This window comes from Dokdonia sp. Asnod2-E02 (assembly GCF_045063915.1).
Taxonomy (GTDB): domain Bacteria; phylum Bacteroidota; class Bacteroidia; order Flavobacteriales; family Flavobacteriaceae; genus Dokdonia.
This window is the reverse complement of the sequence record NZ_JBEFNX010000005.1, coordinates 2,001,443-2,116,785: the sequence shown is the minus strand read 5'-3', so window position 1 is coordinate 2,116,785 and position 115,343 is coordinate 2,001,443. Positions and strand designations below refer to the sequence as shown.

The following is a 115,343-nucleotide window of genomic DNA, read 5'->3' as shown; positions in this document are numbered from 1 at the left end:
GTCACCGTAAAGTGTAGTTTACCTACAGGGGCTGCATATTGAAAATAAAGACTGCTACTATATCCTCCTTCATAAATAGGATTCTCTCCAGCTATAGAGTATGCATAGTCTATCACATCGCCCTCTCGCACATCTGTAAGATTTACAAGACTTGTAAGTCTCCCGTCATATAGATTCTTTTCTAGATTAGACTCTCTTTGTATAGTCTCAATCTTATTGAGATTAAGTTGAGAGATACGCTCCCCATCACGTACGATATCGATTTTATGAAAAATGAGCTTCTCATAAGATGGGTCAAATTCAAACGTTAGATTAGACATATGAGTTATGCCCTCTCCATTTATAATTTTAACTACAGAGTTACTATATCTAGTTTTATTTAGAGCATTAAGCTGCTTATCATATAGAAGATAGTAGTAGCCACTTTCTGCTTCTTCATTTTCAATATTCTCCTTGTAGTCAACTTTATTTACCCACGATGGGATTTGTTTTATACTAGGATTTTGAGAATAGAGTGTTGTAAAAAAAAGAACGAATAGTAAACGTAAAATATGCTTCAAAGTTTGATTGATTTGTGGGTAAAAGACTACAATATAAGCTGTTCCAACTTAATTAGCAACGTATAAACTCTCAAAAATATTTCCGCTTTCGCGAAAGCGGGATACTAGCCCTCATCATCTACCTTAATCTCGTTGAGCTCTTCGTTTTTGTACTTGGCATAATCAAAACCACTCTTCCACCAGATTTTCATTTTTTCTTTATTAAAAATAAGTGAGTTTGTGGTGAGCACTGTAGGTGTATAATAGAAGTTAATTATCGCCTCTTTTTGGTTAGCTGCATATTTACCTATGGTGATATTTTGCTTTTCTATACGGTCCATCATAAAGCCGTGTAGATTGCTCAACAGGGAGAACACGTTAGTAGAAGGGAGATTATTATAATAAGTCACTTCTGTTTCTAATATGATTACATCTATCTCTGTTGCGCCGCGTTCTACAGCCTCCTTGATGGGTACTAGTGCGCCAAAACCCCCATCTGCATACTCGCATCCATTTTTTGACGCTAGGCTCATAAAAGGGATATAATTACACGACATCCATACCCAGTCACAAAAATCTTCGTAGGTCTCTTCCTTACTGGATTTATATTCCGTTTTATGAAGTGAGAGATTAGAAACTGTGACTAGTACTTCTTTACCACTAGCTTGTAGCTGTTCATAATTTTCACGTGTAAAGGTTTTTTCTATAAGCTTGCGTAGCTTCTTACTTTCTCCAAAGGTTTTAGAGCCTTTTAAAAAATTGCGCAGTACGCTCCAGTGATCTATAGCAATAGATTGCTCGCCAAATTTATCTTTCTTTATTACAAAAGGACATACATTAAAAATAGCATTTTGATTTACAGAGGTGTATACCTCTTTTATCTTTTCGATATTTTGAAGTGCAAGATGAGGCACTAAAAGACTTCCTGTAGAGGTGCCTACAAGCATATCATACTCTTTGCCCATTTCTTGCATAAGGTACTGAGCAACACCGCCGCCAAAAGCGCCTTTACTTCCTCCTCCTGAAATGACTAATGCTCGCATACCTCGTTTTAACTAATAGCTAGTCGAAAATAAGGTTTTTAAATTACAAATAGTTTTACGCTTTCGCGAAAGCGTCTAAAAGAACATTATCCCACCATTATCTGTCTCGCCTTTTTTACCTAGCGTATTAAACTTCCAGCTCAAACTAAGCATAAAATATTGTTGCAATACGGTACTCTGTACGTCTTGTATAAAGTTTGCATTTGCCGTACGACGGGCGTTTGTATTTTGATCAAGCACGTCATACACCTTAAGTGTAGCTGTTGCTCTTTCTTTGGCAAAAGAGTATGCTAGTGTCGAGTTCCAGAACAAAGCACTTTGCTGAAAGTCACTTGCAATATTAGGGTTATAGTTATAGTTTATCTCATTACGCCATTCCCAGTTTTTTGGCACAAAAAGAGCCGTACTCAAACGCACTGTGTGCGAGATAAACTCTTGATCATCAAATGCATCTAGACCAAACTCAGTTTTTGAAAATGAGATGTTATAACTAGGGCGCACCTCAAAGAGGTCTTTCCAAGTAAAAGTCACATTTACTCTTGGGGTAAGTGATCTTGTTTTACTTGCATACTTCACATCATTATTGAAGTTTACATTACGGCCAAAGTTCCCGTAAATACCTCCACCATATTTTATGGTTCTTAGTGAATCTATCTTGAGCGTTTTATTATAACCACCACCGGCGCCTACGTTATAATTACCATCTACATTCTCATATGTAGTGGTACGCACAAGGTTTTCATCTATCGTAGTTTTATTTACCACGGCATCATTTGTAACACTACCATTACCATTTAAGTACCAACCACCACCTTTCTGGAAGTCAAAATTATTAAACCCTCCATAAAAGTTATAGACATTAGAAGGTGATAAATCTGGATTACCCACAGTGATATTAAGTGGGTCTGACACATCTACAAAAGGATTGAGCTGTTGCACATCTGGCGGACTATTACTCTTACTCACACTGGCATATAAAGATGCCTTTGGACTAAAACGATAGTTGATGTAAGAGTCTAGTTCTAGCGCTTCAAAATTTTCCTTTACGTTAAGTTCTGGACGCAGGTTATCTGTATTTTCTAGTGTTCTAAAGACATAACCTGCTCCAAAGTTTATATTAAACTTTTCTGTGTTATAATTAAGCCCCAGCTTAGGTGTTGTGCGCATATTGCGCCCCTCAAAGTCCGTGCTTAACGCCTCATTAAGTGTGCTGTACTGCTGGGTATTTTCATCAAAATCAAAAGTGGTTCTTGATCGCTTTCGGCTATCATCACGATGCCCAAAATCTGCATCTAGAAATAACTTTTTTGCAATAAGTGGTATGCGGTATGTAAAGTTAAGATTGTATCCATCCAGCTTAGTCTCACCATCTGTAAACTGGTTGCGCTCTATAAGCTCTGGAGCATCCCCTAGTATGGCAGTATTAGAGACTATAAAATCTTCACTCTCTTGTCTGTTTATTTCGTTCTGAAGACGAGCACGCACGTAGGCTCCTTTGTCACCCCACTTTTTTGTAATACTCAATGTGTTTTCAAAGTTCTTCCCTTGATCTTTTATAAAGTTTGCATTATCAGACTGGTTTATAAGATCCCCATTTTCATCAAGAGACTCTTCATCACGAGTATAGCGCGTCTCACTCTTTGCATAAGAAAACTTAGGGCGTATGTTTATGAGAATAGTAGAATCCTTCTTAATATTTATAGTTGCATTTGCACTATGATTATCAGAGTTTGAGTCACTTCTTGAGTTACTATTTGTAAAAAAACGACGATCTGGCAAGATGTTCTCACGCTCGATACGTGTCTCGTCAAAAGAGTTTGCTGCGGAGTAGAAGTAATCCATACTCGCATCAAAACCTTTTGCATACTCATCTGTATAATTTGTCCCGATGCTGCGACTGTTTGTAATACCCTGGCCACCACCAAAACTGCGCCCGTCTATACCAAAACTTCCATTACCGTTAAAGTAAACACTTCTCCCACCGCCAAACATCTTGCGTATCTCCCCAAAGCTAAAACCAGCCTCGTTTATATTATTACCTCCAGCAAGTACACTTATGCGCCTGTCATTATCAAAAGCATTTACAATACCGGCATACTCAAAGCGCTCATCTGTACCTGCACCAGCAGCTACACGGCCAAAAACGCCCTTGTTCTTCTCTTCAGAAATGGTCAGATTTATGGTTTTATTCTCTTGGTCGCCATCTTCACCAGCAAAGGCTTCATCATCTGTTTTCGTATCTACCACTTGTATCTTTTCTACCATCTCCTTAGTAAGGTTACGTGTAGCTACTGTAGGGTCATCGCCAAAAAAGGGTTTCCCATTTACAAGTATCTGGTTAACTTCCTTACCATTTACTAAGATTTTACCATCTTCATCTACCTCAACACCTGGCAGCTCCTTGAGAAGGTCCTCAATATTTGCATCCTTTTTAGTTTTAAAAGAAGATACGTTAAACTCTAAAGTATCTTTTTTTACGGTAATAGGGGCCCTACTTTTTACCACAACCTCTCCCAGTGTGTTAGTCGCAAGTCCCACTTCTATAACACCTAAAGAAATATCACCCGCACTAAGGTCTATTTGCTTGCTATAATTTTCATACCCTAAAAAAGATATATTAACCCGAGCATCCTTTTCTTGAGCTCTTCCTTCTAAGGTAAAAGCTCCATTTTGATTTGTGATGGTGTACGTGATGAGCGTACTATCTTTTACGGTTTCAAGAAAAACGGTAGCAGCCTCAAGTGGCTCTTTTGATTCCTTGTCTGTAAGTGTACCTGTAACTGAGAAGTTTTGCGCTTTCGCGAAAGCTGAAACTAAAAGAAGTCCAATTAAGATTACTAAATGACGTAATTTCATTATACTGATTGATTGATGAGTACGTAAATAACTAACCTTTTAGTGAGAAGTTTTAGGAGGACATTGATTTTAATATAATTTTAACAATTTGAGATGCTCTTTAAAAAAGATCTTCTGAGTGATTCTTTCTATACACGCTTTCGCTAAAGCGTAAAAAACCTACAACTGGACCTAAATTAGGTATCTAAAAACAAAAAAAGCGACCTATAGAGGTCGCTTTTTTTATATATAAAAGTGGTTTTACTTCTTTCTAAAGTAAATAGAAATAGGGACTCCAGAAAAGTCGTAAGCTGCTCGCAGTTTATTTTCTAAAAATCTTCTGTAGCCTTCTTTAAGGTATTGCGGCAGGTTACAGAACAACGCAAACTGTGGTTGTGGTGTAGGTAACTGCATACAGTACTTGATTTTTACATACTTACCCTTAATAGCCGGTGGAGGGAATGCCTCTACTAGCGGTAAGAAAAACTCATTAAGCTCACTGGTCTTGATACGTTTTGTTTTACTCTCGTAAACTTTTACGGCAGTCTCAATAGCTTTAAAAATACGCTGTTTCTCAAGCACAGAGATAAATACAATAGGCACATCTGTAAATGGCTCTATTTGCTGTCTTATGTGCTTTTCAAATTCTTTCATTGTGTTAGTCTTCTTTTCTACAAGGTCCCACTTGTTTACTAAGATTACTATTCCTTTTCTGTTGCGTTCTGCAAGCCAGAATATATTTTGCACCTGGCCGTCAAAGCCTCTTGTTGCATCTACTACAAGTAGTACAACATCTGCGTGCTCAATAGCACGTACAGATCTCATCACAGAGTAAAACTCAAGATCTTCTTTTACCTTAGCCTTACGACGTATACCTGCCGTGTCTACAAGGTTAAATTCAAAACCGTAGCGATTATACTTTGTATCCATCGCATCACGAGTGGTTCCTGCAATATCTGTTACGATATAACGCTCCTCACCTATTAATGCATTTATAAAAGAAGATTTACCTGCATTAGGACGACCTACTACGGCAAAGCGTGGTAGCTCATCTTCTTCGTTTTCTTCTTCTTTTTCTGGTAATGCCTCAACTACAGCATCCAGAAGATCTCCTGTACCACTACCATTTGTAGCAGCAATGGTATAAAAATCACCAAGACCAAGATTATAAAACTCTACAGCATCTGCTGCGCGCTTATTATTATCTACTTTATTTACAGCAAGAAAAATAGGCTTCTTAGATCTACGTAGTAAGTTTGCAACCTCTTCATCCATCCCAGTGATACCGTGCTCTACATCTACCATAAAGATGATAGCATCTGCCTCATCTATGGCAAGCTCTACTTGCTTGTCTATCTCTGCTTCAAAAATGTCGTCACTTCCCACAACATATCCACCAGTATCTATGACTGTAAACTCACGTCCATTCCAATCTGTTTTTCCGTAGTGGCGATCTCTAGTCACACCACTCACGGCATCAACAATTGCCTCACGACGTTGCACTAACCGATTAAAAAAAGTGGATTTCCCTACATTAGGGCGCCCCACGATAGCTACTATGGTACTCATTGTAAAATTTTTAGGTCTGCAAAGATAGGCTTTTAAAAAGGACAAAGACATTGTATACAACGCAAATACACTGCAACGCAATAGGCTAGATATTACTTAAAATGCTAATGATATGATAAACTTAATGAGTACTAGGTATGTATAATTTAATTTTACATCCTTATAAAGCACTTTAATTGATTTTACTTTTATTACTTCTTGGTTTTGGGATTGCCTTAATAGCTACTATTATACCTAGTGCGACTAATTTACTAGTGCTTAAAAAAGCCACAGGCGGTAGTATTTTTAAAGCAATGTTTGTTGCTTATGGAGCAGCCCTAGGAGAAACTATTGTAGCAGGGTTTGCCATAAGTTTTGGTTTTTTGGTAAAAAAGCTCTATCAAGATTATTTATGGATACAGATTGCTTTTGTAGTTTTAATGCTCTTAGCTGGTATCTTACTTATTCTAAAAAAATCCAGCTCACAAACTTCAGAAGATGAAGCGCATCAAAACTTTGGCACTGGTTTCTTACTTGGCTTTTTAAACATCCCTATGTTTATTTTTTGGGTAGCCGTCCTGTCTTCTATTTCGAGCTATGTGTTTATAGGCAAAAACTCTCCTTGGAGTGTTATACTCTCTTTTCTTTCGGGAGTTCTAATAGGAAAAGTTGTGATGCTTTATGCATATGCAAGACTGAGTGATTTTTTTTCAAAGAAGTTTTCTAATCTTGAAAATAAGATGAATATAGTGATAGGTATTGTACTTATAAGTGCTGCGGTGTTTCAGTCCATAAAGCTTATTACTGCATAAATAAGCGCAGATAGCGTAAGTTTTACTGTAAGACAACTACTAATGCTTTATGATTATTCTTGCTTTCATCATAGGCTTTACAGCCACAGTTATAGGTGCACTGCCACCAGGAGCATCAAACCTTGCAGTGATTAAGGCACGAGTAAAAGGGTCTTATCAAGATGCTGCAAAATTGAGTTATGGCGCTGGCCTAGGTGAGGCATTACTTGCGCTTACTGCTTTAAGCTTTGGGATGGTTGTGCAAGAGTTTATCTCTATGAATTACTGGGTGCAATATCTCGTTGCATTTTTACTTACTCTTGTGGGCGTCTATTTTATAGTAAAGAAGCATTCTCAAAAAAATCCAAAAGCAAGAAAACAATCTCAATACTTTGTAGGGTTTATTTTGAGCTTTATAAATCCTCCCGTTTTAATCTATTGGGTAGTTGTGTTTTCACTACTAAGTAAATGGATGCTCACCGCCGGATCCCATTCTTATGTATGGACCATTTTATTACTTGCAGGCGTGTTCTTAGGTAAAATAGCCACACTCTTGATGTACAGCAAGTTTGGCTCTCATATCAAACAAAGGTCTACCTCTAGCCCTAATTCTCTTAATCGTTATATAGGGATTACACTTATTGTACTCTCGGTGATACAGCTCGTAAAACTAGTAGTTAGTTAAGGATCTCTAGTCGCACCACATAACCTTCCCAGCTACGTACATTAAAAACAGTGTCGTCTTCAAAAATGAGGTATTGCCCCTTTATTCCCTTAAGAGTTCCCTCGTATGCAGGTGTTTTATCTAAGTTAAGTGTCTTAAGTTTTTCTGGATAACGCTCTACAGGAAAGTGAACGTGCGTTTCCTCATTAGTAGGGATAAAATATTGCTTTGCTTCTTCTGGTATATATTGTTTTAATATTTCTCGATGCTCCTTAAGATCTACATCTTCTATGTCATTTTTGAGCATTTTACGCCAGTTTGTTTTGTCAGAAACGTGTTCCTTTAACGCAAGCTCTGTAATACCTGCAAGGTAGCGATTAGGTACTTCTACAATTTCTATAGCCTCGTGAGCACCTTGATCTATCCATCTTGTAGGCACTTGAGTTTTACGAGTTACTCCTACTTTTACATTACTAGAATTTGCTAGATAAACAATGTGCGGTTGTAGTTGGACACTTTGCTCATAAGCGAGATCTCTATCCTCTTCACCTAAGTGGGCTTTAGACAGTTCTGGTTTCATAATCCACTCTGCAGCTTGGGGTACTTTATAAAAATCATCATAGCAATATCCTTGTCTAAAAATCTTCTTATTCTCCCCACAGGCAAGGCACTCATATTTTACAAACTCGATATGCAGTCTCTTATTAAGCAACTGATTCACCTGTATAAAATCACCTTCCATCACGAGGTAATAATTTATAGGATCTGTATGCTCCGTTTGCATTTTCTTGAGGACACCTTGGTATTGCATTTATAAGTATTTTGATTACTGCATTGTATAAAAAAGGGTAAATTAGCTTTCGCGAAAGCAAAAAAACAACCCATCACACACGTGTAAATATACCAACTTTATGCCGATCCCTTTAGTGCATTCTATTGCTTCTTGGTTCTTAAAAAAGCGCATTCACCAGATGGAGCTTTTTATGAAATACCCAGCCGAGGTACAAGAGGAATTGCGTGCAAAACTTATCGATAAAGCAAAGGATACCGAGATAGGTAAAAAGTATGATTTTAGATCCATACGTAGTTACAATGACTTTGCCCAGACTATCCCCATCACCTCTTATGAGGAGAATCAAGCTTACATAGAAAGAAGTCGTAAAGGAGAGTCTAACATCTTATGGCCTACCCCTATAAAATGGTTTGCACAGAGTAGCGGCACTACAAATGCACGAAGTAAGTATATACCCGTAAGTCCAGAGTCGCTAGAAGATTGTCATTATGCAGCAAGTAAAGATTTACTGTGTATGTATCTCAATAATAATGAAGGTTCGCATTTATTTTCTGGTAAAGGTTTACGTCTAGGAGGCAGCAAGCAACTATATCAAGACAATGGCACTGTATATGGTGACCTTTCTGCAATACTTATAGACAATATGCCTTTCTGGGCAGAATTCAGCAGTACTCCTAATCACGACATTTCCCTGTTAAGTGACTGGGAGGTAAAAATGCAAGCTATAGTAGATGAGACCATACAGCAAGATGTAACCAGCCTTGCAGGTGTCCCATCGTGGATGCTTGTGCTACTCAATAATGTTCTAGAAACTACGGGAAAAGACAGTATACTAGACATCTGGCCTAACTTAGAAGTTTACTTTCACGGAGGGGTAAATTTTGACCCTTATCTTAATCAATACCAGAAAATTATACCATCAGACTCCTTTAAGTATTATGAGATTTATAATGCCTCTGAAGGATTTTTTGCCATACAAGGGCAGAATGACTCAAAAGAGTTGCTTCTTATGCTAGATTACGGGATATTTTATGAGTTTATCCCTATGAACACCTACGGAACTTTAGATCAAAAAATCATCCCTCTAAGTGAGGTAGAAGCTGGTGTAAACTATGCAATTGTTATCACTACAAATGCTGGATTGTGGAGATATAAAATAGGTGATACGGTGCGCTTTACTTCTACCAGTCCATATAAAATTAAAGTAACTGGTAGAACAAAACATCACATTAACGTTTTTGGTGAAGAGCTTATAATTGAAAATGCAGAGCAAGCCCTCAAAAAAGCTACCCTAGAAACTGGCTGTGAAATAAAAGATTATACAGCTGCCCCTATATTTATGGACGGCAAAGAAAAAGGTGCACACGAGTGGGTTATAGAATTTAAAAAGCCTCCAAGAGATATGAGCGCCTTCAACGCACGCCTTGACCTTGCACTACAAGAGGTAAATAGCGACTACCAGGCAAAGCGTTTTAATAACACCACGCTTAATGCTCCAAAAATACACGCAGCACGAGAAAACCTCTTTTATGACTGGTTGCGAGAAAACAACAAACTAGGAGGACAACATAAAGTCCCTAGACTGTCAAATAAACGTGACTTTATAGAAGCCCTACTTAATAACAATTAAGCATAAAACATCTAGCTAGATGTGTCTTAATTGATAATTTACAGTCGCTCATCGGCAAAACATATCTTCTTATCTAAAAGTCAGGCTTTTACTTTATTGTTAACTAGATCACTCTTAATTTAGGGCAATGCGATTCCCCAGAATCATAATTAAGAAGATGAAAATAACCCTATCTTATTTTACAATTACAGCTTTATTGCTTTGCACATTTACAGCACTAGGTCAAGACCAATTAACCTATACTGCTCTTGCAAATAATACGGAAAATTACACTCCCAAAGAGAAGCCATTTTATGGAGATAATGGCTTCAAGTTTAAAACCTTTAATACAGGTATAAACTCAAAATATTCTGACTACGGCATAGGCTTCTTTAGAGAGAAATTTATTTCTTTTTCTGCTCGTAAAATAGGTGGCCTTGCAAAAAAAGATCCCATATCAAAAGAACCGTATACTAAGTTATATTGCTCAGACATCACCTATGATTATGACTTAAAAAGACCCTTATTATTCTCGTCTATTTTAAATCGGAATGACAACTTAGGCACCCTTGCCTTTTCTCAAGACGGCAATACCTTATATTTTACACAAAGCAAAGAAGATCACACACAGAGCTTTGAACTCTATCGTGCAGAGATGAATCCAGAGCGTGAAGGCGAGTGGATAAACATCACAGCACTATCTATAAATGGAGACTACTCTGTTGAAAATCCTCATTTGAGCAGAAGTGGTGAGTGGCTTTACTTCTCATCAAATAAACCAGAAGCTATAGGAGGTTTTGACATTTTTAGAATTGCAGTAAAAGACAATGAACTTATAGGAAAAGCAGAGAGGATAGAGGGTAGTGTAAACACGGTTCTTGATGAGAAGTTTCCGCAAACGTCTCTTGATGGCAAGTACCTTTACTTCTCTTCAAAAGGACACGATAGCCAAGGTGGTTATGATATATTTAGGTCAAGAAAATCTAAGCTTGGTTTTGTTTCTACAAGAAACTTAGGAAGCACCATTAACTCTCCAAAGGATGAAGTTGCATTTATACAGGCAAATGAGAACATAGGTTATATGACCTCAAATAGAGATGGGGGTAATGGAGGTTATGATATTTATAAAATAGAAGAATCTATACTAGCACTTAGCGTTGCAGGAAAAGTGGTAGACGCAGAGACAGAGATTGCACTGGCAAACGCTACTGTTGCCCTACTTGATGATTATGGTGAAGAAGTAGCAAGTGTACGTTCTAATATAGATGGTAGTTACAACTTTCCTGTAGAGGGGTTTGTAAACTATACGGTTATTGCTTACAAAGATGGATTTGAAACTACTCGAGAGACATTTAATACAGCGGCTCAAGAGGATAAAATATTTGTCAAAAATCTCATACTTGGAGCCACACCAGCCCCTATTGTAAAAACAGCAGAAAAAACGATACTAAAAATAGATAATATTCTGTTTGACCTTGATAGTGATAGAATTAAAGAAGTTTCAACAATCACTCTTAATACTGTGGTTGCTACCCTTAAGGCAAATCCATCTATTAAAATTGCTATTAATGCCCATACAGACGCACAAGGTAGCGCAGGCTACAACAAGAGACTGTCTATGCGAAGAGCTGCCTCGGCGATGAATTATCTACTAAGCAAAGGAATTTCAAAAGATAGGTTACAGTCTCAAGGTTTTGGAGAAGAACAATTACTCATAAACTGTACATCTTGTACTCCTCAAGAAAATGAACTTAACAGACGCATCGAGTTTGTAGTTATTTCAAATGAGTAACTCTCTAGTACATAATTAAAATAGCAATCACTACGTGATGTAATGATTGTAAAACAGCTATCAGTTGGGGGACCGATAGCTGTTTTTTTATGCTTATTTGGTACGCTTAAAACAAAAAAGAAGCATCCTTGTCCGGATGCTTCTTTTAATACAATCTATTATGTCTTTTACAACTATGAAGCGGCTTTAAGCTTCTTAAGCGTAGACTTATTAAGTTTACCCTCTGCATATGTTTTAGTCACATTAAGTGACTTCTCATCTGAGCTAGGCAAATCAAACATTGCATCTGTTAAGATAGCTTCACATAAGCTACGTAGCCCTCTAGCTCCTAGTTTATATTCTATAGCCTTATCAACAAGATAATCTAGCGCATCATCTGTAATGCTAAACTCTATATCATCCATCGCAAAAAGCTTCTTATATTGCTTTATAATCGCATTTTTAGGCTCTGTAAGGATTGCTCTAAGCGTTCCCGCATCAAGAGGGTTCATATGAGTTAATACAGGGAGTCTACCTATAATTTCTGGTATAAGACCAAAGTCTTTTAGATCTTTAGGTATAATATACTTGAGCATATTATCCTTTTCTAGAGCCTCATCACTTTTACTTGCTACAAATCCCATAGCCTGCATATTAAGACGCTTTGAGATGTGACGCTCTATACCGTCAAAAGCTCCACCAGCTATAAATAAGATATGCTCAGTATTTACCTCTATAAACTTCTGGTCTGGGTGCTTACGTCCTCCCTTAGGCGGTACGTTTACAACCGTCCCTTCTAGTAACTTCAATAACGCTTGCTGCACACCTTCACCACTTACATCACGAGTAATAGATGGGTTATCACTCTTACGAGCAATTTTATCTATCTCATCTATAAATACAATACCGCGTTGAGCTTTCTCTAGGTTATAGTCTGCTGCTTGTAATAAGCGAGTTAAGATACTCTCAACATCTTCACCTACATAACCAGCCTCTGTAAGAACCGTTGCATCTACAATAGCAAGTGGTACGTTAAGCATACGTGCAACTGTTTTTGCTATAAGCGTCTTACCAGTACCAGTTTGTCCCACCATCACGATGTTACTTTTCTGGATTTCTATATCATCATCTGTAGCTGGTTGTAACAATCTCTTGTAGTGATTATAAACCGCTACAGACATTACTCTCTTTGTAAACTCTTGACCTATTACATACTCATCTAGAAACGACTTTATCTCTTGTGGTTTCTTTAACTTGAGTTCTCCTTCAAGATCATTTGTAGCTACATCCTTAGACTCTTCTATAACAATACCGTGAGCCTGCTCGATACATCTATCACATATGTGTGCATCTAGCCCCGCAATAAGCAGGTTAGTCTCTGGTTTTTTTCTGCCACAAAATGAACATTCTAAATCTTCCTTTGCCATTCTATTTACTATTTTGACTTGAATTACGCTTTCGCGAAAGCGTAAACCTTTTTAGTCTCTCTTCAAAATTTCGTCTATCATACCGTACTCAAGGGCTTTATCTGCCTTCATCCAGTAATCACGATCACTATCGTTATATACTTTATCGTAGTCTTGACCTGAGTGCTTTGCAATGATATCGTACAGCTCCTTCTTGAGCGTAAGGATTTCCTTTGCAGTAATCTCTATATCACTTGCTTGACCTTGAGCTCCACCCATAGGCTGGTGTATCATCACACGGCTATGTGGTAGACCACTACGTTTTCCTTTTTCTCCAGCACATAACAACACGGCTCCCATAGAGGCTGCCATACCTGTACAGATAGTAGCTACATCTGGCTTTATAAACTGCATTGTATCATAAATACCTAAGCCAGCATACACGCTTCCTCCTGGTGAGTTTATGTAAATCTGAATGTCCTTGTTTGCATCTGTACTTTCTAAAAACAGTAGTTGTGCCTGTACAATGTTTGCTACCTGGTCATTTATTCCAGTACCCAAGAAAATGATGCGATCCATCATTAAACGTGAGAACACGTCAAAGATCGCGATATTCATCTGGCGCTCTTCTATAATGTTAGGAGTAAGTCCCTGAGGAAGCATACTCGTTATGATTTTATCGTAATAGTTAGAGCTTACACCCTGATCTTTAATTGCAAATTGTTTAAATTCTTTTCCGTAATCCATATCTATTCTAGCAATATTTTCTTTAATAAAAAAGCGTTTTACCTAGTCTAGTAAAACGCTTTAAAGATACTTATTATCTAGGAGGTATTCTAATTGTATACTTCCTTAACAAATTCGTCAAAGGTTACTTCCTTCTCCTTAAGTTTTACATTTTCTTTAAAGAATGTAAGCATTTTTACATTCATAAGCTGCTCAGAAAGACGCTTTACTTCTTCTTGATTACCAAGTATGCGTGCTGCGATATCATCAAGCTCTTTTTCTTCTGGGTTCATTTGCCCGTACTGCATCATTTGCGCTTTGATCATATCTTTAGAATAATCTTTAAGCTCGTCAAATGTTACTTGAAGTTCGTTTTCAGTAACGACTTTACCTTCTATAAGCTGCCATCTTAAACCTTTTTCAGAGCGTGTAAACTCTTCTTTTGCTTCTTCTTCTGTCATAGGATTTTCTCCCGTAGACTGAATCCATCTAGCTAAGAAGTCTGAAGGTAGGTCAAACTTAGTTTCATCAATAAGACGCTCTGTAACGTCATTCATAAGTTGCTGGTCGCTCTGTTGTGTAAACTGGCGCTCACCATCTTCTTTTATTTTATCTTTAAGCTCTGTCGCAGATTTTACAACGTCCTTTCCAAATAACTTATCAAAAAGCTCTTGATCAAGATCTGCTTGCTCACGCTTGTTTGTTTCTGTTACTGTAAAAGCAACTTCTGCATTCAGGTCTTTTGCTTCGTCTTCAGAGATTTTTAATGCTGCTTGGTATGTTCCAGGCTCTGAGAAAAGACTTTTAGTCTTAACCGTAATTACATCTCCAGGTTTTGCTCCTACAAATGCCTCTACATTTTTCTTCCCTTTAAGTTGCTCTATCTCAAAAGTAGCTTGGTTATCTATACCAGCTTTTTCACTTGCAAATGTTCCAGTTACTTCACTGTCTTTTGCAACCTCAGTTTGAGAGATTAACTTCCCGTATTGTTTTCTAATAGTAGTTACTTGACTATCTACCATTTTATCATCTACCTTAATCTTATAGCTAGTGATTGCTTTTTTAGGCTTAAGGTTTACATCAAACTTAGGTGCCATTCCTAGCTCAAACTCAAAGTTATAATCTTCTGCATCCCAGTTAAAATCTTCTTGATTTTTTGGAAGCGGATTACCTAATACGTCAAGCTTCTCCTCTTGTAAGAACTTACCTAGAGCTTCTTGAAGTATTTTATTTACCTCATCTACACGCACAGCCATCCCGTATTGCTTCTTCACCATTCCCATAGGTACGTGACCTTTTCTAAAACCAGGAATATTTGCTGTTTTACGATAGTTCTTAAGTATAGACTCTACCTTCTCGTTATAGTCATCCTTAACGATTTCTACCTTCACTACTGCGTTTAGGTCGTCTATTTGCTCTTTTGTAATATTCATTATAATGTAATTTTGAGGGCGCAAAAATACGATATTTTTACAACTCCAACAATCTTTTAATAAGTGCTTAACGTCCTCTTACTTATCATCTTTAAGTAGCGAGAATAATATACTCTGAAAAATACTGAGCAAAATACTAAAGAGGAGTGCTATCCAAACGCCACTTACAGAAAAACCTCCCACAAAATAATCTGCTATTAATATGATAATGGCATTTATGATAAATAAAAACAGTCCAAATGTCACAATAGTAACTGGCAAGGTAAGTATCACAAGTATAGGCCTCACTATAAATTTAAGTAACGCAAGTACTACGGCAACAATGATAGCCGTCACAAAACCATCTACGGCTACTCCTGGCAAAAACTTTGAGAGCACTACTACAGCAACCGCCGTAAGTAATATTTTAATAATAGTATTCATAATGGTTGTTTTAAGGGTTAAATACGCTTTCGCGAAAGCATAAATTTACACATAAAAAAAGCGCCTTTTATAAAAAGGCGCTTTTACTATATAGTACGTGTTGTAAAACTTAGTTTACATCATTACTAAGTGTTACTGTACCGTAAGATCCTATATCTACTCCTGGTATGGTAGAACCATACTGCTCATTAATAGCATCTATAATAGCGTTTGCAGTAAATGCATAACCTCTAGGTGTAGGGTGTACACCATCTAGAGAGAAAGCCCCTCCAGTTACAAAATCTGATGTAAGAACTCCACCGTTAAATGAAACTCCACCATTTGCAACTACTTGAAGTGCTGTACGAGCATCTACAAAAGCAAGGTCATTAGATTGTGCTAGTGCCTGTATAGTAGCATTGTACTGTGTTTGTGCTGTCGTGATAAGCTCTTGCTCTTGTGACGTAAGTACAAACTGGTCTTGTAAAGGACGTGACACACCATTTATAGCCTGTAGTGCAGCCTGCTCTGCAGGGATTCCTAAAGAAACTAATAGATTTAAGAAATCTTGATCTGTAGTTCCAAGTACTCCCGCTGTAGTAAGTGGCACTAAGTCATCATTTGTAGTCTGGCGTAATTGAGATAATAATCCCGCAGTAATAGGGTCCAAGTTAAAAGGAGGTCCTTGTACTATTGCAGAGATATCTGTAAGGTCTTCATCTTGTATTGTGATAAAGTTTGCTCCTTCGGCAAATGTAATTTGACGAGCAGCAGCCTCATCTGCAGTGATGATTCCAAAAGATGCTAGACCTGGTAACACTTGAGTGTTATATGCTGCAAATGCAGCATTAAGTGTAGCAGCCGTAGTTGCATCTAGTGGTATTGCTTGTGAAGGCACCGTTGTAAAGAAAGGTATAGATGTTACATCTGGAATATTTACAAGTGCTCCCTGCGCACCAGAAGCTACAAGAAGACTTACCTCTTGAGAATAAACGTTTGCAAAAACGTTAGGGTCTGTAATATCATTAGATCCGTACGTAGTAGGATCAAAATTACCTGTTTGGTCTACACCAGCACCACCAGAAGTAGCAAAAGATAAAATATCGTTATTACCTATCCATAGTGAGAAAAATGATGGGTTTGCTGCAAGTGCGTCTCCCATTACTGTCGCGTTAGCCTCAGATGCAAATCTTGCAAAATATGGGTTTGCTTGTCCCGTAGGTACTCCAGCTACATTACCATAACCTGGCGCTACAAGGTGAAAACTCTTTGCTCCTGGCACACCTACATTGTTAAAAGGTCCTGTTACAACATTTGTAATATCTGTTGTAGGCGTTCCTGTTAGTAAAGCTGGACCTGGATTACCATTTTCATCTGTAGCTAGTACAAAACGGTTATTGGTAATTTGAGTTCCACCTAGAGTAAGTCCTCCTAAGTTATCATTTACAAGTGGCTGTGTAAATTCTCCTCCACCTGCAAGCGCAAACTGTTGCGCCATAATGTTAGGGTATGAATTTTCTTGACCAGTTATATAAAGTGCTCCATCTGCAAAACCTGCAGTAAGCGAGTTACCTACAGCTACGTATGAAGAAAAGTTTGCTTCTCCACTTGTGTACACTGTTCCGTCCTCAATTTCATTTTCAAATTCTGGCTCACAAGCAACAAGGCCAAGTGCAAGCGCAGGAAGTGCGATATAATTAAAATATTTTTTCATTGCTGTAATTTTATAATTTGTAGGTTAATCCTAATCCTGGTGCAAATGCACTTGATCTATACGTTCCTGCAAATGGAGCCTCAACACCACTTTCTGTATATGCATCATAAGAAGCATCAACCTCTCTAAATGTTAGATATAGGAAAGAAGCATCTATAGCTAGTTTTTGTGTTACGTTATAAGAGAATCCTCCTGTAAAACCAAAAGAATCATTACGTGGAGTTTCTGGTGAGAAGAATCCTTCTTGTACAGGAGACTCATCAAAATAAGCACCACCTCTTAAAGCAAACTTATCACTTACTGCATACTCTGCTCCTAGACGTAATGTCCAAGCGTTTTGGTAATTTCTTGGGTTAATAGACTCTAGAGCTACAGATCCATCTGCATTTAGGAAATTAAGGTCAAGAGAGTTATATATATCCCACTCTGCATAGTTTACATCTGCATTAAGAACCCACTTATCTGTAGGCTTGTAAGTTACACCTACAGTCCACTCTGCTGGTAATGGTAGTGTTGCTGTAAAGTCAAAATCTCCATTTGTAGTAGGCGCAAGTGGTGAGTTAGGAACATTTGAGAATGTTGCTGTACCCTCTCCTTGCTCTACCTCGATATCAATTCTAGATCTATAGTTTACACCAAAAGACCACTTATCGCTAAACTTAGCATAACCTCCTACAGAAAAACCATATCCTTTTACTCCAGAAGCATCTACCTCTACGTTAGAGCGGTTACCGTCTGTATCTGCTAAGCTTCTTGTAAGATTACGATTAAAGTTAACACCACCTATAGCTAGTATAGGTCCTCCTCCAAAACTCACGTTTTCAGTAAGCTTTGTTGAAAATATAGGCTGTATAAAAATAGCAGACAACTCAATACTGTTTACTAAGTGAGATCCAGACCAATCTGTTGGATACTCTACTGTACTACCATAAGGAGTATATACTGCTAGCGCTACAGAAGACTTTTCACTAAGCTTGTAAGCTGCATATAGATAAAGTGGCGTTCCTGTAGGACTATCTGTTTGTGAAGATGTTCCAAACTCAGTATTCTGATACTTTACATCAGAAAAAACACCAAATCCACCTACAGATACACTTAGTTTACTTTCTAGGTGCACAAGGCCACCTGGGTTAAAAAATGCTATCTCAGCACTATTTACATAAGCCACACCTGTGTGACCCATTGCTAAACCTCGTTGTCCTTGTAGACTCACTCGGTAACCTCCGGCATACGTCACTGCACAAACTAGTAGCAGAACAATGACACTCAATACTTTTTTCATAATTTAATTTAGGTTATGGGAATTGTGTTATTCGTAAAAATGTACCTTCAAAAATAAGCTATTTATAAAGGAAACATTCTTTTTTTACACATTTACTATGCATACATAGCTTTTTGTGATTGACAATACTATAAAAAATTTATCACATCTTTATAAAAATCTTTAGGATTTTCTGCGTGAAGCCAGTGACCAGCGTTAGAAATTGTCTTGATTTGCGCTTTCGCGAAAGCGTTATAAATCCCATTTTTATCTTCCTCGAGGATGTAATTAGATTTATCTCCTCTTAGGAATAAAGTAGCATCGCTATAAGTTGCGCCCAGCGGTAACGGCTTCCCTATTTCTTCTATATTTTGAATAAGAGCCGCTAGATTCATACGTAGACCTAAAACTCCTTTTTCTACCCAATAAAGATTTTTAAGCAAAAACATTCTCGTCCCTAAGTCTGATATATAATTTGCTAGAAATTGATCTGCTCCAGACCTACTAGACATTGCTTCGCTATTATTTGAAAGCGCCGTGAGGCCTTCTAAAATAGTCTGGTGATGCTGGGGATATTCTTTAACTCCTATATCTGCAATGATGAGTTTATCTACCATAGCTGGATATGTAACCGCAAAGAGCATTGCTGTTTTACCTCCCATAGAGTGACCTAATAAGTGTATCTTATCAAGTCCATTTTCTACACAATAGTCTTTAAGATCTTCTACGAGCAACTCATAACTAAAAGCGTCACTATGAAAACTACGGCCGTGATTGCGCTGGTCTATAAGATGTACTTGGTAACCATCTGCCGCAAATTGTTTTGCAAGCGTTTTCCAGTTATCACCCATTCCTAAAAACCCGTGTAAAATTACCAGTGGCTTGCCTTCTCCTATAATATTAGAGTGCACAATCATCTATTGTAATTTTTTAAGATAAGAAGACACCACAGTCTCAAAACCTAGATATAACGACTCCGCCATAAGAGCGTGACCTATAGAAACTTCTAGCAAGTCTGGAATACTGTTATGAAAATACTCTACATTATCTAGGGAAAGATCGTGCCCAGCATTAATACCTATACCAAGATCGCTGGCTAGAAAAGCTGCTGCGATATATGGTTTTATAGCCTCCTCCTTGTTTTCGGCATAACCGTCTGCATAGGCTTCTGTATACAATTCTATTCTATCTGCACCAGTTTCTTTTGCTCCTTCTATCATTTCTAATACAGGATCAACAAAGATTGAAGTACGTATTCCCGCATTTTGAAACTCAGCTATAACCTCTTTTAAAAAGTCCTTATGTTTTATTGTATCCCAGCCTGCATTACTCGTAATTGCATCTACAGCATCTGGCACGAGGGTTACTTGTGTAGGTTTTGTCTCTAGTACGAGGTCTATAAATTTTTGAATAGGATTACCTTCTATATTAAACTCTGTAGTTACTACATCTACGAGATCACGGGCATCTTGATATCTTATATGGCGCTCATCAGGTCTAGGGTGTATGGTTATTCCTTGAGCACCCATATTCTCTAGGTCGCTAGCCACCTTTAATAAATCTGGCACATTACCTCCTCTAGCGTTACGCAAAGTAGCTACCTTATTAATATTTACACTTAATTTTGTCATAGCAATCATATATTATTTGATATCACAAAAATACAAAGACACCAGTGCTAGGCGGGTATTTTTTCATTATTTTGCATTATGACGTTAACAGATTCTATTATAAATGATATTAAGCCTGTCTCAGAAAAAGAGAATATAGGCGAGGTACAATCTATTTTTACTCAGACCACATACTCTCACGTACCTATAGAACGAGACGGCGTTTATGTAGGCTCTTTACCAGAAAATGATACACATTGCCTAGATGCAGATACGCCCATAAGTGAGTATAGCCACGGCTATGAGCATTTTTTTGTGAGATTTGAGACTAACTGGCTAGATGTGCTAGAAGCCTTTGCTCAAAATGGCTGTAACCTGATGCCTGTACTAGGAGAAAACAACCAGTACCTCGGATATTATGAACTTGAAGATGTGATGAATTTCTTTAACAACACACCATTTATAAGTGAGCCTGGTAGCGTTGTTGTAATTGAAAAAGGAGTGCAGGACTACTCTTTTAGCGAGATAAGCCAGATTGTAGAGTCTAATGATGGTAAACTATGGGGAATGTTTATCTCAAAAATAGAAAATGATGTAGCAGAGATTTCTCTTAAAATAGGAAGGTCAAACTTTAACGATATACTAGCAGCCTTTAGAAGATACAGCTACATAATAGTATCAAGTCATCAAGAAGACACTTTCCTTACAGACTTGCGAGCTCGATCACAATACCTAGAAAAATACTTAAACATATAATTAACTATGAAAATAGGTATATACGGGCAGTTCTACCACGAGGCAGCGGGACAATACATCCAGCAGCTTCTAGACATTCTTGACAAGAAGCAAATAGAAGTTATTATAGAGAAAAACTTTCTCAAACTCATTCACGAGAATGACACCATAGAGAAGGATTATAATCACTTTTCTACCTTTAGAGAACTAGACAACACTTACGACCTTTTTGTAAGCATAGGTGGAGACGGTACAATTCTAAAAACTGTTACATATGTACGAGATCTCAACATACCTATAATAGGGATAAATACAGGTCGACTAGGTTTCCTTGCCACTATCAAGAAAAATGATATTGCCGCCTCTATAGAAAAAATACTCACCGGCAAGTACAGCATCTCAAAAAGAAGCCTACTACAAGTCACTACAAATAATCCAAAGGACCCAATAGGAGAACTCAACTTTGCACTTAACGAGATTACCGTAAGTAGAAAAAACACCACTTCTATGATTTCTGTAAAGACAAAGTTAGACGGTGAAAATCTTACTAATTACTGGGCAGATGGCCTTATAGTTGCTACACCCACAGGCTCAACAGGCTACTCACTAAGTTGTGGAGGGCCGGTCATCACACCACAAACATCAAGTATAATACTCACACCCATAGCACCTCATAATCTCAATGCAAGACCACTAGTTATACCAGATGATACCATAATCGAGCTGAGCGTGTCTGGTAGAGCAGATCAACATCTTATCTCTCTTGACTCAAGAATAGCTACGGTCGATAATGAAACAATTATAACACTACAAAAAGCACCATTTGAGATAAGTCTTATTCGTTTAGAAGGAGATAGCTTTTTAAAAACACTTAGACACAAGCTACTCTGGGGAGAAGATAAAAGGAACTAGACAATAATTATGCACAAAGGCTGTTTTCTTTTAGGACTGGCCATATAGGGTTTAAAGACGCTTTCGCGAAAGCGAACACTCACATAATCATCTTAATAACCTCTTATTGCTAGTACCATCACAGAATTGTTATATTTGCAAACTTTTACGGCTATATGAAGTACCTGACGATTGTTTTAATCGCCATTTTTTGGAATATCGAAGCACAAGGGCAAACCTATGAAATAGGAGCCTTTATTGGCGGATCAAATGTTGTAAGCGACATTGGGTCAACTAATTATATTGCACCGAATAAACCAGCTTTTGGAGCGATTTTAAAATGGAACCGAAGTTCAAGACATTCCTTCAGGTTTACAGCGCTGTTTACAGAGCTAGAAGGAAATGATGCAGATAGTCACGAAGCTAGAAGACAAAGTAGAGGATTATCTTTTACAAATAGTTTACAAGAAGTCTCACTGGGACTGGAGTATACCTTTTGGGAATTTGATATGTTTAAAGATCGTAATGCAAATGCACCGTACTTATACTCAGGTATAACCGCATTTAATCACGAAAACATTTCTAGAGTAAGTGGCATTACTCAAGATGGAAATGCTTTAGACTTTGCAATACCTATCGTGTTAGGCTATAAAGTAGCTTTTAACTCTATGGTAATAGCTTTAGAAGGTGGTGCCCGCTATACATTTACAGATAATCTGGATGGAAGCGCACCCGTAGGAGATGACAATACGATAAGTATTGGAAATAGAAATAATAATGACTGGTATGTGTTTACAGGTGTGACTGTAAGCTTTACCTTTGGCCGCAGACCTTGTTTCTGCGCATTTTAAATATATAATGGACGCACTCGCCCACATTGACAAAAATAAATTACCCCAGCACGTTGCCATCATTATGGATGGTAATGGACGATGGGCAAAAAAACAAGGGCTCCTTAGAGCCGTAGGTCATAAAAAAGGTACAAAAGCTGTAAGAGAAGCCGTTGAGGCTGCTGCAGAGCTGGGTATACCCCACCTTACACTATACGCTTTTTCTACAGAAAACTGGAACAGACCTAAAGCCGAGGTAGATACACTTATGAATCTACTTGTTTCTTCTCTTAAAAAGGAAATTTCTACACTGCAAGACAACGATGTCTCTCTTAACACCATAGGTTTAACAAGCTCTTTACCTAAAAAAGCGCAGCGTGAACTTAATGAAGTGATAGAAAAAACAAAAGACAACAAAAGGCTTAAGCTCACACTAGCACTGAGTTACGGCAGTAGAGAAGAACTTATAAAAACAGTACGAGAAATAAGCGATAAAGTTAAAAATAACCTAATTTCGCCGGCTGAAATAGATGAGTCTTGTATAAATCAGCATCTTTACACCTATGACATACCGGATGTAGATCTATTAATACGTACAAGTGGAGAGCAACGAGTGAGCAATTTTTTACTATGGCAAATTGCCTATGCTGAATTTTACTTTACAGAAGTATTGTGGCCAGATTTCAGAAAGGAACATTTACATGACGCTATTTACAATTATCAGAAAAGAGAACGAAGATTTGGAAAGACAAGTGAACAGATTAAATAGTACAGCTACTTTTTCAAAAGTAACAGGCAGATGGATTTTTATTTTAGCCTTATTATGTAGCACCTTAGTAAACGCTCAGAGAGACATACCACTCGATCCAGATATCAAGTATGAAATTGCAGATATAAAGGTTACCGGGACTTCTACCTATAATGAAAATACCGTAATTGTATTTACAGGCTTAAGAGTAGGAGAGCGCATCTCATTACCTGGCACAAAAGTTTCTAATGTAATTAAGAAACTATGGTCCCTAGAACTCTTTTCTGACATTAATTTATATGTTACTGCGGTAAATGGTGACAAAGTAGATTTACAACTCGATATTAAAGAAGTTCCAGAACTTAACGAAGTACGCTTTAAAGGAATAAAGCAGAAAAAAGGATCTAGCTTTATTAAAGACAACGGTCTTAACAAAGGAGCAAAGGTTACTGAAAACCTAGAAACGACCACTACAAATTATATTGAGAACTCGTATAAGAAAAAAGGGTTCTTAAACTCTAAAGTATATATAAATACGGTACCTGCAGCAGACACTATTGGCAAAAATAAAGTCAATATGATTGTAAATGTTGATAAAGGTGAGCGCGTAAAGGTTAAGGAAATCAACTTTAATGGACGTGAGAAACTTCAAGAAGGTAAACTTCTTGGATCTATGAAGAATACAAAGGAGAAAAAAATCTGGCGTCTTTGGAAAAGATCAAAGTTTATTAAAGCAGATTATGAAGAGGATAAAGTAGCCATCATAAACAAATACAAAGAAAAAGGTTATCGTGATGCAAGAGTAGTTTCTGACTCTATTATCAAGAACAATGACCAAAGTATTACGGTTGAAATTAATATAGAAGAAGGACGTAGATACTACATAGGTGATATAGACTTTATAGGAAACTCTGTCTACACAGACGAGCAGCTAAGTAGACAATTAGGCCTTAAAAAAGGAGATGTTTATAACGGCGTTTTACTTCAAGAACGCATCAAAGATGATACAGATCCTGATGCTGATAACATCGCAAACCTTTATCAAAACAGTGGTTATTTATTCTCAAACGTAAACCCTGTAGAAACAAGTGTACAAAACGACACCATAAACTTCGAAGTACGTATTACTGAAGGTAAACTTGCATACTTTAACAAAGTAACTGTAAAAGGTAACGACAAGACTAAGGATAAAGTTATCTATAGAGAACTACTCACTAAGCCTGGACAGCGTTATAGCAAAAAAGCAGTAGTAGGTACAATACGTGAGTTAGGTCAACTAGGCTTCTTTGATGCACAACAGCTTACTCCTAACTTCAATAATTTTGACCCAGTAGGTGGAACTGTAGATCTAGAGTATAACGTTGTAGAGCAAGGAGCAAGCCAGATAGAACTTCAAGGAGGTTTTGGTGGTGGAGGTTTTGTGGGAACTCTAGGACTCTCATTTAACAACTTCTCTATACAGAACATATTTAATAAAGATGCCTACAACCCATTACCTATGGGTGATGGCCAGAAGTTTTCTTTGAGAGCACAAGCGAGTCAATTTTTCCAAACATATAGTGCATCACTCACAGACCCTTGGTTTGGAGGGAAACAACCAGTACAGTTTTCAACATCATTCTCGCACACGATACAATATTTATTTACAGGTATTACAACTGGAAGTGCTAGTGATCGTGTAGATAGAAACAGTAAGTTCTTGATTACGGGAGGTTCTGTAGGGTTATCTAAGCGTCTTAAATGGCCAGATAGAAACTTTAGCTTATCACACGCTATAAGCTTCCAGCACTTTGATTTACAAAACTACAACACAGGTCTATTTACCTTTGGAGATGGAGCTTCAGAAAACTTAGCTTATACTATAGGTCTAAGTAGACGTGAGCTTTATGGAGGATTAATTTTCCCTACAAGTGGATCTGACATAAGTCTAACAGCAAAATTAACCTTACCATACTCAGCTTGGAATGGTGTCGATTATAAAGGTTTAGCAATAGAACGTGATGAAGCTATCGCAGATGGTCTTAGTAGCACAGGTAAAACTGTAGGAGAGATAGATCAAGAGCGTTTTAACTGGCTAGAATACTATAAAGTAAAGTTTACTGGTAAGTGGTATACACCACTTGTAGGTAAGTTTGTATTACAATCTGGTGTAGAGTTTGGATGGCTAGGTGCTTACAATCAAGATAGAGGTGTACCACCTTTTGAGCGTTTCTTCTTAGGAGGTGATGGTCTAGGAGGTTTCTCACTTGATGGTAGAGAGATTGTAAGACTTAGAGGATACCCTAACCAGTCTGTAACTCCTATAGATAGAGGAGCTATTTTACAGAGCACAGGGCAGGCTAATGATGGTGCTACTATTTACAATAAATTCAGTCTTGAACTACGTTATCCTATTACCTTTAGCCCGCAAGCGAGTATCTATGCATTAACTTTTGCAGAAGCAGGATCATCTTATGACAATTTTAGGGATTATAACCCGTTTCAATTGAGTAGATCTGCTGGGGCAGGAATTCGTATATTTATGCCGGCCTTTGGATTATTAGGTCTGGATTTTGGATATGGATTTGACCCAATTCCTGGTACAACAGGAGCAAATGGATGGGAAACCCACTTCATTATCGGACAGCAGTTTTAATTTTTGGCACGATTATTTCTAATGCAACTCTGAAACTATGAAGACAAACGTTTTTATCTTACTAATAGCAACTTTCCTTATAAGCCTTAGCGCTCAAGGACAACGAGCAAGTGGTGTACGTATAGGTTATATTGATATGGAATACATTCTCGAGAATGTTCCAGAATATCAAGAAGCCTCATCACAGCTGGACGAAAAAGTTGCAAGATGGAAAGGAGAGATAGAAACAAAGCTCGAAGAAGTATCTGCTATGAAAGAACAGCTAGATAATGAACGAGCACTGTTAACAAAAGAACTTATAGAAGAGCGTGATGAAGAAATCACCTTTGAAAGAGATCAGGTTTTAGAATATCAGCAAAAGCGTTTTGGACCAGGAGGAGATCTAGCGATTCAAAGAAGACAACTCGTAGAACCTGTACAAGATCAAGTTTTTAATGCAGTTCAAGAAATATCTGCAGCTAAGAAATTTGATTTAGTTTTTGACAAATCTTCAGATTTAATGATGCTATATACTGCAGACCGTCTTAATATAAGCGATCAAGTTTTAAGAAGTATCACTCGTGCTGCAAAGCGCAACCAGATAAACAGTAAGAAAGAAGAAAGAGATTTTGATATAGACGAAGCAAAAACTGTAGAGCAAGACAAAGCAACACAAGAAAGACAACGAGCTATAGAAGCCAAAAAATCTGAGCGTGAAGCAGCACTAGAAGCCCGCAATAAAGAGCGTAATGCTCAAAAGGCAGAACGTCAAGCAGCGTTTGACGAGAGGAGAAAGAAACTTCTTGAAGAGCGTAAACGTAAGAAAGACTCTATAACTGCCGTACGTGAAGCAAAAGCAGCAAGCAGAAATTCTGGAGCTCCTACTTTAGGTAAAAAACCAGGTGATGCACTCTCTGCAAAAGAAGCAGCACTAGAAGCTAGAAAAAGAAGAAAGGACTCCATAATTGCCGTACGTAAAGCAAAAAGAGACTCAATTATACAAGCTAGAAAAAGAAAAGCAAATCCTTCACAAGCAGATGGCGAAGATGGAGGAGGTATTTAACCTTTATTAAATTTTACACTTAACTCAAATTAGATTACAATGAAACAGTTTACAAAAGTATTAGCAGCAATTGCACTTATCGTAGGAATGAGCAGCGCTATGCAAGCACAAAGCAAAGTTGCACACATTAACTCGCAGTCACTTGTAGAAGCTATGCCTTCATATAAAACGGCAATGTCAGAGCTAGAAAAACTACAGAAGTCATATGATGCAGATATCTCAGGAATGGGTAACGAGCTTCAAAAAACACTAGAGCGTTACAACCGTGAGGCAGAAACGCAAACAGATGAGGAGAACCAAAGACGTATGAGTGAAGTTCAAGATACTCGTTCTAACATCGTAAAGTACCAACAGACTGCAATGCAAAAACTTGAGGTAAAGCAACAAGAACTTATCAAGCCTATCTTAGAAGAGGCAAGACTTGCTATCCAAAAAGCAGCACGTGCAAAAGGTTATGAATTTGTACTAGACTCTACACCAGGAGCAGGAGGAGTTCTTATGGCAGATGGTTACGATCTTATGGCAGATGCAAAAGCTGCTCTAGGTATATAAATCTAAAGCTTGATAACCACTCACTGAGTACACTATCAAATAGTATATAAAAACTGCCCTTTCTAGGGCAGTTTTTTTTATTTTAGAACTATGAGTAACAAGAATGTTATAGGAGTTTTTGACAGTGGTATAGGCGGCACCTCCATCTGGAAAGAGATAGTCGCTAGACTACCCGGAGAAGACACCATATATCTTGCAGATAGCATAAATGCACCATACGGCGCAAAGTCTAAAGAGGACATTATTGCTCTCTCTGTAAAAAACACAGAAAAACTCATTAATCTAGGCGCCAAAATCATTGTAGTAGCTTGTAACACGGCAACTACAAATGCTATAGACTATCTTAGAGAACACTACAATATTCCGTTTATAGGTATAGAACCTGCTATTAAACCTGCAGCTGTACAATCTCAGAGCAAGGCAATAGGTATACTCGCTACAAAGGGCACACTTAACAGTGCGCTTTTTCAAACCACCTCAGAGAGATGGACACAAGGCGTAGACGTTATTGAGGTAATTGGAGAAGGTCTTGTACCTCTTATAGAGCAAGGAGATCTAGAGAATCTTGAGTTATACAACTTATTAGAATCCTATATACAGCCTATGCTAGAAAAAAACATAGACTACCTCGTGCTAGGTTGCAGCCATTACCCCTACCTCATCCCATTATTAAAAAAGATGCTACCTCCTCACGTAGCAATTATAGACTCTGGGCTAGCTGTAGCTAGACAGACAGAGGCAGTTTTAAAAGAATTAAACAATCTTTCGGGGAATGTATCAAGCGATCACTACATTTATACTAATGGAGACGTGAAGGTGCTTAAAAAGGTGTTGTCACGCTTTCGCGAAAGCGTAAAACCCACCACTACCATTACCATATCACACAAAGATTTTTAGAAACGTTTATTGAAAGTAAGCAAGCAGGTTAGACTTCTGACTAGCCGAAACAAGCACTTCTTTACCCGTACTCATAACTACACTCCCACCCTTTCCTTTTTTGTAACCAGTAATCTCATTTACATTTACAAGAAAAGACTTGTGCACGCGAGCAAAACCGAAATCTGTAAGAGCCACTTCAAAAAACTTAAGCGTTTTACTTACTAGCTTCTTATCGCCAGATTTCATAAAAATCTGAGTATAGTTATCATCTGCCTGGCAGTATAAAATATCTTTTGCCGGGAGCACCTCAAAACCATCTTGTACAGGTATAGTTATCTTACCCTGCTTATCCATATTGTGTGTGGTAAGGACCTTGTTTTCTAGTGCGTTTTCTTTAGATTTTATCTCCGTCACATAGTCTACTGCTTTTATAAGCTCATCTATAGAAACAGGTTTAAGTAAGTAATATGAGGCGTGTGTATTAAGCGCATCCATCGCATACTGATTATATGCCGTGACAAAGACTGTCTCAAATGTACGATCGCCCACTTGCTCAAGCAGGTCAAAGGCATTTCCTTTAGGCATCTCAACATCTAAAAAGACAAGATCAAGTTTATGATTGCGTATTAACACAAGGGCTTCATCTACATTTTCGGCCTCCCCAACAATAGTTACTTTTGGGCAGTATTTTGTAAGGTAGTTGCGCAGTATCTCTCTACTTGTCTCTTCGTCTTCTACTATGATTGTTTTGAGCTCCATAATTATGCTTTTTTAATAAAGAGTTGTACTTGTGTTCCCTCTCCGTTTTCAAAAATATCTGATACCGCAACACTTATTCTATCGCCATACATCTCGTTAAGGATTGCAATACGCTTTTTGATATTACCCATTCCTTTAGATTTCTGTTTCTTTTGATTTTCGGTTTTCAACTCCTTGCTTCGCTTGCGTCCCACTCCATCATCAGACACGGTTATTACCGCCGTTTCTTCATCTTTTTGAGCAAAGGTTATTTGTAGTTTTCCTTTTTCTTCTTTGTACCTCATACCGTGCCATACCGCGTTTTCTACATAAGGCTGGAGCAACATAGGAGGTATCATAAATGCATCTACATCGAGCTCTTTATCTACTTCTATCTCGTAGTCAAATCTATTTTTGAACCTAAAATGTTCTAGCATTGTATAGCGCTTTATGAGATCTATCTCGCTAGAGAGTGGTATAAAATCCTCCTCACTATTTTCTAAAACGGCACGCATTAGTATAGAGAAATCAGACAAGTATCTATTTGCAGTGCGCTCATCATTAGTAGCTATAAAGCTATTAACAGAATTAAGGGCATTAAAGATAAAATGCGGATTCATCTGTGAGCGTAGACTTTTAAGAGCAAGTACATTATTTGCATACTGCTGCTTTTTACTACTACGGTACATTGCAAAAGCTGTAAGCATAAGCAAGGCTGTCACTAGGATTAATGACCCTATAATCACCTTTTGTCTAGTATCACGTGCCTTTACAAGCTCTTGCTCTTGAAAAGCTAGCTGATATCTACTCTCATTGAGTTGTCTATCTTTTTCTAGGCTTATGATTCGGTTTTGTTGTTCTGTAATATCTTTTGCAAATCTTGTAGCTTGTGAAATCTCTTGTTCCTTACGATTGTAACTAAGATCTACCACCTCCTTATAAGCCTCGTAAGCTTCTTTAAACTTATCTATGTCACCTTTATCTCTATATACCTCAGAGAGCCTTCTACGTGCATTAGTTTCTACCGTGAGGTCTTCTTTGCGTTTTGCTTCTTCAATACTTTTGTTAAGAAATGTTATAGACTCGTCGTATTTATTTTGAGCAGCCAGTGCAAATCCTATCTTATAATTTTGCTTTTGAGTGGTAATCACATCATCATTAGAAATAGAGTCTGGTGCAACCACACTCAAGTCTTCTATAGCAGATTTACGTAACTCGATCTCTGCGTCATAAGACTTGTTTCTACTATAATAATCTGCAATGTTTGTTTTTGCTCTTACAGAAGATTCTGTTTTCTCAAGACTAGATAACTGCGCCGCTTTATTATAGTTTGATGCTGCTTCTTGTTGCGCTCCTTGCTGGTCATAAGCATCACCTATTTTTGTACGTACGCGTGCAGCTTCTGAGACTTTATTAAGCTCTGAAACCGTACGCTCTACAGCCTCATAATTTGTAATAGAAGTCACATAGTCACCAGTAGCAACATAGGCGTCTCCCAGACCTTCTTTTACTGTAACAAGCTGTTGGGGTGTAAGCTTTTTGTTTTCTAACCTTTTGTAGAGACGTATACTCTCTTGATAACTCTTGTTATTATAATATGCCTTTGCAAGAGCAATCTCTACCGCAGTGCTGGGGGTATTCTTTATACTAAGCTTATAGTTTGTAATGGCAAGATCATACTGTTTCCAGAAACTATAAATATCACCTAGTAACTTAAAACTCTCTGCTCGCTCTTGTGATGACAAGCCCTCTATGGCAAGTGCTTTTGCAACTTGATCTACGCCAGCAGCGGCATCTCTTCTATATACAGATTGAGCCTCGTTGAGATATGTTTTGTAGCTTACTAACTCTTCTTCTACATCTTGCATTTGCTCAAGAGCTATAGCCTCTTCAAGCGGCCTTACCTCTATCCTAATGCGCTGCTTATCTTTTACTGTATAATAAACGGTTTCAAAATCTTCACTTTTAACCACAAGTTCATCACCTATTTTTGCCTCTATACGAAACTCCCCATCGCGGCCAGTCTTTGTGTAAGCACCTCCAGTAATCTCTACATTTACCTTGTTTACAGGCTTCATAGTTTCGGTATCTAGCACACTACCTCTTAAAATGAAGATCTCGTTTGTGCTACGACTTACGGCTCTATTTTTTTGCTGTGCTTGCATTGCTGGTGACAGCAAGGCAATACAGAGTATGCATAATATGTAAATTCTAGTTCTCATTGGTATCAAACATACACTATAAATCTAGCATCCTAAAATCACAAGGCCCCGCAACTTGCTTATAAATGGCATTTTACAGCCATATTTTACCACTTTACTCAAATCACTGTCGCGTTCCCTCACCCGTAGTGCTAGTTTACTCAATAGCGATAATTTCTAGACAAAGTCATAGCTACTTTTGACTTGTAACTAATTCAAAAAGAGACATTAGACATAATCCTCAACATTTTTATTCATCTCAAAAAACAAACTTATGAAAACGCTATTGCTACTTGCTGCTACCCTGGGAACACTCACAAACAGTATCGCAGGAGAACTTAAAGTGGAGAATTACGCTTTCGCGAAAGCGGAAACCTCATCACTACACATCTCTACACCAAAACCTGACGCAAATACCATAAAAGTCGCTTTGCTGCTGGACACCTCAAATAGTATGGATGGTCTTATAGACCAGGCAAGGGCTCAACTCTGGGAACTTGTAAACGAGCTTGCACTTGCAAAATGCGGCAATGACTCACAACCAGATCTTAAAATTGCCCTTTATGAATACGGTAATGATCGCCTTAATGCAAGAGAGGGATACATTAGGATGGTGAGCGCCTTTAGCACAGATCTAGATGAGATTTCTAAAAATCTTTTCTCACTCACAACAAATGGTGGTAACGAGTATTGTGGCAATGTGATACAAACCTCGCTCAACCAACTAGACTGGGGTAAAAATGCAAACGACCTTAATTTAATATTTATAGCCGGCAATGAACCCTTTGACCAAGGGCCTATTACTTATGAAAGTGCTGCCAGCAATGCTTGCGGTAAAGATGTAACCATAAACACTATCTTTTGTGGTGACTATAATCAAGGTGTTAAAACACATTGGAAAGATGGTGCTGCACTTACAAAGGGCGACTACATCGCAATAAATAGCGACCGTACAACGGTACATATACCTTCTCCTTATGATGATGAGATTTTACATAAAAATGCTGCACTTAACAAAACCTATATAGGGTATGGAAATCTTGCCTCTAGCAAGATGGCACTACAAAGCAGTCAAGATACTAATGCAGAGGCATATGGTAGTGCAAATGCCGTAAAAAGAGCCGTAAGCAAGAGCTCAAGATTATATAAAAATAGTAGCTGGGATCTTGTAGATGCGCTAGACGATAATGCGGAAATTGTAGAAGAGCTTGAAGTATCAGAACTTCCCAAGGAATTAAAAGGAAAGGACGAAAAGGAAATAAAAGCATACATCGCTCAAAAAAAGAAAGAACGTAAAAAAATACAAGAGGAGATTGCCACTCTAAATAAGAAGCGTCAATCATATGTAGCCGCAAAGACAGATAAGAAAGATAACGAGCTGCGCAACGCGCTTATTGAAGCAATAAAAAAACAGGGTAAAGTAAAAGATTACCACTGGGAAGAATAAGTTTGATACATCTATATTATAATTGCCTCTAGCGACAACTAGAGGCAATTTTTGTTTTTATGATTCTCTTAACGTCTATACAAATCACTCTCGCCGTATAAGATAGAAGTAAACACTAAACTAAAGATTTATGAGTATTTCAAGAATATCAAAAAACACCTTACTTATTGCACTTACTGCAGGAATGATAACCTCTTGCGTTTCAAAGAAAAAATACACCCAACTACAATCTGAGTATGACACTACAAAGGTTACACTTACTAAAACTAAAGTAGAGAAAGAGGAGATAGAGGCAAAGTATGCCGCTATAGAGCAACGTGTAGATGATTATAATAATAAAATCAACGCTCTTAAAGACACCAACACAGATTTACAGGCCTCAAATGATTCAAAATTTGAGATTACTACAAATGGTACGGTAATGTCTGAAAACACAAAAAAGAAACTTAGAGCTGCACTTGCAAATGTAGACCCAAGTGAGCTTGCACAAGCACAAACACTTGAAGACTCTATGAATCTTGCCGTATCGCACAAGCTCAAACGCAACCTAGACCGCGATGTGTATGGAAACAACGCTAGCCAAGACATTAATATAGACATAGATGATACGGTTGTACAAATCTCTATCTCAGATAAGATGCTATTTCGCTCAGGAAGCTATAGAGTAAGCAAAGAGGCAGATGATCTTTTAAAACGTATTGCAGCAGTAGTAAATTCTGAGCCTGCAGTAGAGGTTATGGTAGAAGGACACACAGATAGCCGCACTGTTAAGAAGGGTTCTTACCTTAAAGATAACTGGGACTTAAGTGTTCAGAGAGCGACTGCCATCGTACGTGAGTTGCAAAACAATCACAACGTAGATCCTGCAAAGCTTATAGCGTCTGGGAGAAGTAGCTATGTACCACTTGTAGAAAATAACAGCAAAGAAAATATGTCTAGAAATAGAAGAACACGTATTCTTATTTTACCCAACTTAGATAAGTTTTTAGCACTTATGGCTTCAAATGAGTAAGTCTAGACAAAGTCTTAAAAACAAGAAAGCCTCATCAATTTGATGAGGCTTTTTTATTGTGATTACGCTTTCGCGAAAGCGAGATAATAGTTAATTTATTGCAGGGCAATTACAGTCATAAGGATCTTTATTTACTCCTAAATTAAGACCTAATGTAATCTGGTGGAAACCACCATTAGTAAGTACTACAGAGTTGCTCTGGTATGAGTATGTGTAACCAAAAATAAAGCGATCATACATTCCTCCTATAAAAGGTGTAACGTATTGTAATTTTTGCACATCTACAGTTTCACCATTTGTTGTAAACTCTGCTCCGTCAAAACTTCTTCTATAAGATAAACCTCCCCAGAGACGTCCCCAGTCAAGCTTATAGTATGCTTTTGCATTTACATCTAGTGTAGCTTCACCCGTTTGCTCTGTTGCTTGAAACATCACAGATGGCTCAAAACTCCAGTCTGTATAATTAGGTGTTACCGCATATGCCATTGAGACTATATAGCGACGCTGGTTGTTAGGCTCAAAATTTTCACTAAAAATATCACGTTTTGCAGGTATTGCATTCTTAACTGTAAAATGTGCAGAGAAGTCTAAGAAGTTATAAGACATTCCAAAATCTACATTTAAGTAAGAATCACTTTGCTCTATTCCTGAAATTACTGGGTCAAAATCTGTAAGGTCAAAATTAGTCTCATCTAGTTTACCCTGTATAATACCAGCACTTATACCAAAAGAAAGCTGGTTAAGATCTGCAAAGCTACGACCTAGCATTAAGTGATAAGCAAATGTGGCATAAGCACCTTGCTGAGAAAAGTATCCATTTCTATCATTAAAAAGAATACCTCCTACACCTATTTTCTCACCTATTCGACCATTCATACTAACCGTTTGTAATGCTGGTGCATCATCTACTCCTGCCCACTGGCCACGAGCAGTTCCTCTTAGCTTTGTGGTTTGAGAGGCTCCTGCCATAGATGGGTGTAATAAATACAGGTTATCTTGTAAGTAATCAAGGTATACAGGTATTCCCTCTTGTGCAATAGCATATTGCGCAAAAAACAAGGCTATTAGAAAGTAGGATTTCTTCAAACTCATAGGTTTTTCGTTTTCTATACAACAGTAAATCGCCTTGGATATTGCCCCTTGCGACTGCAGTCTATTATTTTTTAAGTAAGGCCTACAAAAGATTTTACTTCCGTAGCTCTCAAATATATGACTTTTTACAATACATATCCTTAAATATGAAGTGAACTCATATCGGGAGATACTATTACAGCAGCATATTTACCAAAATATAATACTAGTGGTATTAAAATTAATAACATCGTCCCTAGTACTCATTCATATACTATTCTATAACATTTTAAAGCTCATCTTCCCTACCTTTGCAAAAAAAATCACCTATGGCAACATATAATATATCTGTAGAAGGAACATCAAATCCTGCAATCAAAAAATTTCAAGCAGATCAATTTCTTGTTAATCACAATAGCTACGAATTTAAAAATATAGATGAGGCTGCAAACTCTCCACTTGCACAGCAACTGTTTTACTTACCATTTGTAAAAACAGTTTACATCGCACAAAACTTTGTCGCGATAGAAAAATATAATATCGTAGAGTGGATAGATGTGCAGCAAGAAGTTGCAAACCAAGTAGAAGATTATCTTAATGATAACGGACTTGTAATTATAGAAGATGTTGCTGCCAAAAAAATACCAGTAACAGTATATGCAGAGTCTACGCCTAACCCGTCTACTATTAAGTTTGTAGCAAATAAAAAGCTGGTAACAACCTCTTTTGAGTTTAAAAGTATTGATGATACTGCAAATGCACCTATGGCTAAGGCGCTTTTTCACTTTCCATTTGTAAAAGAAGTGTTTTTTGATGAAAATTATATCTCAGTCCAGAAGTATGATATGGCAGAGTGGGATGAGGTTGTAACAGAGACACGTGAGTTTATACGTGACTACATTCAAGATGGAAAAGAAATCGTAACTGCAGAGCAGCTCAAAACTCCTCAACAAGTAGACGCCATTGCCGAAGAAAAGTTTGAAACTCTAGATGACGTATCAAAAGAGATTGTAAATATTATAGAAGAATATGTAAAACCTGCCGTTGCTAGTGATGGAGGTAATATTGTTTTTAAACACTATGATGAGAAGACTCAAAACGTCTCGGTAATTTTACAAGGTGCTTGTAGTGGTTGTCCTTCTAGTACGTTTACACTTAAAAACGGAATAGAAAATATGCTTAAGCAAATGCTACCAGGTAAGATCAATATGGTAGAAGCTATTAACGGCTAGAAAACACTTTTTTTTTAAATATAAAAACCCTAACACTTCACTCAGAAGTGTTAGGGTTTTTTTCTTATAATTTTCTAAAATTATTGGACTCTATTTAAATAACTAGTACTTTGCTAGACAATCATTTAAAAATTAAATTCATCAATCATTATGAAAAAAACATTAGCCTTATCATTAGGCCTTTTGTTAAGTGCTGGCGCGTTGCTAGCTCAAAACAACGGAGACTTAACAACATCTCAATCCATCCCTACATCAAAAATCCCTGTAGATCCTAAGGTAAAAGTAGGGAAGCTCTCAAATGGACTCACCTATTACATACGCGATAACGGGAAGCCAGAGGATAAAGTAGAACTTCGTCTGGCAGTAAATGCTGGTTCTATTATGGAAACAGAAAGACAACTGGGACTTGCTCACTTTATGGAGCATATGAACTTCAATGGAACAAAAAATTTCAAAAAAAATGATCTTGTAGATTACCTACAGAGTATAGGAGTAAAATTTGGTGCAGATCTTAATGCTTATACAAGTTTTGACGAGACTGTTTACATCTTACCTATCCCTAGTGATGATCCAGAAAAGTTAGAAAAAGGCTTTCAGATTATAGAGGATTGGGCACATAACACTACATTATCTGAAGAGGCAATAGATGGAGAACGTGGAGTGGTACTTGAAGAGTTGCGCTTACGTCTTGGTGCAGATGAGCGTATGCAACGTGAGACGCTACCAAAACTTATGTACGGCTCAAAATATGCTGAGCGTCTTCCTATAGGTACAAAAGAAAATCTTGAAAACTTCACATATGATGATGTGAGGAATTATTACAAGACCTGGTACCGTCCAGAACTAATGGCAGTAATTGCTGTGGGCGACCTGGATGTGGCTACAATGGAGCAAAAAATTAAAGAGCATTTTGGTAAAATACCAGCTTCAGAAAATGGGCAAGAACGTAAAAGCTATCAACTCCCTAACCATAAAGAAACACTTATAGCGATTGCTTCAGATAAGGAAGCGGCTTTTAGCCGTGTGAATGTGATGTATAAAGATCGTAAAAATGCAGAGCCTTCTTTAACTATATCAGACTTTAGAGAAGGTCTAGTGCGCAACCTTTTTTCTCAGTTAATTAATAATCGTTTAAACGAACTAAGAAACAGCGCTCAACCTCCTTTTGTTTTTGGATTTTCTTATTATGGCGGCACTTATGCACGCACAAAAAATGCATATCAATCTATAGCACAAACCAGTGCAGAAGGACAGCTTGAGGGACTTAGAGCTCTATTAATGGAAAATGAGCGTGTAAAACGTTATGGCTTTCAGCAAAGCGAGCTTGACCGTGCAAAAAAGAGCATTATTGCACGTTTAGAAAAATCGTATAACGATAGAGACAAGCTAGAAAGTGGCCGTATAGTAGGGCAATACGTAAGCAATTACCTCAATAATCAACCTATCCCGGGTATCGAGTGGCAATATGAAAACACTAAAGATTTATTAAAAGGAATCACTATCAAAGAGGTAAGCGAGCTTATTACTTACTTTTTACACGATGATAACCGTGTAATCACCCTCACTGGGCCAGAAAAAGAAGGTCTAACTCAAGTAACAGAGGCACAAGTACTCGCCCTTATCAAAGAGGTAGAAAATGCAGAAATCACAGCCTATGAAGATGAGGAGATACGCAGCTCACTTATTGAGAAATTGCCAACTCCTGGAACCATTGTTTCTACTACAGAAGATAAAGATCTAGGAACTAAGACTATGACACTCTCAAACGGTGCAAAAGTAACGATCAAAAAAACAGACTTTAAGAATGATGAAATTCTATTTTCAGCTTTTAGCCCTGGAGGAACAAGCTTATATTCTGATGAAGAAATGATAGCTACGGCCTTTGCAAACCAAGGACTTTCACAAGCTGGAATAGGTGGACTATCACTTACCGATATGAGTAAATTTATGAGTGGTAAAATTGTTAATGTATCACCTTTCTTAACAAATGGAGCCGAAAACTTTAGAGGGTCTGCTGCACCAAAGGATCTGGAAGTACTTTTCCAGATGGTACATTTATACTTCACAGACCTCAATAAAGATGAGGAAGCATTCAACTCTTTTGTTTCAAAACAAAAAAGCTTTTTAGGTAACCTAATGGCAAATCCTAATTTCTATTTCCAGAGTGAAGTAGCAGATAGACGTCAAGAAGGAAATCCACGTTATTCCGGTTTCCCAACCCCAGAAAAGTATGATGCAGCAGACTATAATCTCGCTTATAAAAAATACCAAGAACGCTATGCAGATGCTGGTGATTTTCACTTCTTCTTTGTAGGTAATGTAGACGAGGAGATGGTTTCCGCTTTCGCGAAAGCGTACTTAGCACCTCTACCAGGTTTAGGAAGTAACGAAGATTATATTCCAACAAAATTTAGAGAGAAAGATGCTTATGACAAATTTGTTGTAAATCGCGGTAAAGACCCAAAAAGCTCGGTATCTATAGCTTGGAGAGAAGAAATGGACTATGACCCAGATACAGAGATGGCTGTTAAAGCACTAGGTGAGGTTCTCACAATTAAGCTAGTTGAAAAACTACGTGAGGAAGAAGGTGGCGTTTACGGTGTAGGCGCTAGAGGGTCGTTAAGTAAGATTACTTTTTCTGATATGGATTTTAGTATTTCTTTCCCTTGTGGCCCAGAAAATGTAGAAAAACTAACTGCTGCCGCTCTCGCCGAAGTTGAAAAAATCAAAAAAGAAGGCGTGACTCCAGAAGATCTTGCAAAGGTAAAAGAGACCTACCTAGTACAGCATAAAGAGCAAATTAAAACTAATAATTTCTGGCTCACCAGTCTTGTGAGTAAATATCAAGAAGATCGTGATGACAATTACATTCTTGGTTTTGAAAAAGCTGTAGCAAAACTAACGGCAAAAGATATTCAAGGCGCTGCACAGCGTTTTCTAGATGATAAGTATTTTATATCTATCCTTATGCCTGAAGAAAACTAAGCTCACTATTTTTAAACTTAAAAACCCAATCGTTTTACAACGATTGGGTTTTTTTATATGCTTCTATTAAAGAGTTTTAATAGTTACTCTAGAGAGTGATACTATTTAAAAGCATTCTCTCCTGTAATATCAAGCCCTGTTATAAGCAAGTGTATGTCGTGTGTACCTTCATAAGTAATTACACTCTCTAGGTTCATCATATGGCGCATAATACTATACTCCCCTGTAATACCCATACCACCTAGCATCTGGCGTGCCTCACGAGCAATTTTTATAGCCATCTCAACATTATTACGCTTTGCCATAGATATTTGCGCAGACGTTGCTCTATCTTCATTTTTGAGCTGTCCTAGTCTAAAAGCTAATAATTGTGCCTTTGTAATCTCTGTAATCATTTCTGCCAGCTTCTTTTGCTGCAATTGGAATGCGGCAATAGGCTTTCCAAACTGGATACGTTGCTTTGCATAACGCAGTGCAGTATCATAACAGTCCATTGCGGCTCCTATCGCTCCCCAAGCAATACCAAAACGTGCCGAATCAAGACACCCTAATGGCGCTCCTAATCCAGATTTATTTGGCAATAAATTTTCTTTAGGTACTTTTACATCTTGAAAGATAAGCTCTCCTGTTGCACTTGCTCTAAGTGACCATTTATTGTGAGTCTCTGGAGTAGAAAATCCTTCCATTCCTCTTTCTACTATAAGACCGTGTATACGTCCTTCTTCATTTTTTGCCCACACAACAGCCACGTCACAAAATGGGCTGTTTGAAATCCAAAGTTTTGCCCCGTTTAAAAGATAATGGTCCCCCATATCTTTAAAGTTTGTAACCATCCCACTAGGGTTAGACCCGTGATCTGGTTCTGTAAGTCCAAAAGACCCCATAAACTCACCGGAGGCTAGTTTTGGTAAAAACTTGTTGCGCTGCTCTTCAGAGCCATATTTCCATATAGGATACATCACTAGTGAAGATTGTACAGAGGCAGTAGATCGCACACCAGAGTCACCACGCTCTATCTCTTGCATTATAAGTCCGTAAGAAATTTGATCTAAGCCAGCTCCGCCATATTGCTCAGGAATATATGGTCCAAAAGCACCTATCTCTGCTAGGCCTGGAATGATAGATTTTGGGAACTTTGCATCTTGCGCTGCTTGTTCTATTATAGGTGATACGTCACGCTTTACCCAAGCACGGGCAGCATCACGTATTAATTTATGTTCTTCGGTAAGAAGGTCGTCTAGATTATAATAATCTGGAGCCTCAAAAAGATCTGGTTTCATAGCTTAGTTTTTTGCATCGTAAAAGTAGCGAAAACGTTTTCAATGCCCAAAACCCAGCTTACATTTTGATATAGAAGTCTTTAACCAGTGAGACATATGCGTCAGTATAATCGTGACGTGACTTTTCGATAATAAGCGTTGTTATCTCTGCGGGACTTTGCGGGGTTACGCTTTCGCGAAAGCGGTCTTCTCCATCTACCACTTCTTCATCTTGAGCAGCAAATGAGAAAGACATAAGACTGCGCTTTACGGGTGCGTCTGGGGTTCCTTTTACTCTGGTAATTCTTGTAGGCACAAGTTGTGCTCTAGAACATAGCAAAATAAAATCATCTTCACGCTCATAAGGGATTATCACGTTAAATGTACCTTCTGGCGAAAGCAGCTTTGCCACCGCTCCCACGAGTAATTCAAAAGGCATCGCAGACTCAAACCTTGCTTGCTCTCTTGCATCTTGGGCTGCACCATCATTTTGCGACTTTTCTTTTAATGCGTCTTGTGAGGCTTGTGTGAGATCTTCTGTATAAAATGGCGGGTTACAAACTATAAGGTCATACTCATCATCTACCTCTGCCGCAAACTCGTATAAATGTGCGTGGTAACAGAACAGACGATCGCCCCAGTCACTGTTTTCAAAATTTTCGGTAGCCTGCTCATAGGCATTATCATCTAGCTCAACGGCATCTATGGTTTGTGCATCGCAGCGCTGTGCAAGCATAAGTGCAATCACACCTGTGCCTGTCCCTATATCAAGTATGCTATCTGGATATGCCTCTGTAGACGTCCAAGCACCTAGCAAGACACCATCTGTACCTATTTTCATCGCACAGCGATCTTGAGCGATGGTAAACTGTTTGAATTTAAAGGGTTTTGATGACATTATATGTATAAATCTATCAAGCCTTCAGGTAGTTCAAAATGCATTTGTTTATTCTCGCGGTCTACCTTTTTGATAAAGTCATCTACCATAGGGATGAGTACTTGAGAGCCATCACGATCTATCTCAAAAATAGCCTGTGTGTTACTATCATTTACATAAGTGATGGTACCTATCTCACCAAAAGCCTTATCTACCGCAGTAAAGCCTACTACCTCGTGGAAGTAAAATTGATCTCCCTTTAACTCTGGTAATAGGTCTAGTGGAAGGTATAAACCAGCTCCTATCATATCATCTGCATCTTCTTCTGTATCAATATCTTCAAATTTAACACGGAGCAGTGTAGACTTGTGTAATTGTGAAGACTCGATAAAATAAGGCACAAGACTAGGACCAAAATCGATAAAGACAGAGTCCATATCTACATACTGTTCTGGCTCGTCTGTATCAAGTTTTGCGAGTAGTTCTCCTTTAAAACTGTACTTACGTACTATTTTACCTAGGTAAAAACATTCTTCCTTTTTCATAGGTTGTAAAAATACAATGATATCTTATAAAATAAGAAAACGTCCTAATAATTACATTAGGACGTTTCTGTTACATTTATAAAGCCCGTGGGCTTATAATGCTGTTTACTCTTCAGAGTCTGAAGCTGCTGCTTCACCCTCTGCACCAGGAGCATCCTCAGCATCTGCAACCACTTCTGGTTGTGCTGCTGCGATACGAGCCTCGTTTACAGCTTTCTCAGCTGCAAGAGCGTCTGCTTTTGCTTTTTCTTCTGCTTTAGAAAGGTCACCTTTCTTAGCTGCTACTTTAGAAGCTTTTTCTTCTAACCAAGCGTTGAATTTTTCTTCTGCTTGCTCTTCAGTAAGCGCTCCTTTACGTACACCACCTGCAAGGTGATTTTTGAGCATTGCTCCTTTGTACGATAAAAGACGTTTTGCCGTCTCAGTAGGCTGCGCTCCGTTTTGTAACCAAGTTACAGCTCCATCTACATCTAGATCAATCTGTGCTGGGTTACTGTTAGGATTGTAAGTACCTATTTTTTCTAAGTATTTACCATCTCTCTTTGCGCGTGCATCTGCTGCTACGATCCAGTAAAAAGGTTTTCCTTTTTTACCGTGTCTTTGTAATCTAATTTTAACTGACATAAAAGTTAATTTGTGGGGTACCCGACCCCTGTTTTTATTTAAGTCTGCAAATATACTACAATTTTTGATCCATTCGACACGTTATGTCTTTAATATAGAGTACTTTTGCAAAATATTTAAGACACCCCTCAATGAAAGTATTATTCCTTACATTAATAAGTGTAATGCTCTTTACTTCTTGTAGTACCATAGAAGACAATAGTCCGGCTTTACAAGGAATTAAAGACAGCTTACTCTTTAGAGCAAATGACTCGAGAGCCATTTTTAATACAGACGGAAGCCTTGTGGTCACTGGAGAGCGTGGCCTTGAAGCCGTTAATCTTCTTGTTAACAACCAGAGCCAGAGCCCCGTTACCCTAGGCGGATCAAACAACACAAATATAGCTGTATACACGGATGAGAATGGTGTAGAATACAGCACACTTAACCCTCTTTCTCGAGGAAATTTTGTTTATTCTCTTAACGGTGATACTAGTCTTTCTGGCGAGTTTAGCTTTACTGCATATACAGAATCACTTCAAGACTCCATTTTCTTTTACAGAGGCATTGCATATCAAGTTCCTATATTAAGTCCTTTAATGGAGGAACCAGAAATTATTATACTTTCTGACAGCTTTACAGCAAAGGTCAACACAATTACTTTTGTTCCTACTATTATAAATAGTTCTGTATCTGGTAATCTTATAACCGTAGTAGGACAGACCTCTACCACCTCTCTTGCATTAAACTTTCCGCTCAATACAATGCCAGGTGACTACTTGTTAGGTACAAATCCAGATCTTTCGGCTGGTTATACGGTTCCCAATGGAGTGTCTAATGCTACATCTGGAGAACTTACCATCATTACAAATGATGCGGCAAATGAGCTTATTGTAGGTACCTTTTCTTTTCAAACAGATGATGGGTTTGACGTAACAGAAGGTGCATTTACTATAAATTATTAGGTTTTATTACGCTTTCGCGAAAGCGTAACCACCCACAATACAAGCACTCCACAAGGGGTGCTTTTTCTTTTATGTTAAGTAATTTAAGACACTTAACACAGATTTACGTTAATAAGCGCCAAAACTAGCGCTATGAGGTTAAAGGTGGTTAAACCCTTAACCCAGAGCCCTGTCTCCCTGTACTTTTACATCATTACTAACAACAAAAAATATATTATGAGCTATACAGAAGAAGTAGGAAATAAGTTAAATAATTTATTAACCAAGTCATATGATGCAGAAGCTGGCTACAAGAAAGCGGCAGAAAAAGTAAGCAACACAGGACTAAAAAACTTTTTTAACAACCGTGCTCAAGATCGATATAACTTTGGACACGAGATTAAAGAAGAAGTACGCAGTTTTGGACAAGAAGTAGATAAAGGAACAAGCTTCACTGCAGACGCACACAGAGCGTGGATGGATATTAAAGCGGCCTTCACTACAGATAATGATGAGGCAGTACTAGAAGAAGCAATAAGAGGAGAAAAAGCCTCTGTAGAAACATATAATGAAGTGCTAGCAGAGACTACATTACCAAGTTCTACAAGAACAATTTTAGAACAACAACGCAACAGCATACAGAATGCTCTTAATGAGGTAAAAACTCTAGAGGAGTGGGCATAATAAGCACACTATAAAAAATTGAATTTGAAAAAGAAGGGAAATCCCAGCCACTAGGCTGGGATTTTTTTGCTTCAATTTCTGATGGTCAATGTCTTATCTCAACTTAAAAAATTGTGCATAAATCATCAAAATTTGACATCAATTAAGCACACATTAAAGAGTAAAATTCTGTACATTTCTTATCCACATTTTTTACGCCTATGTACCTCATTTTTGACACCGAAACTACAGGACTTCCAAAAAACTGGAACGCTCCTATTACAGACTCAGACAACTGGCCACGCTGTATACAGATAGCCTGGCAGCTGCACGATGAGATGGGACAAGTTATAGAGCATCAAGATTATCTAGTAAAGCCAGAAGGGTTTGACATTCCCTATGATGCAGAGCGTATACACGGGATATCAACAGCCCTAGCAGAAAAAGATGGAGTTGCACTCTCTGAGGTTCTTGAGAAGTTTAATATTGCATTATCTCAGGCAAAATATGTGGTGGGTCAAAACGTAGGTTTTGATACAAATATTATGGGTGCAGAGTTTCACAGGCTCAACATTGGCAACGACCTGCAAGAGCTGCCCGTACTAGATACGTGTACAGAAAAAACGGCAACCCTTTGCCAGTTACCTGGAGGACGAGGTGGAAAATTTAAACTACCTACACTTACAGAGTTGCACAAACATCTTTTTGGTGAAGGTTTTGGAGAAGCTCACAATGCTACGGCAGATGTTGAGGCAACTACGCGTTGCTTTTTAGAACTTATACGCCAGCGTGTATACACAAAAGAGGAGCTAGATGTACAGCCAGACTATTTTGATAGGTTTTCTCAAGCAAACCCGCAACCCATTGAGTTTATAGGACTCAAGCACATCAATCTCAAAAAAGCTTCTGAGCGCATTGCTAAAAAACTAGCTGCACAAAATGAAGCCCCAGAAATATCACAAACAGAACTAGAAGATAATGCTGCAAAGCTATCTGAGGTAAAGTTTGCTCATTTACATAATCACTCACAGTTTTCTATACTCCAGTCTACCGCTAGTGTACAAGACATTGTAAAGGCTGCTGCAGCTCAAAAAATGCCTGCAGTCGCTATGACAGATATGGGTAATATGATGGGAGCTTTTCACTTTACAAAAGCGGTAAAGTCACTTAACGCAGGCGTAAAAAAAGCAAATGCCGCAGCCGTAGAGGCGGGAGAAGAACCGGAGGGAGTACCTCTTAAAGCCATTATTGGTTGTGAGTTTAACGTATGTGTAGACCACAAAAACAAAAGCCAGAAAGATAATGGGTACCAAATAGTGATCCTCGCCAAAAATAAAAATGGATATCAAAACCTCTGTAAAATGGCGTCTATTGCCTACACAGATGGTTTTTATTATGTACCTCGTATAGATCGTAATGTGATAATGCAATATCGCGATGATCTTATTGTACTCACAGGTAACCTATATGGAGAGGTGCCTAGCAAAATACTTAACGTAGGCGAAAAACAAGCCGAGGAAGCGCTCGTTTGGTGGAAAGAACAGTTTGGTGATGATCTTTATGTTGAGTTAATGCGTCACGGGCAAGAAGATGAGGATAGGGTGATGCCTGTTTTAATTGCGCTTTCGCGAAAGCACAACATAAAAACTGTCGCATCAAACAATACTTTTTACATCGAAAAATCTGATGCAGACGCACACGACGTATTACTTTGTGTAAAAGATGGAGAAAAAGTGGCAACGCCAAAAGGTCGTGGTCGTGGCTATCGTTATGGCCTTCCTAATGATGAGTACTACTTTAAAAGTGGAGAGGAAATGAAAACCCTCTTTGCAGATGTGCCAGAAGCTATTTTAAATGTACAAGAGGTTGTTGATAAAATTGAACCTTATGAACTTGCGAGAGACGTACTGCTTCCAGCTTTTGACATACCTCAAGAATTTGTATCTCCAGAAGATGCCATAGATGGTGGAAAACGTGGTGAAAATGCTTTTTTAAGACATCTGGTTTATGAAGGTGCAAAAAAACGCTATGGTGAAGAACTTTCAGAAGAAGTTACAGAACGTTTAGATTTTGAGCTTGACGTTATAGAAAAAACAGGATACCCGGGTTACTTCTTGATTGTAGAAGATTTTATACGCGAGGCTCGTAATATGGATGTATCTGTAGGACCTGGTCGTGGATCTGCTGCGGGATCTGTTGCAGCATACTGTTTATGGATTACAAACATAGACCCGATGAAGTATGACCTACTTTTTGAGCGTTTCTTAAATCCGGATCGTGTGAGTATGCCCGATATTGATATTGACTTTGATGATGAAGGACGTGGGCGTGTAATGCAATATGTAATAGATAAGTATGGTGCAAATCAAGTTGCACAAATTATTACATACGGTACAATGGCTGCAAAGTCTTCTATACGAGATACCTCTAGAGCACTAGATCTATCACTAGGAGATGCAGACCGTATTGCAAAGCTCATACCTACTATGAGTAAGCTGCGTAAGATATTTGGAAAAACAGATGCAGAGCTACGTAGCGCGTTTAGATCTGATGATCTTCCAAAAGTGCAGGAGCTTATTAATATAGAAACACAAGACAATCTGGAAGGGCAAATGCTAAGGCAAGCACGCCAGCTAGAGGGGTCTGTACGTAACACGGGGATACACGCCTGTGGAGTGATTATCACACCAGATGATATTACAAATTTTGTACCTGTTGCACTAGCAAAAGACTCAGATCTCTATGTAACACAGTTTGACAACTCTGTAGTAGAAGAAGCTGGATTGCTTAAGATGGATTTCTTGGGTCTGAAGACCCTTACTCTTATAAAGGACACTGTTAAGCTTGTAAAGTATCGCCACAATGTAGATCTGGATCCAGAGAACTTCCCTCTAGATGATGAAAAGACATATGAACTCTTCCAGCGTGGTGACACGATAGGGATTTTTCAATATGAATCACCTGGTATGCAAAAGCATATGCAATCTCTTAAACCTACCGTTTTTGAAGATCTTATTGCAATGAATGCACTGTATCGCCCGGGGCCAATGGAATACATCCCCTCTTTTGTAAGAAGGAAGCACGGAGAAGAAGACATTGAGTATGACTTACCAGCAATGGAGGAGTACTTAAAAGAAACCTATGGTATTACTGTATACCAAGAGCAAGTGATGCTTCTATCTCAAAAACTTGCCGACTTTACAAAAGGTGAGGCAGATGTACTGCGTAAGGCGATGGGTAAAAAGCAAATTGCCGTTCTTGACAAAATGAAGCCTAAGTTTATAGAACAGGCTTCTGCAAAAGGACACGACCCAGAAAAGCTGGAAAAAATATGGAAAGACTGGGAAGCATTTGCTGCATATGCCTTTAATAAATCTCACTCTACCTGCTACGCTTGGATTGCCTATCAAACAGCATATTTAAAGGCACACTACCCTGCAGAGTATCTTGCCGCTGTACTTTCTAACAATATGAACGACATAAAGCAAGTAACATTCTTTATGGAAGAAGCAAAACGTATGGGACTAGAAGTACTAGGCCCAGATGTAAATGAATCTTTTAGAAAATTTACAGTAAATGATAATGGCGCTGTACGTTTTGGTATGGGTGCTGTAAAAGGTGTAGGTACAGGGGCTGTTGCCACTATTGTAGAAAATAGAAAAGAAGGAAAATATAAATCTGTTTTTGACTTTGCTCGTCGTGTAGATTTACGTGCTGCAAATAAGAAAGCTTTTGAAAGTCTTGCTCTAGCCGGCGGCTTTGATGAACTAGATGGCGACACGCACAGAGCACAATTCTTTAATGATAATGGTGATGGGATTACCTTTTTAGAAAAAGCAGTTAAGTATGGTGCACGCTATCAAGAAAACGAAAACAGCTCTCAAGTAAGCCTTTTTGGAGAAGCAAGTGAGGTACAAATACCAGAACCAGAAGTTCCGCCGTGTGAAGAATGGGGTACAATGGAGAAGCTCAAACGTGAGAAAGAAGTTGTAGGTGTATACATCTCTGGTCACCCACTAGATGATTTTAAAACCGAGATGGAGACCTTTTGCAACGCTACCGTTGCTCATTTTAACCAGATGGAGGCTTTTGTAAATAGAGAACTCACCTTTGGTGGAGTAATTACAGATGTACAACATCGCGTATCAAAAAATGGCAAAGGTTGGGCAGCTTTTACGGTAGAGGACTTTACAGACACCTTTGAGTTTAGAATGTTTGGGGAAGAGTATCTCAAGATGAGGCACTTTTTAATACCTAATAGTTTTATACACGCTAAGGTCTTTATAAAGGATGGCTTTACTAATAGAGAGACTGGAAGAAAGAGTGATCCTCGCACCCAGTTTAATAGCATACAGCAACTGCAAGATGTTATGGAAAATAATGCTAAAAAGCTCACCATAAACATCGACATAAATGAGATAGCCGAAGCTAGAGTAGCAGAGATTAAGGAAATTTTAGATCAACACATAGGTAGTGCAAAACTGCACTTTCAAGTGTTTGAACCTCAGGAAAAAATCTATGTAAAAATGCCTAGCAAAAAGACTAAAATAAGAATATGCCAGGAGCTACTAGACTCTCTAGATGAAAATAAAGTACATTATAAGTTAAACTAGTTATGCCACATTACGAGGTGTCACTAGCTCTCTACGTATAAGTATAGTCACTTCTTCTTTATAACTCTCTGTTTGTAACGTATAGGTAAATGCCTGTGGGTTCTCATCATTTCTCACACCTTGCATACTCGCTTGGTGCAAAAGATAAGTGGCATAATTTGGATAACCTAGATACTTACAGAGCATCTCAATCATCTTTGCATTTGGCGATAGCTCTTCATTATCTCCATCTTCTATGTAATTATTGTAATAATTAAGAAGTGTTCTTCTTGAGATTTGATAATTACACTCACACCAGAGACTAATTGCTAGGTGGTCTGCCCATTGTGTTTTTGTGTTTCCGGGGGTTTCTGTTTGCGCTTTCGCGAAAGCGGACAAAACAATTTTTCTAAACATCATAATGGTAATTTTTATTTCTAAATCATTCCTATATATTTTTCTATTAGGGATTGGAAAGGATTTTCCATCGGTTTTCCATCTAGCACTCTTGATAAGCTAGATATTTACGTATCTAAAAGATAATCAGCACACAAAGAACGATAAATAGCATTAGGTTTCATAAAGGAAATCCGTAAAAGGCTACATATTTCTTTGTTAAATAAGATTTTTCTTACGTAAAATAATAACCCTGAAACATTAAAATTATGAAAACAACAATTTACATCTTAGCATTTTTATTTATGGGAGTAACCTTTACTGCTTGTACTCCAGATACCGTGACCGAAGAAAGTGATCGCATAGAAAGCACCTGGGGAGAGGATGATAACAATGGAGAAGAAAAGGAAGATGAAGAGGGTAATTAGACCTTTTGCATCTTAATATTTTTCACTAATTCGTATATTAGAGGGATGAAACAGTTTGTTCTGTCATCCCTTTTTTTACTGTATAGTTTTACGGTTTACAGCACCCTTCCACCTCAGAAATATAAGGCTGAGGATAGTTTACTGTACTACAAAAAGTTAAGCCGTAAAAAAAAAGAATCTTACAAAGATAGACTGGCAGCAAATGATAAAGCAATTTACTGGTCAAGACAAGTGTCTGACTCTGTATACCTTGAACAACTAATCTATAGGTGTGATTTGTATTATTATGATAAGCAATACGATCAAGCAATTGCCCAGACTAAAACAGTATTAGACGAAGCAACTAGACTAAAAAGCAAGCGATTTATCGCTCAATCTTATGATAATCAAGGAGATATTTATAAGAAAAAGCAGAATGCCTCTGAGGCTTTTACAAACTATGTACACGCCATAGAACTCTTTACTGAGTTAAAGGATAGTGTACAGATTATAAAAATTTCAAAAAAAGCGAGCTACATACAAACCAGTCTTGGCGATATAGATGGAGCAGAATATACTATTGTAAATGCTCTTGACTATAGTAACACATTAAAGGACCCCTCAGAAATCTCTTGGTTCTATGATATTCTGGGTAGGGTTTATAGGGAGCGTGGCTTATGGAAAGAGGCCATTCGGTACCATCGCAAAGCATTACAACTTGCTAACGCTTCAAGTAGTAAAGCCTCACTCATTAATAATTATGCTATCACGCTACTTAAATCTGGTGACAATAACGGCGCCATACAACAACTAGAGGTAGGTCTTGCCTATAAAGATAGCCTGTCACTTAAAACATTATATAGACTCAAAGATAATTATGGCTTTGCAAAATCACGTGCTGGACACAAAGACGCGATATCCTTACTAGAAGAAGCTTTAGACTTGAGAAGTGATATAAATGACATACCTGGAGAATATGCGAGTCATATACACCTTGCAGAGGCTTATATGGCATTAGAAAACACTAAAAAAACTGCATATCACGCACAACAAGCTTATAACATATCTTCTAAAGCTAAGAACACTGAGGCTGTTATAAAAGCGCTCGATTATTTGATCCCAGTAACTAAAGAGTCTAATGTCCTTTTTGAAGAATACACCTCCTTGTCAGACTCTCTAACTAAAGCTCAAAACAAAGCTAAGTTTGACTTTGCAAAGCTGCGCTATGATGTAGAAAAGGCAGAAGAACGAGAAAATATCGCCTTACAAAAAATTACAGCCTCACAGCTTCGGGAAGACATAGCAATTAGAAAAAGAAACTGGGCTCTAGCAGGTATAGGAGCTCTTTTAATCATAGGTGTTGTTTTTATATTGTACCAGCGTGAGAAATCAAAAAAACAGCGTTTACTAGATCGCTATGAAACAGAAAAACGCCTTGCCAAAAAACTACACGACGAGCTGGCAAACGAGATTTACTTAGTTATGAATGAGGTTGAAAATGAAGTACATTCTCCAGCTGTAGCAGATAGACTTGAGGACATTTATAAGTTAAGTAGAGACCTCTCTAGAGAGACAAAACCTATACAAACAGATGAGAACTTCCCGACAGAACTTGCAATGAACTTACAAACCTATACCTCATCAGAACGCAAACTTATATTAAGAGGTCTGGAATCTATAAACTGGAGTGTTATAAATCCCGAAGTAAAAATTGAGATTTACCGAGTACTACAGGAGTTAATGACTAATATGAGAAAGCATAGCAAAGCTTCTCTTGTAGCGCTAGTTTTTAAGAGTGTAGATAAACTTTTAGAAATTAACTACAGTGACAATGGTAAAGGAGTATCACTATCAAGAGATAGTCGTGGTAGCGGTTTATTAAATACGCAAACTCGTCTCAAGTCTCTAGGAGGAGAAATAAAATTTGACTCTGCGGTAGATGAAGGTTTTAGAGCAGAATTATCAATCCCTATTTAATTTACAGTACAATGTTTAAAAAAATTCTAGCGGCCGAGGATATAGACAACATAAAACTAGGTGTCTCTTCTATTCTTAAACAGCTCAAAATACCAGAAGTCGTACACGTGGAGTACTGTGATGAAGCTTTTTTAGAGTTTAAAATGGCCATACAAGACAACGCTCCCTTTGACCTTTTAATTACAGACCTCTCCTTTAAAGAATCTCATCGCAAAGAACGTCTTACCTCTGGAGAACACCTTTTTAAAGCATTAAAAGAGGTAGACCCGTCCATTAAGGTAATCGTCTACTCTATGGAAGATCACCCACAACGTTTTGACAGCCTCTGGAAGTCTGGCTTGCTAGATGGTTATGTTTGTAAAGATAGACGAGGACTAGAAAATCTTAAGGAAGCCATAGAGCAGGTCGCAAAAGGTGAGAAATACATCTCTCAACACCTTGCAGATAATGTAAAACAAAAAAACCTGGTAGAACTCAATAACTACGATATTGAGTTATTAAGTCTTCTCGCAGATGGGGCTACACAAGACGAAATACAACATCACTTTAAGTCTAAGAATATGAAACCTTACAGCCGCAGTAGTATCGAGAAGCGACTGCGTGAGTTGCGCACTGAGTTTGGTGCAAAAACTACCATACACCTCATACGTTTGCTAGCAGACTTGCGCCTGATTTAAAAAAAGTTTGAAAAAAATCATAAAAAAACGCTCAAATAAAGGAAATCCGTAAAATTTTACCCTAATACCATCTTATCTTTGGTACTCCCCCATAGCTTTTTTCATAAGAGGGTTATTATTCAAGATTTTGATGATATTTGAAAACAAGCTATTTTAAAACTCTCATTTCTCATAATGAGAGTTTTTATCTTTATGATTACGCAAACCTAAGCTTTCCCCCAACTGAAAAGCACTCATTAAATTTTTTTAATGAGTGTTTTTTTTTGCACAACTATGGACCTCATCTAAAAAGACTTACATACTTTGATTATTAATACTATGGAAACCGCTTTCGCGAAAGCGTAAAAAAGAAAAGCCAACTTATTACAAGTTGGCTTTCATATATTATTATATCCTAATGATTTACATCTCTAGGGCTTTCTTGATATCTCCATCCATTAGAATGTTAATAGGATCTTCTAGTGCTTCTTTTACTGCCACTAAGAATCCTACTGACTCTTTACCATCGATAATTCTGTGATCATAAGATAATGCTACAAACATTATAGGTGCGATTACAATCTCACCATCTTTTACGATAGGGCGCTCTACAATATTGTGCATTCCTAAGATACCAGATTGAGGTGGGTTTATGATAGGTGTAGATAACATAGATCCAAATACACCTCCATTTGAGATTGTAAAGGTTCCTCCTGTCATCTCATCTACAGTAATTTTACCATCTCTAGCTCTTATTGCAAGACGTTTTACCTCGCTCTCAACCCCTCTAAAAGAAAGGTTTTCTGCATTTCTAATAACTGGCACCATAAGTCCTTTAGGACCTGATACAGCAATTGAGATATCTTTATAATCAAAAGTAAGCATCTCCTTACCATCTATCATACTGTTTACAGCAGGATACATCTCAAGAGCCCTTACTACTGCTAATGTAAAGAAAGACATAAAACCTAGACCTACACCGTGCTTTGCCTTAAAGTCCTCTTTGTATTGCTTACGCAAGTCAAATATAGGCTGCATATTTACCTCGTTAAAGGTAGTAAGCATTGCTGTTGTGTTTTTTGCTTCTACTAGACGCTCTGCAACTTTACGACGTAACATAGATAACTTAGTACGTGAGTCACCTCTAGAACCTGGTCCTGGAGTTCCCATAGAAGGTGTTGCTTTTACAGCATCTTCTTTAGTCACGCGACCAGCTCTACCTGTACCCGTAACCTGGCTAGCAGTCATTCCTTTTTCATCAAGAATTTTTCTTGCTGCTGGGCTTGGAGTTCCAGATGCGTATGTCTTTTCAGTTTCGGCAGGAGCTTTTTCTCCCGTGTTAGGAGTTGCTGCCTGCTCTTTTTTAAGGTTTTCTTCTACTTTACCGTCTCCACCACCTTCATCTCCACCTTCATAGGTATCTGTAGCTGGCGCCTCTGCAGCAGTATCAATAAGGCACACAACTGCACCTACCTCAACAGCATCACCTTCTTCTGCTTTAAGTGTAATGACTCCACTCATCTCTGCTGGAAGCTCGAGGGTTGCTTTATCACTGTCTACCTCGGCAATGGCCTGGTCTTTTTCTACATAATCGCCGTCTTCAACGAGCCATTGTGCGATTTCAACTTCTGTGATGGATTCTCCCGGTGAAGGGACTTTCATTTCTAAAACCATAATGTTTCTGGTTACGCCAGTGTTACTCAACTTACTTAGATGAAGGACGCTGGCGGCTATTAATTGTTACTATTTTACAGGCGCTTCAAAAACGCTATCTATTACTTTTTTGTGTCTTGCTTTTGATCTTGTACTACTTCCCGCAGCTGGAGATGCATAAACACGTCGCGATGCTACTCTAAGTTTTACTTGATCAAAATTCATAAGCATATAACCCCAAGCTCCCATATTTCGAGGCTCTTCTTGTGCCCAGACATAATCTGTTACATTAGGATAAGTTGCTATAATATCTTCTAACTGCTTTTGTGGCAGCGGGAATAATTGTTCTATACGTACAAGGGCTACATCATCACGGCCATTTTCCTTACGACGCTCTAAGAGGTCATAATAAAATTTTCCTGTACAGAATACAAGTGATGTAACTTTCTTCTTATCTACCTCAGTGTCATCAAGAACTTCTTGAAAAGAGCCTGTGGTGAGTTCCTGTTTAGTACTCACTACAAGAGGGTGCCTTAATAATGATTTAGGTGTAAAAACTACAAGCGGCTTTCTAAAATTCCACTTCATCTGGCGACGTAGTAGGTGAAAGAAGTTTGCTGGCGTTGTTACATCTGCCATTATGAGGTTATCTGTAGCACAAAGCTGTAGGTAACGTTCCATACGTGCACTAGAGTGCTCAGAACCTTGACCTTCATACCCGTGAGGTAATAACATCACAAGTCCATTTTGTGTTTTCCACTTAGACTCTGCAGCGCTTATGTATTGGTCTAACATTATCTGTGCACCATTTGAAAAATCTCCAAATTGAGCCTCCCAGATAGTAAGTGTCTTAGGAGCAGCCATCGCATACCCGTAGTCAAAACCTACGACTCCATACTCAGAAAGTAGTGAGTTATAGATATCCATCTTACCAGCTACATCTAGACGATTGTGTAGATTAATCTCTTCTACATCATCTTCTGTTTTGATAATGGCGTGACGGTGAGAGAATGTTCCTCTCTCTACATCTTGTCCAGATATACGCACATTAAATCCTTCTTCCATAAGAGAACCGTAAGCAAGAAGCTCACCCATTCCCCAGTCTAATTGATTCTTTTCTGTATACTGCTTATTTCTATCTGCAACAATACGCTGTATCTTGCGTATGAACTTTTTATCTTCTGGCAACTTAGTAATACCATCTGCTATAACATCTAGCTTACTTATATCATAGGTAGTATCTACAGGAGTAAGAATATCTTCTCTACTTCCTATCTCATACCCTTCCCAGTCATCTGCAAGAATCTCGGTAATTACCGTTTTATCTCTCTTACGAGATTCTTCAAGATCTTCTTCAAGATCATCTTTATATTCTTTTTCGAGCTGCTTTACGTATCCCTTTTCTATAATTCCTTCCTTAAGAAGTCTTTCTGCATAGATATCACGTGGATTTGCGTGTTTTGAGATTGCTTTATACAATAAAGGCTGTGTAAATCTAGGTTCATCACCTTCATTATGCCCATACTTTCTATAACCTAGTATGTCTATAAATACATCACGGCCAAATTGCATTCTAAAATCAAGTGCAAAGGCAAATGCGTGACATACAGACTCTACATCATCTGCATTTACGTGTAGCACTGGAGACAAGGTAACCTTACCCACATCTGTACTATAGGTAGATGATCTCGCATCAAGATAGTTTGTAGTAAAACCTACTTGGTTATTTGCTACGATATGTATAGTACCACCTGTTCGATATCCTTCTAACTGTGCCATTTGCACAATTTCATATACAATACCTTGACCAGCTACGGCAGCATCTCCGTGTATAGCAATAGGAAGGATTTTCTTCTCATCTCCTCCTAACTGATTATCAATTTTTGCACGAGACATTCCCTCTATCACTGCTCCTACAGTTTCGAGGTGCGATGGGTTAGGTGCTAGGTCCATACGTATTTTGTGTCCTTTATCGCTTTCGCGAAAGCTAGTCCACCCCATATGGTATTTTACATCTCCATCAAAAAGCTCATCCTCATCGTACTCTTTCCCGTCAAACTCAGAAAAAATTGCCTCTGGTGATTTTCCGAAGATATTTGCTAGTACATTAAGACGACCACGGTGTGCCATCCCTACTACAAACTGCTCAACACCTTTATCAGACCCTCTCTCGATAAGCGTATCAAGTCCCGGAATCATAGCGTCAAGTCCTTCTACAGAAAAACGTTTTTGCCCTACATACTTAGAGTGCAAGAAACCTTCAAAAGAAGCTGTTTGATTTAATTTTTTGAGAATATGCTTTTTTTCCTCTTTTGAAAAAGAAGGATGGTTATCATTTTTATTGAGCCAGTTCTGTATCCAAGCAATCTCTTCTGGATTACGAATGTACATATACTCAATACCTATGTGGTCACAATATATGGCCTCAAGGTGATTTACAATCTCTTGTAACGTCTTCTTCCCAATACCTAAAATTGAACCAGCTTCAAACTCTGTACTAAGATCAGACTTAGAGAGTCCAAAGTTTTCTATCTCTAGTGTAGGTGCATATTTACGACGTGCGCGTACAGGATTAGTCTTTGTAAAGAGGTGACCTCTGTTACGGTATCCGTCTATTAATTTTACTATTTGAAATTCTTTTTGAATTCCTTCAGGAATAACCACAGTCTCTCCCCCTCCATCACCAGTAACCTCTTCTGCACTTTCAAGTCCAAAGTCAAAACCTTGAAAAAAAGCGCGCCAGCTAGCTTCTACACTATCTGGGTTAAGTAAATATTGATCGTAAAGCTCAGCAAAGTAAGCGGTATGTGCGGCATTCAGAAATGAAAATCTATCCATTTGATATTTAAGTTCTGCGTCTTGCGACTTTAGAAAAGCAAAAATACGATAATTAACATTTTTGGACATATAATACCTATATTTATAACAGAGAATTAAGACACTACAGCTATGAAATGCAATTTTTTAGGGATTATACTACTTACAGGCCTCTTTTTTATAATGACAACAACAACTCAAGCGCAAGAGATTGCTACAAAACCTAAAAGTGAGTTTTGGAGCAAGGTGCGTTTTGGTGGTGGATTAGGCTTAAATTTTGGTCGAAACAATACTAACATCACAGTTGCACCAAGTGCACTGTATCAACCCAATCAATATGTCGCATTTGGCCCAGGGCTTAATTACACTTATCAAAAATTTGGAGATTTTAAAACAACACTTGTAGGGGCAAGTGCTATTGTCATTTCAAATCCGCTTGATTTCTTACAGCTATCTGGAGAGTTTGAGCAACTTCGCGTTTTTCAATCGGTTTCTGGACTACCAGACATTCCAAATTCTTGGAACACTGCACTCTTTCTGGGCGCGGGATACCGTCTCAACGTAGGAGGAAATAGCCTAGGCGCAATCGGGATACGTTACAATGTACTCTTTGACAACAATGATTCTGTTTATGCAGATGCTTGGCAACCTTTTGTGAGGGTTTATTTTTAAGGAAATATTTATAACAAGTGGTTTTTGTTAAGTTTGCTAGACATCTTATCAAGACTTACAATGACACAAAAACTTCGTTATCTACTTATATTAGTAGCATTATGCACTCTTAATTCTTGTGGTTTCTCATCAGAAACAAAAAGTCCAATTATAGAACTGAGTGACACAAATGAACCTTTTGTGGGAAAAATTGTTCTTGAAAATATTGAGGGTAATACTAAAACCGAAGTTACTTTTCATATAGATGTAAATAGTATACGTAGAGAGCAAACTCATCAAGGAGGTGAAGGCCTTCTAGGCGATAAAGCTGGTATAATTGTAAACTATGACAAGGACCAAGTTATCTTATACAGCACATCTGGAGGAGCAAAATGGACAGAATATACCATAGAAGAGTATAAAAACACACTCGCCAAAGACACCTTTCCATACGCATCTATTGTAACGCCGTATGATTACACTTATAGTTTCTTAAACGATTATACTGCTATAGTGGCAAAAGAAAATGCTCTAGAGATTGAATCTCTCCAACTCGATTATAAACTCTATAGCAATCTTAGCTTACATCAAGAAAATTTTGACACGGATGAGATTAAAGTAAAGCGAGAAATGATAGCACTCGTCTTTCCAAATATGCCAAAAGATGTACATTTTCCATTACTTTTTAAAATCTCAAAAAACACAGGAGATAACAACTTAAAAAACGAAACTAATCTATCAGAAAAGGGATGGAAAGACAAGATAACTCAAGTGCTTAATGAACTAACCACCACAGAAAACAAAGTAAAAAGTATCCAACGTGGTGAGGTACACCCTTCCTTATTTGAGTTTAAAGAGGAAGATTTTATCAAAACGCGTCCAGAGTACTTTTTCAACTCCTACAATAATGGAAGCTCTTGGGGTGATGATTAATAAAGATTACACCTCCAGCATACTTCCTAAAACCACATTCCACTTTTTGATTTCCCAAGAAGAAACAATACCGTTTTTCACATAAGGATCTTGTGCCGCAAATGTCTCAACTTGCGATTTGTCTTTTACTTGAAAGATTAGCACACCTGTTTCACCAGGACCTTCTGTAGCACCACCTAGTAGAAGACTACCCGCAGCTACAGCTGCTTTTGCAACCTCAAAATGATCTTTGCGATAGGGCGTTCTTTTCTCCAAATAATTTTCGACAAAAGTATATGTAAGGATATAATATTTCATCTAGTCCATCATAATCTCTAGAAGACCTATCGCCGCCTCACTTATTTTTGTTCCAGGCCCAAAAACTGCTGCGGCTCCAGCCTCAAATAAAAATTCATAATCTTGCTGTGGAATCACTCCTCCTACAATCACCATAATATCTGGCCTTCCTAACGACTTTAGTTCTTCAATTACTTGAGGAACTAATGTTTTGTGACCAGCAGCAAGTGATGAGACTCCTAGTATGTGCACATCATTTTCTACTGCTTGTTTTGCTGCCTCTTTAGGTGTTTGAAATAGCGGCCCTATGTCCACATCAAAACCTATATCTGCGTAGCCAGTTGCTACTACTTTGGCTCCACGGTCGTGACCGTCTTGCCCCATTTTGGCAATCATAATTCTAGGACGACGCCCGTCTTGCGTTGCAAATTGGTTTGCGAGTTGTTGCGCTTTCGCGAAAGCGGAATCTTCTTTCATCTCTTTGCTATATACACCACTAAAGGATTGTATCTGCGCTTTGTGACGCCCATAAACCTCCTCTAGTGCATCTGAAATTTCTCCTAGGGTTGCTCTTTCTCTAGCTGCTGTAACCGCAAGTGATAATAAATTACCGTTACCCTCTCTAGCTGCGTTTGTAAGCGCCTCCAAAGCTTGAGAAACTTTAGCTGAGTCTCTGTCATTTTTGATTTGATCCAGACGCTTAAGCTGGCCATCACGTACCTTTGTATTATCTACATCAAGTATATCTAGGTGCTCATCTTCTGTAGGTCTGTATTTATTTACTCCCACAATAATATCTTGACCACTATCTATGCGGGCTTGCTTTCTAGCAGCTGCCTCTTCAATACGCAATTTAGGAATACCAGCTTCTATAGCTTTAGTCATACCTCCTAGCTCCTCTACTTCTTGAATGAGCTCCCAGGCTTTATGAGCAATATCATTTGTGAGAGACTCTACATAATAACTACCCGCCCACGGGTCTACAGTCTTTGTAATATGTGTTTCTTGCTGTAAGAAAATTTGTGTGTTACGAGCGATACGCGCAGAGAAATCTGTAGGTAAGGCAATGGCCTCATCTAGTGCGTTTGTGTGCAAACTCTGCGTCCCTCCAAAAGCCGCTGCTGCAGCCTCAATAGTTGTGCGCGCAACGTTATTAAAAGGATCTTGCTCTGTAAGACTCCAGCCACTAGTCTGGCAGTGCGTTCTTAAGGCAAGAGACTTAGGATTTTTAGGATTAAATTGTTTTACAATTTTTGCCCAAAGCATACGTGCCGCACGCATTTTGGCAACTTCCATAAAATGATTCATCCCTATTGCCCAAAAGAAAGATAATCTTGGCGCAAAGCTGTCTATATCCATCCCGGCAGCAAGCCCAGTTTTTATATACTCCAACCCATCTGCTAGGGTGTATGCGAGTTCTATATCACAAGTTGCTCCAGCTTCTTGCATATGATATCCAGAGATTGAGATACTATTAAATTTAGGCATCTCCTTTGCTGTATATTCAAAGATATCTGAGATAATTCTCATAGATGGTGTAGGAGGATATATGTACGTGTTACGCACCATAAATTCCTTAAGAATATCATTTTGGATTGTACCCGAAAGTAGTGCCGTATCTACTCCTTGCTCTTGTGCTGCGACTATATAAAATGCCATAATAGGCAATACAGCACCATTCATAGTCATAGAGACAGACATCTTATCTAGCGGTATCTGGTCAAAAAGGATTTTCATATCCTCTACCGAGTCTATCGCCACACCTGCCTTACCTACATCTCCTACTACGCGCTCGTGATCACTATCATAACCACGGTGTGTTGCGAGATCAAAAGCTACCGAGAGTCCCTTTTGGCCTGCAGCAAGGTTTCTACGATAGAATGCATTACTATCCTCTGCAGTTGAGAAACCTGCATACTGGCGTATCGTCCAAGGCCTTCTTACGTACATCGTACTGTAAGGCCCGCGTAAGTTAGGCGCCATACCGGCCACAAAATCTAAGTGCTCTAAATCTTGAACATCTTTTGGAGTATAGGTAGATTTTACATCTATCTTTTCGGCAGTGGTTTTTAAAACTACATCTTGCTGAGAACTACTTTTTACTTGAGCCCCAAGGGTGATATGTTGTACGTCTCTTCTACTCATTACTTTCTTGCGCTACTTGCGCTACTGGCGCAAGATGTTGATAAAATGCATCTAGTGCCACATAGAGCGCAGTGACTCTTTGATCTTTTGCTTGTCTCCCAAAATTACGCATACGTGAGTTGAACAATTTTGGGTTCATAGTATTAGTCTCTACAAGGGCATTTATAGTGGTAGACAGATCTTTATCTTCCATATTATTTATAACACACTGCACTGCAGGATGCTTATAATTGAGATTACTAGTACCTCCATCTTCAAGCAAAATATTGCGAGCCAGTAATTCTTTATAAATAGCAATGGAGTGACTTGTTGCAACCCTATCAAACTCTGCTGTACCCGTAAAACCTACATACAAGTAGCGACCGTAAGCACTGTTTAAAATTTTTGCCTCTGGATCATATGCTTCTGTAATATCTTGTTCAAATTGATATAGCGCCTCGTTAAGCAACGAGCTATCTTCATCACCACAGGTAGTTATACTTTCTTTTTCTGAATGTTGTAGTGCAAGTTCTTTCTTGTTGTCACAAGACATTAAGCTTACAGACAAAAGGAGAATCACTACTACTAGTTGATTTATTTTTATCATATCTACTCAGTTTTAAGACGCTCTTTTTCGACAGTTTCTGCGAGACGTCTCATTATTATAGGTTCGATTATTGTTTTACGTGGGTTTATTTTTACAAAAGGATATAACTCAAGATTATTCTTCATCTTATCATCTTGATTAGGATGCTTGTTAGTTCCTAATAAAGTAATGACCCCCTCATCAAAAAGCTGCTGCTCTCTAGTTGCGCTTTCTTTAATCTTGCGCTGTACGGTTCCGTCTTTGAGTTGTTTTAACAAACCACCATTACGCTCTATATCCTTAAACAGCGTAAGTGCTTTTTCCGCTAGCTGATGAGTGAGCTCCTCAACATAGTAAGATCCATCTGCAGCATTTTGCACAGCGTCAAAATAGCTTTCTTCTTTAAGCACTATTAACTGATTACGAGATATGCGCTGTCCAAAATCATTTGTTTTATGATACAACGCATCGTAAGGCATATTTACCACCCAGTCTGCTCCTCCTAAAACTGCGCTCATACACTCTGTAGTGGTACGCAACATATTAGTATTATAGTCGTAAATAGTTTTATTTCTACGGCTGGGGTGCGCTACGATTTTAATTGCTGTGTCTTGATAAGAAAAAGCACTTAAAACAGTTTGTGCTAATTCTCTTAATGCTCTAAGCTTTGCAATTTCAAAAAAGTAATTTGTACCTACACTTACCTCTACAACTACTTCCTCCAGTTTAAGATTTTCTTGCTCGCAAAAGTTTAAATACTCAGCCAGCTGTGCCATACCGTATGCCAGTTGCTGCACCATAGTTGCCCCAGCATTCTGATAAAGTGTAGTGTCTATTGTAAATGATGACGTTGCTTCTTGTATAACTTCTTTAAAGTCTTGATGATCCTTATTGAGGTTTGTAAACCAGTTACCATCTAAAGCAAGATGGTTAATGATATCTAGCTTAACTACGAGCTCATACTTACCACTATATCGATATAGCTCCTTGTAAAATTGTGCGTCTTTAAATGACAGATCAAAATACAGAGGCACCGAGGCATCACTAAGCGTTGTAAATAACGCAGCTATATCAAAAGGTTTATTGGCTTGAAAATAAACAGCTTCTACACCATTTGCTATAGCACTATTTGCCGTCTCTGCAGACTGTACTGCTTGATTTATAAAAATTTTCTCTCCTATAAACCACTGCTTAGGTAATGGTATTGCCGGTGTTTTTTTTACCTCATCTTTATGGTAAAAAGGACGTACGTGTATACCCTCTAAGCTCTGCCAGACAAGCGTCTCATTATAATCTGCACCCTTAAGATCAAACTGTATTTTCTGTTTGTATGCTTTTGCAGATACTGGATCAAATTCTGAAAATAAATTAGTCTTCATTTTCCTGTTTTAAACTATCTTGATATTCAATAATGTAAATCTCCTCGTTATCCTTTTTCATAAGGTATTCTTCACGAGCAAACCGCTCTAAACCTGCGCTATCTTTGAGCTGTAGTATTTGAGCATTATCCTTTGAAATTTCGTTTTTAAAATAATCACGGTTACCCTTTAACTTATCTCGCTCTTGGTTAAGTTCCCTATGTAATAGGTATGAACTCCCGTCAAAAAACAGCATCCAGATTAAGAAAATGATGGTAATGAGTAAATATTTATTACTCAATACTCTAAACCATTTTTTTTGCCTCAGCTCTTTGACACCCATTGTAGTAAATATAGTAAAACCTTAATTTAAACGTTCGTTTATAATGCTTCGTACAATATCTACAGCAACAGTATTATACCTGTTATTTGGTATAATAATATCTGCAAATTCTTTAGTAGGCTCAATAAATTGCTGGTGCATAGGCTTAAGCGTGGTTTGATACCTATTAAGCACTTCATCTAGATCTCTACCGCGCTCTGCAATATCTCTCTTGAGACGACGTATTAATCGCTCATCACTATCTGCGTGTACAAAAACCTTGATATCAAATAGATTTCTAATAGCAGGATCTGTAAGTATAAGGATACCCTCCACCACCATTACATTAGTAGGCGTGGTAAGCACCGTTTCTTCTGTACGGTTATGTGCAACAAATGAATATACTGGTTGTAATATGTTCCTTCCTTCTTTAAGTTCTTTGAGATGTTGACACAGCAATGGAAAATCTATCGCATTAGGGTGATCAAAGTTTACTTTCTTTCTTTCCTCCATAGAGAGGCTAGAAAGATCTTTATAATATGAGTCTTGGGAGATAACCGTTACCTGTCCTTCTGGAAGGTCTGAAACTATCTGATCTACTACGGTAGTTTTTCCACTACCGGTACCTCCACCTATACCTATTATGAGCATAATTGTAATTGTGTTGTTTTAAGTACGCTTTCGCGAAAGCGTTATTCTTTTTATTCCTCTTCTTGTCCGTATTGATCTATATACTCTGGGTATAAAAACTCATTATATGGAAAACGTGTTACGTGTATCTCTCTCACGCGCTCGTACACCTTCTTTCTAAAGGAATCAAAGTTGTTTTTATTAAGCGCCGAAATGAATATCGCATCGCCATTAGTGCGTGACATCCAGGTCTCCTTCCACTCATCTAGTGAGTAGTGAGCACCGGTGCGCTCTACCATAAGGTCATCATCATCATAAGCCTCTGCCTTATATGCATCAATTTTATTAAAGACCATAAGCGTGGGTTTATCCATACTTTTTATCTCATCAAGAATCTTATTTACGGCATTAATGTGATCTTCAAACTGTGGGTGTGAGATATCTACCACGTGCAATAATAAGTCTGCCTCGCGCACCTCATCTAGCGTACTCTTAAAAGAGTCTACTAGTTGTGTAGGCAACTTTCTTATAAACCCAACGGTGTCTGATAGTAAGAATGGTAAATTACCTATTACCACCTTACGCACAGTAGTATCAAGGGTTGCAAAGAGTTTATTTTCGGCAAACACCTTACTCTTGCTTATCACATTCATAAGAGTACTTTTACCCACATTTGTATATCCTACAAGGGCTACTCTCACCAGTGCACCACGGTTACCACGTTGTGTAGACATTTGCTTGTCTATGGTTTTCATTTTCTTTTTGAGCAGGGTGATGCGGTCACGTACGATACGTCTATCCGTCTCAATTTCTGTCTCTCCAGGACCACGCATACCTATACCTCCACGCTGGCGCTCAAGGTGTGTCCATAAACCTACTAGACGTGGTAAGAGATACTCATACTGGGCAAGTTCTACCTGCGTACGTGCATAACTAGTTTGTGCTCGTTGTGCAAAAATATCTAGTATGAGATATGTACGATCTACAATCTTACACTTAAGTAGTGCCTCAATGTTACGCTGCTGTCCCGGTGTAAGCTCGTCGTCAAAAATGACTGTACCTACATCGTGCTGCTCTACATAAGCCGCTACATCTTCCATCTTACCTGTACCTATAAAAGTTTTAGGGTTAGGACGTTCTAATTTTTGACTAAAACGCTTGAGAACCTCTGCTCCTGCCGTGTAGGCCAGAAACTCGAGCTCATCAAGGTATTCTGTCATTTTTTCGTGCGTTTGTTTTTGGGTTACAAGCCCTACAAGAATGCACTTTTCATATTCTATTTTTTCAACTTCCAGCATATTTACAAAGGTAGCAAATGGATTGCAGTCTTTTTGACTAAATTGTGGGTCTCATAGATACTGTTTAATATGGAGGATACATCCGCTTTCGCGAAAGCGCAAACCAAAAAAATAAAATGTGCCATAGGTTTTTACAATCTTGAAAACCTTTTTGACACAAAAAATGACCCCGCAATACTAGATGATGACTTTACACCAGGTGGTTTTAAAGAATGGAACAATTATAAGTTTGATAAAAAAATTAAAAAACTTTCTAAAGTAATCTCAAAAATAGGAAAGGATGATACCGGCACCTCACCGAGTTTACTAGGGGTAGCAGAAGTGGAAAATAAAGCGGTATTACAATCACTTATTGAAACAGATCATCTTGAAGATGAAGGGTATGATATCGTACATTATGACTCTCCAGACGAGCGTGGTATAGATGTAGGTCTACTATATAAAAAGAAAGACTTTGCAGCACATAAAAGCGAGGCGATTACATTATACCTAGAGACAGAAGAGGGAGATCGCGACTTTACCAGAGACATTTTATATGTGCAAGGCACCTTGCTAGGTACAGAGGTACACATACTGGTAAATCACTGGCCATCTAGACGTAAAGGTGCAAATGAAACTTCACAAAAACGTATTACTGCAGCAAAGAAAAATCGCAAAATCATAGATAATCTTGTCGCTAAAAAACCAGATGCAAGAGTAATTATTATGGGTGACTTTAACGATGGCCCACATAGCGAAAGCATAAAAGTACACCTAGCCAAAACTGATTTTTATAACCCGATGCTTTATCTAGGCACGAGATATGAAGGGAGCCTTAATTATAACTATGAGTGGTTCATATTTGATCAAATTCTCTTTTCAAATAATTTTGTAAGAATCTATGATAACGAGCTCTTATATGAAAAGTCAGACATCTATAATGACTTCTATCTTACTGAATATGATGGAAAGTATAAGGGCAACCCCTTTAGAACTTACGCTGGAAAAAAATACCTAGGTGGGTATAGTGATCACTTCCCAGTCTATACAATATTAACTGCAACTGTTAAAGTATAGATTTTACTGAGTAAGAAAGTAGTCACTCATCGGATATATGAAGTATTATATCCAATATTTTTGTTAATCTTTTGAAGATTATATTGTTTGTTGCACTTTAGCGGTGTATATAATTTAGCTTTTTGAAGTTTTTATTACATAATACACAAGGATTTTTACCTTGTCTTATGCTATTACCAATTTCAAGTAGCTTATATCTATGCACAGCTATAATCTCACGACAAACCCAATCAAATGAAGAGACTTTTACTTTCCCTACTTTGGCTTATCCCTTCGGCACTGTTTGCACAAATTACCATAGACGAAACACTTACAACACAACAACTCGTAGAAGACATCCTCATAAACGCATCTTGTGCTGGAACTGAGAATTTCATTCAGAGCACAGGTACAGACTTTGCTTCTGTAAATGGTGTTGGTTCTTTTGAAGCAAATGGTACTGACTTCCCTTTTGAAGCTGGGATTGTGCTAAGTTCTGGAAGTGTATCTACAGCACCAGGACCTAACCTTAGTACACAAAGCAACGGAGGAACAGCGTGGCCAGGAGACGCAGACTTAGAAAACTTTACTGGTGCAACGGCAACAAATAATGCTTCATTCATACAATTTGACTTCACACCTTTTACTGAGCAATTGAGCTTTGATTTTCTGATGGCTTCAGAAGAATATAATCAAAATTTTGAGTGCACATTTACAGATGCATTTGCATTTATCTTAACTGATAATGATACTGGCACCTCTGTAAATCTAGCAGTGCTTCCAGGAACAAACACTCCTATAGAGGTAACAAACATACGACCTGAAGTCCCTAATAGTTGTGCGGCTATAAATGAAGAATTTTTTGGGCAGTACAACTTCCTTCCTTTTAATGATGAAAACACAGCTGCTACAAATTTTAATGGTCAAACTGTCGAGCTTACAGCATCTACCACAGTAGTACCAGGAAACTCATACACCATAAAACTCGTTGTAGCAGATCAAACAGATAGTCTCTTTGATATTGCGGTATTTATTGAGGCTGGTAGTTTTAACGTTACAAATACAGATCTAGGTGAAGATTTACTTGTTGAAAACGGTCTTGCCTCTTGTGAGGGAGATCCAGTTACTCTAGATGCAACAGATCCAGATGCAGAAACTTATACTTGGTTGCTAAATGACGTAGTTATAGCTGGCGAAACATCATCAACACTAGTTGTTACTGAGCCTGGAGAATATAGCGTAGTAGTAACTCTTACAGATTTACCAGATTGTGAAGTAAGAGACGATATAACAGTAGAGTTTATTTCTGAACCTGCAGTAAATATAGAAGACTTTATATCGTGTGCTGGAGAAACCGAAACTCTAGATACAGGCTTACCTGCTGGCACGACCACATTTGTTTGGAGTTTAGATGGAACTGTTATAACAGGTGAAACTGGACCGTCAATAAGCGCGACAGAATCAGGAACATACACAGTGCAAGCTATTTTTGATGCTGGATGTACCTATACAGATGATGCTATTGCTACTTTTAATGTGGCTCCTATTGTAGACCTTGGGGAAGACATAAATAGTTGCCTTGAAGATGCTGTCACTCTTGATGGGTCCCCAACTAACGTAGATCCATCTACCTCTACTTATGAATGGTTCTTAAACGGAACTCTTATATCGGGAGAGACCTCTGCCACACTAGAAGCGACTGCCCCAGGAGTGTATGAAGTTTTTGTCACCTTTGAAGGATGTATTGGGACCGATACATTAACAATTAATCAAGCTAATGAGGATGGCTCTAGTTGTAATGTAAATGATTTGTGCCCAGATGCCTTACCACTGGTATGTGGTGACACTGTAACAGGAACAACTGTAGGATCTACCTCAACTGGTGAGCCTGGAACTTGCGGAACAGGTCCTGGAGCCCCAGGAAACTATTATACATTTACTGGAACAGGAGAGCTTATACAACTAGCAATGTGTAACTCTACATATGACACAAAACTTCAAGTATTTACAGGCACTTGTGACGCCTTAACTTGTGTAGATGGAAATGACGATTCTTGCGGACTACAATCTGAAGTGGACTTTCTATCTGAAGAAGGTATTGAATATACAATTTATGTATTTGGCTTTGGAACAAGTGTAGGTGATTATGAACTAACCGTTACTTGCATTGAAGCACCACAAGGATGCCTAGATGCCGAAGAAGTTGTTTGTGGGGACGTAACTACTGGCACAATAGTAGGCGCGCCAGCAACAGATGTTCCATTAGAAAATTGCGGCAACATAACAACTGGTGATTCTCCTGGGGTATGGTTTACATTTACAGGCACTGGTGAAAGCACAGAATTCAGCCTTCTAAATTCAAGCTTTGACACTGGTATTCAGATATATTCTGGAACCTGTGAAGAGCTTATTTGTGAAGAAGGTAATGATGACTTCGGTACAGTAGAGCAATCAAAAGTAGATTTCATAACTACAACAGGAACTGAATATCTTATTTACATTTATGGAGAAGATGGTGCTACAGGTGATTTTGAATTATCAATACAATGTAACCCACCAGCCTCTTGTGAAGACATAGAACCATTATGTAGTCAAGAAGGTCTCATATTTGAAAACACCTCTGACGGCTCATCTGCTCAAGATGGGATTGATTATGAGTGTTTATTTTCTCAACCTAACCCAAATTGGTTTTACCTTGAAATAGGTCAAGAAGGAGATATCGATTTAGAAATTGTTCAAAACACCGCTTTTGACGCAGATGGAAATCCAGTAGGAAATGAACTAGATGTAGATTTTATTGCCTGGGGACCATTTGATAGTCCAGATAATGCTTGTGACAACTTAAACCCAAGTACAAGTGTAGATTGTAGTTTCTCAGCCGCGGCAATTGAAACATTTACAATTCCTAATGCACAAGTCGGGGAGGTTTATATACTTCTCATTACAAATTTTAATGGGTCAAGCGGATTTATAAGTGTAGGTCAAACTGGCGGTGATGGAAATACCAACTGTGGTATTGTATGTCCAGATTTTGACATAGACCTAGGAGGTGATCAGTCTGTGTGTGATGAAACCTCTATAGAGCTTACTGCCGTTCTCTCTGGAAGCAACACTACAAATCCTACTTATGAATGGAGTACTGGTGAGACAACATCATCAATCACTGTTACTGAAACAGGAGTATATGAAGTAATTGTAACCGTAGACGGATGTTCTGAAAGTCAGATTGTAAATATTGACTTTGGGGCGACACCCACTATAGAACTAGGGAGCGATTTTGACACTTGTTTTGAAAATGCTATTTTCTTAGACGCTAGTCCATCAAATATAGATCCTACACAAGTTACTTATCAGTGGTTTCAAGACGGAGTAGAACTACCAGATACAACAGCCTCTATAGAAATTGTTGAGCTAGGGAACTATGAGGTAGTTGTAACTGATAATGGCTGTACTGCTACAGACAGTATTCTTATCACAGGCAGTACACTAGACGTTAGTCTCATAGATAATTTTCAAACTTGCCCTAATGAATTACAAACACTAACAGCGGCTACAGACGAAACAGGAGTCACCTTCCAATGGTTTATAAATGGCACAGCAATAGATGGAGCTACAAACGCAACTTATGATGTCATACTAGCACCTAGCACTGTAGGAACTCAAACTTTTACTGTAGAAATCATCAGAGGAGTTTGTTCTGGCACGGCTGCAGTAGATGTGACACTTTATGAAGTAGGAAATTGTGTTATTTCAGAAGGGCTTTCTCCTTCTGGGTCACCAGGATTTAATGACACACTAGATTTACGTTTCCTCTCTGACAGGTCTGGCATAACAAACCTTCAGATCTACAACCGCCTGGGTACACTAGTCTTCGAACAAGATTCATACACAAATGAATGGAGAGGACAAACTGATGCAGGTGATGATTTACCTACAGGAACTTACTTTTATGTAATCTCACTTGAGCAAGAAGATCCTACTTATGGCACTCAAGCCACTGGATGGATTTACTTAAATCAAGACTAACTAAAGAATCTAATTGTACGTACGATATAGTTGAATTAACAACGAGACAACAATGAAAAAACTACTATTACTAACGCTAATTTTAAGTCTATTTTACATAGATGAGTCTGTTGCTCAACAAGACCCACAGTATACCCAGTATATGTATAATATGAATGTGGTTAACCCAGCATATGCCGGATTAAAAGAAGGTCTTGCCATAAATTTATTATACAGAAATCAATGGTCAAGCTTAGACGGGTCACCAGAAACTTTCACCCTTACAGCTCACTCTCCTATATCAGAAAAAGTAGGTCTAGGAGTCTCTCTTATAAGAGATGAGTTAGGCCCTGTGAAAGAAACCAACGCTTATGCAGACTTCTCTTATACCATAGATGTAAGCAGTACTTTTAAACTAGCGCTAGGTATTAAAGCGGGGGCTACTTTTCACGAGGTTGGCCTTGTAGATCTTGAACTCCAAGATCCCGGAGATGCGTTTTTCTCACAAAACATAAATCAGACGTATCCCAACGTAGGGACTGGTGCTTTCTTATATAGTGATAAATTTTACGTAGGCCTATCTGTTCCTAATTTACTCAACTCTGTTCATCTAGATACTAATGAACTAAAAATAGGCTCTGAGACTAATCATTATTTTGTAACCTCTGGATATGTTTTTCAAGTTTCAGATAATGTAAAACTCAAACCATCTGTAATGGTAAAATCTGCATTTGACGCACCAGTTTCTTTTGATGCAAATGTAAATGCCCTCTTTCTAGAAAAATTTGAACTAGGTGTCTCTTACCGTTATGATGATTCTTTTAGTGGCATAGTAGGCTTTCAGGCAACTCCAGAATTTAGAATAGGGTATGCTTATGATGCAGTTACTTCTGAGATAAACAACATAGCCCCATCCTCACACGAGATCATTATAACCTACAACATACTACGTAATAAAAAAGCATTACGTTCACCTAGATACTTCTAAACCTAACCATAGCACATTAATATGAAGAAGTTTTACCTATATATATTGCTCCTTATTTTTACAGCTACAGGAGCCGTAGCACAAAACAAAGACACAAAGAAAGCAGATGGTCTGTTTGAGAGACTTGCTTATACCGAAGCTATAACTGAATACACCAAGCTTATAGAAAAAGGAAAAGCAAACAAGTATGTATATGCTCAGCTTGCTGAGAGTTATGCTATACTAGGCGACTCAAAAAAAGCAGTTTCTTTTTACAAAAGAGCTACTAAAGGAAAAAACGCAAAGCTCACACCAGATCTTATGTATAATTATGCACAAGCTCTTAAGGCCAATGGTGATGCTGCTGAGTATAAAAACTGGATGCAAAAATTTACCCAAGCACAACCCAATGATTCTAGGTCTACTAGTTTTTTAAAGAACTCTAATTATCTAAGCCAGCTTTTAAGCAAAGAGCCTAGTTATACGGTAAAAAATGCAGGAGCTCTAAATACAACATATGCAGATTATGGAAGCGCGATAAATAGCAATACACTTTACTTTGCTAGTGCTAGAAATACAAACCGCAAAAAACACAGTCTAAATAACGAACCCTTTTTAGATATCTATACAGCGACACTAGATGGATCAAAATTAGGAACAGCCTCTCTACTTGCAGGTGACGTAAATACAAAATATCACGAGGGTAAAGTAGCAATCTCTCCAGATGGAAAACGTATGTATTTTGACCGCAATGACTATTATAAAGGAAGTCTAGATAAGGATGAGGCTGGAGTTAACCAGATTAACCTCTATACTGCAGAAAAGGTAGGAGGAAAATGGGTTAATATACAATCTGCCCCATTTAATAGTGATGAGTTCTCAACCGGTCATCCGGCAATTAGTCCAGATGGTAACACACTATATTTTTCGAGTGATAGACCTGGCGGAAAAGGAGGGTCAGACTTATATATGGTTACTGTAAATAAAGATGGGTCATTTGGCACACCTACCGCGCTTAAAAACCAAATCAACACAGAGGGTACAGAAGTATTTCCTTTTATAGCTCAAGATGGCACACTATATTTCTCAAGTGATGGTCATATAGGTATGGGAGGCCTTGACGTATTTATGTCAGAAAGTAAGGGTGCAAACACGTATGCTATTCCTCAAAATGCAGGTCCAGGGATAAATAGCCCAGCAGACGACTTTTCAATATATATAAACCAAGATACAGATACAGGTTTTATCTCTTCAAACCGTGCCGGTGGTAAAGGAGGAGATGATATTTATATATTAGGACAACTACCTCCTTGTGATGTAGATGTTGCTCTCACGGTAGTAAATCCAGCTGGAGAGGGTATAGATAAAGCTCTTGTGGTTGTAAATAACACTACAGATAACACAAGTGAATCTGACACTGCTACAACAACGGGTAAATACCTTTACCAGTCTAAATGTAATCGCACATACACAATAACTGCGAGTGCAGATGGCTATAAAGAAGCAATTCAAAACATTACGGTAGGTAAATCTGGTGTTAACCAGACTATAACGCTAGAACCTATTATAGATCAAGTAGTCGTAACAGAAACGGAGGTTGTTTTAAATCCTATTTATTTTGATTTTGACAAGTCTAACATACGTCCATCTGCGGCAGCAGAGCTAGATAGACTTGTGAACGTTATGATGCAATATCCTACAATGGTAATAAGTGCAGAGTCACACACAGATATACGTGGGTCTGAATCTTATAACAAGAACTTATCGCAACGTCGTGCAGACTCAATGCGAGATTATGTAGTAAGCAAAGGTATAAATGCTAGCCGCATCTCAAGTATAGGAAAAGGAGAGTCTGAGCCTGCTATAGCTTGCGGTTCAAACTGTACAGAAGATCAACATCAACTTAACAGACGCTCTGTCTTTAAGATAGTCACTAGATAAACTGGATAATTATTAACTAACCAACCATCCAGGAAGCCGCAATGCGTAAGTGTTGCGGTTTTTTTTATACCGTAATATCAAACTAATGTAAAGCGCTAGTTGTAACCTTATATTACAATGTAGCCTATGCTCTTCTAAGAAACCGTGCGGTTATATACTGCCTAATTTTCGGCCTCTTGTGGTGACAACTATCGATAAGCACATTTATTTTAGCAGTCTAGTTAAGTTGCCTTGATGCTTTAATAAAAAAACCCACTGCTAGTAGTACTAACAGTGGGTTTTTAAAATGTATTATTCCGCTTTCGCGAAAGCGTATATATAACTACGTTACTTAGTTTGCATTGATCTGTATCTCGTCAAGCTCAAAAGTACCATCAAAATCTGCATCACCAGACCCGCTGTATCTAAAAGCAACATAACCGTTAGACTCAATACAAGAAAGATCTACAATACCTGAGTCTATCCAGTCTCCAAAGAAATCTCCATCATCTACAATCACTCCTGCAGGTAAAACATCCCAAGTGGCTGTTGCAATAGTAGCCTCAGTACCGTCCCAATCACTAGAAAAAAGAAGGTCAAGCGTACTACCGTCTGAAAAACTGTTTGAAGTCATAAACTGAAGAGTCTCACCAGTATTAGCTTGAAGGTCTAGCATAGGTGTAATTAACCAAGCGATAGTGGCATCATCTCCAGACTGGAAAGACCCTACTCTTGCAGAAATACCTAAAGAGGCGTTTTGACCTCCACTAGAGTATGCCTCCCAAGTTTCTGACCCTTCTTGCTGGTAGTTAGTCCATCCATTTCCAGATATTGGGCTATTTGTAGCTTGTGTCTCAAAGAAATCTTCAAAAAGAATTGTACTTCCTGCCGCATCTGCCACACCACAATCTATCTCTACCGGATCACAACGCTCTGCTTGATCAAAAACTACGTCATTTCTGTCGTTTATAGCAAGATTAAAGTCCTCTCCAAAGAAATTACGAGTAAGCACTCCAGAAATACTTCCGCGTCCCGTAGGAAGCGCTATAGACTTAAAATTTGCAAAGGTACTTGTGCTTAAAATAAGTGTTTGCTCTGTCGCACAACTAAAGATAGTGCGCTCTCCATCAAACTCGTCTAGTGGCTCACCCGCATAAGTAAGACTTTGATCAATTACTTCTTCTTTTGCAAATTGAACATCTGTAAGTTTTATAAATATGTTTTCTAAATCTTCACTTAGGTTTGAGATGGTTGTCTCTACAGGAACAATAGTCTCTACCGTTGCAGATCGCTGTATGTAATCAAATTGTAGAGGAGCTGGTATCTTCTCAAGGTTGTTTGTAACTCCTAGCGTTAACACACCATTACTTTCACCAAGGTGAAGACCTCCTAATTTTACAAATATCTTACGCCCTATCTCATAATACGTAAATAAAGGGCTCTCGTCTATTAAGATACGTACTCCTGCAGTAGGTGCTGTAGCATTGTCTTGTATAATGATTTCTTCAAACCAGTTACCAGACTCATCACTGCTTATCACAAACCCCTCTACATACTGTGTAGACTCTGTAAGATCTACCGTTTCTCCTTCTTGAAGAAATAAGTTTCTAAGTGCAGAAACAGAGATTACTTCGCCATCAAGAACAGGATCTGTTGCGGTAAGATCTGGCGTGGCAAAATCATCATCTTGCACACAACTAGTAATAGTAAGCAACGCAATAATGGCTGCAAATACGTGGGTTAATTTTATTGTTTTCATATTAAATATCTTTCTTAATTGTTTTATTAAAAGCGCACGTATGCGTTTACATAGTATGTTGTTCCTCTACCGAAGAAGAGACGATCACCAAAAACTGGGGTGTCTCTTTGTGCTTCTTCTAGGCTTGATCTATAATTTGCTCGTCTACTATCTTCAAAACCTCCTGTAATGTAGGTCTCATCTAGTACATTATTTACCGTTGCAAAGAAGCCTACAAAGTAGTCTCCTACCCTCCAAGATTTACCTCCTATAATATTGACCAAAAAGTAATCATCTATTTCTGTCTGTCTTAGTAAATCTCTCGCTACATCTGTATCATAATCATTAAATGGCTGCCCATCTATGTCTTGATTAAAGTTTGCCGTTCTAGCTAGATTACTAAAGTCTATGTATGAATTTGAGAAGTAGTTTACTGTAAGTCCAAAGTTCCAGAATTCTGGGTCTCTATACTCAAAACCTAGTTGGTAGGCTCTTTCTGGTCCTCCTGCAACGTGCAAATCTTTAATAGCAGTTGTCCCATCACCAAAGGTTTGAGGCCCCTCAAAATCATCTGATGTATAATATATATTAGGATTATTTGCATACGTATATTGACCTACAGATGCTGCAGCCTTAAGTTTAAGAGTAGGTAATACCTGCGCTTCTATACCTAGCTCTGCTCCTATATTTCTACGTTCTACATTTGTAAGAACCTCTTGAACAAAAGAAGCTTCTGTACCAGCGATACTATTTTGTGTAAAGAAGAAACCTATGTCTGTTCCTTTTTGAAAACCAGTATAAAACCCAGTAAGACGTCCCTTTACTATAGGTGATCTAAAAATATAACTTGCATCTACACTCTGTATTTGCTCTGACTCTAAGCCTATCACTACGTCATTGTTTTGACGCGCATTACTAAAGCTATTTCGTATACCTGGGGCCACAGAATAATATCCTGCATTTACATCTATAAGGTGACGCCCAGATAATTTATAAGTCGCACCAGCTTTAATTCCTCCGTTTGTAAACGAAAGTTTTTCACTAGGTCCAAAAGAGCGACTACCTGTAAAATTTCCGTTCTCATAGAGTCCAGTGCGCTGGTATGATGTATTACTTGCTGTACCAGACACATAAAAATCTACTTTATTATAAGTAAACTGTGCCTGCGCAAAGCCAGAAACTACGGTCGCATCCATATCATAATTATACTTATAGCGATCACCCTCTACTACTACTCTATTAGGGTTACGCACATCACTCTGTGCAAGATCTCCATCTTGACCGTCTTGACTCTCACTTACAGAAAAGTTATCTATATCTAGAAAACCATCTCCACCTAGTAGGTCGCTTACTTGTGCATAATTTTCGCTCTTCAATCCTCTATAGCTCACATTACCATCTATAGTGATAGCGTCTGTTACTTGAGAATTAATAATCACATTTGCACTAAGCTGGCTATCATCTATCACATCATCCTGAAGTATGATATTAGAATTGCCTCCATTAGCATTTGCTTGATATAAAGAATTCCAATCAAATTGACCATCATTTATAAAGTCCTGCTCTAGTAGGTATGCATTCTGAAAATCATATGCCGTAGGATTAGGATCTTGTAAAGCATAACTAGGCAAAAGTTGATAATAGTTTGGCGCTGGATTTCTCAAGCTACCATTATCTACTCTACCACTTTTTATAGAACCAAACTGGTAGCCCAGGTTTGAGTTTATTGTTGTTTTATCGCTTAATGTCCAGTAGTGATTAAGCATAAAAACAGGCTCTTCTATCTCTCGCTCTCTTGTATTACGCTTCTCACCATCTTGATAACCCCAAAAAGGATTATACGTTCTTCCTTTTAGGTCAAACTGCTCCTCTGTAATAGCTGTCGCTCTACCACGTCTGTTAGGCGTATAGAATCCCGTAAAGTTTAAACTATGGGAATCATTTATTTTTTTCTCAACAGAGAGATACATAGAGTTTGCATCATATAATGTTCCATCTTGAAAACCCTCTTCTCCAAAACGTCTTGCAAGTAACACACTATATGCCCATCCGTTTGAGTTAAGACCAGAATTATAGCTTGCCATCACTCTACCTTGATATGAGGCATTTGCCGCAGCATATGATATTCTACCTCCCTCTCGTTCTTGTGAAGCTCTCATTACGATATTCGTAACCCCTGCGAGACCTCCAAAACTATATTCACTAGGAGTAAGTCCTTGAGAAAATTCGCGATTACGCTGTGCGTCATTTAGTCCTCCCCAGTTACCCCATTGTGGTCTACCGTTAAACTGTTTATTCATCTCAATCCCGTTAATGAGCACTTTGCCATTTGCATTATCGAGACCTCTAGGTCTAAAAAAAGTTGCACTCCAGTCAAAAGCGGCTGCGCTTAAAAAAGCATCGCGACCAGCAGATAGAAGTCCTGACACATTAAAGTTACCTAGATCATCATCACCACTGTTAAGATCATTATCAGAAAGTGAGATTAACCCTATTTGCTGCTGCTCTGCAGAGATGTCTACATCTAGTGTAATCACATCAAGATTGAGCGTTTGCCCAGTTGTAAGAATAATAGGAAGCCTCTTGGTTATAAAACCATTTTTTAAAACTAAAAGAATCTGATCTCCTTCCTGAGTCAAGTTATTAAGTACAAATACTCCCATAGCATTTGTCATTGTTTCTGCAGCGCTCTTTTCGAGACGTAAAGTAACGTCTGGAAGCGGCTCAGAGGTGATGGCATCCATCACCGTTCCTTTTATTTGTGTTTGCGACCAGACTGTGGCAGCTAGAAACACACATAAAAGTGATAAAGTAAATTGCTTCATAAATGATTAATATTTGGTTGTTTTATTAAGAAACCGTTACGATTCTCGGCCAAAAGTAGGCAAAATAGAACGTTTCAGTACCTTTGGCACGCTCTCTGCAAAAGAGTTTACAAAAAGATAACACACATCTATTTTATGAAACTAAAAGTACTCGCCTTATCTGGTTTACTGACTGTTACCGCTTTCGCGAAAGCGCAACAAGACAAAACCTATCGTGCACATACCATTGCCTTTTACAATGTAGAAAACCTCTTTGATACAGAAAATGACCCCATCACTTATGATGATGATCGCACACCAGATGGAAAGGATCACTGGACCGAAGAAATCTATCAAGATAAAGTAAGCAAGATGGCGCGCGTCATCTCAGAAATAGGAGCAGATGTGACAAATAACGCTCCCGCACTCATAGGCCTTGCAGAAATTGAAAATAGAAAAACAGTAGAAGCACTAGCAAATGATCCAAAACTACTTGCTAAGGATTACGGCATTGCTCATTTTGACTCTCCAGATAGACGAGGGATTGATGTAGCACTTATGTATCAAAAAGCGCTTTTTAAACCGACTAACATTAGCAAGCACGAGCTCCTTATATATGATAATGTTGACACAAGTAAAAGAGTGTACACGCGTGACCAGCTCTTGGTTTCTGGCCTGCTGGATGGTGATATGATACACGTGATTGTAAATCACTGGCCATCTCGCTCTGGTGGAGAAGCACGAAGTCGTAAAAAACGTATCGCCGCTGCCGAACTTAATATGAAGATAATTGACAGTTTGCAGAGCAATGACCCCTATGCAAAGATCATTACAATGGGAGATCTCAACGACGACCCTACAAGCCCTAGCGTTAAGAAAACAATGAAAGCGTCTGGAAAGAAAGAAAAAGTCAAAGATGATATGCTTTACAACCCTATGGAGCCTATGTTTAAAAAAGGGATTGGTACACTCGCCTATCGTGATGGTTGGAATCTTTTTGACCAGATTATTATAAGCGCACCTTTACTTGATAAAGATTTTAGCACATACCGCTATTATAAAGCAGGTATTTATAATAAGAACTACTTAAGCAACCCTAAAGGGCGTTATAAAGGATACCCTTACAGAAGCTTTACAAATGGAGGCTACACAGGAGGGTACAGTGACCATTTCCCCGTGTATGTATACCTTATTAAAGAAGATCAATAAAACAACTTATAATAGTTAATAAAAATGTCCGCAATCTATTTATTTTAGATTGCGGACATTTTTTTGTTTTAATCACGCTTTCGCGAAAGCGTAAAACTATCCATAAAAGGTATAGTCTACAGGGTTATATTAAAACCACTGCGACCAAGGAATAATAGCAAGTACTGCAATTAAAGCAAGGGTATAAAATATTGCTATCTTCTTGAACTTAGGCGTAGAAAGGCGCTGTTTTTTATGTTTTGAATACCCCACAGTAACAAGTACTACAGCAATAATCATAAGGAAAGGGTGCTCTACCGCTAGTTGTCTAGCCTGGCTAGATAAACCTCCCATTCCGTTTGCTTTTATGGCTTGTAAGCCATTAGGAGACACAAACCACAACACAAGCCCTATGAGTAACTGTATGTGCATAGTTATAAGTGTAAACAGTGCTAGACTCATATCCTTACCTCCATATTCCTTTTTACCAAAGAATTTAGAAAGAGCATTTACTGTTGCAATAACAAGAACGATAAGAACTAAATACGCCCAATAAGAGTGGACAAACTGAACAACTGAGTACATATGATGTATATTTATTATGGTTGAGTGTCAAAGATAATTCATAAATATAAAAGCCGCTACTGTTTCCAGTAGCGGCTTTTTAAATTGCCTAAGCAAACAATTTATAATAGCTCTTAGTTAAAGATATAACGAAGACCTACTTGCATTTGCCATCTTGAAGACTGTAATCCAGAATCATCAATTTGATCTACGTTTTTACCTATTACGTTTCCTGCATCATCAAACTCAAGTAAGCTCTCTACAAAGCTAAATACTGGTTGATCATCAGATGTTGAAACTGTCTGTAATGGTGATACGTTAGATCCTACAAATTTACGTACTCCCCAATCTTTGTTGATAAGGTTTGTAAAGTTGAAGATATCTAAAGAGATCTGGAATGTATTTTTCTTGTCTCCAGTTTTTACATATATATCTTGTAAGAACTTAAGGTCAACGATGTGGTTCCAAGGTCCTCTTGAACCATTACGCTCAGCATACTGTCCTCTACGAGTACTTAAGTAATCGTCAGACTCGATAAACTGGTCAAGTAACATCCATTGTCTAGCTTGCTCTGTTGCATCACCAGAAAAAGTAATTTCTGACTGGTTTGCTGGAACATAAATAAGAGCGTTATCTCGTGAATCATCATTTAATAAATCACGTCCTTCTCTGTATGTAAAGCTATATGGTGACGACTGTGCTCCTTCATAGAAAAGACCAATTGTAGTTTTTCCTCCAAAGTCTCCACCGTACTCAATCTCGTAAGATGCATTTGCAGAGATACGACTACCTAAAGAGAAGTCAGAACGAGATAATGGAATATCTGAGTTCTTACCATTTACAGTTTGAATTCCTCTCCACTGTGAACTGTTTTGAGAAGATGTACCATCAAAGATTTTTTCAGACTCTCCGTAAGAGTAAGATACTTGTCCTTGGAAACCGTTCTGGATAGGCTTTCTAAGAGTAAACGTTGCGTTATAAGAAGATCCTTCGTTTGTGTTAGAAGCAAGGATGATTCTACCATAAGTATCATCTATCTCGTCACTACGGTTGTAGAATGGACGGTTATCTGCTCCATCGTAGTTCCCTACTGGCCCACCTAAGTTAAGGTTCTCATAGTAAACATCTGTAAGTACATCATTATATAAGAAATCTGCAGATGCGATTAATCCCCATATAGGTAATTTTTGATCGATAGCGATGTTGTATTTACCAACTTGTGGAAGTTTAAAGTTCTTAGCAAAAAGGTCGATGTTTCCACCTACTCCTCCAGAACCTGCAGCAACAACTTGTGTTTGCTGGTTTACATCTGCTTGGAAAGGCTCTCCGAAGATAAAGCTAAATCCACCAGTTACACCATTATTGTTATAAGTACCACCTGGCCATACTAAAGGAAGTCTTGAAGTAAATACTCCTAATCCTCCACGTACTTGTGTTGTATTATTTCCAAAAACATCCCAGTTAAATCCTAAACGTGGTGCAATGTGAGCAGAAGCATCAACTCCTTGACCTACACGAGCTCCTTGTAAATCTTTTCCTGCAGCAGTAAGTAGAGATACAGTTCTTGTGTTAAAATCATCATTTACAGTTCCATCTTCCCAGTAAGGAATATCAACACGGATACCTCCTGTTACTTTAAAGTTTTCTGTTACTTGTACTTCATCTTGTACGTAGAAACCTAATTGAGAAGTTCCAAAATCTGCAGATCCAGCAGACTCATCACCTACAGCACCGTTACCTACTAAAGAATAACCGTGTTGAAAAACGTCTGCATCTTGACCAGTTAAGAACTGGTTAAGTCCAGAAGAAACTAAGTTTCCAGCATCATCAAATTGATCTTCGAAAGTATAATCTCCGTAGTTAAAAGCAAAGAATAAGTTCTTAGCAGAAGCAATCTCAAGGTTTGCACCAAGCGTTACAGCGTGACGACCAGAGAAAATCTGGAAGTTGTTGTTTATTGTAAAGATATCCTGCTCAAGTAAATTTGCAGTAGAGAAAGGCTCAGACCCAAAAGAGATCGTACCTCCTCCATCTTGAATATCTACGGTAGGGAATGGATTACCAGAAGGATCTCTATCATCCTTTACAGATGTATATCCTATCTTAAGGTTGTTTGCATATTTAGAACCAAACGTAGAGTTTAATTCAAATGCAGTAGAGTATGTCTTAGTTTCAAAAAACTCAGATCCGTTTATGAACCCTATGTTTCTTAATCCAGAGTTACGAGCTTCTAGGTTAGTCGCCTCAACGATACCTTGACGTATAGATACTTTGTGGTTTTCGTTAATGTTCCAGTCTAAACGTAAGTTTATCTTGTCACTTTCTAGAGTTCTAGTGTTGTTATCAAAAATACCAGGATTATAACCGTACTCAGACTGTAAGAAGCTAGCAAGGTTTGCGATATCTGCTTCAGAAGATCTTCCTTGGTAGTTTGAGAATGTAAATGGTTGAGGAGTCTCATCATCTTGACGCTCATAGTTTGCAAAGAAGAATAATTTATCTTCGATAATTGGACCTCCTATACGGATACCGTAAGTCTTAGCAGAAAATTCTGCAAGCTTCTCACGCTCGTCACCTTCATTAGTTAAATCTACAGGAGTTTTACCTGCAAGACTCTCGTTTCTTAAGAAACCGTATACACTACCTTCCCAGTTGTTAGATCCAGAACGCGTTACTGCGTTTACAGATCCTCCAGAGAATCCTGACTGACGTACATCAAAAGGAGCAAGGTTAATTTGGAAAGACTCGATAGCATCTACAGAGAACGGGTTTACACCTGTCTGACCTCCGTTAGTACCTGAACCTGCAAGACCAAAAACATCGTTATTTACAGCACCATCAATATAGATAGCATTGTAACGGTTGTTTTGACCACCTAGAGAGATAGAAAAACCATCGTTCCCCTCAGTAATCTGAGCTTGTGGAGTAACACGTGCAAAATCTGCAATACCTCTAGATACAGAAGGAATTGTAGCGATGTCACGCTCTGTAATTGTAGTTTCTGTACCAGTTTTGTTTGTGTTAAACACACTGTTATTAGATCCAGTAATTACAATCTCGTCAAGTGCATTTGCATTTTCTTGCATTGTTACACTTACTCTCTTAGTCTCTCCGAGACCTAAGTTAAAACCGTTAAGTGCATAATCTTCAAAACCTACATACGTAATTGTAAGGTTATAAGGACCACCTGATTTAAGGTTTGGTAAACGGTAAAAACCGTCAAAATCTGTTACTGCTCCATAAACAGAACCTGTAGGTACGTGTGTAGCTACAATGTTTGCCCCAGGTAATGGTCCTTCAGTGTTGTCTAGCACACGTCCAGCGATGGAACTTGTTGTTACCCCTTGCGCAAGTGACGAAGCCGTCACAAGAAACAAAGCGATCAATGATAAAAATGTAATTTTCTTCATGATATTTATTAAATAATTAGCAGTGCAAAATTACTTTAATTTCCTAAGCACCAATATTAACTTAAGGTTAACTTATTTTCTTAAAGATTTGAAAAATTTGATAGAACTTAAAACGCCCTGAGATCAAGCTCTCAGGGCGTTTTAGCGCTTCATATATTTTATAAGAAAATTACTACAATTTGTAACGCTCTAACAATGTTCTAGTTGAGCTATCGTGAGACGTCATCTTATCGTTATCTATATCAGATAAAACTTGTTTGGCAAGTTGTTTTCCTAACTCTACACCCCACTGATCAAAGGAGTAGATGTTCCATATAACGCCTTGCACAAAAATCTTATGTTCATACATTGCTACTAACGCTCCTAGACTCTCTGGTGTTAATGCCTCACCAAGTATAGTTGTAGTAGGTTTATTTCCTTCAAAAACTTTAAAAGGAGCTAGCTCTTCTATTGCCTCTGGACTTAAACCTCCAGCTTGCAACTCAGTAATTACTTGATTTTTTGTTTTACCATTCATTAAAGCTTCTGTTTGTGCAAAAAAGTTTGCCATAAGCTTGTCGTGATGACTCTTCTCACCGTGCAATGATTTTTTAAAACCTATAAAATCTGCCGGTATTAATTTTGTCCCTTGATGAATAAGCTGAAAGAACGCGTGCTGACTATTTGTACCCGGCTCTCCCCATATAATATTACCTGTTTCATAAGAAACACGCTCTCCATTGCGGTCTACACTTTTACCATTACTCTCCATAATAGCTTGCTGCAAATATGCCGGCAGTCTATGTAAGTATTGAGAATAAGGTATTACAGCCTCTGTCTCTACTTTAAAAAAATTATTATACCACACACTAAGCAGTGCTGTTATTACAGGTAAATTCTTATCAAAAGATGTGTTTTTAAAATGCTCGTCCATTTTAAACGCGCCGTGAAGTAAGCCTTTAAAATTATCATACCCTACAGCAAGTGCAATAGAAAGACCTACAGAGCTCCATAGCGAAAATCTACCTCCTACCCAGTTCCACATAGGGAATACGTTATCTTGGGAGATTCCAAAGTTTGCAATAGCTTCTGCATTTGTAGAGACTGCGACAAAATGATTTTTTACAGCATCTTCTCCTACTTTATCTACAAACCACTTACGCACGGTAGTAGCATTGCTAAGTGTCTCTTGTGTAGTAAATGTTTTTGAAACTATGACAAATAATGTGGTCTCTGGATCAAGATCCTTAATGGTTTCCATCACGTGGTCACCATCTACATTTGATATAAAGTGTGTATTGAGACGTGTCTTATAATATTGTAAAGCCTCTACCACCATCACCGGCCCTAGATCAGAACCTCCTATACCTATATTTACAACATCTGTAATTTCCTTTCCTGCAGCTCCTTTATGTGCCCCAGAAATCACCTTTTCGGTAAAGGTCTGTATTGATTTTTTTACGGAGTCTACTTCCGCTTTCGCGAAAGCGTTATCACTCTCATCACGAAGTGCGGTGTGCATTACAGCACGCCCTTCGGTGGCGTTAATTTTTTTGCCACCAAAAAAACTATCTATAGCCTCTTGTAAGCCTACCTCTTGAGCCAGCTTGAGTAGAAGAGTCATTGTCTCTTCTGTAATTCTGTTTTTACTATAATCTACATAAAATGTATCCCAAAGAATTGAAAAATCTTCTGCACGCTTATCATCTTTGAAAAGATCTGTAAGATGTGTGTCTTTTATCTCTTCATAATGCGCTTGCAATTCTTTCCAAGCTGCGGTAGTAGTTGGGTTTATATTTTTCATTTTGTTATATCTAGGTGATTATTGTAAAGCCTCTGTAGCTTCTTGCTCTTCTGTAATATCATCTTCAGCTTCTGTCATAAAAGGAAGATTATCTAGCTGTAATTGTAATGGCCTCTTTATACTGTCAAAGACTGGTAGCAGCTCCTCTGCCATAGGCTCTGAGGCTGGAAGGTCTTCTGAGAAGGGATCTACTTGTTTACCGTTTTTCCAAAATCTATAACATACGTGAGGTCCTCCTGAGTTACCAGTCATCCCTATAGTACCTATTACATCACCCTGTCTTACACTCTGGCCTACTTTTGCTAGGCGTTTTTTCATATGCAAGTACTGCGTGTCATACGTACCATTGTGACGTATTTTTACATAGTTACCATTACCGCCACGTCTTTCTGACTTGGTCACCACACCATCTGCCGTCGCTAGAATAGGGGTGCCTATGGGAGCGGCAAAGTCTGTTCCTTTATGAGGTCTTACTCTGTAACCGTAATATTTTATCCTTCTCTTTAAGTTATATCTAGATGACAATCTCCCATACTTGAGCGGACTTTTAAGAAAGGCTCTTCTTAAGTTTTCGGCATTTTGATCAAAATAGTCGTAACCTCCAGGTAGTGAGTCGTTTTCAAATCTATAAGCATAAATCTCTCTTCCTCTATGTTCAAACACGCAAGCCTTTATATTTCCGACTCCCGCAGCTACAGTATCATTTACAAATCGCTCATCATAAATCACTTTAAAACGATCACCTACGTCTAGTTTATTAAAGTCTATAGTCCAGGCATAAATATCTGCCATTTTAATACTTACAAAAACACTAGCTCCTAGATCGTCAAAAGTAGATGAGAGGTTGCTACTTATTACTCCAGAAACTTCGCGCTCTACGATAGTAACCGGGTGCTTTTTTGCAGCAGCAGTAACATCATCTTCAAAATCTACAACCACATAATCCTCTTTATTTTGCTCATAAATAAAGACTTGAGCTGCCTCAAGAGTGTCTTTAGATTTAAGCAGCATATACGGCTTGCCTACACGTATACGACGCGTGTCAAACACATTTTTTACACTATCAGATATTTCTTGAATCGTGGCATAATCTACATTTGAGTCAAAGAGTATTTTTCCAAAACTGTCACCAGACTGCACAGTATCTCTCTCTACCACATAATCATCAAGTACGTAACCGTACTCTTTGATCACTTCTGGTTCGGTTTCTAGAGTTTGATCTATAGGTGTTGAAGTAGCATCTTGCTTCTCTCCACAAGAGAATAGGGCAAGGCTTAAAAATAGTGTAATGTAGAGGCGATAATAATTCACTAAAAGTATGTTGTTTTAAACGTCCTTTCCCCAGTTTGCAAGCTCTTCTTCACTCCAGACATCTGGAAAGAAAATGCGACGCTGGTACTTAGGGTGCATATATTTGGTCCATTCACTGCCGCCTGTTGCTTCTACAACTTTTTTACCATTATTGAGGTAATGATTTGCTGCGTGATAGTGTGACATCACCCAGGTTACATTTACTGTATAATCATAATGGCGCATTGCATCCAGCAGCTTCTTATCTTCACGAGCTTCCTTAGGCAAGCTTTTAAAGCGAGCGTACAAATTTATGGTATTATATTCTTTTGTAAAGGCGACAAAGTCGTTTTTATATTTTGCCTCAAAGGCAGAGAGTAAATATGACTTTTTACCCGTGTTGTAATCTTTTCCGGCTGCTTGCCAGTACAAATGTTCTAACGCGTGCTCGTAAGGAGTATTGCGATCTATGCTTTCGCGAAAGCGGGCATCTATAAGGTTTATTAAATCTGTACTTGCAAACTCAATCTTTCTGTACTGCGCGCTTTGAAAACCACTTGCTGGTGTAAGTGTTTTTCTAAACTTCATATACTGCTCTATTTCCATTCCTTCTTGCATTATGCTAAAAGAACTGGTGAGCATATCAAAATAACGACTTATACGGTCCAAACGAGAGCTAAAAAAATCTACCGTAAGATCTGGGTGATGAGCCACCTGCTCTATCTCCCATAGTATCATTTTAAATAAAAGCTCGTTAACCTGGTGGTACATCACAAATACATTCTCATCTGGAAAGTTTGTGCGCGGTATCTGTAAACTTAAGAGTGCATCTGTATGGATATAATCCCAGTAAGTAATGGGTTTACTTTGTAACAAGCCCTCAAGGTGATCGTCTAGATCTTGATCTATTTTTTCATACTTATCATCAAGCTGATTGATGATTTTTTCAATATCTGGCTGTATCGTTTTCTTCATTTATAATTGCGACTATAGAAGCTTAAGTTCTAACTCAAAAAAAGATTAAAAAGTGTGTAGCTATAGTCTCTATCTTATTAAATGGCAATTTACAAAAATCCCTAGTCAAAGACCATCTCAAAAGGATACTTAAGCCCCTTGTAAGCATCAAGATCTGCCTTGAGTGACCCTACAGATAAGCTTGCCTTAATGCGCAAGGGTATTTTATTATCATCATCACTCACCCATATGGTAAGACTTTCTTGCTCTTTAAAAACTCTTCCAGACTGCACTAGTGGTCTAAACACGAGTGTTTTTACTTTTCCGAATTTTGTTCTAATGGTCTCACGCTCTAAAAAACGCATCTTAAAAGGATAGTTTTCTCCATCAAAAAACATTGTGAGGTTAATCTCATCACCAGCTTTTAACCCTTCTGTTTCTAGATTATTGCGCAGGTAATACATAGCAGAGACCATATCTTGTATACCCGGCTCTGTATCTATAGTGGTCTTTTTGTTATGCTTTAAGTCGTTTATGTGTGCTTTATTTGCTTGCTGGTCAAACTCAATCACCTTATTTTTAGTATGGCCACCCTCATCTATTTTGCGCAAGAATTTATAAGGCAAGTCTGTCTTTTTATCTACCCAGCTCTCATAATAATCTTCTACCCCAAAGGCAAGACCTACAATACCCGTAGTCTCTCCATAACCTTTAATATGATGCACAGGCTTGCCATTAAACATCTCATCCTTAATATCTATAGTTGCATACCCACCCGTGAGCAGTCCGTAATGCACTCTAAATTTAAGCCACTCACCAGCTTGATACGAGTCATTGTGGGCTTTAGTTACAGGAGGATCTGGCATTTGCACAAAAGCTGTAGTTAAAGCAAAGACCGCCAGCAGAATACCTATTATTATATGTTTATTTTTTGATTTCATTTTCTGGGGTTATTTGGTGGTTATACCCTTAGAATACAATTGTTATTCCAAAAATAGGATAACAAAAAAACTTCGCCTTATTTCTAAGACGAAGTTTTCGTTAAAATATTGTGATTCTGAGTAATAAAAGGAATTACGCTTTCGCGAAAGCGCACTCAAAACTACAACGTACCACGCTGTGCTTGCTCCCTCTCTATTGACTCAAAAAGCGCTTTAAAATTACCTGCTCCAAAGCCTTTTGCCCCCATACGCTGTATGATTTCAAAGAAAAGGGTAGGTCTATCTTGTAGTGGTTTTGTAAATATTTGTAATAAGTATCCATCCTCATCTGCATCTACAAGAATTGATAATTCTTGTAAACGCTCGATATCTTCTTTCATCACCTTCATATGCTCACCCAGACGCTGTGGGATGTCATCATAATAAGTTTGTGGTGGTGGTGGCAAGAACTCAATACCGCGAGCCTTAAGCTGTGCAACCGTTTTTATAATATCATCTGTTGCTAGTGCGAGGTGTTGTACCCCAGCACCTTCATAAAAATCTAGATATTCTTCTATCTGTGATTTTTTGGCAGCCTCTGCAGGTTCATTTATTGGGAACTTAATGCGACCATTACCGTTACTCATTACCTTACTCATTAAGGCAGAGTACTCGGTGTGGATTTGCTTATCATCAAAAGACAAGAAGTTTACAAAGCCCATTACGTCTTCATAAAATTTTACCCATTTATTCATCTGGTTCCACCCTACGTTACCTACCATATGGTCTACATATTTAAGACCTGTAGGTGACGGATTGTAATCTGACTCCCACACGCGGTAGCCTGGTAAAAAGGCACCCTCATAATTTTTGCGCTCTACAAACATATGAACGGTCTCCCCATAGGTATAAATACCTGCTCTTACCGTTTCCCCTTGATCATCCTTTTCTACAAAAGGTTCACAATATGACTTTGCGCCACGCTTTGTTGTTTCTTCATAAGCGCTTCTAGCATCGTCTACCCATAAGGCAACCACTTTTACACCATCTCCGTGTTTTACTATGTGGTCATTTATAGGTGACTTACTGTTAAGTGGCGATGTAAATACGAGACGTATTTTATCTTGCTTTACTACATAGCTCACCTCATCTCTAGAGCCCGTCTCTAGACCTTTATAAGCATATGATTGAAAACCAAAAGCAGTTTTATAAAAATGGGCAGCCTGCTTTGCATTGCCCACATAAAACTCTACATAATCTGTACCCAGTAGCGGAAGAAAATCTTGCGCTCCTTCAAAAATTTTTTCCAGTCCGTAGTCTACGGATTTTAAGTCTTTTGCCATATTATATATTTATTTACAAGTCTGTAGCACTAGCTCTTAACTTGTCTTTGTATTATTAATTTGTTGTTTTTTAATTTTTCGCGAAAGCGTACCCACCCTAGTGATCTAACCACGACTGGTAGTAACTCTCATCTGCAATGCTCATTGCATCTTTACATACTTTAAGAGGCTTAAAAGTATCTACCATAACGGCAAGCTCTTCTGTACCTTCTTTACCTATACTCTTTTCGGCAGTGCCGGGGTGTGGCCCGTGAGGAATACCGGCTGGATGCAGTGAGATGTGACCTGCCTCTACATCTGCCCTACTCATAAAATCGCCATCTACATAATACAGCACCTCATCACTATCTATATTACTATGATTATATGGTGCTGGGATACTTAATGGATGGTAATCATACTTTCTAGGCACAAAACTGCACACTACAAAGGCATCTGTCTCAAAGGTTTGATGTACTGGTGGTGGCTGGTGTATGCGCCCTGTTATGGGCTCAAAATCGTGTATAGAAAATGCATATGGATAGTTGTAACCGTCGTAACCCACCACGTCAAAAGGGTGAGAAGCATATACCATCTCAAAGATGTCATCTTGCTTTTTTACTTTAATTACAAAGTCACCTTTCTCATCATTGGTTTCTAGCTCATATGGTTGTCGTAGGTCGCGCTCACAAAAAGGAGAGTGCTCCAGCAGCTGGCCAAACCAGTTGCGATAACGCTTAGGGGTATATATAGGCCTGCGAGATTCTACAATAAATAATCGATTATCTTCTGTATCAAAATCTATTTTATAAATAACACCACGTGGTATTAAAAGATAGTCTCCGTATTTAAAATCAAGATTACCTAGGTGAGTTCTGAGTTTACCTGTTCCTTTATGAACAAAGATAAGCTCGTCTGCATCTGTGTTCTTATAGAAGTACTCTTGCGTGCGTTCTTGAGGAGCAGCAAGTATAATGGTACAATCACTATTGGTCAGAACGGGTTTTCTACTCTCCAGATAATCTTTTTCTGGTTTGATTTGAAACCCCTTAAAACGGTATGACTGCATATTATTTTCACGAGCAATTTCTGGTTTTACAGAGTATTGCTTGCGTATCTCCTTGACCTGTGTAGGTCTGTGTACGTGATAACTATTTGTACTCATCCCGTCAAAACCTATCGTACCAAAGAGTTGCTCTGAGTATAGGGTACCATCTGGTTTACGAAACTGTGTGTGACGTTTATGTGGGATCTCTCCCAGCTTATGATAAAAAGGCATTTTTATAAAATTTAGATTGTCTTAAAGTTACTTAAAATTCAAGTAAGACATCTATTCAGGGTCCCTCTTTATGAGGAAATTAAGAAGTAGTGGTAAGTATATCCAGCCCTGTGCATTCATATGGTGTAAATATATGGGTTTTTTTACGCTTTCGCGAAAGCGTACTCAAAACTACTACAAAGCCTACGAGGTAAGCGCCTTCAAAACACCTTGAGCAAACTGCCTTGCGCTTGCTGGGTCATTACGTATCCATAATTCTGGCTCTACGATTTCTAGTTCGCCTAAAAGAATGTCTCCATTTTCACCCCAGAGTATATCTGCTCTTCCATATGCAGGCATTGTACTGCAAGCTTTAAAACAATCTTCGGCAAAGGTGATTTCTTCTTGTGTAGGTGAGTAGGGATGTACCGTACCTCCCCAATCATCTTGCACGCGATAGTCACCTTGTTTAGGTTTTTTAAGAATTGCGTGAGTAAACTTCCCATTAAAAACCATAAGTGAGGCCTCGCCCCGAGAGGAAATGGTGGGTACAAATGGCTGGATGAGCATATCTCGCTCTGCTACTAGGTTTTCAAAAACCTCTTCATAGTCTGCTCGCTCAAACTCTAGTACCTTATGCGTGTGAAAGGCACCGCCAGCAATAGCAGGTTTTATAACCACATCTTGCCAGTCACGTTCTAAACAAACCTCAGCAATTGATCTGTAAGAACCTGTATCTACATACTCAGTAGGCACTATAGCGACACCTTTATTTTGTAAATCTTTAAGGTAGTGCTTATCTATATTCCACTGTATGAGATCATAGGAGTTAACAAGTTGTGTCTTTGTTTTTACAATCTCTAACCAAGCTGAAAACTCGTCGTAGCGCTCAAAATAATCCCAAATGGTTCTAAAAACCACGGCTCTAGTTTGTGACCAGTCATACTCTGTATCATCCCAAGCAACACAATGTACCTTTAGACCTAAATCCTCTAGTGCTTGAGTAATAAGCTTTCTTTCGTCAAGAATATTTTGCTCGTAGGTGGTTAAAACTTTTGGGTTAAGATATTTCTGGCAAGTAAGGATGGTTACATCTATAGTGTGAGCGCTCATCTTGGTCTATTATTAATATATTATTCTTAAAACTTTCTGTCTGGATGGAGCATATCTAAGGTAACACTAGATGTTTTATTATCTATAATTTCTTGGACTAACTTACCTGTACTAGGTCCTAGTGTCCAACCCATCATAGCGTGACCAGTTGCGATTGTAAGGTTATCACACTTAGCACTTTTACCTATGTACGGCATCCCATCTGCAGATACAGGTCTAAGACCGCACGCAGCGGCTTCCTTTTCTTGCCCCGTAATACGTACCTCTGGGAAGTAGTTGTTTACTCCCTGGGCTATTGCCTCTACTCGTGTTTTATTAATAGTGTGATTAATACCAGCAATCTCCATTGTTCCGGCAAATCTAGTAAAACCATTCATAGGTGTGATGGCTACTTTTGCTTCGGCAAGTATGGCTGGATAGGTAATTCCCGTGGGAGTTTTAGTTTGTATGCGATACCCTTTTCCGGCTTGTAGTAGGAGGTTAATATTAAGCTTTCGCGAAAGCGTACTCGTCCAGCTACCAGCAGCTAGCACAAACTCATCTGCCGTGAGTACTTCTTTATCTGTTTGCACGCTGGTTATCTTACTGCCAGCAGTTGTTATATCAAGTACTTTTTCTCCTTGCCTAAAAACGACTCCCTCACCTAATAAATATGATTTTATCTCCTCCATAAACTCACCGGGTGTGCTATGATGGTCACACTCAAAGTAGGAAGCTCCTACGATATCTAGCGCAGTTCCTGGTATCATTTTCTGTACCTCCTGAGCCGTTATTGTTTTTGCTTGAAGGCCTTCTTTACTTGCGATTTGCACTAACTCGTCTTCGTGATGCAGGGCTTTTTCTGTCTGGCAGAGCATTAACAATCCTTTTTTCTCAATATGAAATGAGAAGCCCTCTTCTTTTTTTATCTGGTGATAGAGATCTCTGCCCATAACCGCCATTTCTCTCATTACCGGTATGGAGCGATGTACGTGATTTTGATTACAAGACTTATTAAAAGCAAGAGACCATTTTAAGAAGTCTGCATTAAGTCGTGGCTTTATATACAGCGGACTCTTTTTATTAAACATCCACTTTACTCCTTGCTTCATAACCCCTGGAGCTGCGAGCGGAATTAAGTGACTGGGCGACATATAACCGGCGTTTACATAACTGGCTCCATCACTCATTTTAGATTGATCTATAATGGTAACCTGATGTCCAGCCTTGTGTAGAAAATAAGCACAGCTCACTCCTACAATGCCACCTCCTATTATGATAATATGCTTTGCCATAGTCAAGACCTTTTGCGTTTTCTAAATTACCGAAAATCCGAAAGCATACGGATCTTCTTCATCTATTGTGATTGTATTATGACCATAAATGCGTGCCCAGCCTTGTATACTGGGGATGACTGCTTTGTACTCCCCCACCACTGTCTCTTGCTCGACACGACCTAAAAAGGTAGAGCCTATAAAACTCTCGTGGGTGTATGCCTGACCGACCTCTAGCTTTCCTTTTGCATACAGTTGTGCAAGCCTCGCAGAAGTACCAGTACCACACGGACTGCGATCTATAGCTTTATCTCCATAAAAAACGGCGTTACGCCCATCTGAAGCGGGGTTAATAGTATCACCCGTCCATAACATATGAGTGACATCTCTTATGGTGTCATTTTCTGGATGTATAAATGCACTGGGGTATTTCTTATTAATACGCTCCCGCACCACCTGGCTCATCTGGATAATCTGGCTAGCTGTAAAATCTTGTACTCCTGTAAAGTTTTTTTGAGGGTCAACAATGGCATAATAATTACCTCCATAGGCTACATCAAAATGTATTATACCCAGCTCTGGACAATCTATCTCCAGATCTGTAGCAGCGAGATATGATGCTACATTAGTAAGACGTACCCAGTCTACTTTATTCTTAGTTTTTTGATAAGCAATTTCTACTAGGCCTGCAGGGGCTTCCATTTTTACTACACCTTCTTTTTTAGGTATAATGAGCCCTTCTTCTATGGCAATTGTTATTGTACCTATCGTACCGTGACCGCACATAGGTAAGCATCCAGATGTCTCAATAAACAAGATAGCAACATCGTTTACAGGGTCGTGAGGAGGGAATAATATACTGCCACTCATCATATCGTGCCCTCTAGGCTCAAACATCAAACCCTTGCGTATCCAGTCATATTCTTTTAAAAAATGCTGGCGTTTCTCGCTCATCGTTTTGCCTGTAAGTTCTGGACCTCCCTGAGATACCACTCGTACTGGGTTACCACACGTATGTGCATCAATACATTTAAAAATATGTTTCATCACTTATGATTCTGCAATGTTTTGACTAGCGTGAGGTTAGCTATAAATTAAATTACATAGGGATAAAAGGCATAAACGCTAGCTAAACCTCACACTGTCAATTACTTTTTTGTATCCAATCTTTTACTCTTCGATCTAAAATAGCCAGAGTTACTGTGCCCTGTTCTAAAATAATCTCGTGAAAATCTCTTATATCAAAACGACTGCCCAGCTCTTTTTCTGCAAGTGTTCTTAGCTCTCTTATTTTGAGTTCACCCATTTTATAAGCTAGTGCTTGCCCTGGCCAGGATATATATCTATCTGTTTCTGTTTGTATCTCGTGTAGTGACAATGCGGTATTTTGTGACATAAAGGCTACTACCTCTTCACGAGTCCAACCTTTTGCGTGTATACCAGTATCTACAACTAACCGGCAAGCACGCCACATCTCATAGGTAAGTTGACCAAAACGCTCATACGGTGTTGTATACATACCCATCTCTGCTGCCAGATACTCACAGTATAAGCCCCAGCCCTCGCCATAGGCATTTACATACATATTACGCCTAAACTGAGGAATACTATCACCCAACTCTTGATTAAGTGCCCCCTGTAAGTGATGGCCGGGCACAGCCTCGTGCACAGTAAGAGATGGCAGTGTGTAAAGGGTTCTACTAGGTAAGTCATAGGTGTTTACCCAGTAATATCCTGGGCTTGTGCTTCCCTTTGGACTACCTACATATCGCCCTCCAGTATACTTAGGTGCGATCGCATCGGGTACTGGCGCGACACCATAGGGCTTGCGTGGTAATGTTTTAAAAAACCGAGGCAGTTGCGCATCTGCACGCTTTGCCATATCACGTGCAATCATTAAAAGTTGCTCAGGAGTTTTGGCATAAAACTGCTCATCTTCACGCAGGAATTTTAAAAAATCTGCAAAGCTTCCTTTAAAAGCTACTTCTTTTATAATCTTTTCCATCTCGCTTTTTATGCGAGCAACCTCTTCAAGTCCCTTGTTATGAACAGCATCTGGCGTGATATCTAATGTAGTATAATAACGTATCCGGTTTTGATAATAGGCGTCTCCATTAGGGGTTTCAGATACTCCTATGGTAGTGCGTGTGTTAGGAAAATATTCATTTTCAAAAAAAGCCTTTACACTTTTAAATGCTGGAACCACACTGTTTTCTATAGCTAGCTTTGCTGCGGTTTCTAAAGAATCCTTCTGCTCCTCTGTTATTGACTCTGGAAGATTTAAAAAAGGTGTGTAGTAAAAACTGTCTTTATAATCTGCTACAATTTGTGAGTTATAAGTACTCTCATACCCTTCAAAAATAACCCGCGGCTGCGACACGCCTTTTTTTATTCCTTCTCTTAGTAATGGCACATATTGATTTACCACTTCTGGCAAAGCATTTAACTTGTCAAGATACTTTACAGCTTGCTTGTATGAGGTGATAGGCCGCACCATATAGTTCCAACTGCTATGAAAACCTGAGTCAGACAGTAGCGGATTTAAAAAGCGTTCATACTCATAGTAGTCTACGGTTTCTTGCAGCTTAAATTTTAATAGCTCGAGAGATATCCTTTCGGTTTCTGACAAGGTTTTTGGCGAGATGGTGTTAAGTTTTTTGAGTTGCGCTTTCGCGAAAGCGGACTCCTTCTCAAATCGCTCTTTTGAAAACACCCCCAGTGGATGCACTTCCTTGCTACCCTCGTTCCATTTAAAACTTTGTGACGCCTCAATACATTGCTTGAGCTGCTCTGTAGCAGTTTGTGCAATAGTCGTTATAGACATAAAAAAGGCTATCACCCACACTAAATATCTCATACTATTTTAAATAATCTGGCAATAAAGCCGTTGGAAAATCTTGAAAACTAAATGGTCTTACCCATCTCATAATACTATGGTTACCCACTGCCGTAAATCTACTATCTGTACTTGCAGGATAAGGGCCTCCGTGTGTCATCCCATCTACCACAGCAACACCAGTAGGCACACCGTTATATATAATGCGACCCACTTTATTTTGTAATGCTAGTGTGATGTCTTGTAGGGCTGTAGTCTCATTATCTTCTGCAATAATCGTGGCGGTAAGTTGTCCCTCAAGACTGTTTATTATTTTAAGAAGTTCATTTTCATCCTCTGCAAGTACAACCATAGAAAATGGTCCAAATACCTCCTTATGTAATGTCTTATTTGCGATGAAAGAAGTTCCATCTACTACGGCTAGTACTGCTGTGGTATGGTTAGGTTTTGATGAAGATCCTACTACTTTAAGAGATACACCCTCTTGTTCTTTTATCTCATTTTTACTTTTCTCATATCCTTCTTGTATGCGAGTATGAAGCATACAGCCATCGGGAGCGGCCTCAAGATGTTTGGCTAGAATTTCTATAAAATGTGTTGTCTCCTCGCTCTTTACTGTTATAATAAGTCCTGGATTTGTACAAAACTGTCCTACGCCTTGCGTGATAGAAGCGGCATAGGTTTCGGCTATTTGAGCTGCTCTTTTTGAGATTGCCTGTTGTGTTATTACAACTGGATTAATACTTCCCATCTCTGCAAAAACCGGAATAGGAGTCTCTCTAGCTGCAGCAAGATTGTATAATGCTCTCCCTGCGTGGTGACTGCCTGTAAAACCTACTGCTGCTATACCCTTATGTTTTACAAGTTGCTCTCCTACCTCTTTACCACTACTATTAAGGTTAAAAAAAACACCTTCTGGCATTCCCGTCTTTTGGGCTGCTTTTGTTATTGCTGTCGCCACCATCTCACCTGTGCCGGCGTGCATAGGGTGCGATTTTACAATTACTGGGCATCCTGCTGCAAGTGCACTTGCCGTATCTCCCCCAGCGGTAGAAAATGCCAGCGGAAAGTTACTCGCTCCAAAAACCACTACTGGCCCCAGCGGTATGTATGTCTTTTTTAAATTACCATCTTCATCTTGTAATAACGGTAGCCTCCAGGTGTCTTTTTTTACAAGCTCTGCAAACATTCTTAGTTGGCCTAGCGTTCTACCCCTTTCGCCTTGAGCGCGCCCTTCCGGAAGACCACTTTCTTGCAAATACATAGTTATAAGGTCTGAGCCTAATGCCTCAATCTCATCTGCAATAGCATTTAAAAAGCTTGCGCGTTTAACACCAGGAAGTTTACTATATGTACTAAAAGCGTGAGCTGCTAGGCTACAAGCTTCATCTATTTCTAACTGGGTGGCTTCATAAAAAACTGTTGGGTTATCGCTATTGGTCACGGGGTTTGCCGTCTTGTACGTTTTTGCTCCCTCTGCAGATTGTTTATACCCTATTTGATTTTTACCTGTAATCATTATGCTTTTATAGTTTTAAGGTGCGCTACAATAGCTACTGGTTTATGAACCACGGTTGTAGATGCTGGATATTTTATTAATAACTCTTTAGGCCTAACGGGACGTTTTTCAAATCCCCCTCCACAGTTAGGACATACTTCCTTTAATAGCTCTGTGACACAAGTAATACAAAAAGTACACTCAAAGCTACAAATCATTGCCTCACTAGATTCTGGTGGTAAGGGAACATTACAATGTTCACAAGAAGGTCTTAACGCAAGCATTAAAGATTTTTATAGTTAGGTAACGTAGGCCTTGTGGCTATTCCTTCTTTTATAATCTTGAGCACGCGCTCTCTTTCTTCTCCAAAAAGCGGTAACCTAGGTGCTCGCACATTTTCTGTACCTATACCTGTATGTACCTCGGCGAGTTTTATGTTTTGTACTAATTTAGGATTTATATCTAACTCTAGTAAGGGCAAAAACCACCTATAGATAGCAAGTGCTTCTTGTATCTTTCCTGCTCTTTGTAACTCGTAAATAGCGACCGTTTCTTCTGGAAAAGCACATACAAGTCCTGCTACCCAACCATCTGCACCCATAAGTAATGACTCTAGAGCAAGTGTGTCTACACCTGTCATAATCTTAAGCCTATCGCCAAAGTTATTTTTAATGCGCGTCACGTTTGATATATCTCTTGTGCTCTCCTTAACTGCTTGTATGTTATCGTGTTTTAGTAACACCTCAAACATCGCTAAGGAAACCTCAATTTTATAATCTACAGGGTTGTTATAAATCATAATGGGCAGTTTTGTACTACTAGCCACATCACTAAAATACTGTATCACCTCTTGATCTCCCGCTTTATATCGCATAGGTGGCAACATCATAAGGCCGCTTGCACCGTCATCTTCTGCCTTTTGAGCTGCGGCAATAGCGCCCTTTGTAGACTGTTCTGCTATATTTATCATTACAGGCACTTTACCATCTACATAAGCAACAGTCTCTTTTGTAAGTGTGCGCTTCTCGTGATCTTCTAGCGTACTTGCTTCTCCTAGTGTACCACCTAGTACTATGCCGTGTACTCCAGCACCAAGTTGTGCTTTTATATTTTTTTTAAATGCTGGTATATCCAGCTCATCCGTATCAGTAAACTTGGTTGTAACAGCTGGCATTACACCTTTCCACTCTATAGCCATACTTTAAATTTTTTATCAAAGATAGCCGTACGACAACCTCTAGATTAAATACTGTTTTATCCATTACTGACTGTATATTATCCAAATATTAAGTTCTTATGTCAATATCAAGCAAAAAAGTATCTTAGCTCTATGAAAGTGCTGCCTTTTAAGATACCCAAGCCTACTAATGCTGCCATACTTTTTCAAGTTGATGAAGGCGTGTTATACAACTCCCTTCACAATCACGAAGAAGTGCAAATAAGTTTTATAAAAGAGGGATCTGGGACACTCTTTGCAGGAGATGCCGTCCATTCTTTTGTTAAGGGAGACATTATTGTTTTGGGTAGTCACCAGCCACACGTTTTTAATAGCGATGGTAAGCAGGCGTTAATGCATACGGTGTTTTTTAGTCTTGCCTCCTTTGGAGATACATTTTTGGCACTAGATGAGGGCAAAGGGATTGTAGATTTTTACGCTTTCGCGAAAGCGGGATTTAAAACCCCCATAACTCCAGATATCGCTGCGCTTTTTAACTACATCGCTACGGCAAAAGGCATCTATAAACTGGGCTATTTTATAGATATTATAACCGCGCTCAAAGTTGCAAAGCACACTCCCCTATCTGAATTTATATACGAACGCGATATCTCTGAAAAAGATGGAAAGCGTATGAGCGCCATCTTTGACTACACCTTAAGCAACTATCACCAAGACATTACTCTAGCACAACTTGCCGCTCTCACAGCACTCACGCCACACGGGTTTTGTAAATATTTTAAACAGCGCACAAATAAGACGTATTTTACATTTCTTACAGAAGTACGTATCTCAAAAGCTTGTACTTATCTCGCTACAGATAGCGATCTCACCATAGGTACTATAGCAGATTTATGTGGCTATAAAACGCTATCCCATTTCAATAAAAGCTTTAAATCTATAAAAGGAATTACTCCCACAGTTTTTAGAAAAGCCAAATGATATATCTCTAATCTAGGCGCTTGTGTTTTTTATAATTATCTTAAGACGATAAAGTGTTAAATACACATATCTTTACGTTAACAACCAAGACCACATACAGATGATAGATACTCCTCTGCGCATACTTATTGTAGAAGACTTAGTGTCTGACGCATTTTTAGTCCAGAAGCAAATAAAGAAGTTTTGTACAAATGTAGAAATTAGTATTTCTGATAAGGAACTCTCGCTTGCGGTGGCTCTTAAGCAGTTTTTACCAGACATCGTGATAAGTGATTTTAACCTAGAAGGTTTTACAGGCTTTGACGTTATAAAGCAGGTAAAAGCATTTAATAAAGAGATACCAGTTATAATTATCACTGGAAATCTAAACAATGAAGAAAAAGCTGCCGAGCTTATAATGAGCGGAGCTTCTGGTTTTTTCTTAAAAGAAAACCTTCTCAACTTACAGCAAAAATTACTTCCACTTTTTGAAAAATTCATTTCAGAAAAGCAAGAGCTTATTAAACGTCTAGAGAGACAACGTGAAAAGGATGCAAGAGAAAAAGAGCTTACAGACTACTTACGTCATCACGACTTTGAAGCCTATGAGCATAAAGAAGCCATCTTATCACTTAAAGAAAAAGTGCTCAAGTTTTTATCTATAAGTTAATGGATACAACGCAGTCTAAAAATATTGTAAGATCCCTATATCTTAGCTTTTTTTCTACCCTAGCAGTCATCTTGCTTATAGGAGCGCTCTACCTGGCATCACAATACTCACAAAAATGGATTGTGCATACTAACGAGGTAAAAGCTGAAATACATAGCGTATCAGAAACGATACTTAAAGCCGAAACCAAGTTAAGGGGATATCTCATAAGTAAAGATCCCGACTATCGTGTAGACTACAAGGTAGAAGTTGCAAAGCTCAATGAACGCTTAAAAACTCTAGAAGAAAAAATAGAAGATGATCCCATACAGGTTAAAAACCTAAAAAAAATGCGCAGCCTACTTAACCAGCGCATTATGGGAATGAATGACAATCTAGACAACTATATATTACGCACTCCAGAAGAAAACAGAAAAAAATCTGGTAGAGCAGAAACACTTCAGCTTATAGAAGACATTGAGCGTATGAAGAATGTAATGCTCATAGAAGAAAATGAAATTTTAAAAAATCGCAAGTCTACATATGATAACATATACATATTAAGTCTTATAGCGCTCGTAATTGCATTATTACTTATGCTCTATAATGTATATGCTGTAAAGAAGCGTCTTATACCTCTCTTCTCAAGACTAGCCGAAAACAATGATAAACTTATTGAACTTGTTCACTCTAGAGATGATGAGATTGCACTTAAAGAGGCACAAATGGCAATGAATGAGGATCTCATACACGAGATGGAAAATAAGAATAAACAACTCAACCAGTTTGCATACATTGCCTCTCACGACTTACAAGAACCATTGCGTACAGTAGATAATTTTATAGACCTTTTTGAAGAAGATTATGCAGACAAGCTAGACGGAGAGGCTGCCACCTATTTCGGCTTTATAAAAGGTGCTACTTCTCGTATGAAAACACTTATAACTGGTCTCCTTAACTATAGTAGACTAGGTAGATCTGGAACACGTTCTAAAGTTGAATTATCAAAACTACTAGAAGAAATTAAAATAGATCTTGGGTCTAAAATAGAAGAGACTAATACTACAATCACTCACGACAATCTACCTGTTGTAACGGGTTATCCAGTAGAGCTAAGACAGCTATTTACTAACCTTATTACTAATGCTATAAAATTTACCCCACCAGAGCGTGATCCAAAAATTCACATAAGCGTGAGCTCAACAAAACTCTACTGTAAATTTCAAGTGACAGATAATGGATTGGGTATAAAAAAAGAACATCTAGAGAAAGTGTTTAATATGTTTACCAGACTTCATAGTGCAAAAGATTATGAGGGTACAGGCATAGGTCTCGCTTTCTGTCAAAAAATTGTAGAACTTCATAAAGGTAAAATAAGCGTATCATCTACTATAGCTGAAGGAAGCACATTTACTTTTACTTTAAAAAAATAACCATATGCAACCACTAAGAGAGATATTACTTATAGACGACTCTGAGTCAGATAATTTTGTACACTCAAGAGTTATTAAAAAAGCAAAAGTAACGGCAAAAGTGACAATAAAATACTCTGGTGAAGAAGGACTAGAATACCTCAAAACATTAATAGATGAGGACTACCCAAAACCTGACCTCATCTTTTTAGACATTAATATGCCGGGTATGGATGGCTTTGAGTTTTTAGAACATTATGAAAATCTAGAAATTAACCAGAAAGCAGGTGTTGTTATCGCAATGCTCACGACCTCAACATCACCAGTAGATAAGCAAAAGGCTGAGAAGTATCCTTTACTGTGTCACTTTGATAACAAGCCGCTTACTAAGGAGAGTTTAATGAAAATTTTACAACAGCAATTCCCTGGAAGATTTGATGACTAATTGCCTTTAATTCGTTGCCATAAATCTACGAGTAGCTTCTTTCCATTTTCTGGTGCAGGCCGGTCTTCGGTGGCGATTATGGTACCATCATTTTCTGTAAGAAGGTATCTAAACACAAACTGACTATCATTTTCATCATTTGTAATGAGGCCAAAACGGAGGTCATTATACACCCAGCTCTCTTCCTCTTTTTCTAAAATGTACCATCCTTCAGAAATGGTAATGAGGCGTTGTACCTCATCTGTCTCAATCCACTTTTGGGCTTGCGCTCTTTTTTTAGGAAACGTTTTATAAACTATAGGCTGAGAATCAAAAAACGAGTAATCACCTATAAGGTAAGCATCCTGGGTATCTACATTAATATTCCATAAAACCGTGTTGAGCGGTGCAGGTCTGGTCGAGATTTTAGTATACGTGATTCCTTGCTCTTGCAATGACGCTTCTACTTTATGATGCACCGCAAATTTTATAAAAACGGTAAGTAATAAATAAGCCGTACTAAGATAAATACCTAGGTTGTTAGTACGCTTTCGCGAAAGCGTATCTCTACCCCTTGTAGCCGCCGCAATAACACATATGAGAAATGGTAGTGTATATAAAGGATCTACCACAAAAATGCTATTAAAAGCAACTCTCCAGTGAAAGGGCCAAAATATTTGTGTTCCCCAAGTAGTGAATGCATCTAAAAGCGGGTGTGTAAACAGGCCCCAAAAGAAAAGTTTTGACCAGCCCGCCCAGCCTACGTCTGGTCGCTTTTTTATCTGATGTACAAGCCACCCAAAAAACGGTGCCGCTATGAGTGCAAAAACGATGCTGTGGCTAAAGCCTCTGTGCATCTCTGTTGCCGTAATAGTATCTGTAAGATATCTCCACACCACATCTAGATCAGGTATGGTACCAGCTATGGCTCCCCAGAGCATTGCTCTATTACCTACCTTTTTACCTAGAACAGCTTCTCCTACGGCTGCACCTAGTACTATTTGAGTTAGACTATCCACTTTTGCATTATTTGTATTAATCTACTATACCCATCTTTTTAAGAAGAAAGCTTGCATTCATATTTTGACAAATGCCTTCCTTAAAGGTATAGTCAAAAAATAGCTCATCATCAATAATCTGTGCATCAAAGTAGTAGTTCTTTACCTCTGCAAGATCGTTTGCGGCCTCACAAAGACTTAAGTCGTGTGTTGCTATAATACCCGTTGCTCCATTACCTACCAGCTTGTCTATAAACTTACGGGAGCCAGCAGCTTTATCTGTACTATTTGTTCCTTTTAGAATTTCATCTAGTATGATAAAATAGCGCTCGTTTACAATCTCATCTACTATAAACTTAAGGCGCTTGAGCTCACTAAAGAAGTAACTCTCATCATCTGTAAGGCTATCTGTGGTGCGCATACTAGTGATGAGTTTTATGGGTTTATAAACTGCCTCACTGGCACAAACAGGTAAGCCTATGTTACTCATTACAATTTGTAAAGCGACGGTGCGTAAAAAAGTACTTTTACCAGCCATATTTGCTCCTGTAACTATAAAAAACTCATCATCTTTTATAGTAATATCATTAGTCACAGCAATGGCAGGATCTAGCAGCGGGTGTGATGCTCCTTTTACACGTAAGGTTTCTCCAGCTGCTACAATTTCTGGAAAGACGTGATGACTATGATTAAAGGTATAATTACCCAAGCTATTGTAAGCGTCAAAAAATGATATCACCTCAAACCAGTCATTTACCGCCTCTCGATTTGTAGTAATCCAGTCTTCTATCTTGTACACAACACCTATATCACGCAGAAAAAACCCATTAGTTATAAGCCCTACTAATATGTTATTACGTTGATCTAGGGCATCAAGGTGTCTTGAGAATTTTTTTAAAATACCAGAACTTGCTTGTGCTTCTGTAATGACTTTTTCTCTTTTGTTTTTAAGAAGTGTACTCGTAAACTCTTGAGCTTCTATCTCTGCAAGTAAACTTGCATATTGAGTAAATGTAGTCTGTATAGCACTTGTATGAGCCGAAAGTAACCCTATGTTTTTTACATATCGCCCACTTATTAATAAACCAATACCAAAAATGACAAATACCCACCAACCGGCAATAAACCCTAAAAAATAAGCTCCAACTACTGCCAGTGAAATTACAGAAAAGACCTTTGTAAAAACTTTCATCATACTAGGTACAAAAGTGGTATACTCTTGCAACCAGCTTACAACAGCCTGCGCAGAGACATCTGTTTTTACAAGCGATGCAATAGCTCCATATCTAAGTCTCCAGGTGGCAAGTGTACTAAGCTCCTTTACGGCTTCTTGCTTCTTTTTAATCTCTAGTGTATCATTAGAGAGCATCATCTCTGCAAGTCTTGCAGAGCCGCTCTGTAGTGCTGTACGATTAAAGTATTGATAAAAAGATCCACGGCCAAAAAGGTCTATATCTTGACTATATAAATGCTCCGGATTATGAAACTCACTCCCATCTGGTAAATCTGTAAAATCTCGTTCTAGTACTTTAAGCTCTACTTCACTACGCGCTATTAGTGCTTTAAGGAGATCTCGCTCGTGCTGTAACTTACTATGACGCCCCACTAGTATTACAAATGCAACAATACCCAATAGTATACAACCTATAAGCAATTGTGTATTACCGAGGCTAAAGTATATACCAGCTCCAGTAGCTATAAAAACGGCAAGACGCACAGTACTTGACACATTGAGTTTTGTCTTGACTTTAGATAATTCTTGACTGTGTTGTGTTATTTGATCCTTATAAAAGGTAGTAGGTGTATTCATATTATAGCGCCTTTAACTCGGCTTGAAGTTTTTTTGTCATTTTTGAAACCACTAGGTTATATGAGTGGTCTGTAAGCTCAATAAGTAACGAGACGGGTAGCGATTCTAGTACGCAGGTGTTCCAGTGTGTTTTGTTCATATGCCAGCCGGGAGTAATGGCGCCGTCGTGCATCTCTCGCAGTTCTACAGCGCGATCTGGGTCGCATTTAAGGTTTACAGCTAGAGGCACGCGCTCTAGTCCACACACGGCAAACATCTTACCCATTACCTTAAAAACGAGCGTATCTGCATCAAAGGGAAACGCTTCTGTTACGCCTTTTTTACTCATACAATATTCTCTAAAGGCCTCTATATTCATTCCTTTTTGATATATGCGATTTTACGCTCTGCACTTGTGAGCGGTTCAAACCAAGTTTCCATAAATTCAAAATCGGCTGGTGAGACGTCAAATTGATAGGTCATCCCTTTTTCCAGATTGCGATGCGTCACGCGCTGCTGTCTAACTTCTTTATCTATGTCTAAAAAGTGTAGCTGGAAAGGGATTTGTTGCGCTTTCGCGAAAGCGTAAAAACGTGCTCTCCTATCTGCTTTTGCAAATCCTAAATCTAGTATAGCTGGTGTACCTGCCTCGTGTAACTGGATGATAAGTGACTGTATCATCTCATCGCTGCGGTTAATACGTTCTAAAAACCAATCTACACCATCTGTCTCTTTCTTGTCATCTAGAAAGAGCGTCTTGTTCCAATAATCTATAGAGAATATGACACCTTTTACCTCTTTTTTAAGAGCGAGGGCATAGGTTGTTTTACCCGCGCCAGTGTTACCTGTAATGAGATGTATCACTAGGCTTCTATTTTAGGTTTACTCGTTGTAGTGTCAGATATTTCTAGTGATGAGTAGTCTAGTTTCCACCCTATGGTTTCTACCAGCTTTTGCATTAATTGCACCGTCTCAAGTGCTTGAGATTTTGCCTCTTCATACAAGCCGCTTTGTGGTATTTTGTCACGTATGTGCTGCTTTGCTTCTCTATTAATCTCGGTAAGATCTGTACTGGTAAAAGGGTTTGCCCAGCCTTCTTTCTTGTCATAATACTTAAAATCTGTCTCTACAGATAGTAACTCAGGATCTGGAAAGCCAAAGAGTTTTATGGTTCTATTCTTATCATCTGCCTCCATCTTTATTTTAGTAAGATCAAAACCTATGTGCGCCTTTGCATCTATGAGTACAATAGCTTTTTTTGACCCTAGTAAGAGGTTCATCCATTTATTTTTGAGGCCCTCGTAGTGATATATTTCGGCAAAATCGCCTTCTACGGTTATGAACTTACATACCGTGCGTATGCGCTCCATAAGCACTACAGATTGTGCGTGAGCATCTGGTGTTTTTGATTTGCCAGAAAACCAGTTGTATATAAAATATGAGAGTACCGCTCCTATTGCGAGCCCTATAAATACTAATTCCATAAAGTAAAGATACTAAAAGCCCCCTTAGACCTGTATACATAAAAATGCCAGCTACTCTCGATAGTATGCTGGCATTATCTTAATTATGATTTGGGAGGTGAATTGTTACTTACTTTCTGACTTAAAGCTCTGTATGGCCGCATTAGGCTCCATAATGGTGTACCCTTTCCAGAAATTAGGATCATAGTTAGGTAAGTAGGTCGCTTCTAGCTCTTCACTCTCTGTTACATTTTTATAAGCAGGCTCATCTATTACGACAGAGTTAAACACGACAAGCTCTTTTTTTGAGTAACTCGTAGTTGCAAACTCTATCTCCATTGCAACTTCATTTTGTTTTCTTCGGCCTGCTACGTTTTTATTTTTTTCGATGATTTTAAGTGGTCTATCTATCCCTACTTTCTCACCATCTTCTAGTTCCATATATCGCAGTGAGTAGCCTCCATTTTCATCTTTTGCATAGATGCTCTTGCCTCTATACAAGTACTTTTTATAGCTTATCCCGAACATCCCAAAGCTAGAGAGCTTACGCACATTCTCATACTCTAGACGCATTACCGCATAGTCTTCTGTATTAATGTACAGGGTGCCTTTAAAATCTTTTCTTCCCTTAGGTTCAAAATCTATCACATAAACAATAGCATCTCCTATAGATGTAAATTCTCTTTTTGTAAAACGATAACGGTTGGACTTTGTTAAAAAATCTAGCTTTGTGTCCTCTTTATAAAACATCGCCTCAAAGAGATCAGAAAGATCAGACTTTATACTCGCTGTGATGGCTTGTTCTTTATCATTTTCTTCTTGCTCTGTATCTACCTCAATTTTGAGTCCGCCGTTTGAGCTCCCCATCTTTGTAGAGTCGTCTACTTCTATGGTTGTGCCTATAATTCCAGATTTGATTTTAAAATATGAATCTGCTTTTACATTCTTCTCTACAATCTCTTCCAGTCTTTTACCAAAACTCTCTACACCTACATCCTTCTTACTTTTATCATAGAGCTTTGCCGCTTTATCAATAACAAGTTTTTGTTTGTTATAGTTGCCAGCAAGCATACCTACAGACTCGCTGTAATAATCACTTTTCTTTTCGACCGCTCCCACCAGGCTGTCCATAAATGCTTGATTAAACTCTGGAATGGTTGTCTTTTCTACCTCAACATCCATTTTATCCATAGTATTAGACGCAGATTGTCTAAAAAATATTTTTTTCTCGGTAAGTGTGTTGGGATAATTTGTGGCAATATTTTCTTTTACACGCGCTATAATATCTTCTACCTCTAGCGGATTATTGGTAAGAAAAACATTGTCTAGCTCGTTAGTCTTTACCTTTAATTTTATAATTGTATCTCCTAACTTTTTAGGTAAAATAGCCACCTCCTCATATCCCATAGAAGATATATATACGGAGTCTTTAAGACTTGCTAGTTTACGTTCTCCTATGGTAAAGATGCCTTCCTCATTTGTAATGGTACCCGTATTTTTAGATAGCTTTACAGTGGCAAACGGGATAGGTTCATTAGTACGCGCGTCGTGTACTGTTGCATTAAATGATTGTGCAACTGCTGCAGCTGCATATGTACCTATAAGGAGTGTTAAGATAAATTTTATAAGTGCCGTCATAAGATTGGTATTTTATATATATAGACGCAACAAAAATTAAAATGGTTGCCTAGGTTTTTATAAAGACGCTACAAAAGCTTAATTGTTACCTAAACAATTAACTATCAACAAAAAAAACATCCCGTAGGATGTTTTTTATTCTTCTTCACTCTCTTTAAGAGCTTTCATTTTTTCTTTGGCAACTTTAAGTCGCTCTTGGCTCGCTTCTCTTTTTTCGCGCTCTTTCTTTTTCTTGCGATCCATAAGTTTAGAATGCTTTGCCTTATTCTTTGTGTTTTTTGGTGTTCCTCTTTTTGCCATCCTTCTTATATTGATTCTTCTTTACAGATTTTACCAGTTATAACGTGCCCTTTTGCTCGACCATTTCCTTCTGCTTGAAATGTAGCACAATTACCTTCAAAGGATATCATAGTTACAGTAATAATCATATTAATTTCCTCTTCGGTCATTTCAACATTAACAGGAGGAGTTTCTTTGCTAAAAACTATAGTGTATGAGCAGTCATCTATCCAACTTAGGTTTATTATACTTTCCTCTATAACTCCATTAAAATTTAAAATTTCTGTTTGTTGATTTCCTTTTCTTACAATAGTTGTACTAGGTATAGTATCACTACCTGGAACAACAAATGTGCCCTCTCTAAAATCGCTGCAACTTAATGTTTCTTGAGCATTTAAGCTTACAGTAAACAAGTATAGTGGTAATAGTATTAATAGAGTTTTACGCATATCAGAACTTTGTCGCAATTTACTAATTTATATAGCCTCTTTAAAAGCTTCTTGCATTTCTACAAATGCAGCCACAGGGTTTTGTGCATTCCATATACCTCCCAGAGCGCCTACTCCTTTAAAGCCAAGTGCCACTGCCTCCGGCGTGGTTACAGCATTAATACCTCCCATCCCTACAATACACTTCTCGCTAGCTCGCACATTAAACCCACGACCTTGCATATCACTTTTTGAAATAGCGGCAAAAACGGGACTTAGAATTGTGTAATCAAAAGTTACAGACTGAGTTTCTAGATCTTCTAACTCGTGGTATGATGATGATACTTTTTTATTCGCTTTCGCGAAAGCGGAAACATACCCTTCTAACCGAGTTTCTTGAGCTCTCCACTTTGCTTCTTCAAGATGCACACCACGCAAGTCAAACTTCTTACAAAGCTCCTCGTGATAGTTATGAGTCATTATACGGTTGTGATACTGAGCGTCTACTCGATTGAGGTATGTAATATGTTCATCAAGGCTTGCTTCAGGTTTTCTAAAATGATAATGTGTTAAACCTGCTTCAAATAAATGATGAAGCGTCTCTATCTCATCTGGGGTGGTTTGCTCTGGAGAAATTAATAAAATCATATTATGATTTATTAATGATATCAACCAGTGCCGTCTTGTCTAGTACACCAGACTGTCTCCAGACCTGTTTTCCATTTTTGTACAATATCATTGTAGGTACCCCGCGCACTTGATACTTTGCTGCTAGCGGTTGGTTTTTATCTACATCAATCTTTACAATTTTTACACCATCTCCTAGGGTGTCTTTTACTCGTTCTAAAATAGGTCCAAGCGTTTTACACGGCCCGCACCAAGTAGCAAAAAAGTCTACCAGCACAGGAGTGTTAGAATTTATGATATCAGAAAATGAAGATTTCATAGCAAATTTTTTTAGTAGTACAAAGTTAATCTATCTTACTACAACCACACTCACTTACCTTCTTTTACACTTATTAACAAGTAGAGGTTAAAGAGTTTTAAAAGTATGGCAAACACTATTTTATGAATGTATCTTGAAATAAACAAAAAATAAGAATTATGAGCAATACAACACCTAATCTCGAGAAAACTAGTAAAAAAGAACAAGCTATTAATCTAGAAGCTACTCACGGTAAAGCAATAAATCATCAAGTAAAAGATAAAAAAGAGTACGTACAACCTAGAGATAACCTCAATGATAACAACTAGAATTTATAAAAAGTCCTAAGTACAACTACTTAGGACTTTTTTTATAGTAATGCATTATCCTTTATAGTCGCTACAACTTCTGGATTAAGTAGTGTGCTTATATCTCCTAGCTGCTCGCTCTCGCCACTAGCAATCTTACGGAGTATTCTTCTCATAATTTTACCAGACCTTGTTTTTGGCAATCCTGGTGTAAATTGAATTTTATCCAGTTTTGCAATAGGGCCTATACGTTCTGTTATAAGCTGGTTAATCTCCTTACGCACGTTATCTTGATCTCTACTCTCTCCTGTTTCTTTAAGAATCACATACCCGTATAAGGCATTACCCTTTACATCGTGAGGAAAACCTACGATGGCACTCTCTGCAACAGCTGGGTGCTCATTTACGGCATCTTCTATAGGTGCGGTACCCAGGTTATGTCCAGAGACAATAATAACATCATCTACACGACCAGTTATTCTATAATAACCTGTTGCATCTCTTAGGGCGCCATCACCCGTAAAATACCTGTTCTCATAGGCGGTAAAATAAGTTTCTTTATATCGCTGGTGATTACCCCATATAGTGCGCGCCATCCCTGGCCAAGGAAACTTAATAGTAAGACGGCCGTCTACTTGATTGCCTTTGATTTCGGCGCCATTTTCATCCATAAGTGATGGTTGTATCCCTGGTAATGGTAATGTTGCAAAGGTGGGTATAGTAGGTGTAGCATATGGAATAGGACTTATCATAATGCCTCCAGTTTCGGTTTGCCACCAGGTGTCTGCTATTGGGATTCCTTTTTTACCTATATTTTCATCATACCAGTGCCACGCTTCTTCATTAATAGGTTCTCCTACGGTTCCTAAAATTTTAATACTTGATAAGTCATACTTAGTAACATTATCAAGACTCTCTTTAGCCAGCGCACGTATAGCCGTAGGTGCTGTATAAAATTGTGTGACTTTATGTTTTTCTACAATTTGCCAGAATCTACCCCAGTCTGGATAGGTGGGTACACCCTCAAACATTACTGTAGTTGCCCCATTTGCCAGTGGTCCATAAATGATATAGCTATGACCCGTAATCCAACCTATATCTGCCGTACACCAGTATACATCTCCTTGTCTGTATTGAAAAACATTCTTAAACGTATATGCACTATATACCATATATCCCGCTGTGGTATGCACCATCCCTTTAGGCTTACCCGTAGATCCAGACGTATAAAGAATAAAGAGAGGGTCTTCGGCATTCATAAGGACTGCCTCACAGGTTGCACTTGCTTTTTCTAGTAACGGCTGTAACCAGTGATCACGGCCTTCTTTCATTGCGACTTCTGTATGTATTCTTTTTACAACGAGCACACTGTCTACACAAGGTGTTTCTGCAAGTGCTTCATCCACGATACCTTTTAAATCTATGGTTTTCTTACCTCGATAAGAGCCATCACTCGTGATTACTAGCTTGCAAGAAGCGTCATTTATGCGTGTACTAAGTGCTGTACTAGAAAAACCAGCAAACACTACAGAGTGTACCGCACCTATACGAGCACAGGCGAGTACGGCTATAGAGAGCTCTGGTATCATAGGTAGATATATACATACACGATCACCTTTCTCAATGCCCTGATCTTTTAACACGTTTGCAAATTTGCACACGCGCTCGTGCAGTTGTTTATAAGTAATGTGTTGTGCTTGCTCATCTACATCATTAGGCTCAAAAATGATAGCCGTTTTATCTCCCTTGGTATACAGGTGCCTATCTATACAGTTTTCTGTAATGTTGAGCTGTGCCCCTTCAAACCACTTTATCTCTGGCTTTGTAAAATCCCACTGCAAGACACTATTCCACTTTTTTCTCCAGACAAAGTTCTCTTCGGCTATTTCTTCCCAAAATTTTTCAGGTGTATTTACAGACTTTCGGTAGACTTGAAAATACTCTTCTAAGCCCTTAATGTGATAGTTACTCATAAGCTTTCTAATTACAGATAAAAGATATGGAGGAATTTCTTAATACAGAAAGGATTTTTTACGCTTTCGCGAAAGCGTAACCACTATCGCAACATTAGTCTAGTTGCTAAATAACAACAATACATTCTCACACAAAAAAAGACAAATAACCAAATTACTGAGATTGAGATATTTGCAAAAATTATTGGAAAATTACAAAAACGTATGTTTTATCGATAAAATGTAGTATTTTCAAGATATAAATCCTAAAATCAATCAATTACGTATGTTTTGATTACACGAAAATGGCAATAACTACTTTCAAAGTCCCAAATCATAAAATATGCTAAGACTAACCATTTTACTTTTCGCATTTTTCATTTTTCTACAACCATCTATTTCTTTTGGTCAAGACATATTCTCGCAAGAAGATATCTTAATGCTTCAAGAAAAAGAGCTTACAAAAGAAGAGATCAACTCATATTTACCTCTCGTTCTAGAGCTATTTAATGAATCTAGTTATGAAAAAATAATTGAGACTGTTCCTTACCTTATTAAAAATGCCCAACGCTTAGAAGAAAATGCACTGGCCGCGCGGCTAAGAAGTGCTTTAGGCAATGCTTTTATACAAGTAGACAACACGCACGGAGCCGAAGAGCTCTTTACTAAAAGTCTTGAAGAAAGTAAACGCACAAATGATACATATGGGATTGTTACCGCATACTTAAACTTAGGTAACACATTTTTTGACCAAGATCCAAAAAAAGCAATTGGCTACTTTGAAAAATCCTTAGAGCCTAGCAACGACATCAAGGATAAAACGATGGTTCATTTTATAGCAAATAACAACCTTGCTGAGCTGTATGTGACTATGGATGATCCTGAAAATGCTCAAGTCTATCTTGACAAGGCAAAGGCTTTAATAGAACTACATAACTTTAATGGTAGAAGGCAAAACTTTGAAAGCACCATCTATTATGTACAAGGAGGTATTTACCTGCTTAAAGACAAACCTCTTGAGGCAGTAAAATCAATTACAAAGTCTATCGAAATAGGCGGTGATAAGCAAGATGACAATTATAAAATTGATAATTATAAAAACCTGATGCAGGCGTATGAGTCACTGGGCAGGTACAAAGAGATTAACGAGGTGCGTAAGGTATATGACGCCTTAGTTGAAAAGCGATATGAAGCCAATAAAATTAAACAAGAAAAAAATGCTACTTCGCGTTTTAATCTCAACAAATACAAACAAGAACTAAGAGCATCAGAGTTAGAAAATGACTTAGCCACCCAGATGGCTCAGAAAAATAATTTATTACTTAATACTGCACTTGCAATAGGGGTAATCTTACTTATTCTAATAGGCTCCCTATTATATGGAAGAACAAAAAGAAACAAGCTGTTACGAAACCTGAGAGCAAAAAACAGACAATATCTTAAAGCAAAGAAGAAGTCTCAAAAACTAGCAAGTAGTAACACTAAATTTCTATCTACTATAAGCCACGAGTTAAGAACACCCCTGTATGGAATCATTGGCCTATCCTCTGTTTTTTTAGAAGATCCTGCACTTAAATCGCATAAAGATGATCTCAAGTCATTAAAATTTTCGGCAGATTATTTACTGGCTTTGGTAAATGACATACTGAGTTTAAATAAATATGACTCTAAGGAAGGTGAGCGCATACAGATGTCAAATTTTAGCTTAGACAGATTAATACATCACATAGGGCAAAATCTAGAGTTTATTAATAAGAAAAATAACAATAGTTTTCATAGCATTATAGCTCCAGAGATTCCTAACACATTGTACGGTGATAAAACAAAGATATCACAAGTGCTTATGAACTTAATGAGTAATGCGAGCAAGTTTACAGAAGATGGAAACATAACTATTAAGGCTACCCTTATCAAGCAAGTAGGTAAAGTACACAGCATATTATTTGAAGTAAAAGATACCGGTCAAGGTATACCAGAAGAAGAGCAAGCAAACATCTTTAATGAATTTGCCCAAGTAGAAAACCTACCTACACAAGAAGGAACAGGCCTAGGATTACCTATTGTAAATAAGATTTTAAAAATACTAGGAAGTAAACTCTCATTAGAAAGTAGCCCCAACAAGGGTTCAAATTTTTACTTTGAAATAGATCTTGAGACCGGGAGTGAAGAACACGTAGAAGCTCCATTTGAAATCTCAGGTTATGATAAGCTTAAGGGTAAAAAAATACTTATTGTAGATGATAACAAGATCAATCAAGTAGTTACCAAAAAAGTTCTCGAGCAATATAGTATTGAAAACAATACGGCTAGTAACGGCCTAGAGGCTGTATCTATGGTACAAGAAAATACGTATGACTTTATACTTATGGATATTAATATGCCAGTGATGAATGGTATAGATGCGAGTGTAGCCATAAGAGAATTTAATACCACAACACCTATTATAGCATTAACTGCAACAAACTATAATAATGGATGTAATGAGCTAGGCAAGCACGGTATAAATGATAGTATTTTAAAACCTTATAAGACAGAAAAGCTTCTTGCTTTACTATTGCATCACCTATCATAACATACTTACAAATTGTATAAAACAGACTTAATAACTAATCTATGTAATTGATTATAAGCAATTTGCTTTGAAATCTGATAGGAAATTTATTCATTTACAAATGCTTACAATCATTTACAAGCGACTATAAACGTAAGTAAGCGTTTACCTTTCGTATGGAGGTTGTTTTATGTTTCATATTTGCACTGTTCACAAGAACGATGATTTTCTTGGGAGTGACTCAAGAAAGAACTGAAACTAATTTGGCAGGCTTAACCTGCTCAAGAAAACAATTTTATTATGAATGCATTACGCAACAAAGTACAACTTATTGGACGTTTAGGTCAAGCTCCACAAATCACAACTTTCCCAGACGGAAACAAAATTGCCAACTTCTCTATGGCTACAGATGATTCTTATAAAGACAAGAATGGACAAAAGATAGAGCGCGCTTACTGGCACAACATCGTAGTACGTGGTGGCCTTGTAAAAGTAGTAGAGAGCTATATACAAAAAGGGCAAGAAATTGCTATAGAAGGAAAACTTACTAACCGCACTTGGGAAGATAAAGATGGTATAAAAAGGTACACTACAGAGATTGTGTGCAATGAGTTATTAATGCTTGGAAAATAATTATCGATGAAAGTTTGAAATTGATTTCTTTTTGGCTTTTCAAATTTGAATTAAGTTGCACATTTAAAAAGCAAAATATGCAATAAGAGATGATTATGATTACAATAAAGATGATTTAGATAATCACCCAGACAAGCTCAAACCGAATAATTATAACTACTGGAATTCACGAGGAGAAGACAATCCTAATTCTTATAACTAAAGGCAAGATTTGATATCTTGCCTTTAACATTTATGAAGACACCAAAAACTGTTTTTGAGATAATCCTTTTTATTAACGCCCGAGTTTAGGAACTTACCTTAGTAAACTTCCCGTGAGCAGAACTGTTCAGTTTTCTAAAACTACATTAGATGTATTGTTTTCAATTTCTCTGGGGCTGTCTCCTTAATAAAATTTAGCCCTGCTTGAGAAAGAGTTAGACTTTAAAACAGGAAAGTCTTTACTTGGCTATGGTTTTTCTGTCAATGGTTATTGAATCCAAGACTTTTCTTAATCTCTCCAAACTCATATCATTTGCGATTACTTTTCCTTTTTCATCAACTAAAATATTATACGGAATAGAAAATATTCCATACTTATTTGCCAATTTTCCTTTAAGACCTTGCGTATCGATTACATTTTCCCAATTTGGTTTTTCTTTTTGCATAGCTTTAAGCCAATCTTCTTCTTTCTCATCGATGGATACGCCAAGAATTGTCACTCCTTTTTCCTCAAAATCATTTTTTATAATTGTCAATTCTGGAAATTGTGCTATACAAGGTTTACACCACGAAGCCCAGAAATCAATAAATAATATTTGTTCTCTAAAATCCTTAGTACCTACTAATTTCTTTTCTTTATTAGGCAAAGTAAAATCATAAATTGAATCATTGATTTTTACTATGTAATCTGGGAAAGCTTTAGCCTTAATAATTTTTACAGAATAAGGACTTTGAAACTCAATGTTAAGTTTGTTATATAATTGTTCAATTTGTTCTGTACTTAAAATAGTATCATATGTCATTTCAGAGAGTAAATCACCAGCGTATCGATGCTTTGGGTTTTGCTTTAATATTTCTTGTAATTTATTATATAATTTGATATTCCAATTTTTATTTGAGCTGTACTCATTTTTAAATTCTTCAAAATCTTTTCTAATAACTGAGCTATTTGTACCAGAAGTCTTTTTAATTACAATCCAATCCATAT

The 115,343-nt window shown here is 38.2% G+C and carries 95 protein-coding genes (2 of these 95 running past the window's edge); 36 read left to right on the top strand and 59 right to left on the bottom strand.

All coding sequences use genetic code 11. From position 1 onward, the window contains the following. From ACJJVM_RS09600 to der, 4 genes are all read right to left on the bottom strand, one after another. Nucleotides 1-560 carry the start of a DUF3857 domain-containing protein gene (locus ACJJVM_RS09600; protein WP_405211537.1) on the bottom strand. It extends 2,101 nt beyond the left edge of the window, so the window shows 560 of its 2,661 coding nt (coding positions 1-560); its start codon is at nucleotides 558-560; its stop codon lies off the left edge, out of view. A gap of 104 nt (nucleotides 561-664) precedes the next feature. After that, complete coding sequence (locus ACJJVM_RS09595; RefSeq protein ID WP_038597473.1) at nucleotides 665-1,582, bottom strand: patatin family protein; 918 nt, start codon at nucleotides 1,580-1,582, stop codon at nucleotides 665-667. Between the two features lie 75 nt (nucleotides 1,583-1,657). Next, nucleotides 1,658-4,438 carry an outer membrane beta-barrel protein gene (locus tag ACJJVM_RS09590; RefSeq protein ID WP_405211536.1) on the bottom strand — a complete coding sequence of 927 codons (2,781 nt, stop codon included), beginning with the start codon at nucleotides 4,436-4,438 and terminating at the stop codon, nucleotides 1,658-1,660. A 240-nt stretch (nucleotides 4,439-4,678) separates the two neighbouring features. Next, nucleotides 4,679-5,986: a ribosome biogenesis GTPase Der gene (gene der / locus ACJJVM_RS09585; RefSeq protein WP_298348874.1), complete on the bottom strand. Its 1,308-nt coding sequence runs from the start codon at nucleotides 5,984-5,986 to the stop codon at nucleotides 4,679-4,681. Between the two features lie 176 nt (nucleotides 5,987-6,162). Between der and ACJJVM_RS09580 the strand changes: the two genes are divergently transcribed. After that, the gene (locus ACJJVM_RS09580; protein ID WP_298348877.1) at nucleotides 6,163-6,777 is read left to right on the top strand and encodes a LysE family transporter; all 615 of its coding nucleotides are present in this window, start codon (nucleotides 6,163-6,165) and stop codon (nucleotides 6,775-6,777) included. Nucleotides 6,778-6,826: 49 nt separating this feature from the next. Next, nucleotides 6,827-7,441: a LysE family translocator gene (locus tag ACJJVM_RS09575; protein WP_405211535.1), complete on the top strand. Its 615-nt coding sequence runs from the start codon at nucleotides 6,827-6,829 to the stop codon at nucleotides 7,439-7,441. On the opposite strand, the gene ACJJVM_RS09570 is transcribed toward ACJJVM_RS09575, so the two are convergent. Beyond that, nucleotides 7,434-8,231, bottom strand: a complete 798-nt coding sequence (locus ACJJVM_RS09570) for a DUF2797 domain-containing protein (protein WP_299151414.1) — start codon at nucleotides 8,229-8,231, stop codon at nucleotides 7,434-7,436. The two genes, ACJJVM_RS09575 and ACJJVM_RS09570, sit on opposite strands and share 8 nt — an antisense overlap. 100 nt (nucleotides 8,232-8,331) lie before the next feature. Between ACJJVM_RS09570 and ACJJVM_RS09565 the strand changes: the two genes are divergently transcribed. Then, on the top strand, nucleotides 8,332-9,843 hold the full coding sequence (locus tag ACJJVM_RS09565) for a GH3 auxin-responsive promoter family protein (protein ID WP_405211534.1): 1,512 nt from the start codon (nucleotides 8,332-8,334) through the stop codon (nucleotides 9,841-9,843). A 157-nt stretch (nucleotides 9,844-10,000) separates the two neighbouring features. Then, on the top strand, nucleotides 10,001-11,614 hold the full coding sequence (locus ACJJVM_RS09560) for an OmpA family protein (RefSeq protein WP_405211533.1): 1,614 nt from the start codon (nucleotides 10,001-10,003) through the stop codon (nucleotides 11,612-11,614). Between the two features lie 173 nt (nucleotides 11,615-11,787). Here the strand turns inward: ACJJVM_RS09560 and clpX are convergent, their stop codons facing one another. The 8 genes from clpX to ACJJVM_RS09520 all read right to left on the bottom strand — a co-directional run bounded on the left by clpX (nucleotide 11,788) and on the right by ACJJVM_RS09520 (nucleotide 20,166). Next, the gene (gene clpX / locus ACJJVM_RS09555; protein ID WP_035325769.1) at nucleotides 11,788-13,020 is read right to left on the bottom strand and encodes an ATP-dependent Clp protease ATP-binding subunit ClpX; all 1,233 of its coding nucleotides are present in this window, start codon (nucleotides 13,018-13,020) and stop codon (nucleotides 11,788-11,790) included. 51 nt (nucleotides 13,021-13,071) lie between these two features. After that, nucleotides 13,072-13,746 (bottom strand): ATP-dependent Clp endopeptidase proteolytic subunit ClpP, encoded by a 675-nt coding sequence (clpP, locus tag ACJJVM_RS09550; protein ID WP_405211532.1) that lies wholly within the window; start codon nucleotides 13,744-13,746, stop codon nucleotides 13,072-13,074. A gap of 89 nt (nucleotides 13,747-13,835) precedes the next feature. Then, entirely contained in the window at nucleotides 13,836-15,158 is a 1,323-nt protein-coding gene (gene tig, locus ACJJVM_RS09545) for a trigger factor (protein ID WP_405211531.1), read from the bottom strand. A gap of 78 nt (nucleotides 15,159-15,236) precedes the next feature. Continuing rightward, the gene (locus tag ACJJVM_RS09540; RefSeq protein WP_035325773.1) at nucleotides 15,237-15,581 is read right to left on the bottom strand and encodes a phage holin family protein; all 345 of its coding nucleotides are present in this window, start codon (nucleotides 15,579-15,581) and stop codon (nucleotides 15,237-15,239) included. 109 nt (nucleotides 15,582-15,690) lie between these two features. Further along, nucleotides 15,691-17,274, bottom strand: a complete 1,584-nt coding sequence (locus ACJJVM_RS09535) for an SGNH/GDSL hydrolase family protein (RefSeq protein ID WP_298348903.1) — start codon at nucleotides 17,272-17,274, stop codon at nucleotides 15,691-15,693. A 10-nt stretch (nucleotides 17,275-17,284) separates the two neighbouring features. Further along, on the bottom strand, nucleotides 17,285-18,556 hold the full coding sequence (locus tag ACJJVM_RS09530) for an OmpP1/FadL family transporter (RefSeq protein ID WP_298348905.1): 1,272 nt from the start codon (nucleotides 18,554-18,556) through the stop codon (nucleotides 17,285-17,287). A gap of 128 nt (nucleotides 18,557-18,684) precedes the next feature. Then, nucleotides 18,685-19,452: an alpha/beta fold hydrolase gene (locus tag ACJJVM_RS09525; protein ID WP_405211530.1), complete on the bottom strand. Its 768-nt coding sequence runs from the start codon at nucleotides 19,450-19,452 to the stop codon at nucleotides 18,685-18,687. Then, nucleotides 19,453-20,166, bottom strand: coding sequence for a pyridoxine 5'-phosphate synthase (locus ACJJVM_RS09520; RefSeq protein WP_405211529.1), 714 nt, complete (start codon nucleotides 20,164-20,166; stop codon nucleotides 19,453-19,455). 78 nt (nucleotides 20,167-20,244) lie between these two features. Here ACJJVM_RS09520 and ACJJVM_RS09515 point away from each other — a divergent pair, with 78 nt between their 5' ends. From ACJJVM_RS09515 to murI, 8 genes are all read left to right on the top strand, one after another. Continuing rightward, the gene (locus tag ACJJVM_RS09515) at nucleotides 20,245-20,901 is read left to right on the top strand and encodes a CBS domain-containing protein (protein WP_299150932.1); all 657 of its coding nucleotides are present in this window, start codon (nucleotides 20,245-20,247) and stop codon (nucleotides 20,899-20,901) included. Between the two features lie 6 nt (nucleotides 20,902-20,907). After that, entirely contained in the window at nucleotides 20,908-21,792 is an 885-nt protein-coding gene (locus ACJJVM_RS09510) for an NAD kinase (protein WP_298348915.1), read from the top strand. Between the two features lie 155 nt (nucleotides 21,793-21,947). Further along, nucleotides 21,948-22,622: a DUF6089 family protein gene (locus ACJJVM_RS09505; protein WP_298348919.1), complete on the top strand. Its 675-nt coding sequence runs from the start codon at nucleotides 21,948-21,950 to the stop codon at nucleotides 22,620-22,622. 7 nt (nucleotides 22,623-22,629) lie between these two features. After that, nucleotides 22,630-23,370 (top strand): isoprenyl transferase, encoded by a 741-nt coding sequence (locus tag ACJJVM_RS09500; RefSeq protein ID WP_299150945.1) that lies wholly within the window; start codon nucleotides 22,630-22,632, stop codon nucleotides 23,368-23,370. Then, entirely contained in the window at nucleotides 23,303-25,984 is a 2,682-nt protein-coding gene (locus tag ACJJVM_RS09495; protein WP_405211528.1) for an outer membrane protein assembly factor, read from the top strand. The genes ACJJVM_RS09500 and ACJJVM_RS09495 overlap by 68 nt, the downstream gene beginning before the upstream one ends. A gap of 37 nt (nucleotides 25,985-26,021) precedes the next feature. Then, entirely contained in the window at nucleotides 26,022-27,026 is a 1,005-nt protein-coding gene (locus ACJJVM_RS09490; RefSeq protein WP_405211527.1) for an OmpH family outer membrane protein, read from the top strand. 39 nt (nucleotides 27,027-27,065) lie between these two features. Then, on the top strand, nucleotides 27,066-27,578 hold the full coding sequence (locus ACJJVM_RS09485) for an OmpH family outer membrane protein (RefSeq protein WP_298348927.1): 513 nt from the start codon (nucleotides 27,066-27,068) through the stop codon (nucleotides 27,576-27,578). Between the two features lie 90 nt (nucleotides 27,579-27,668). Continuing rightward, entirely contained in the window at nucleotides 27,669-28,475 is an 807-nt protein-coding gene (murI, locus tag ACJJVM_RS09480; protein ID WP_405211526.1) for a glutamate racemase, read from the top strand. A 6-nt stretch (nucleotides 28,476-28,481) separates the two neighbouring features. Here the strand turns inward: murI and ACJJVM_RS09475 are convergent, their stop codons facing one another. Both ACJJVM_RS09475 and ACJJVM_RS09470 read right to left on the bottom strand, forming a co-directional pair. Then, nucleotides 28,482-29,216, bottom strand: coding sequence for a LytTR family DNA-binding domain-containing protein (locus ACJJVM_RS09475; protein ID WP_298348933.1), 735 nt, complete (start codon nucleotides 29,214-29,216; stop codon nucleotides 28,482-28,484). 2 nt (nucleotides 29,217-29,218) lie between these two features. After that, nucleotides 29,219-31,417: a histidine kinase gene (locus tag ACJJVM_RS09470; protein WP_405211525.1), complete on the bottom strand. Its 2,199-nt coding sequence runs from the start codon at nucleotides 31,415-31,417 to the stop codon at nucleotides 29,219-29,221. 253 nt (nucleotides 31,418-31,670) lie between these two features. Here ACJJVM_RS09470 and ACJJVM_RS09465 point away from each other — a divergent pair, with 253 nt between their 5' ends. Beyond that, nucleotides 31,671-32,843 carry a hypothetical protein gene (locus tag ACJJVM_RS09465; RefSeq protein ID WP_405211524.1) on the top strand — a complete coding sequence of 391 codons (1,173 nt, stop codon included), beginning with the start codon at nucleotides 31,671-31,673 and terminating at the stop codon, nucleotides 32,841-32,843. 130 nt (nucleotides 32,844-32,973) lie between these two features. Next, nucleotides 32,974-33,855 carry an OmpA family protein gene (locus ACJJVM_RS09460; protein ID WP_299150918.1) on the top strand — a complete coding sequence of 294 codons (882 nt, stop codon included), beginning with the start codon at nucleotides 32,974-32,976 and terminating at the stop codon, nucleotides 33,853-33,855. 90 nt (nucleotides 33,856-33,945) lie between these two features. On the opposite strand, the gene ACJJVM_RS09455 is transcribed toward ACJJVM_RS09460, so the two are convergent. Then, the gene (locus tag ACJJVM_RS09455) at nucleotides 33,946-34,947 is read right to left on the bottom strand and encodes a type IX secretion system membrane protein PorP/SprF (RefSeq protein ID WP_405211523.1); all 1,002 of its coding nucleotides are present in this window, start codon (nucleotides 34,945-34,947) and stop codon (nucleotides 33,946-33,948) included. A gap of 308 nt (nucleotides 34,948-35,255) precedes the next feature. On the opposite strand from ACJJVM_RS09455, the gene ACJJVM_RS09450 reads away from it, so the two are divergent. Together ACJJVM_RS09450 and ACJJVM_RS09445 are read left to right on the top strand one after the other, a co-directional pair. Beyond that, the gene (locus ACJJVM_RS09450; RefSeq protein WP_038597548.1) at nucleotides 35,256-36,158 is read left to right on the top strand and encodes an iron-sulfur cluster biogenesis protein NfuA; all 903 of its coding nucleotides are present in this window, start codon (nucleotides 35,256-35,258) and stop codon (nucleotides 36,156-36,158) included. A gap of 150 nt (nucleotides 36,159-36,308) precedes the next feature. Continuing rightward, nucleotides 36,309-39,143, top strand: coding sequence for a M16 family metallopeptidase (locus ACJJVM_RS09445; RefSeq protein ID WP_405211522.1), 2,835 nt, complete (start codon nucleotides 36,309-36,311; stop codon nucleotides 39,141-39,143). Nucleotides 39,144-39,244: 101 nt separating this feature from the next. Here the strand turns inward: ACJJVM_RS09445 and ACJJVM_RS09440 are convergent, their stop codons facing one another. The 4 genes from ACJJVM_RS09440 to ACJJVM_RS09425 all read right to left on the bottom strand — a co-directional run bounded on the left by ACJJVM_RS09440 (nucleotide 39,245) and on the right by ACJJVM_RS09425 (nucleotide 42,448). Next, nucleotides 39,245-40,423 carry an acyl-CoA dehydrogenase family protein gene (locus tag ACJJVM_RS09440; RefSeq protein ID WP_299150915.1) on the bottom strand — a complete coding sequence of 393 codons (1,179 nt, stop codon included), beginning with the start codon at nucleotides 40,421-40,423 and terminating at the stop codon, nucleotides 39,245-39,247. A 58-nt stretch (nucleotides 40,424-40,481) separates the two neighbouring features. Then, the gene (locus tag ACJJVM_RS09435) at nucleotides 40,482-41,300 is read right to left on the bottom strand and encodes a tRNA1(Val) (adenine(37)-N6)-methyltransferase (protein ID WP_405211521.1); all 819 of its coding nucleotides are present in this window, start codon (nucleotides 41,298-41,300) and stop codon (nucleotides 40,482-40,484) included. Further along, nucleotides 41,300-41,824, bottom strand: coding sequence for a ribosome maturation factor RimM (gene rimM, locus ACJJVM_RS09430; RefSeq protein ID WP_299150910.1), 525 nt, complete (start codon nucleotides 41,822-41,824; stop codon nucleotides 41,300-41,302). Before rimM ends, ACJJVM_RS09435 begins: the two co-directional genes overlap by 1 nt. A 105-nt stretch (nucleotides 41,825-41,929) precedes the next feature. Beyond that, nucleotides 41,930-42,448, bottom strand: a complete 519-nt coding sequence (locus tag ACJJVM_RS09425) for a 30S ribosomal protein S16 (RefSeq protein ID WP_298348962.1) — start codon at nucleotides 42,446-42,448, stop codon at nucleotides 41,930-41,932. A 131-nt stretch (nucleotides 42,449-42,579) separates the two neighbouring features. Between ACJJVM_RS09425 and ACJJVM_RS09420 the strand changes: the two genes are divergently transcribed. From ACJJVM_RS09420 to dnaE, 3 genes are all read left to right on the top strand, one after another. After that, the gene (locus ACJJVM_RS09420) at nucleotides 42,580-43,392 is read left to right on the top strand and encodes a DUF6252 family protein (protein ID WP_405211520.1); all 813 of its coding nucleotides are present in this window, start codon (nucleotides 42,580-42,582) and stop codon (nucleotides 43,390-43,392) included. A gap of 216 nt (nucleotides 43,393-43,608) precedes the next feature. Further along, entirely contained in the window at nucleotides 43,609-44,055 is a 447-nt protein-coding gene (locus tag ACJJVM_RS09415; protein ID WP_298348968.1) for a PA2169 family four-helix-bundle protein, read from the top strand. Nucleotides 44,056-44,255: 200 nt separating this feature from the next. Next, nucleotides 44,256-48,647: a DNA polymerase III subunit alpha gene (gene dnaE / locus ACJJVM_RS09410; RefSeq protein ID WP_405211519.1), complete on the top strand. Its 4,392-nt coding sequence runs from the start codon at nucleotides 44,256-44,258 to the stop codon at nucleotides 48,645-48,647. Here the strand turns inward: dnaE and ACJJVM_RS09405 are convergent, their stop codons facing one another. Continuing rightward, complete coding sequence (locus ACJJVM_RS09405) at nucleotides 48,648-49,046, bottom strand: hypothetical protein (RefSeq protein WP_298348974.1); 399 nt, start codon at nucleotides 49,044-49,046, stop codon at nucleotides 48,648-48,650. It abuts the gene before it with no gap. Between the two features lie 245 nt (nucleotides 49,047-49,291). On the opposite strand from ACJJVM_RS09405, the gene ACJJVM_RS09400 reads away from it, so the two are divergent. The 3 genes from ACJJVM_RS09400 to ACJJVM_RS09390 are packed head-to-tail and all read left to right on the top strand — an operon-like array spanning nucleotide 49,292 to nucleotide 52,083. Then, nucleotides 49,292-49,450, top strand: a complete 159-nt coding sequence (locus ACJJVM_RS09400) for a hypothetical protein (RefSeq protein WP_298348977.1) — start codon at nucleotides 49,292-49,294, stop codon at nucleotides 49,448-49,450. A gap of 45 nt (nucleotides 49,451-49,495) precedes the next feature. Next, a complete protein-coding gene (locus ACJJVM_RS09395) occupies nucleotides 49,496-51,406 on the top strand; it encodes an ATP-binding protein (protein ID WP_405211518.1) in 1,911 nt (636 codons plus the stop codon). A gap of 11 nt (nucleotides 51,407-51,417) precedes the next feature. Beyond that, nucleotides 51,418-52,083, top strand: a complete 666-nt coding sequence (locus ACJJVM_RS09390; protein ID WP_298348982.1) for a DNA-binding response regulator — start codon at nucleotides 51,418-51,420, stop codon at nucleotides 52,081-52,083. A 402-nt stretch (nucleotides 52,084-52,485) separates the two neighbouring features. Here ACJJVM_RS09390 and odhB read toward each other — a convergent pair whose 3' ends face one another. Both odhB and ACJJVM_RS09380 read right to left on the bottom strand, forming a co-directional pair. Further along, the gene (odhB, locus tag ACJJVM_RS09385) at nucleotides 52,486-53,736 is read right to left on the bottom strand and encodes a 2-oxoglutarate dehydrogenase complex dihydrolipoyllysine-residue succinyltransferase (RefSeq protein ID WP_035334745.1); all 1,251 of its coding nucleotides are present in this window, start codon (nucleotides 53,734-53,736) and stop codon (nucleotides 52,486-52,488) included. Between the two features lie 69 nt (nucleotides 53,737-53,805). After that, nucleotides 53,806-56,553 (bottom strand): 2-oxoglutarate dehydrogenase E1 component, encoded by a 2,748-nt coding sequence (locus ACJJVM_RS09380; protein WP_405211517.1) that lies wholly within the window; start codon nucleotides 56,551-56,553, stop codon nucleotides 53,806-53,808. Nucleotides 56,554-56,664: 111 nt separating this feature from the next. Here ACJJVM_RS09380 and ACJJVM_RS09375 point away from each other — a divergent pair, with 111 nt between their 5' ends. Both ACJJVM_RS09375 and ACJJVM_RS09370 read left to right on the top strand, forming a co-directional pair. Beyond that, entirely contained in the window at nucleotides 56,665-57,204 is a 540-nt protein-coding gene (locus ACJJVM_RS09375; RefSeq protein WP_405211516.1) for an alpha-ketoglutarate decarboxylase, read from the top strand. A 60-nt stretch (nucleotides 57,205-57,264) separates the two neighbouring features. Beyond that, a complete protein-coding gene (locus ACJJVM_RS09370; RefSeq protein ID WP_405211515.1) occupies nucleotides 57,265-58,116 on the top strand; it encodes a hypothetical protein in 852 nt (283 codons plus the stop codon). Nucleotides 58,117-58,122: 6 nt separating this feature from the next. Here ACJJVM_RS09370 and ACJJVM_RS09365 read toward each other — a convergent pair whose 3' ends face one another. From ACJJVM_RS09365 to hflX, 7 genes are all read right to left on the bottom strand, one after another. Further along, on the bottom strand, nucleotides 58,123-58,413 hold the full coding sequence (locus ACJJVM_RS09365) for a YciI-like protein (protein ID WP_405211514.1): 291 nt from the start codon (nucleotides 58,411-58,413) through the stop codon (nucleotides 58,123-58,125). Beyond that, nucleotides 58,414-60,537, bottom strand: coding sequence for a methylmalonyl-CoA mutase (gene scpA, locus ACJJVM_RS09360; RefSeq protein WP_405211513.1), 2,124 nt, complete (start codon nucleotides 60,535-60,537; stop codon nucleotides 58,414-58,416). After that, a complete protein-coding gene (locus ACJJVM_RS09355) occupies nucleotides 60,530-61,123 on the bottom strand; it encodes a hypothetical protein (RefSeq protein ID WP_405211512.1) in 594 nt (197 codons plus the stop codon). The genes scpA and ACJJVM_RS09355 overlap by 8 nt, the downstream gene beginning before the upstream one ends. Nucleotides 61,124-61,125: 2 nt before the next feature. Continuing rightward, nucleotides 61,126-62,481, bottom strand: a complete 1,356-nt coding sequence (locus tag ACJJVM_RS09350; protein WP_405211511.1) for a methylmalonyl-CoA mutase subunit beta — start codon at nucleotides 62,479-62,481, stop codon at nucleotides 61,126-61,128. Beyond that, the gene (locus ACJJVM_RS09345) at nucleotides 62,471-62,761 is read right to left on the bottom strand and encodes a septum formation initiator family protein (protein WP_316930951.1); all 291 of its coding nucleotides are present in this window, start codon (nucleotides 62,759-62,761) and stop codon (nucleotides 62,471-62,473) included. The genes ACJJVM_RS09350 and ACJJVM_RS09345 overlap by 11 nt, the downstream gene beginning before the upstream one ends. Before the next feature lie 63 nt (nucleotides 62,762-62,824). Then, complete coding sequence (udk, locus tag ACJJVM_RS09340; protein ID WP_035325822.1) at nucleotides 62,825-63,433, bottom strand: uridine kinase; 609 nt, start codon at nucleotides 63,431-63,433, stop codon at nucleotides 62,825-62,827. Between the two features lie 50 nt (nucleotides 63,434-63,483). Beyond that, nucleotides 63,484-64,710 carry a GTPase HflX gene (gene hflX / locus ACJJVM_RS09335; RefSeq protein WP_035325824.1) on the bottom strand — a complete coding sequence of 409 codons (1,227 nt, stop codon included), beginning with the start codon at nucleotides 64,708-64,710 and terminating at the stop codon, nucleotides 63,484-63,486. Nucleotides 64,711-64,779: 69 nt separating this feature from the next. Between hflX and ACJJVM_RS09330 the strand changes: the two genes are divergently transcribed. The 4 genes from ACJJVM_RS09330 (at nucleotide 64,780) to ACJJVM_RS09315 (ending at nucleotide 72,658) form a co-directional block, all read left to right on the top strand. Continuing rightward, nucleotides 64,780-65,766 (top strand): endonuclease, encoded by a 987-nt coding sequence (locus ACJJVM_RS09330; protein WP_405211510.1) that lies wholly within the window; start codon nucleotides 64,780-64,782, stop codon nucleotides 65,764-65,766. Between the two features lie 234 nt (nucleotides 65,767-66,000). Beyond that, nucleotides 66,001-69,771 carry a choice-of-anchor L domain-containing protein gene (locus ACJJVM_RS09325; protein ID WP_405211509.1) on the top strand — a complete coding sequence of 1,257 codons (3,771 nt, stop codon included), beginning with the start codon at nucleotides 66,001-66,003 and terminating at the stop codon, nucleotides 69,769-69,771. A gap of 52 nt (nucleotides 69,772-69,823) precedes the next feature. Then, nucleotides 69,824-70,738, top strand: coding sequence for a type IX secretion system membrane protein PorP/SprF (locus ACJJVM_RS09320; RefSeq protein ID WP_405211508.1), 915 nt, complete (start codon nucleotides 69,824-69,826; stop codon nucleotides 70,736-70,738). A 21-nt stretch (nucleotides 70,739-70,759) separates the two neighbouring features. Beyond that, a complete protein-coding gene (locus tag ACJJVM_RS09315; RefSeq protein ID WP_405211507.1) occupies nucleotides 70,760-72,658 on the top strand; it encodes an OmpA family protein in 1,899 nt (632 codons plus the stop codon). 331 nt (nucleotides 72,659-72,989) lie between these two features. Here ACJJVM_RS09315 and ACJJVM_RS09310 read toward each other — a convergent pair whose 3' ends face one another. Next, the gene (locus tag ACJJVM_RS09310; protein WP_405211506.1) at nucleotides 72,990-74,396 is read right to left on the bottom strand and encodes a DUF5689 domain-containing protein; all 1,407 of its coding nucleotides are present in this window, start codon (nucleotides 74,394-74,396) and stop codon (nucleotides 72,990-72,992) included. A gap of 26 nt (nucleotides 74,397-74,422) precedes the next feature. After that, on the bottom strand, nucleotides 74,423-77,200 hold the full coding sequence (locus ACJJVM_RS09305; RefSeq protein ID WP_405211505.1) for a carboxypeptidase regulatory-like domain-containing protein: 2,778 nt from the start codon (nucleotides 77,198-77,200) through the stop codon (nucleotides 74,423-74,425). Nucleotides 77,201-77,335: 135 nt separating this feature from the next. Here ACJJVM_RS09305 and ACJJVM_RS09300 point away from each other — a divergent pair, with 135 nt between their 5' ends. Then, the gene (locus ACJJVM_RS09300) at nucleotides 77,336-78,388 is read left to right on the top strand and encodes an endonuclease/exonuclease/phosphatase family protein (RefSeq protein ID WP_405211504.1); all 1,053 of its coding nucleotides are present in this window, start codon (nucleotides 77,336-77,338) and stop codon (nucleotides 78,386-78,388) included. A 129-nt stretch (nucleotides 78,389-78,517) separates the two neighbouring features. Here the strand turns inward: ACJJVM_RS09300 and ACJJVM_RS09295 are convergent, their stop codons facing one another. The 15 genes from ACJJVM_RS09295 to ACJJVM_RS09225 form a co-directional block, all read right to left on the bottom strand. Further along, a complete protein-coding gene (locus tag ACJJVM_RS09295) occupies nucleotides 78,518-78,952 on the bottom strand; it encodes a hypothetical protein (protein WP_035325832.1) in 435 nt (144 codons plus the stop codon). A 113-nt stretch (nucleotides 78,953-79,065) separates the two neighbouring features. Further along, the gene (locus ACJJVM_RS09290; RefSeq protein ID WP_298349034.1) at nucleotides 79,066-82,341 is read right to left on the bottom strand and encodes a TonB-dependent receptor; all 3,276 of its coding nucleotides are present in this window, start codon (nucleotides 82,339-82,341) and stop codon (nucleotides 79,066-79,068) included. Between the two features lie 172 nt (nucleotides 82,342-82,513). Then, a complete protein-coding gene (gene pgi / locus ACJJVM_RS09285) occupies nucleotides 82,514-84,124 on the bottom strand; it encodes a glucose-6-phosphate isomerase (RefSeq protein WP_405211503.1) in 1,611 nt (536 codons plus the stop codon). Between the two features lie 18 nt (nucleotides 84,125-84,142). Further along, the gene (locus tag ACJJVM_RS09280) at nucleotides 84,143-85,435 is read right to left on the bottom strand and encodes a peptidoglycan DD-metalloendopeptidase family protein (protein WP_405211502.1); all 1,293 of its coding nucleotides are present in this window, start codon (nucleotides 85,433-85,435) and stop codon (nucleotides 84,143-84,145) included. Nucleotides 85,436-85,450: 15 nt separating this feature from the next. Then, nucleotides 85,451-86,389, bottom strand: coding sequence for a tryptophan 2,3-dioxygenase family protein (locus ACJJVM_RS09275; RefSeq protein ID WP_038597618.1), 939 nt, complete (start codon nucleotides 86,387-86,389; stop codon nucleotides 85,451-85,453). A gap of 101 nt (nucleotides 86,390-86,490) precedes the next feature. Further along, complete coding sequence (locus tag ACJJVM_RS09270; RefSeq protein ID WP_038597621.1) at nucleotides 86,491-87,309, bottom strand: DUF3108 domain-containing protein; 819 nt, start codon at nucleotides 87,307-87,309, stop codon at nucleotides 86,491-86,493. A 161-nt stretch (nucleotides 87,310-87,470) separates the two neighbouring features. Beyond that, nucleotides 87,471-88,631, bottom strand: coding sequence for a 4-hydroxyphenylpyruvate dioxygenase (hppD, locus tag ACJJVM_RS09265; RefSeq protein WP_298349052.1), 1,161 nt, complete (start codon nucleotides 88,629-88,631; stop codon nucleotides 87,471-87,473). Between the two features lie 97 nt (nucleotides 88,632-88,728). After that, the gene (locus ACJJVM_RS09260; protein WP_038597624.1) at nucleotides 88,729-89,889 is read right to left on the bottom strand and encodes a homogentisate 1,2-dioxygenase; all 1,161 of its coding nucleotides are present in this window, start codon (nucleotides 89,887-89,889) and stop codon (nucleotides 88,729-88,731) included. A 183-nt stretch (nucleotides 89,890-90,072) separates the two neighbouring features. Next, entirely contained in the window at nucleotides 90,073-90,981 is a 909-nt protein-coding gene (locus tag ACJJVM_RS09255; protein ID WP_405211501.1) for a RimK family alpha-L-glutamate ligase, read from the bottom strand. Nucleotides 90,982-91,007: 26 nt separating this feature from the next. After that, nucleotides 91,008-92,255, bottom strand: coding sequence for an NAD(P)/FAD-dependent oxidoreductase (locus ACJJVM_RS09250; protein WP_405211500.1), 1,248 nt, complete (start codon nucleotides 92,253-92,255; stop codon nucleotides 91,008-91,010). 21 nt (nucleotides 92,256-92,276) lie between these two features. Continuing rightward, nucleotides 92,277-93,281: a 4-hydroxyproline epimerase gene (locus tag ACJJVM_RS09245; protein WP_405211499.1), complete on the bottom strand. Its 1,005-nt coding sequence runs from the start codon at nucleotides 93,279-93,281 to the stop codon at nucleotides 92,277-92,279. Between the two features lie 97 nt (nucleotides 93,282-93,378). Continuing rightward, nucleotides 93,379-95,091 carry a DUF885 domain-containing protein gene (locus ACJJVM_RS09240; protein WP_405211498.1) on the bottom strand — a complete coding sequence of 571 codons (1,713 nt, stop codon included), beginning with the start codon at nucleotides 95,089-95,091 and terminating at the stop codon, nucleotides 93,379-93,381. 1 nt (nucleotide 95,092) lies between these two features. After that, a complete protein-coding gene (locus ACJJVM_RS09235; RefSeq protein ID WP_405211497.1) occupies nucleotides 95,093-96,589 on the bottom strand; it encodes an aldehyde dehydrogenase (NADP(+)) in 1,497 nt (498 codons plus the stop codon). After that, nucleotides 96,589-96,852: a DUF1272 domain-containing protein gene (locus tag ACJJVM_RS09230; RefSeq protein WP_405211496.1), complete on the bottom strand. Its 264-nt coding sequence runs from the start codon at nucleotides 96,850-96,852 to the stop codon at nucleotides 96,589-96,591. The genes ACJJVM_RS09235 and ACJJVM_RS09230 overlap by 1 nt, the downstream gene beginning before the upstream one ends. Then, nucleotides 96,852-97,766, bottom strand: coding sequence for a dihydrodipicolinate synthase family protein (locus ACJJVM_RS09225; RefSeq protein WP_405211495.1), 915 nt, complete (start codon nucleotides 97,764-97,766; stop codon nucleotides 96,852-96,854). The genes ACJJVM_RS09230 and ACJJVM_RS09225 overlap by 1 nt, the downstream gene beginning before the upstream one ends. A gap of 132 nt (nucleotides 97,767-97,898) precedes the next feature. Between ACJJVM_RS09225 and ACJJVM_RS09220 the strand changes: the two genes are divergently transcribed. From ACJJVM_RS09220 to ACJJVM_RS09205, 4 genes are all read left to right on the top strand, one after another. Next, the gene (locus ACJJVM_RS09220) at nucleotides 97,899-98,726 is read left to right on the top strand and encodes an AraC family transcriptional regulator (protein ID WP_405211494.1); all 828 of its coding nucleotides are present in this window, start codon (nucleotides 97,899-97,901) and stop codon (nucleotides 98,724-98,726) included. Nucleotides 98,727-98,826: 100 nt separating this feature from the next. Beyond that, nucleotides 98,827-99,375, top strand: a complete 549-nt coding sequence (locus ACJJVM_RS09215; RefSeq protein ID WP_298349080.1) for a response regulator — start codon at nucleotides 98,827-98,829, stop codon at nucleotides 99,373-99,375. After that, the gene (locus tag ACJJVM_RS09210; protein WP_405211493.1) at nucleotides 99,375-100,787 is read left to right on the top strand and encodes an ATP-binding protein; all 1,413 of its coding nucleotides are present in this window, start codon (nucleotides 99,375-99,377) and stop codon (nucleotides 100,785-100,787) included. The genes ACJJVM_RS09215 and ACJJVM_RS09210 overlap by 1 nt, the downstream gene beginning before the upstream one ends. Nucleotides 100,788-100,791: 4 nt before the next feature. Next, nucleotides 100,792-101,211, top strand: a complete 420-nt coding sequence (locus ACJJVM_RS09205; RefSeq protein WP_298349087.1) for a response regulator — start codon at nucleotides 100,792-100,794, stop codon at nucleotides 101,209-101,211. On the opposite strand, the gene ACJJVM_RS09200 is transcribed toward ACJJVM_RS09205, so the two are convergent. The 10 genes from ACJJVM_RS09200 to trxA form a co-directional block, all read right to left on the bottom strand. Further along, nucleotides 101,208-102,209 carry a metal-dependent hydrolase gene (locus ACJJVM_RS09200; protein ID WP_405211492.1) on the bottom strand — a complete coding sequence of 334 codons (1,002 nt, stop codon included), beginning with the start codon at nucleotides 102,207-102,209 and terminating at the stop codon, nucleotides 101,208-101,210. The two genes, ACJJVM_RS09205 and ACJJVM_RS09200, sit on opposite strands and share 4 nt — an antisense overlap. A gap of 16 nt (nucleotides 102,210-102,225) precedes the next feature. Then, nucleotides 102,226-103,998 (bottom strand): MutS-related protein, encoded by a 1,773-nt coding sequence (locus ACJJVM_RS09195; protein WP_405211491.1) that lies wholly within the window; start codon nucleotides 103,996-103,998, stop codon nucleotides 102,226-102,228. Between the two features lies 1 nt (nucleotide 103,999). Further along, the gene (locus tag ACJJVM_RS09190) at nucleotides 104,000-104,356 is read right to left on the bottom strand and encodes an MmcQ/YjbR family DNA-binding protein (RefSeq protein WP_035325865.1); all 357 of its coding nucleotides are present in this window, start codon (nucleotides 104,354-104,356) and stop codon (nucleotides 104,000-104,002) included. Continuing rightward, the gene (locus ACJJVM_RS09185; RefSeq protein ID WP_405211490.1) at nucleotides 104,353-104,841 is read right to left on the bottom strand and encodes an AAA family ATPase; all 489 of its coding nucleotides are present in this window, start codon (nucleotides 104,839-104,841) and stop codon (nucleotides 104,353-104,355) included. Before ACJJVM_RS09185 ends, ACJJVM_RS09190 begins: the two co-directional genes overlap by 4 nt. Continuing rightward, nucleotides 104,841-105,461 (bottom strand): DUF4230 domain-containing protein, encoded by a 621-nt coding sequence (locus ACJJVM_RS09180; RefSeq protein ID WP_038597668.1) that lies wholly within the window; start codon nucleotides 105,459-105,461, stop codon nucleotides 104,841-104,843. Before ACJJVM_RS09180 ends, ACJJVM_RS09185 begins: the two co-directional genes overlap by 1 nt. A gap of 105 nt (nucleotides 105,462-105,566) precedes the next feature. Further along, nucleotides 105,567-107,078, bottom strand: a complete 1,512-nt coding sequence (locus ACJJVM_RS09175; protein WP_405211489.1) for a carboxypeptidase-like regulatory domain-containing protein — start codon at nucleotides 107,076-107,078, stop codon at nucleotides 105,567-105,569. A gap of 135 nt (nucleotides 107,079-107,213) precedes the next feature. Next, entirely contained in the window at nucleotides 107,214-107,378 is a 165-nt protein-coding gene (locus tag ACJJVM_RS09170; protein WP_193352747.1) for a hypothetical protein, read from the bottom strand. A 5-nt stretch (nucleotides 107,379-107,383) separates the two neighbouring features. After that, nucleotides 107,384-107,806: a hypothetical protein gene (locus ACJJVM_RS09165; RefSeq protein WP_405211488.1), complete on the bottom strand. Its 423-nt coding sequence runs from the start codon at nucleotides 107,804-107,806 to the stop codon at nucleotides 107,384-107,386. Between the two features lie 27 nt (nucleotides 107,807-107,833). Beyond that, nucleotides 107,834-108,433 (bottom strand): thiamine phosphate synthase, encoded by a 600-nt coding sequence (locus ACJJVM_RS09160; RefSeq protein WP_405211487.1) that lies wholly within the window; start codon nucleotides 108,431-108,433, stop codon nucleotides 107,834-107,836. A gap of 1 nt (nucleotide 108,434) precedes the next feature. Next, complete coding sequence (gene trxA, locus ACJJVM_RS09155; protein ID WP_405211486.1) at nucleotides 108,435-108,731, bottom strand: thioredoxin; 297 nt, start codon at nucleotides 108,729-108,731, stop codon at nucleotides 108,435-108,437. Between the two features lie 158 nt (nucleotides 108,732-108,889). On the opposite strand from trxA, the gene ACJJVM_RS09150 reads away from it, so the two are divergent. Continuing rightward, the gene (locus ACJJVM_RS09150; RefSeq protein WP_405211485.1) at nucleotides 108,890-109,039 is read left to right on the top strand and encodes a hypothetical protein; all 150 of its coding nucleotides are present in this window, start codon (nucleotides 108,890-108,892) and stop codon (nucleotides 109,037-109,039) included. A 41-nt stretch (nucleotides 109,040-109,080) separates the two neighbouring features. Here the strand turns inward: ACJJVM_RS09150 and acs are convergent, their stop codons facing one another. Further along, entirely contained in the window at nucleotides 109,081-110,991 is a 1,911-nt protein-coding gene (gene acs / locus ACJJVM_RS09145) for an acetate--CoA ligase (protein WP_405211484.1), read from the bottom strand. A 322-nt stretch (nucleotides 110,992-111,313) separates the two neighbouring features. On the opposite strand from acs, the gene ACJJVM_RS09140 reads away from it, so the two are divergent. Beyond that, complete coding sequence (locus tag ACJJVM_RS09140; RefSeq protein ID WP_298349122.1) at nucleotides 111,314-113,542, top strand: response regulator; 2,229 nt, start codon at nucleotides 111,314-111,316, stop codon at nucleotides 113,540-113,542. 279 nt (nucleotides 113,543-113,821) lie between these two features. Further along, complete coding sequence (locus ACJJVM_RS09135; RefSeq protein WP_405211483.1) at nucleotides 113,822-114,154, top strand: single-stranded DNA-binding protein; 333 nt, start codon at nucleotides 113,822-113,824, stop codon at nucleotides 114,152-114,154. 440 nt (nucleotides 114,155-114,594) lie between these two features. Here ACJJVM_RS09135 and ACJJVM_RS09130 read toward each other — a convergent pair whose 3' ends face one another. Further along, a protein-coding gene (locus ACJJVM_RS09130; protein WP_405211482.1) for a redoxin domain-containing protein crosses the window boundary here: on the bottom strand, nucleotides 114,595-115,343 show its 3' portion. The gene runs 310 nt beyond the window's last position; 749 of the gene's 1,059 nt are visible here — the last part of the coding sequence; its start codon lies off the right edge, out of view; its stop codon occupies nucleotides 114,595-114,597.

Excerpts from the sequence above, each read along its gene's own strand:
- ACJJVM_RS09445 (WP_405211522.1), top strand. The coding sequence starts at position 36,309 with ATGAAAAAAACATTAGCCTTATCATTAGGCCTTTTGTTAAGTGCTGGC.
- ACJJVM_RS09505 (WP_298348919.1), top strand. The coding sequence starts at position 21,948 with ATGAAGTACCTGACGATTGTTTTAATCGCCATTTTTTGGAATATCGAA.
- ACJJVM_RS09250 (WP_405211500.1), bottom strand. The coding sequence starts at position 92,255 with ATGGCAAAGCATATTATCATAATAGGAGGTGGCATTGTAGGAGTGAGC.
- dnaE (WP_405211519.1), top strand. The coding sequence starts at position 44,256 with ATGTACCTCATTTTTGACACCGAAACTACAGGACTTCCAAAAAACTGG.
- ACJJVM_RS09170 (WP_193352747.1), bottom strand. The coding sequence starts at position 107,378 with ATGGCAAAAAGAGGAACACCAAAAAACACAAAGAATAAGGCAAAGCAT.
- ACJJVM_RS09465 (WP_405211524.1), top strand. The coding sequence starts at position 31,671 with ATGAAAACGCTATTGCTACTTGCTGCTACCCTGGGAACACTCACAAAC.
- ACJJVM_RS09240 (WP_405211498.1), bottom strand. The coding sequence starts at position 95,091 with ATGAGATATTTAGTGTGGGTGATAGCCTTTTTTATGTCTATAACGACT.
- ACJJVM_RS09560 (WP_405211533.1), top strand. The coding sequence starts at position 10,001 with ATGAAAATAACCCTATCTTATTTTACAATTACAGCTTTATTGCTTTGC.
- ACJJVM_RS09380 (WP_405211517.1), bottom strand. The coding sequence starts at position 56,553 with ATGGATAGATTTTCATTTCTGAATGCCGCACATACCGCTTACTTTGCT.
- acs (WP_405211484.1), bottom strand. The coding sequence starts at position 110,991 with ATGAGTAACTATCACATTAAGGGCTTAGAAGAGTATTTTCAAGTCTAC.
- ACJJVM_RS09135 (WP_405211483.1), top strand. The coding sequence starts at position 113,822 with ATGAATGCATTACGCAACAAAGTACAACTTATTGGACGTTTAGGTCAA.
- ACJJVM_RS09470 (WP_405211525.1), bottom strand. The coding sequence starts at position 31,417 with ATGAGAACTAGAATTTACATATTATGCATACTCTGTATTGCCTTGCTG.
- ACJJVM_RS09175 (WP_405211489.1), bottom strand. The coding sequence starts at position 107,078 with ATGACGGCACTTATAAAATTTATCTTAACACTCCTTATAGGTACATAT.
- ACJJVM_RS09290 (WP_298349034.1), bottom strand. The coding sequence starts at position 82,341 with ATGAAGAAAATTACATTTTTATCATTGATCGCTTTGTTTCTTGTGACG.
- ACJJVM_RS09300 (WP_405211504.1), top strand. The coding sequence starts at position 77,336 with ATGAAACTAAAAGTACTCGCCTTATCTGGTTTACTGACTGTTACCGCT.
- ACJJVM_RS09415 (WP_298348968.1), top strand. The coding sequence starts at position 43,609 with ATGAGCTATACAGAAGAAGTAGGAAATAAGTTAAATAATTTATTAACC.
- ACJJVM_RS09275 (WP_038597618.1), bottom strand. The coding sequence starts at position 86,389 with ATGAAGAAAACGATACAGCCAGATATTGAAAAAATCATCAATCAGCTT.
- ACJJVM_RS09520 (WP_405211529.1), bottom strand. The coding sequence starts at position 20,166 with ATGACAAAATTAAGTGTAAATATTAATAAGGTAGCTACTTTGCGTAAC.
- ACJJVM_RS09320 (WP_405211508.1), top strand. The coding sequence starts at position 69,824 with ATGAAAAAACTACTATTACTAACGCTAATTTTAAGTCTATTTTACATA.
- ACJJVM_RS09365 (WP_405211514.1), bottom strand. The coding sequence starts at position 58,413 with ATGAAATATTATATCCTTACATATACTTTTGTCGAAAATTATTTGGAG.
- ACJJVM_RS09225 (WP_405211495.1), bottom strand. The coding sequence starts at position 97,766 with ATGGCTATAGAGTGGAAAGGTGTAATGCCAGCTGTTACAACCAAGTTT.
- ACJJVM_RS09540 (WP_035325773.1), bottom strand. The coding sequence starts at position 15,581 with ATGAATACTATTATTAAAATATTACTTACGGCGGTTGCTGTAGTAGTG.
- ACJJVM_RS09425 (WP_298348962.1), bottom strand. The coding sequence starts at position 42,448 with ATGTCAGTTAAAATTAGATTACAAAGACACGGTAAAAAAGGAAAACCT.
- ACJJVM_RS09150 (WP_405211485.1), top strand. The coding sequence starts at position 108,890 with ATGAGCAATACAACACCTAATCTCGAGAAAACTAGTAAAAAAGAACAA.
- ACJJVM_RS09260 (WP_038597624.1), bottom strand. The coding sequence starts at position 89,889 with ATGCCTTTTTATCATAAGCTGGGAGAGATCCCACATAAACGTCACACA.
- hflX (WP_035325824.1), bottom strand. The coding sequence starts at position 64,710 with ATGCTGGAAGTTGAAAAAATAGAATATGAAAAGTGCATTCTTGTAGGG.
- ACJJVM_RS09460 (WP_299150918.1), top strand. The coding sequence starts at position 32,974 with ATGAGTATTTCAAGAATATCAAAAAACACCTTACTTATTGCACTTACT.
- ACJJVM_RS09245 (WP_405211499.1), bottom strand. The coding sequence starts at position 93,281 with ATGAAACATATTTTTAAATGTATTGATGCACATACGTGTGGTAACCCA.
- murI (WP_405211526.1), top strand. The coding sequence starts at position 27,669 with ATGAGTAACAAGAATGTTATAGGAGTTTTTGACAGTGGTATAGGCGGC.
- ACJJVM_RS09405 (WP_298348974.1), bottom strand. The coding sequence starts at position 49,046 with ATGATGTTTAGAAAAATTGTTTTGTCCGCTTTCGCGAAAGCGCAAACA.
- ACJJVM_RS09535 (WP_298348903.1), bottom strand. The coding sequence starts at position 17,274 with ATGAAAAAATATTTTAATTATATCGCACTTCCTGCGCTTGCACTTGGC.
- ACJJVM_RS09330 (WP_405211510.1), top strand. The coding sequence starts at position 64,780 with ATGGAGGATACATCCGCTTTCGCGAAAGCGCAAACCAAAAAAATAAAA.
- ACJJVM_RS09525 (WP_405211530.1), bottom strand. The coding sequence starts at position 19,452 with ATGATTGTGCACTCTAATATTATAGGAGAAGGCAAGCCACTGGTAATT.
- ACJJVM_RS09180 (WP_038597668.1), bottom strand. The coding sequence starts at position 105,461 with ATGGAATTAGTATTTATAGGGCTCGCAATAGGAGCGGTACTCTCATAT.
- ACJJVM_RS09440 (WP_299150915.1), bottom strand. The coding sequence starts at position 40,423 with ATGAAACCAGATCTTTTTGAGGCTCCAGATTATTATAATCTAGACGAC.
- ACJJVM_RS09515 (WP_299150932.1), top strand. The coding sequence starts at position 20,245 with ATGACGTTAACAGATTCTATTATAAATGATATTAAGCCTGTCTCAGAA.
- odhB (WP_035334745.1), bottom strand. The coding sequence starts at position 53,736 with ATGGTTTTAGAAATGAAAGTCCCTTCACCGGGAGAATCCATCACAGAA.
- ACJJVM_RS09350 (WP_405211511.1), bottom strand. The coding sequence starts at position 62,481 with ATGAAGACTAATTTATTTTCAGAATTTGATCCAGTATCTGCAAAAGCA.
- ACJJVM_RS09215 (WP_298349080.1), top strand. The coding sequence starts at position 98,827 with ATGATAGATACTCCTCTGCGCATACTTATTGTAGAAGACTTAGTGTCT.
- ACJJVM_RS09160 (WP_405211487.1), bottom strand. The coding sequence starts at position 108,433 with ATGATTTTATTAATTTCTCCAGAGCAAACCACCCCAGATGAGATAGAG.
- ACJJVM_RS09255 (WP_405211501.1), bottom strand. The coding sequence starts at position 90,981 with ATGAGCGCTCACACTATAGATGTAACCATCCTTACTTGCCAGAAATAT.
- ACJJVM_RS09565 (WP_405211534.1), top strand. The coding sequence starts at position 8,332 with ATGCCGATCCCTTTAGTGCATTCTATTGCTTCTTGGTTCTTAAAAAAG.
- ACJJVM_RS09530 (WP_298348905.1), bottom strand. The coding sequence starts at position 18,556 with ATGAAAAAAGTATTGAGTGTCATTGTTCTGCTACTAGTTTGTGCAGTG.
- ACJJVM_RS09315 (WP_405211507.1), top strand. The coding sequence starts at position 70,760 with ATGAAGAAGTTTTACCTATATATATTGCTCCTTATTTTTACAGCTACA.
- ACJJVM_RS09395 (WP_405211518.1), top strand. The coding sequence starts at position 49,496 with ATGAAACAGTTTGTTCTGTCATCCCTTTTTTTACTGTATAGTTTTACG.
- ACJJVM_RS09295 (WP_035325832.1), bottom strand. The coding sequence starts at position 78,952 with ATGTACTCAGTTGTTCAGTTTGTCCACTCTTATTGGGCGTATTTAGTT.
- ACJJVM_RS09230 (WP_405211496.1), bottom strand. The coding sequence starts at position 96,852 with ATGCTTGCGTTAAGACCTTCTTGTGAACATTGTAATGTTCCCTTACCA.
- hppD (WP_298349052.1), bottom strand. The coding sequence starts at position 88,631 with ATGGCAAAAGACTTAAAATCCGTAGACTACGGACTGGAAAAAATTTTT.
- clpX (WP_035325769.1), bottom strand. The coding sequence starts at position 13,020 with ATGGCAAAGGAAGATTTAGAATGTTCATTTTGTGGCAGAAAAAAACCA.
- ACJJVM_RS09595 (WP_038597473.1), bottom strand. The coding sequence starts at position 1,582 with ATGCGAGCATTAGTCATTTCAGGAGGAGGAAGTAAAGGCGCTTTTGGC.
- ACJJVM_RS09270 (WP_038597621.1), bottom strand. The coding sequence starts at position 87,309 with ATGAAATCAAAAAATAAACATATAATAATAGGTATTCTGCTGGCGGTC.
- ACJJVM_RS09325 (WP_405211509.1), top strand. The coding sequence starts at position 66,001 with ATGAAGAGACTTTTACTTTCCCTACTTTGGCTTATCCCTTCGGCACTG.
- ACJJVM_RS09390 (WP_298348982.1), top strand. The coding sequence starts at position 51,418 with ATGTTTAAAAAAATTCTAGCGGCCGAGGATATAGACAACATAAAACTA.
- ACJJVM_RS09590 (WP_405211536.1), bottom strand. The coding sequence starts at position 4,438 with ATGAAATTACGTCATTTAGTAATCTTAATTGGACTTCTTTTAGTTTCA.
- udk (WP_035325822.1), bottom strand. The coding sequence starts at position 63,433 with ATGCTCATAATAGGTATAGGTGGAGGTACCGGTAGTGGAAAAACTACC.
- ACJJVM_RS09210 (WP_405211493.1), top strand. The coding sequence starts at position 99,375 with ATGGATACAACGCAGTCTAAAAATATTGTAAGATCCCTATATCTTAGC.
- ACJJVM_RS09205 (WP_298349087.1), top strand. The coding sequence starts at position 100,792 with ATGCAACCACTAAGAGAGATATTACTTATAGACGACTCTGAGTCAGAT.
- pgi (WP_405211503.1), bottom strand. The coding sequence starts at position 84,124 with ATGAAAAATATAAACCCAACTACTACCGCAGCTTGGAAAGAATTGCAA.
- ACJJVM_RS09370 (WP_405211515.1), top strand. The coding sequence starts at position 57,265 with ATGACACAAAAACTTCGTTATCTACTTATATTAGTAGCATTATGCACT.
- ACJJVM_RS09495 (WP_405211528.1), top strand. The coding sequence starts at position 23,303 with ATGACGCTATTTACAATTATCAGAAAAGAGAACGAAGATTTGGAAAGA.
- trxA (WP_405211486.1), bottom strand. The coding sequence starts at position 108,731 with ATGAAATCTTCATTTTCTGATATCATAAATTCTAACACTCCTGTGCTG.
- ACJJVM_RS09490 (WP_405211527.1), top strand. The coding sequence starts at position 26,022 with ATGAAGACAAACGTTTTTATCTTACTAATAGCAACTTTCCTTATAAGC.
- der (WP_298348874.1), bottom strand. The coding sequence starts at position 5,986 with ATGAGTACCATAGTAGCTATCGTGGGGCGCCCTAATGTAGGGAAATCC.
- tig (WP_405211531.1), bottom strand. The coding sequence starts at position 15,158 with ATGAATATTACAAAAGAGCAAATAGACGACCTAAACGCAGTAGTGAAG.
- scpA (WP_405211513.1), bottom strand. The coding sequence starts at position 60,537 with ATGAGTAGAAGAGACGTACAACATATCACCCTTGGGGCTCAAGTAAAA.
- ACJJVM_RS09575 (WP_405211535.1), top strand. The coding sequence starts at position 6,827 with ATGATTATTCTTGCTTTCATCATAGGCTTTACAGCCACAGTTATAGGT.
- ACJJVM_RS09140 (WP_298349122.1), top strand. The coding sequence starts at position 111,314 with ATGCTAAGACTAACCATTTTACTTTTCGCATTTTTCATTTTTCTACAA.
- ACJJVM_RS09450 (WP_038597548.1), top strand. The coding sequence starts at position 35,256 with ATGGCAACATATAATATATCTGTAGAAGGAACATCAAATCCTGCAATC.
- ACJJVM_RS09485 (WP_298348927.1), top strand. The coding sequence starts at position 27,066 with ATGAAACAGTTTACAAAAGTATTAGCAGCAATTGCACTTATCGTAGGA.
- ACJJVM_RS09235 (WP_405211497.1), bottom strand. The coding sequence starts at position 96,589 with ATGATTACAGGTAAAAATCAAATAGGGTATAAACAATCTGCAGAGGGA.
- ACJJVM_RS09220 (WP_405211494.1), top strand. The coding sequence starts at position 97,899 with ATGAAAGTGCTGCCTTTTAAGATACCCAAGCCTACTAATGCTGCCATA.
- ACJJVM_RS09500 (WP_299150945.1), top strand. The coding sequence starts at position 22,630 with ATGGACGCACTCGCCCACATTGACAAAAATAAATTACCCCAGCACGTT.
- ACJJVM_RS09375 (WP_405211516.1), top strand. The coding sequence starts at position 56,665 with ATGAAATGCAATTTTTTAGGGATTATACTACTTACAGGCCTCTTTTTT.
- ACJJVM_RS09305 (WP_405211505.1), bottom strand. The coding sequence starts at position 77,200 with ATGAAGCAATTTACTTTATCACTTTTATGTGTGTTTCTAGCTGCCACA.
- ACJJVM_RS09475 (WP_298348933.1), bottom strand. The coding sequence starts at position 29,216 with ATGGAGCTCAAAACAATCATAGTAGAAGACGAAGAGACAAGTAGAGAG.
- ACJJVM_RS09190 (WP_035325865.1), bottom strand. The coding sequence starts at position 104,356 with ATGAATATAGAGGCCTTTAGAGAATATTGTATGAGTAAAAAAGGCGTA.
- rimM (WP_299150910.1), bottom strand. The coding sequence starts at position 41,824 with ATGAAAAAGGAAGAATGTTTTTACCTAGGTAAAATAGTACGTAAGTAC.
- ACJJVM_RS09510 (WP_298348915.1), top strand. The coding sequence starts at position 20,908 with ATGAAAATAGGTATATACGGGCAGTTCTACCACGAGGCAGCGGGACAA.
- ACJJVM_RS09355 (WP_405211512.1), bottom strand. The coding sequence starts at position 61,123 with ATGATAAAAATAAATCAACTAGTAGTAGTGATTCTCCTTTTGTCTGTA.
- clpP (WP_405211532.1), bottom strand. The coding sequence starts at position 13,746 with ATGGATTACGGAAAAGAATTTAAACAATTTGCAATTAAAGATCAGGGT.
- ACJJVM_RS09455 (WP_405211523.1), bottom strand. The coding sequence starts at position 34,947 with ATGAGTTTGAAGAAATCCTACTTTCTAATAGCCTTGTTTTTTGCGCAA.
- ACJJVM_RS09310 (WP_405211506.1), bottom strand. The coding sequence starts at position 74,396 with ATGAAAACAATAAAATTAACCCACGTATTTGCAGCCATTATTGCGTTG.
- ACJJVM_RS09195 (WP_405211491.1), bottom strand. The coding sequence starts at position 103,998 with ATGAATACACCTACTACCTTTTATAAGGATCAAATAACACAACACAGT.
- ACJJVM_RS09420 (WP_405211520.1), top strand. The coding sequence starts at position 42,580 with ATGAAAGTATTATTCCTTACATTAATAAGTGTAATGCTCTTTACTTCT.
- ACJJVM_RS09165 (WP_405211488.1), bottom strand. The coding sequence starts at position 107,806 with ATGCGTAAAACTCTATTAATACTATTACCACTATACTTGTTTACTGTA.
- ACJJVM_RS09435 (WP_405211521.1), bottom strand. The coding sequence starts at position 41,300 with ATGTCATCAAAACCCTTTAAATTCAAACAGTTTACCATCGCTCAAGAT.
- ACJJVM_RS09400 (WP_298348977.1), top strand. The coding sequence starts at position 49,292 with ATGAAAACAACAATTTACATCTTAGCATTTTTATTTATGGGAGTAACC.
- ACJJVM_RS09570 (WP_299151414.1), bottom strand. The coding sequence starts at position 8,231 with ATGCAATACCAAGGTGTCCTCAAGAAAATGCAAACGGAGCATACAGAT.